85 protein-coding genes, 1 tRNA gene, 1 other RNA gene, 4 pseudogenes and 1 riboswitch (2 of these 92 only partly in view) are annotated in these 115,343 nt (G+C 61.5%); of the genes and pseudogenes, 65 read left to right on the top strand and 26 right to left on the bottom strand.

The genetic code is table 11. The features are described 5' to 3' along the window. Both CQR48_RS03465 and CQR48_RS09395 read left to right on the top strand, forming a co-directional pair. Positions 1–1,422 carry the 3' portion of a hypothetical protein gene (locus tag CQR48_RS03465; protein ID WP_101452025.1) on the top strand. 687 nt of this gene lie to the left of the window's left edge, so only the last 1,422 of its 2,109 coding nucleotides appear in the window; its start codon lies beyond the left edge, outside the window; its stop codon occupies positions 1,420–1,422. Further along, positions 1,419–1,541 (top strand): hypothetical protein, encoded by a 123-nt coding sequence (locus CQR48_RS09395; protein ID WP_272867204.1) that lies wholly within the window; start codon positions 1,419–1,421, stop codon positions 1,539–1,541. Before CQR48_RS03465 ends, CQR48_RS09395 begins: the two co-directional genes overlap by 4 nt. Positions 1,542–1,657: 116 nt before the next feature. Here the strand turns inward: CQR48_RS09395 and CQR48_RS03470 are convergent, their stop codons facing one another. Then, entirely contained in the window at positions 1,658–2,539 is an 882-nt protein-coding gene (locus CQR48_RS03470) for a Bax inhibitor-1/YccA family protein (RefSeq protein ID WP_101452026.1), read from the bottom strand. A gap of 19 nt (positions 2,540–2,558) precedes the next feature. Next, positions 2,559–3,521, bottom strand: coding sequence for a DMT family transporter (locus CQR48_RS03475; RefSeq protein ID WP_101452027.1), 963 nt, complete (start codon positions 3,519–3,521; stop codon positions 2,559–2,561). Between the two features lie 71 nt (positions 3,522–3,592). Continuing rightward, positions 3,593–3,682, top strand: a riboswitch (TPP riboswitch). On the opposite strand from CQR48_RS03475, the gene thiD reads away from it, so the two are divergent. Then, positions 3,674–5,311, top strand: coding sequence for a bifunctional hydroxymethylpyrimidine kinase/phosphomethylpyrimidine kinase (thiD, locus tag CQR48_RS08995; protein ID WP_143252469.1), 1,638 nt, complete (start codon positions 3,674–3,676; stop codon positions 5,309–5,311). (Overlaps the previous riboswitch by 9 nt.) Before the next feature lie 146 nt (positions 5,312–5,457). On the opposite strand, the gene CQR48_RS03485 is transcribed toward thiD, so the two are convergent. Then, positions 5,458–6,141, bottom strand: coding sequence for a GTP pyrophosphokinase (locus CQR48_RS03485; protein ID WP_015450243.1), 684 nt, complete (start codon positions 6,139–6,141; stop codon positions 5,458–5,460). A 147-nt stretch (positions 6,142–6,288) separates the two neighbouring features. Between CQR48_RS03485 and miaB the strand changes: the two genes are divergently transcribed. From miaB to CQR48_RS03530, 9 genes are all read left to right on the top strand, one after another. Next, positions 6,289–7,752, top strand: a complete 1,464-nt coding sequence (miaB, locus tag CQR48_RS03490; RefSeq protein ID WP_033492350.1) for a tRNA (N6-isopentenyl adenosine(37)-C2)-methylthiotransferase MiaB — start codon at positions 6,289–6,291, stop codon at positions 7,750–7,752. A gap of 109 nt (positions 7,753–7,861) precedes the next feature. Then, positions 7,862–8,917, top strand: coding sequence for a tRNA (adenosine(37)-N6)-dimethylallyltransferase MiaA (miaA, locus tag CQR48_RS03495; RefSeq protein ID WP_081602353.1), 1,056 nt, complete (start codon positions 7,862–7,864; stop codon positions 8,915–8,917). A 59-nt stretch (positions 8,918–8,976) separates the two neighbouring features. Further along, complete coding sequence (locus CQR48_RS03500) at positions 8,977–11,817, top strand: FtsK/SpoIIIE family DNA translocase (protein ID WP_180335108.1); 2,841 nt, start codon at positions 8,977–8,979, stop codon at positions 11,815–11,817. Positions 11,818–12,006: 189 nt separating this feature from the next. Beyond that, a complete protein-coding gene (pgsA, locus tag CQR48_RS03505) occupies positions 12,007–12,648 on the top strand; it encodes a CDP-diacylglycerol--glycerol-3-phosphate 3-phosphatidyltransferase (protein ID WP_015450247.1) in 642 nt (213 codons plus the stop codon). Continuing rightward, complete coding sequence (locus CQR48_RS03510; protein ID WP_015450248.1) at positions 12,649–13,197, top strand: CinA family protein; 549 nt, start codon at positions 12,649–12,651, stop codon at positions 13,195–13,197. Between the two features lie 66 nt (positions 13,198–13,263). After that, on the top strand, positions 13,264–13,779 hold the full coding sequence (locus CQR48_RS03515) for a helix-turn-helix domain-containing protein (protein ID WP_015450249.1): 516 nt from the start codon (positions 13,264–13,266) through the stop codon (positions 13,777–13,779). 234 nt (positions 13,780–14,013) lie between these two features. After that, positions 14,014–14,250, top strand: coding sequence for a DUF3046 domain-containing protein (locus CQR48_RS03520; protein WP_015450250.1), 237 nt, complete (start codon positions 14,014–14,016; stop codon positions 14,248–14,250). A gap of 235 nt (positions 14,251–14,485) precedes the next feature. Then, on the top strand, positions 14,486–15,667 hold the full coding sequence (recA, locus tag CQR48_RS03525; RefSeq protein ID WP_033492404.1) for a recombinase RecA: 1,182 nt from the start codon (positions 14,486–14,488) through the stop codon (positions 15,665–15,667). Between the two features lie 6 nt (positions 15,668–15,673). Next, the gene (locus tag CQR48_RS03530; RefSeq protein WP_101452029.1) at positions 15,674–16,405 is read left to right on the top strand and encodes a regulatory protein RecX; all 732 of its coding nucleotides are present in this window, start codon (positions 15,674–15,676) and stop codon (positions 16,403–16,405) included. Positions 16,406–17,161: 756 nt separating this feature from the next. Here the strand turns inward: CQR48_RS03530 and rnpB are convergent. Next, an RNA gene (rnpB, locus tag CQR48_RS03535) (RNase P RNA component class A) lies at positions 17,162–17,513 on the bottom strand. Positions 17,514–17,696: 183 nt separating this feature from the next. Here rnpB and hpf point away from each other — a divergent pair. The 4 genes and pseudogenes from hpf (at position 17,697) to trpD (ending at position 22,829) form a co-directional block, all read left to right on the top strand. Continuing rightward, positions 17,697–18,371: a ribosome hibernation-promoting factor, HPF/YfiA family gene (gene hpf / locus CQR48_RS03540; protein ID WP_101452030.1), complete on the top strand. Its 675-nt coding sequence runs from the start codon at positions 17,697–17,699 to the stop codon at positions 18,369–18,371. 222 nt (positions 18,372–18,593) lie between these two features. Then, positions 18,594–21,099, top strand: a pseudogene (gene secA, locus CQR48_RS03545) (preprotein translocase subunit SecA); the annotation flags it as partial. Positions 21,100–21,284: 185 nt separating this feature from the next. Continuing rightward, positions 21,285–21,473, top strand: a pseudogene (locus CQR48_RS09455) (SEC-C metal-binding domain-containing protein); the annotation flags it as partial. Between the two features lie 306 nt (positions 21,474–21,779). Continuing rightward, positions 21,780–22,829 (top strand): anthranilate phosphoribosyltransferase, encoded by a 1,050-nt coding sequence (trpD, locus tag CQR48_RS03550; protein WP_101452192.1) that lies wholly within the window; start codon positions 21,780–21,782, stop codon positions 22,827–22,829. A gap of 324 nt (positions 22,830–23,153) precedes the next feature. On the opposite strand, the gene CQR48_RS03555 is transcribed toward trpD, so the two are convergent. Beyond that, positions 23,154–23,726: a hypothetical protein gene (locus tag CQR48_RS03555; protein ID WP_101452032.1), complete on the bottom strand. Its 573-nt coding sequence runs from the start codon at positions 23,724–23,726 to the stop codon at positions 23,154–23,156. 52 nt (positions 23,727–23,778) lie between these two features. Here CQR48_RS03555 and CQR48_RS03560 point away from each other — a divergent pair, with 52 nt between their 5' ends. Continuing rightward, positions 23,779–24,498 carry a lysophospholipid acyltransferase family protein gene (locus CQR48_RS03560; protein ID WP_101452033.1) on the top strand — a complete coding sequence of 240 codons (720 nt, stop codon included), beginning with the start codon at positions 23,779–23,781 and terminating at the stop codon, positions 24,496–24,498. Here CQR48_RS03560 and CQR48_RS03565 read toward each other — a convergent pair. Both CQR48_RS03565 and CQR48_RS03570 read right to left on the bottom strand, forming a co-directional pair. Beyond that, on the bottom strand, positions 24,479–26,758 hold the full coding sequence (locus CQR48_RS03565) for a protein kinase domain-containing protein (RefSeq protein ID WP_101452034.1): 2,280 nt from the start codon (positions 26,756–26,758) through the stop codon (positions 24,479–24,481). The two genes, CQR48_RS03560 and CQR48_RS03565, sit on opposite strands and share 20 nt — an antisense overlap. Positions 26,759–26,850: 92 nt before the next feature. Next, on the bottom strand, positions 26,851–27,927 hold the full coding sequence (locus CQR48_RS03570) for a polyprenyl synthetase family protein (protein ID WP_101452035.1): 1,077 nt from the start codon (positions 27,925–27,927) through the stop codon (positions 26,851–26,853). Between the two features lie 309 nt (positions 27,928–28,236). Here CQR48_RS03570 and CQR48_RS03575 point away from each other — a divergent pair, with 309 nt between their 5' ends. From CQR48_RS03575 to CQR48_RS03585, 3 genes are all read left to right on the top strand, one after another. Next, entirely contained in the window at positions 28,237–29,061 is an 825-nt protein-coding gene (locus tag CQR48_RS03575; protein WP_015450262.1) for a DUF4192 family protein, read from the top strand. A gap of 131 nt (positions 29,062–29,192) precedes the next feature. Next, positions 29,193–30,731, top strand: a complete 1,539-nt coding sequence (locus tag CQR48_RS09315; RefSeq protein ID WP_033492416.1) for an RNA polymerase sigma factor — start codon at positions 29,193–29,195, stop codon at positions 30,729–30,731. 96 nt (positions 30,732–30,827) lie between these two features. Then, entirely contained in the window at positions 30,828–33,197 is a 2,370-nt protein-coding gene (locus tag CQR48_RS03585) for a DNA gyrase/topoisomerase IV subunit B (RefSeq protein WP_101452038.1), read from the top strand. 159 nt (positions 33,198–33,356) lie between these two features. On the opposite strand, the gene CQR48_RS03590 is transcribed toward CQR48_RS03585, so the two are convergent. Together CQR48_RS03590 and CQR48_RS03595 are read right to left on the bottom strand one after the other, a co-directional pair. Then, positions 33,357–34,526 carry a glycosyltransferase family 4 protein gene (locus CQR48_RS03590; protein ID WP_101452039.1) on the bottom strand — a complete coding sequence of 390 codons (1,170 nt, stop codon included), beginning with the start codon at positions 34,524–34,526 and terminating at the stop codon, positions 33,357–33,359. 50 nt (positions 34,527–34,576) lie between these two features. Beyond that, the gene (locus tag CQR48_RS03595; RefSeq protein ID WP_180334527.1) at positions 34,577–36,151 is read right to left on the bottom strand and encodes a DUF4153 domain-containing protein; all 1,575 of its coding nucleotides are present in this window, start codon (positions 36,149–36,151) and stop codon (positions 34,577–34,579) included. A gap of 181 nt (positions 36,152–36,332) precedes the next feature. Between CQR48_RS03595 and CQR48_RS03600 the strand changes: the two genes are divergently transcribed. The 3 genes from CQR48_RS03600 to CQR48_RS03610 all read left to right on the top strand — a co-directional run bounded on the left by CQR48_RS03600 (position 36,333) and on the right by CQR48_RS03610 (position 38,524). Further along, positions 36,333–36,953, top strand: coding sequence for a DUF2975 domain-containing protein (locus tag CQR48_RS03600; protein ID WP_101452041.1), 621 nt, complete (start codon positions 36,333–36,335; stop codon positions 36,951–36,953). After that, positions 36,954–37,190, top strand: coding sequence for a helix-turn-helix domain-containing protein (locus CQR48_RS03605; protein ID WP_015450268.1), 237 nt, complete (start codon positions 36,954–36,956; stop codon positions 37,188–37,190). A gap of 137 nt (positions 37,191–37,327) precedes the next feature. Continuing rightward, positions 37,328–38,524 carry an MFS transporter gene (locus CQR48_RS03610; RefSeq protein WP_101452042.1) on the top strand — a complete coding sequence of 399 codons (1,197 nt, stop codon included), beginning with the start codon at positions 37,328–37,330 and terminating at the stop codon, positions 38,522–38,524. A 96-nt stretch (positions 38,525–38,620) separates the two neighbouring features. On the opposite strand, the gene CQR48_RS03615 is transcribed toward CQR48_RS03610, so the two are convergent. Beyond that, entirely contained in the window at positions 38,621–41,299 is a 2,679-nt protein-coding gene (locus CQR48_RS03615; protein ID WP_015450270.1) for a DNA gyrase/topoisomerase IV subunit A, read from the bottom strand. Positions 41,300–41,386: 87 nt separating this feature from the next. On the opposite strand from CQR48_RS03615, the gene CQR48_RS03620 reads away from it, so the two are divergent. Next, positions 41,387–42,604, top strand: coding sequence for an alkaline phosphatase family protein (locus CQR48_RS03620; RefSeq protein WP_101452043.1), 1,218 nt, complete (start codon positions 41,387–41,389; stop codon positions 42,602–42,604). 79 nt (positions 42,605–42,683) lie between these two features. On the opposite strand, the gene sepH is transcribed toward CQR48_RS03620, so the two are convergent. Next, complete coding sequence (sepH, locus tag CQR48_RS03625) at positions 42,684–43,871, bottom strand: septation protein SepH (protein ID WP_101452044.1); 1,188 nt, start codon at positions 43,869–43,871, stop codon at positions 42,684–42,686. Between the two features lie 160 nt (positions 43,872–44,031). Here sepH and CQR48_RS03630 point away from each other — a divergent pair, with 160 nt between their 5' ends. The 3 genes from CQR48_RS03630 (at position 44,032) to CQR48_RS03640 (ending at position 47,315) form a co-directional block, all read left to right on the top strand. Next, positions 44,032–44,322, top strand: coding sequence for a DUF4193 domain-containing protein (locus tag CQR48_RS03630; protein WP_015450273.1), 291 nt, complete (start codon positions 44,032–44,034; stop codon positions 44,320–44,322). Then, positions 44,322–44,801, top strand: coding sequence for a dUTP diphosphatase (gene dut / locus CQR48_RS03635; RefSeq protein WP_101452045.1), 480 nt, complete (start codon positions 44,322–44,324; stop codon positions 44,799–44,801). The genes CQR48_RS03630 and dut overlap by 1 nt, the downstream gene beginning before the upstream one ends. A 222-nt stretch (positions 44,802–45,023) precedes the next feature. Next, a complete protein-coding gene (locus CQR48_RS03640; RefSeq protein ID WP_044092954.1) occupies positions 45,024–47,315 on the top strand; it encodes a RelA/SpoT family protein in 2,292 nt (763 codons plus the stop codon). Between the two features lie 124 nt (positions 47,316–47,439). Here CQR48_RS03640 and CQR48_RS03645 read toward each other — a convergent pair whose 3' ends face one another. Both CQR48_RS03645 and CQR48_RS03650 read right to left on the bottom strand, forming a co-directional pair. Continuing rightward, positions 47,440–47,979, bottom strand: a complete 540-nt coding sequence (locus tag CQR48_RS03645) for a peptidylprolyl isomerase (protein ID WP_033492431.1) — start codon at positions 47,977–47,979, stop codon at positions 47,440–47,442. 140 nt (positions 47,980–48,119) lie between these two features. Further along, a complete protein-coding gene (locus CQR48_RS03650) occupies positions 48,120–48,944 on the bottom strand; it encodes a Cof-type HAD-IIB family hydrolase (RefSeq protein ID WP_101452046.1) in 825 nt (274 codons plus the stop codon). Positions 48,945–49,254: 310 nt separating this feature from the next. On the opposite strand from CQR48_RS03650, the gene CQR48_RS03655 reads away from it, so the two are divergent. The 17 genes from CQR48_RS03655 to CQR48_RS03735 all read left to right on the top strand — a co-directional run bounded on the left by CQR48_RS03655 (position 49,255) and on the right by CQR48_RS03735 (position 69,372). Next, positions 49,255–50,244 (top strand): MetQ/NlpA family ABC transporter substrate-binding protein, encoded by a 990-nt coding sequence (locus CQR48_RS03655; RefSeq protein WP_101452047.1) that lies wholly within the window; start codon positions 49,255–49,257, stop codon positions 50,242–50,244. Between the two features lie 119 nt (positions 50,245–50,363). Then, positions 50,364–51,500 carry a methionine ABC transporter ATP-binding protein gene (locus CQR48_RS03660; RefSeq protein ID WP_015450288.1) on the top strand — a complete coding sequence of 379 codons (1,137 nt, stop codon included), beginning with the start codon at positions 50,364–50,366 and terminating at the stop codon, positions 51,498–51,500. Next, entirely contained in the window at positions 51,497–52,204 is a 708-nt protein-coding gene (locus tag CQR48_RS03665; protein WP_029576460.1) for a methionine ABC transporter permease, read from the top strand. The genes CQR48_RS03660 and CQR48_RS03665 overlap by 4 nt, the downstream gene beginning before the upstream one ends. Positions 52,205–52,277: 73 nt before the next feature. Beyond that, on the top strand, positions 52,278–53,429 hold the full coding sequence (locus CQR48_RS03670) for a M20 metallopeptidase family protein (protein WP_015450290.1): 1,152 nt from the start codon (positions 52,278–52,280) through the stop codon (positions 53,427–53,429). A 45-nt stretch (positions 53,430–53,474) separates the two neighbouring features. Continuing rightward, positions 53,475–55,172 carry an NAD+ synthase gene (locus tag CQR48_RS03675; protein ID WP_101452048.1) on the top strand — a complete coding sequence of 566 codons (1,698 nt, stop codon included), beginning with the start codon at positions 53,475–53,477 and terminating at the stop codon, positions 55,170–55,172. Between the two features lie 24 nt (positions 55,173–55,196). After that, positions 55,197–55,385 (top strand): hypothetical protein, encoded by a 189-nt coding sequence (locus CQR48_RS03680; protein WP_015450292.1) that lies wholly within the window; start codon positions 55,197–55,199, stop codon positions 55,383–55,385. A gap of 303 nt (positions 55,386–55,688) precedes the next feature. Then, on the top strand, positions 55,689–58,064 hold the full coding sequence (gene pflB, locus CQR48_RS03685) for a formate C-acetyltransferase (protein ID WP_033492446.1): 2,376 nt from the start codon (positions 55,689–55,691) through the stop codon (positions 58,062–58,064). A gap of 225 nt (positions 58,065–58,289) precedes the next feature. Then, the gene (pflA, locus tag CQR48_RS03690) at positions 58,290–59,132 is read left to right on the top strand and encodes a pyruvate formate-lyase-activating protein (protein ID WP_044092952.1); all 843 of its coding nucleotides are present in this window, start codon (positions 58,290–58,292) and stop codon (positions 59,130–59,132) included. A gap of 181 nt (positions 59,133–59,313) precedes the next feature. Continuing rightward, a complete protein-coding gene (locus CQR48_RS03695) occupies positions 59,314–60,108 on the top strand; it encodes a DUF3000 family protein (protein ID WP_143252471.1) in 795 nt (264 codons plus the stop codon). Between the two features lie 199 nt (positions 60,109–60,307). After that, positions 60,308–61,615, top strand: a complete 1,308-nt coding sequence (locus tag CQR48_RS03700) for an HRDC domain-containing protein (protein WP_180334540.1) — start codon at positions 60,308–60,310, stop codon at positions 61,613–61,615. A 52-nt stretch (positions 61,616–61,667) separates the two neighbouring features. Then, the gene (tig, locus tag CQR48_RS03705) at positions 61,668–63,038 is read left to right on the top strand and encodes a trigger factor (RefSeq protein WP_015450298.1); all 1,371 of its coding nucleotides are present in this window, start codon (positions 61,668–61,670) and stop codon (positions 63,036–63,038) included. A gap of 221 nt (positions 63,039–63,259) precedes the next feature. Next, positions 63,260–63,886: an ATP-dependent Clp protease proteolytic subunit gene (locus CQR48_RS03710; RefSeq protein WP_015450299.1), complete on the top strand. Its 627-nt coding sequence runs from the start codon at positions 63,260–63,262 to the stop codon at positions 63,884–63,886. Positions 63,887–63,889: 3 nt separating this feature from the next. Then, a complete protein-coding gene (locus CQR48_RS03715) occupies positions 63,890–64,561 on the top strand; it encodes an ATP-dependent Clp protease proteolytic subunit (protein WP_029576451.1) in 672 nt (223 codons plus the stop codon). Positions 64,562–64,668: 107 nt separating this feature from the next. Beyond that, complete coding sequence (gene clpX, locus CQR48_RS03720; RefSeq protein WP_101452050.1) at positions 64,669–66,192, top strand: ATP-dependent Clp protease ATP-binding subunit ClpX; 1,524 nt, start codon at positions 64,669–64,671, stop codon at positions 66,190–66,192. 119 nt (positions 66,193–66,311) lie between these two features. Beyond that, positions 66,312–66,385, top strand: a tRNA-Arg gene (locus CQR48_RS03725). A gap of 603 nt (positions 66,386–66,988) precedes the next feature. Beyond that, on the top strand, positions 66,989–68,413 hold the full coding sequence (locus CQR48_RS03730) for a Na+/H+ antiporter NhaA (protein WP_101452194.1): 1,425 nt from the start codon (positions 66,989–66,991) through the stop codon (positions 68,411–68,413). Positions 68,414–68,634: 221 nt separating this feature from the next. Next, positions 68,635–69,372 (top strand): LOG family protein, encoded by a 738-nt coding sequence (locus CQR48_RS03735; RefSeq protein ID WP_044282383.1) that lies wholly within the window; start codon positions 68,635–68,637, stop codon positions 69,370–69,372. 244 nt (positions 69,373–69,616) lie between these two features. On the opposite strand, the gene CQR48_RS03740 is transcribed toward CQR48_RS03735, so the two are convergent. The 3 genes from CQR48_RS03740 to CQR48_RS03750 form a co-directional block, all read right to left on the bottom strand. Continuing rightward, on the bottom strand, positions 69,617–70,288 hold the full coding sequence (locus CQR48_RS03740) for an O-methyltransferase (protein WP_015450305.1): 672 nt from the start codon (positions 70,286–70,288) through the stop codon (positions 69,617–69,619). 102 nt (positions 70,289–70,390) lie between these two features. Beyond that, positions 70,391–71,347 carry a succinate dehydrogenase/fumarate reductase iron-sulfur subunit gene (locus CQR48_RS03745; protein ID WP_101452052.1) on the bottom strand — a complete coding sequence of 319 codons (957 nt, stop codon included), beginning with the start codon at positions 71,345–71,347 and terminating at the stop codon, positions 70,391–70,393. Positions 71,348–71,400: 53 nt separating this feature from the next. Beyond that, positions 71,401–73,302 carry an FAD-binding protein gene (locus CQR48_RS03750; protein WP_101452053.1) on the bottom strand — a complete coding sequence of 634 codons (1,902 nt, stop codon included), beginning with the start codon at positions 73,300–73,302 and terminating at the stop codon, positions 71,401–71,403. A gap of 88 nt (positions 73,303–73,390) precedes the next feature. Between CQR48_RS03750 and CQR48_RS03755 the strand changes: the two genes are divergently transcribed. Continuing rightward, a complete protein-coding gene (locus CQR48_RS03755) occupies positions 73,391–73,732 on the top strand; it encodes an MGMT family protein (RefSeq protein WP_015450308.1) in 342 nt (113 codons plus the stop codon). On the opposite strand, the gene CQR48_RS03760 is transcribed toward CQR48_RS03755, so the two are convergent. The 4 genes from CQR48_RS03760 to CQR48_RS03775 form a co-directional block, all read right to left on the bottom strand. Then, positions 73,707–75,302: a DNA-processing protein DprA gene (locus CQR48_RS03760; protein ID WP_244898927.1), complete on the bottom strand. Its 1,596-nt coding sequence runs from the start codon at positions 75,300–75,302 to the stop codon at positions 73,707–73,709. The genes CQR48_RS03755 and CQR48_RS03760 overlap by 26 nt on opposite strands. A 221-nt stretch (positions 75,303–75,523) precedes the next feature. After that, positions 75,524–77,056 (bottom strand): YifB family Mg chelatase-like AAA ATPase, encoded by a 1,533-nt coding sequence (locus tag CQR48_RS03765; protein WP_015450310.1) that lies wholly within the window; start codon positions 77,054–77,056, stop codon positions 75,524–75,526. Next, positions 77,056–77,520, bottom strand: a complete 465-nt coding sequence (locus CQR48_RS03770; protein ID WP_033493074.1) for a YraN family protein — start codon at positions 77,518–77,520, stop codon at positions 77,056–77,058. The genes CQR48_RS03765 and CQR48_RS03770 overlap by 1 nt, the downstream gene beginning before the upstream one ends. A 108-nt stretch (positions 77,521–77,628) precedes the next feature. Beyond that, a complete protein-coding gene (locus CQR48_RS03775) occupies positions 77,629–78,504 on the bottom strand; it encodes a bifunctional hydroxymethylpyrimidine kinase/phosphomethylpyrimidine kinase (RefSeq protein ID WP_101452197.1) in 876 nt (291 codons plus the stop codon). Between the two features lie 381 nt (positions 78,505–78,885). Here CQR48_RS03775 and CQR48_RS03780 point away from each other — a divergent pair, with 381 nt between their 5' ends. From CQR48_RS03780 to CQR48_RS03810, 7 genes are all read left to right on the top strand, one after another. Further along, entirely contained in the window at positions 78,886–80,202 is a 1,317-nt protein-coding gene (locus tag CQR48_RS03780) for an O-acetylhomoserine aminocarboxypropyltransferase/cysteine synthase family protein (RefSeq protein ID WP_101452054.1), read from the top strand. Between the two features lie 352 nt (positions 80,203–80,554). Further along, positions 80,555–82,210, top strand: a complete 1,656-nt coding sequence (locus CQR48_RS03785; protein ID WP_101452055.1) for a peptide ABC transporter substrate-binding protein — start codon at positions 80,555–80,557, stop codon at positions 82,208–82,210. Between the two features lie 120 nt (positions 82,211–82,330). After that, entirely contained in the window at positions 82,331–83,014 is a 684-nt protein-coding gene (locus CQR48_RS03790; protein ID WP_101452056.1) for an ECF transporter S component, read from the top strand. A 64-nt stretch (positions 83,015–83,078) separates the two neighbouring features. Then, on the top strand, positions 83,079–84,656 hold the full coding sequence (locus tag CQR48_RS03795; RefSeq protein WP_101452057.1) for an ABC transporter ATP-binding protein: 1,578 nt from the start codon (positions 83,079–83,081) through the stop codon (positions 84,654–84,656). Beyond that, on the top strand, positions 84,656–85,465 hold the full coding sequence (locus CQR48_RS03800; protein ID WP_101452058.1) for an energy-coupling factor transporter transmembrane component T family protein: 810 nt from the start codon (positions 84,656–84,658) through the stop codon (positions 85,463–85,465). Before CQR48_RS03795 ends, CQR48_RS03800 begins: the two co-directional genes overlap by 1 nt. A gap of 257 nt (positions 85,466–85,722) precedes the next feature. After that, entirely contained in the window at positions 85,723–86,535 is an 813-nt protein-coding gene (locus CQR48_RS03805; protein ID WP_180334528.1) for an ABC transporter ATP-binding protein, read from the top strand. Positions 86,536–86,567: 32 nt separating this feature from the next. Continuing rightward, the gene (locus tag CQR48_RS03810) at positions 86,568–89,189 is read left to right on the top strand and encodes an ABC transporter permease (protein WP_101452060.1); all 2,622 of its coding nucleotides are present in this window, start codon (positions 86,568–86,570) and stop codon (positions 89,187–89,189) included. Between the two features lie 151 nt (positions 89,190–89,340). Here CQR48_RS03810 and CQR48_RS09440 read toward each other — a convergent pair. Together CQR48_RS09440 and CQR48_RS09445 are read right to left on the bottom strand one after the other, a co-directional pair. Continuing rightward, positions 89,341–89,802: pseudogene (locus CQR48_RS09440) on the bottom strand (LuxR C-terminal-related transcriptional regulator); the annotation flags it as partial. Between the two features lie 123 nt (positions 89,803–89,925). Continuing rightward, positions 89,926–90,105 (bottom strand): annotated as a pseudogene (locus CQR48_RS09445) (response regulator transcription factor); the annotation flags it as partial. A 269-nt stretch (positions 90,106–90,374) separates the two neighbouring features. On the opposite strand from CQR48_RS09445, the gene CQR48_RS03820 reads away from it, so the two are divergent. Continuing rightward, positions 90,375–92,582: a DUF2207 domain-containing protein gene (locus CQR48_RS03820; RefSeq protein WP_180334529.1), complete on the top strand. Its 2,208-nt coding sequence runs from the start codon at positions 90,375–90,377 to the stop codon at positions 92,580–92,582. Here CQR48_RS03820 and CQR48_RS03825 read toward each other — a convergent pair. Then, positions 92,520–95,201 carry a sensor histidine kinase gene (locus tag CQR48_RS03825; protein ID WP_101452063.1) on the bottom strand — a complete coding sequence of 894 codons (2,682 nt, stop codon included), beginning with the start codon at positions 95,199–95,201 and terminating at the stop codon, positions 92,520–92,522. The two genes, CQR48_RS03820 and CQR48_RS03825, sit on opposite strands and share 63 nt — an antisense overlap. 159 nt (positions 95,202–95,360) lie before the next feature. Between CQR48_RS03825 and CQR48_RS03830 the strand changes: the two genes are divergently transcribed. The 6 genes from CQR48_RS03830 to CQR48_RS03855 all read left to right on the top strand — a co-directional run bounded on the left by CQR48_RS03830 (position 95,361) and on the right by CQR48_RS03855 (position 103,393). Then, entirely contained in the window at positions 95,361–96,707 is a 1,347-nt protein-coding gene (locus CQR48_RS03830; RefSeq protein ID WP_101452064.1) for an alpha/beta fold hydrolase, read from the top strand. An 82-nt stretch (positions 96,708–96,789) separates the two neighbouring features. Then, positions 96,790–97,587 carry a pyrroline-5-carboxylate reductase gene (gene proC / locus CQR48_RS03835; RefSeq protein ID WP_015450324.1) on the top strand — a complete coding sequence of 266 codons (798 nt, stop codon included), beginning with the start codon at positions 96,790–96,792 and terminating at the stop codon, positions 97,585–97,587. A gap of 177 nt (positions 97,588–97,764) precedes the next feature. Then, positions 97,765–98,859 carry a redox-regulated ATPase YchF gene (gene ychF, locus CQR48_RS03840; RefSeq protein ID WP_015450329.1) on the top strand — a complete coding sequence of 365 codons (1,095 nt, stop codon included), beginning with the start codon at positions 97,765–97,767 and terminating at the stop codon, positions 98,857–98,859. Positions 98,860–100,070: 1,211 nt separating this feature from the next. Beyond that, positions 100,071–100,787 carry a L,D-transpeptidase gene (locus CQR48_RS03845; protein WP_244898928.1) on the top strand — a complete coding sequence of 239 codons (717 nt, stop codon included), beginning with the start codon at positions 100,071–100,073 and terminating at the stop codon, positions 100,785–100,787. A 301-nt stretch (positions 100,788–101,088) separates the two neighbouring features. Beyond that, a complete protein-coding gene (locus CQR48_RS03850; protein WP_015450331.1) occupies positions 101,089–101,916 on the top strand; it encodes a histidine phosphatase family protein in 828 nt (275 codons plus the stop codon). A 184-nt stretch (positions 101,917–102,100) separates the two neighbouring features. Continuing rightward, entirely contained in the window at positions 102,101–103,393 is a 1,293-nt protein-coding gene (locus CQR48_RS03855) for a uracil-xanthine permease family protein (protein WP_101452065.1), read from the top strand. 191 nt (positions 103,394–103,584) lie between these two features. Here the strand turns inward: CQR48_RS03855 and CQR48_RS03860 are convergent, their stop codons facing one another. Together CQR48_RS03860 and CQR48_RS03865 are read right to left on the bottom strand one after the other, a co-directional pair. Next, on the bottom strand, positions 103,585–104,487 hold the full coding sequence (locus CQR48_RS03860) for an ABC transporter permease (RefSeq protein ID WP_015450335.1): 903 nt from the start codon (positions 104,485–104,487) through the stop codon (positions 103,585–103,587). Then, positions 104,484–105,254, bottom strand: coding sequence for an ABC transporter ATP-binding protein (locus tag CQR48_RS03865; RefSeq protein WP_244898929.1), 771 nt, complete (start codon positions 105,252–105,254; stop codon positions 104,484–104,486). The genes CQR48_RS03860 and CQR48_RS03865 overlap by 4 nt, the downstream gene beginning before the upstream one ends. Before the next feature lie 203 nt (positions 105,255–105,457). Between CQR48_RS03865 and CQR48_RS03870 the strand changes: the two genes are divergently transcribed. Further along, positions 105,458–108,700, top strand: a complete 3,243-nt coding sequence (locus CQR48_RS03870) for a UPF0182 family membrane protein (protein ID WP_101452066.1) — start codon at positions 105,458–105,460, stop codon at positions 108,698–108,700. 482 nt (positions 108,701–109,182) lie between these two features. Here the strand turns inward: CQR48_RS03870 and CQR48_RS03875 are convergent, their stop codons facing one another. Continuing rightward, the gene (locus CQR48_RS03875; protein ID WP_015450338.1) at positions 109,183–109,989 is read right to left on the bottom strand and encodes an ABC transporter permease; all 807 of its coding nucleotides are present in this window, start codon (positions 109,987–109,989) and stop codon (positions 109,183–109,185) included. 373 nt (positions 109,990–110,362) lie between these two features. On the opposite strand from CQR48_RS03875, the gene CQR48_RS03880 reads away from it, so the two are divergent. The 5 genes from CQR48_RS03880 to pth form a co-directional block, all read left to right on the top strand. Continuing rightward, a complete protein-coding gene (locus CQR48_RS03880) occupies positions 110,363–111,211 on the top strand; it encodes a DUF1287 domain-containing protein (RefSeq protein WP_371836375.1) in 849 nt (282 codons plus the stop codon). A gap of 341 nt (positions 111,212–111,552) precedes the next feature. Next, complete coding sequence (locus CQR48_RS03885; protein ID WP_101452068.1) at positions 111,553–112,653, top strand: ABC transporter substrate-binding protein; 1,101 nt, start codon at positions 111,553–111,555, stop codon at positions 112,651–112,653. A 139-nt stretch (positions 112,654–112,792) separates the two neighbouring features. Then, complete coding sequence (locus CQR48_RS03890; RefSeq protein WP_101452069.1) at positions 112,793–114,187, top strand: nucleoside hydrolase; 1,395 nt, start codon at positions 112,793–112,795, stop codon at positions 114,185–114,187. Between the two features lie 187 nt (positions 114,188–114,374). Then, on the top strand, positions 114,375–114,911 hold the full coding sequence (locus CQR48_RS03895; protein WP_101452199.1) for a GNAT family N-acetyltransferase: 537 nt from the start codon (positions 114,375–114,377) through the stop codon (positions 114,909–114,911). A 162-nt stretch (positions 114,912–115,073) separates the two neighbouring features. Further along, a protein-coding gene (gene pth / locus CQR48_RS03900; protein WP_044092061.1) for an aminoacyl-tRNA hydrolase crosses the window boundary here: on the top strand, positions 115,074–115,343 show its 5' end (the start). The gene runs 330 nt beyond the window's last position; the window shows 270 of its 600 coding nt (coding positions 1–270); it begins with the start codon at positions 115,074–115,076; the stop codon falls past the right edge of the window.

Raw genomic sequence — 115,343 nt, forward strand, 5'->3', positions numbered from 1 at the left:
AACGACATACCCGGCACGGGTGATACCCCGGATACCGTTCAGGACTTGAACGATGACGATACGGGAGGCGGGGAGGAGCCGGCTGCACAGGACAGTGCAGACACGAACCCGCAAACCGTGCAGACCCCGGACCTTGCGGGAAACCCCGACACCGCGGAAGCCTCGGAGCAATCGGAAATTACGGAACAACCGGAAGTTTCCGAACAACCGGAAGAGTCGGAAGTGATGGAAAACTCCAGGGTTTCCGGGACTTCCGAACAACCCCAATCCTCGCAATCCACTGAGGCCATGGAAACCGAACAAACCGAGGAGAATCGGAAGATTTCCCCGGACAGCGGTCATACGCCAGACGATGAGGAATCCTCTTCGTCCGTCTCGGCGCAATGCCCGTCAATCGAACAGATGTCAGCAGCGCAACCCGCGCAACCGGATGGTGCCCTGACATCGGATGAGCGGGTTGAAACCCCATCCGACGCACCGTCATTCGACGCGTCGTCTGATGTCCTATACTCCGACACGCAGGTGCCCGACACACAGGAATCCGACAGCGACGAACCGACCCAGGTCATCGACCGCGATGCCATCGGTACGGAAACCGGCCCGTTGCCGTACAATATCCCGCCGGCTGAAATGACGGAACGCACCGCGGCGATTTACGAGTCCACGAATGAGTTCCCGTTTGCATTCGAGCAATCCGGCGAGGGAGAGGCACGCGCGGAAGAGCCGTTGCCGTCTGACGAAGCCGACACCACCGGGCAGCTTCCTGTCACTGAGGAGCCCACAGGCGACAATGAAGCGACCGTCGCCATCCCCGCCGACGCGAATCAGCCTGCCTACCGGCCCAACGGCGAAGCACCGCAGACAAACCGGAATGCGGCAAACAGCCGAGTCAAGGCCGCACGTCCGGCGGAATCGCCCGCAACAGGCAAAGCCACAACTCCGGCGCGCACCGCGATTATCATCGTGGTCGTTGTCGCGCTGTTGGTGTGCGCGAGTATCGTGTTTGCGCTGACACGCCATCATGGCACATCGGCGACCCAACCGTCTGCGAACGCCACAGCCAGCGCCTCAGCGTCTGCATCTCCGTTGGCTGACGCATCGGCATCGGCTTCGTCGTCATCACCATCCGCAGCTGCCACACCGTCTCCGGCGGGCGTGTACACGAATGATGCGATGGGGTACCGGGTGTCCATCCCCGACGGCTACGTCTGGCATGAGGAAACCGATAACGGCGCGACACGAACCTTCACCGACGATTCAATCGGCATGACCATCAAGGTTTCCGGCGCATCGAATACGACCGGCGCCACGGTCTCGAGCGAATACTCCGCCTGCGCTTCCGGGCACAGCGTGTCCTACCATCTGCTGTCCGGCGACATCATGTGTGCAGTTATGCGGAGAACGGCACCATCACATATGTGAAGGAGATCGTCACCCAGCAGTCGATACTCACGTTGCGTTTCGATTATGCGCAGTCCGCTCAGGAAAAGGGGGCGGCGGTAATCGACGAGGTGTTCCCGACCTTCGTCTCGACGCGCTGACGCATGCGCACATGACATATGATTCAGGCCCGGTCCCTGATGAGGGGAGCGGGCCTGAATGCGATAATCATCAGACGTGCTGTGCGGCGTATGCACCGCACAGCACAGCAATCCGCTCAGTCGCGGCTTCCGAACAGACGCAGTAGATACAGGAACATATTCACGAAATCAAGATACAGATTCAACGCGCATACGATTGACAGGCTCTTGATTGCTTCAGGCTGTCCGGCGTACTGTGCGAACAGGACACGGGTTTTCTGTGCGTCGTACATGGTCAGCCCGGCGAAGATGAGCACGCCGATTGCTGAAATCAGCATGATTCCAGTCGAACCCGGAGCGACGAGCATGATGACGAATTCACCGACGATCAAAGTGATGAGCGCGGCCAGAAGAATGGGACCGGCTTTCAACAGACTGGAACGCATGGTCAGCGACAGCATGGTCAGCACGAAGAAGAACCCGGTGCACAGCGCAAGAACCGTTCCGATTGAGCCAAGGTCGTAGATCATGAAAATCGAGCTCAACGTGAAGCCCATCAACGCGGCATATAGGTAGAACAGGACGCGTGCGGCCCCCGCCTTGAGATTCATCGCACGATTGCCGATGGCGATGGCCATGACAATCTGCACGAGCATCAGACCGATCCAACCTAGGCTGCCGGTGGCCGCCAGGAAGCTGTTGAGCAGTCCGAAGGTCTGAGTGAGCACCGCCACCACGGCTGTTACCGCGAGACCGGCAGTCATTTCGGCGTAGGTGCGGATCATTGAGGTCCGTTCCGCATGTTCGGTGACTGACGCGACCTGGGCGGGAATGGCCGAAGCTGGGGCTGCATATTCTGCGCTCGCGCCGGCGCCGGCAGGGGACTGATAGTAGACGGCCTGTGGCTGCGCGGTCGGTTGGCCGTACTGTGGCTGGCTATACTGCGGCTGTCCCTGTCCGTCGGCCTGGTATTGGATGTGTTGAGGTGAAGGATTCTGGGGCTGCTGATCGTAGGTCATGATTGCTCCTTTCTTGCGATTATTCTATGGTCTTTTGCTGGGAATCATCTGGAGAAAATCGTCTGATCAGATGTTCCGGATCGATTTGGGCGAGAATCGTGCCGAGGAAAATCATGGCGCAGCCCACATATCCGCGTCCCGACATCGTCTCATGCAAGATCAGCGCTCCGCCGACAGCTGAGAAGAACGATTCCAACGACATAATCATCGAGGCCTGCGATGGTGGAACAACCCGCTGCCCGACCACCTGCAGCGTGTATGCGACGCCCACCGACATGATGCCCGCGTACGCGAGCGCGCCCGCACAGGCCAGCGCACCCTGCCAATCCACCTGGTGTAACACCAATGTCGACACCCAGCTGAGCAGCGAGACCACCAGATACTGGCCAAGCGACAATGCAATCGGATTGAGCCTGCCGCCCACCCGATCAATGACGAGAATATGCGTGGCATACAACACCGCGCTCGCCAGCAGCACCAGATCGCCCACCCCGATGCCGCGGATCGTGTCCGTGACGCACAGCAGATAGAACCCGACTATCGACACAATAATCGCCAGTACGGTGAGCATGTGGATCCGCCGATGCAGGAACAGGAGACCGAGCACCGGAACCAGCACGATATACAAGGCGGTCACGAATCCGGAATGCCCGGCGGACATGCTCAATTGGATCCCGTATTGCTGCGAGGTGGCGCCGGCCCACAAAATCAGCCCGCACACCGCGGACCATACCGCTACAGTGCCGCGGCTGGCTTTCGGGGACTGCCGCGTTGCCGCTCGCCCCGCCTGAATCCTTGACATCACGACAAGCACGGGCGCCAGCGACACGGCGCCCAAGGTGAATCGGATCGCATTGAAGAACATCGGGGAAACCGATTGCATGCCCTGCACTTGGCTGACGAAGGCGAATCCCCAGATCAGGGATGTCAGCAGCAACAACGCACTGCCGACGATACGGCGTCGTTTCTCATTCTCTCGCATGATTCCAGCATATCCGAACCGAGCGGACGTGTGCAGGGCGGCATTGACCGTGGGGTCGGCTATGGTGGATTGCCGGTGACACGGGGTGCCGACAGGCTGAGAACACACCCGTTGAACCTGATCTAGTCAGCACTAGCGAAGGGATGTCCGGCATGAGTGAGCCGCAATACCAGCAATCAAATGAAACCCCGAGCGTCACCGGCGCCATGGCGGCGCTCGCGCAATTGGAGGCCGCGGGGGAGCGCGCGGCAGACGCGCCATCCCGGCTGAGAATCCTGTCCATCGAAGGTTCAGACCCGATCGGCGGCGCCGGCACCATGGCGGACATGAAAGCGTTCACTGCACAAGGAGCGTTCGGGTATGCGGCCATGACCAGCGTCCTCGCACAGAACACTCAGGGCGTGACCAGCATCGTGAACATGGAGCCGGACTTCCTTGTCGCACAGCTCAATGCGGTCAGCGACGACGCAATCATCGACTCGATGAAAATCGGTATGCTCGGCACCCCCGAACTCGTCGAAGCGGTCAAAGGGTGGCTGACCGCATTGGAGCAGCATTACCGTGACGAGGGCATCGCCAAACCGGTAGTCGTCCTCGACCCGGTCATGTACGCGAAATCCGGTGACGCCCTGCTCACCGAGCAAGCCGAACAGGCCCTGCGCGACATCATCCCCATGGCCGACATCATCACGCCGAATGTGCCGGAACTCGCCGCACTCGCCGACGCCGACCAGCCAGCAGCGGATATCGACACGCTGGAATCCATGGCACGCGAGGTATGTAAGCGCTATGGCGTCGCCGTATACGCCAAAGGCGGTGCGCTCGCGCTCGCCGGCGGCGCGTCAAGCACCGACATACTCGCCGAACCGTCCGACGGGCAGGGCGAGGTGCGCACCACGCGTATCGAAGGCCGTGCGGTGCGCACCCACAACGTCCACGGTACGGGGGACACCCTGTCCAGCACGCTCGCCGCGCTGCGCCCGCAATGCGACACATGGGAGCAGGCCGCACGCCGTGCGAAAACGTGGATGAACGGGGCAATCGCCGCCGCCGACCGTTTGCACGTGGGCAAAGGGCACGGGCCAGTCGATTTCACATGGCAGCACGCGCCGACCGGATTGCGCTTCAGCGCCGACTACTGGAACCGTGTGCGGCCCATCCGCGAACGGATTCACGGCATGCGCTTCATCACCAGCATGGTGGATGCCACGCTGTCATTGGAGGATTTCGCGTTCTACCTGCATCAAGACGACATCTATCTGACCGATTACACGTCGCTGCTGGCGCTCGCCTCCTCGCGTGCCGACCGCCTGGACGAGCGGGTGTTCTTCGCACAGGCGGCTTCCGGAGGTGTGGATTCCGAGGTAATGTTCCACCACAACTGGTATGTCAAGCATGGATTCGACCCGTCTGGCACTTCCCGCTCCGAGGTGACCGCGGCCTATATCGGCCACGAGCATCGGGTCGCCGATTCCGGCTCGTATGCCCGGCTTGCCGCTGTGGTCATGCCGTGTTTCTGGCTGTACGCCGCCATGGGCAAGGAAATGCGCGAGCAGGTGCGCGAGAAGCATATCGACGTTGAGACGCATCCCTTCGGCGAGTGGATCCGCATGTATTCCGACCCGGAATTCACCGAGAGCACGCTGCGCGAGGTGCAGATCTGCGACCGGCTTGCCGCCGAAGCATCGATTGACGAATATGAGCATATGATGCATGCGGCGCTCGTTTCGTCGGAGCATGAATTCCGCTTCTTTGAACAAGGACTGACCAGACCTGCGCTGGGATTCTAGGGTATTTGGGGTCTCAAGGCCTTGAGACCCAGGGGTCCGGCGCCCCACGATGGTATTGACATTATGCGCCGGGAAGAACATCTGGTGCGCCTTGTCGGCAAGCGGGACGCACCTGATGTTTCGGGATTCTGCGAAGACGCGAGACGTCAGGCCTGCGGAGCCTCCTCAACACGCGGGGCTCCGGTGATATCGCGGTGAATGCCCTGCATCTGCGCTTCGATGTTCTGCAGACTACGCGCGCAATCGAGCAGGGTCTGCGAATGTTCGGCGAGTTTGGCGTCGGGCAGGTCGGATTTATAACGCAACTGGTGTTCAAGGCTCGCCCAGTAATCCATCGCGATGGTGCGGAACTGCACTTCGACCGGCGTGTAATGCGCCCCCGAGGACAGGAATACCGGCACGGCGTAAATCACATGGAGACTGCGATAGCCATTCTGCTTGGGGTTCTTGATGTAATCCTTGACGCGCAGCACTTGGATATCCGATTGAGCCGACAGGTAGTTCGATACCGAGTACACGTCATCGCGGTAGTTGCAAATCACGCGGATACCGGCGACATCGAACAGGTTGTCTTTGATTGACCGGGTATTGATTGGCAGTGATTTGCGTTGCAGTTTGCCGAGGATGGAATCCACCGATTTCAATCGCCGTTCCATATGATGGATCGGATTGTGGGCGAATCGCACCTGGAATTCGCTGTCAAGGATTTCCAGCTTGGTGCTGATTTCGTACATCGCGCCTTCATAGACCTGCATGAGGTCGATGAATTCGGTAATCTCCTCCGCGGGAAACTGTTCGCCGAGTTTCAAATCGCCCAGCCGCGCTTTCATCTCTCCAATATTGATGCGGTTATGTCGGTCAAGTATCACGATTGACCATGATAGCGTGAGGTCCCCGGACGTGTCGGATACCACGGCGACATGCCGGGTGTTCGGGCACGCCGGCGGTGTGCCGACCGGACGATACAATCGGCGGTTATGGATGAAGCGATGATGACCGAGGCGGAGCGCGCCTCGAGACCGGCTGCCGGGCAGTCGGGGAATGTTCGGCCGGACGGCCGCGGCAAGGGTGTGTTCTATATTCATACGCTCGGCTGTCAGATGAATGTGCACGATTCCGAGCGCATCGCAGGCGTGCTGGAGCAGGACGGGTATGTGCCGGCGAGTGAACGCCAGATCGCACAGCATGATTTCGATCTTGTGGTCATGAACACCTGCGCGGTGCGAGAGAACGCCGCTGAACGCATGTACGGCACCATCGGACGCTGGGCGCGCTACAAGCATGCGAATCCGCGCGTGCAGATCGCAATCGGCGGGTGCATGGCCCAGCTGGACCGCGAGCGCATCGCCAAACGGACCCCGTGGGTCGATGCGGTGTTCGGTACGAAAAGCATTGCCTCACTTCCGCGTCTGCTTGACCAAGCGCGCGCGACCGGCGAGCCGCAGATCGATGTCGCCAACGACCTGACTTATTTCCCGAGCCAGTTGCCGGCTGCCCGTTCCTCGCGTATCTCCTCGTGGGTGTCGATTTCGGTGGGGTGCAACAACACGTGCACCTTCTGCATCGTGCCGACCACCCGCGGTCGCGAGCATGACCGGCGCCCGGGCGATGTGCTCGCCGAGGTGCGCGAGTGCGTGGCCAACGGCGCCAAAGAGGTGACACTGTTGGGGCAGAACGTCAACTCGTACGGCTACGGGATGGGCGACCGCTATGCGTTTTCCAAGCTGTTGCGCGCCTGCGGGCAGGTCGAGGGGCTGGAGCGCGTCCGGTTCACCTCGCCGCACCCCGCTGCATTCACCGACGATGTCATCGACGCGATGGCCCAAACGCCGAACGTGATGCACCAGCTGCACATGCCGTTGCAATCGGGCTCCGATCGTGTACTGCGCGCCATGCGCCGCTCGTACCGTACGGAACGGTTCCTGACCATCCTGTCCAAAGTGCGGGAGGCGATGCCTGACGCCCGTATCTCCACCGACATCATCGTCGGATTCCCAGGGGAGACCGAGGAGGATTTCCAGCGTACGCTCGACGTGGTCGAACAGGCGCGGTTCTCGACCGCCTTCACTTTCGAATATTCGCCTCGCCCGGGCACCCCGGCCGCTGCGATGGAACAGATTCCCAAGCAGGTTGTCCAGGAGCGCTTTGACCGTCTGCTCGCTCTTCAGCAACGGATCACGCAAGAGGAGCTTGACAAGTTCGAAGGGCGTGATGTGGAGGTCATGGTCACCGGAACCCATGGCAAGAAGGACGACGAGACACATCGGGTCACCGGCCGTGAGCGCACCGGTGCGTTGGTGCATATCGGCGTGCCTGAAGGCTGCCCGCAGCCGCAGGTCGGTGATTTTGTGACGGCGACCGTCACCCACGCCGGCGAGCATAATCTGATTGCCGACCCCGATCCGCAGGCGGGACAAACCTATCGGGTCCGTCGCGGCTGAACACCGGTGCCGTGCGTCCCACGGCGTCTGGGTGGGTTGAGTACAGTGGTGGAGAGAAACGACAGACATGGAGGCGTATATGCTGCAGGCGGACGGCGAGAATGAACCGATGGGAGAACTGAAGGATTCCGGGTTGTCGGACCGCTGCGAGCAGTCGCCAACTGTATCCGCAGGGGCTTCGGCCCCGCGTGTCGTCTCGATTGTCGGCCCGACGGCATCAGGCAAGACCGGATTGGGCATCGCCATCGCGAAGGCCCTCGCGAAACGCGGCGAGCGCGCGGAAATCGTGAACGCGGATGCATACCAGATGTACCGGGGCATGGATATCGGCACGGCGAAACCTACCCCTGAGGAACAAGCCGAGGTCCCGCACCATCTGCTTGACATCATCGACCCGGATGACACGATGAGTGTCGCCCGGTTCCAGACGCTTGCCCGCGAGTGCATCAACGATCTGCAATCGCAAGGCATCAGGCCGATTCTGGTTGGCGGTTCAGGTCTGTACGCACGCGCTGCGATTGACGACATCTCCTTCCCCGGCACCGATCCTGAGGTGCGCAAGCGTTTGGAACAGCGGGAGCGCGAGGAAGGCGCCGCCGCGCTGTTCGAAGAGCTCAAGGCCAAGGATCCCGAGGCTGCGGCTCGTATGGATCCTCATAATCCGCGGCGGACCGTCCGTGCGCTTGAAGTCATTGAAGTAACCGGACGACCGTATTCGGCGAGCTTGCCCCGCTACCGTTACGTGATTCCCAGCGTGCAGATCGGGCTTGATTTGCCGCGGCGCGAGCTTGACGACCGGATCATGCAACGCACCCAGTCGATGCGTGAACATGGATTCGTGGACGAAGTGCGCCGGTTGCGCCCACATCTGGGCTTCACCGCCGGGCGCGCGCTGGGCTACCAGCAGATCATCGACTATCTGGACGGCATCTGGGACGAGGATGACGCGTTCTTCGATATTGCGCAGAAAACCCGCAGGCTCGCCCGCAAACAGATGGGATGGTTCGGCCGCGACCCGCGCATCCATTGGCTTGAGGCGCTGAACCCTCAGCTGCTGGATAATGCGATGGCGATTATCGATCACGCGGACGCGGGGGAGTATGACGCGATTGACGCGCATGCCGACGAATACGTCCAGCACCATCTCGGTGACATCCAGGCGTAAGGGGCCGAAGCTGTCCCGTTTCAACGATGTGACCGCAGGACGCTAGAATCAGAGTCGCTATGGCACGAACCACATCCTCATCCTCTTCACAGGAGCACAAGACATCAACCCGCCGCAGGTCGAGCGGGTCATCGAAACGTACCGGTACGGAAGATACGGCACGCACCCGCGTATTGTCTGACGACGAGCGTCTCGTCGGCGAGGAGCCGCTGTGGAAGAAGCTGCTGCTCGCCATTCCGCGCGGTTTCGGCGCTGCGGTCAGGGCGCTCACCGGCGTCGGCGAGTATGACCCGATGTACCGGCGTGACGGCCTGTGCTTTGTGATGGTGATTCTTTCGGTGCTGTTCTGCGCTTCCGAATGGTTCCGGGTCAACGGGGCCTTGGGACGTTTCCTGCATACGCTCGCCGCCGGCACATTCGGCGTGATGAGCGTTGTGCTTCCGGTGTTCCTCGCGATTGTGGCGTTTCGTCTGATGCGCAATGCCGGCAAGGATTCTGACAATCCGCGTGTGGTGACGGGCTGGGTGTTGCTGCTGTGGTCGATTTGCTCGATCATCGATGCCGTTGTGGCGTCCGACACCCACGGTTTCGATCTGTCGGTCCTAGAGAATGCAGGCGGTGTGTTCGGCTTCCTGCTGGGGTCGCCGCTCGCATGGGGGCTGTCGAAGGTGTTCGCGGTCATCGTATTCGTGATTGTTGCCCTGTTCTCGCTGCTGTTGATTACACGCACCCACGTCCAGGATCTTCCCGACCGCTTCCACGCATTGGCTGACCGTCTTGGTGGCGGCGCGGATCGTGACGACGATCAGGATGAGGACGATGACGAGCAGTTCCCGAACGAAGTTCGGGTCGGCGATGGCGTCATGCAGATGGCCGAAGGCGTGCCCGCCCATGACGGTTCCGATGATGACGTTGAGGCGCAGCCGGAGCGCAAGCCGGGATTCTTCGCCAGGCTGTTCCGTCGCAAACCCAAGCAGGACAGCGACGATCGCCTTGACGAATACGCTGGTGACGAGGCCTTCTCCCATGCGGCCAAACAGCATGGCGAAGCTGCAGAAACTCGTTTGGGTACCCCGCGCACGGTGTCTTCGGGCGTCTCCCCGATGGCCCCGGACGGCACCGGCATCTCACAAGCGGTCGACGACCATGCCCAGATGCCAGTAGTTCCGGCCATTGTGCCCACCTCGCGTGTGTCGGTGGGGAACGACCCGTGGGCCGCTATCGCGCAGAGCGATGCGCAAGGCGACGGCACTCGAACCGCTGGTGCCGCCGATCCGGAAGGAACCGGGGCATACGGGACGTCCGAAGGACAGACTGACGAGGGCGCCGGGCAGACGGGTGACCAGACGCCCGCCGAGCCCGACGAGAGCCGGCCCTATCAGCTGCCAGATCTCGGCATGCTCGTCAAAGGCAAGCCTCATGCGATGCGCACCCCGGCGAACGACAATGTCATCCGCGCGCTGACCGACACGTTCCAGCAATTTAAGGTCGACGCGAAAGTCGTCGGCTTCCTGCGCGGGCCGTCCGTCACCCAATACGAGGTTGAGCTCGGACCGGGTGTCAAGGTCGAAAAGGTCACCAATCTCCAGCGCAATATCGCCTATGCGGTGGCGAGTTCCGACGTGCGTATCCTTTCGCCGATCCCCGGCAAATCGGCGATCGGCATCGAGATTCCGAATATTGATCGCGAAATCGTGCATTTGGGCGACGTGCTTCGTTCAGACAAGGCACGCAACGACCCCAACCCGATGCTCGCCGGTGTCGGCAAGGATGTCGAAGGCCATTTCGTCACCGCCGACCTGACGAAAATGCCGCATCTGCTGGTCGCCGGCGCGACCGGTTCAGGTAAGTCCAGCTTTATCAATTCGATGCTCATGTCGATCATCATGCGCGCCACGCCGGAGCAGGTGCGCTTGATTCTCGTCGACCCCAAGCGCGTCGAATTGTCCGCGTACGCCGGCATCCCGCATTTGCTCACGCCGATCATCACGGATCCGAAGCATGCCGCTCAGGCGCTGGAATGGGTGGTCAAGGAGATGGACGCCCGCTACGACGACCTCCAGTTTTTCGGCTTCCGTAACATGAAGGACTTCAACAAGGCCGTGATGGAAGGCAAAGTGCATGCCCCCGCCGGCTCGAAACGCAAGGTTGCCCCATACCCGTACCTGCTGGTGGTTGTCGACGAGATGGCAGACCTCATGATGGTCGCGAAGAACGATGTCGAAAGCTCGATCCAGCGCATCACCCAGCTGGCTCGCGCCGCCGGCGTGCATCTGGTACTCGCCACCCAGCGTCCGTCGGTCGATGTGGTTACCGGCCTGATTAAGGCGAATATCCCGTCTCGCTTGGCATTCGCGACCTCGTCGGCGACGGATTCGCGCGTGATCCTCGATACGACAGGCGCCGAGACCCTGATCGGACAGGGCGATGCGCTGTTCCTGCCGATGGGACAGGCGCGTCCCATTCGTGTGCAAGGCTCCTGGGTCGGGGAATCCGAGATTCGCAAAGCGGTCGAATTCGTACGCACCCAACGCAAACCGCATTATCGCGAGGACATCGAGCAGATGGCCAAGGAGGCGGACAAGCATACGGTCGACCCGACCGAAGACATCGGTGACGATATGGATGTGCTTCTGCAAGCCGCCCAGCTGGTGGTCACTACTCAGTTCGGTTCGACGTCCATGCTCCAGCGCAAGCTACGTGTCGGCTTCGCCAAGGCCGGGCGTCTGATGGATTTGCTTGAATCGCGTGGGGTTGTCGGTCCGTCCGAGGGATCCAAGGCCAGGGAAGTGTTGGTCCAGCCGCAGGATTTGCCGCAGGTGCTCGCGTTCATTGAAGGCAAAACCGATTCGATTGTCTCGGGCGGAGCCTCCGATGGCGGGGCGGATGGCGAGGCGTAATCGCCGGAGAGGATTTGAAGACACGGCGGCGGGATTTGTGCGATGTCGGTGGCACTATGGAGGTGTCTTCGACATCGCGCAGACACTTCAGGCACGGGCGCGGATACCCTGGCCGGACGCGCCAAGCCGCCAGTGAATTCACAGCTTGTTGTCATCGTCCGGTAGTGCAGTAGAGGTAAGGTGAACGGTATGCAGACTGAACAAGAACACAAGGTATCGCTTCTGGACGGCTGGAACAGCCCTCCGAACATCGTCACTTATACGCGAATCGTGTTGGTGCTGGTCTTTCTTGGCATCGATATCGCCGCCGGCCCGTGGGGTTCACATAGCCACGGCCTGCGGTGGACGGCCGCGATTCTGTTCATCATCGCCGCCTCGACCGACAAGCTCGACGGGTGGATGGCCAGAAAATACAACCAGGTCACCGAGCTGGGTAAACTCATGGACCCGATCGCCGACAAGCTGCTCACCTGCTCAACACTGATTGTTGCCTCCGCATTCGGCGAGGTCTTCTGGTGGGTGACCATCCTGTTCCTCATCCGTGAAATCGGTATCACCGTGATGCGCTTCTTCGTCATCGACACCGGCGGCAAGGTGATCGCAGCGGACAAGGCCGGCAAGTACAAGACGCTGTGCCAGTGCATCGGCCTGGGCATGCTGCTGGTTCCGGCGTACACGTTCATCACGAATGCCACCGCGCTGAATGTCTACACTTTCATCACGAACTTCCTGATTTACGTGGCCCTGTTCCTGTGCCTGTATTCAGGAGCGCTGTACGTGTACCGCGTCGTCAAGGCGCGTCGGGGTGCCGCGCAGGCCACGGAGCGCTGAATGCCGGTCACGGGGTATGGTTTGGCGCAGCGTGACGGGCTCGCCGCTCAGGTGCTGGAGTATTGCAAGCGGCACGGCGTGAAAATCGCCGCCGCCGAATCGCTGACGGGTGGCCTGCTTGCGGACGCGTTCGTACGTATTCCGGGCGCGTCCGAGGTATTCCTCGGGTCTGCCGTCACCTATGACATCCGCGCGAAGGCGAAGATTCTCGGCGTCGATGCCTCGTTGTTGGCGCGAGAAGGTGCGGTGCATCCTGAGGTCGCCCGTCAGATGGCCGCCGCGACCGCCCGCCTGTATGATCAGCCGGAGTACGGAGGCCGTGTGATTGGCCTGTCCACAACCGGGGTCGCCGGTCCCGGGCCTGACGGGGACAAGCCCGCTGGTCTTGTGTATATCGGCTGTTCCCTTCCGGCCGTGTTGACGGGTGGGGAGCGCACCGAATCCGCGGTGGAACTGCATTTGCACGGCGATCGCGGGCAGGTGCGCGAACAGACGGTATGGCACGTATTGAACAATGTGAGGCAGCTCACAGTTGGGCTACAGGAATAATTTCGCCGCACTCCCGGTTGTTCATGGTGTAGAAAAAACGACACGAAGCCGAAAGGGGTTGCGCAGATGGAAACGATGACCCAGACCAATCAGATGACGGAAACCAAGGCAGTTCAGAATTCCCAGATTCGTGCGGGGCAGGCGGCGCGTATGCGTGATTTGACGCCGGCCCAGCGTCGTGCTGTGATGTTCGCGCAGCAGCAGGTGCTGCGTGCGCGTGCCGCAAAGAAGGCGAAAGACGAGCGTCAGTCGGCGCTGTCTCGCATGTGGCAGGAGGAAGACGCCGAGCACACCAAGCCGCATGCCACGATTCGCAAGCATGAGGAGGCCTCGCAGCTGAAGGATGTCTCCCTGCGTGAGGCCATTGGCCATGTGTTGCGCGATTTGCGCACCCGTGACCATAAGACTTTGCGTGAGGTAAGCGAGAAGGCTGGCGTCTCCCTCGGCTATCTTTCCGAGGTGGAGCGCGGCCAGAAGGAAGCGAGCTCGGAGCTGCTCAGCTCGATTGCAGCTTCCCTCGGCTTGAGCACCGCGCAGATGTTGCGTATGGTGGCTGATTATCTCGATTCGGTGCATGCCTGATCGATGGGCGTTAGCCGGGCGTCGGCGAAGAATCGCCGGTTGACGGTTTGTTAGAAAACGTGGGCGCTTCCTGCCGATTACGGCGGGAAGCGCCCGTTTTGTGTGTGCGGCTTCGGCGCGCGGATGTTCCCCGGCGCAGGCGGATGCGTGGTGGCAGGTGTGCAATTGGAGGAGGCAAGTACAAAGCGGGCAGTCGTTGGTGGGCTTGTAGCCCGGTTGTGCGAGACTTGCTGCGTGCGTGAACGTGAATTCTGGCAACTGTTGGAGGAGGTGTTCGGCCGTGTGTATGGTCGGAGCCTGTCCAAGGATCAACGGCTGCCCAAACTGGGTGATATGACGGTGGTCGAAGCACTTGCCGCGGGGGAGGAGCCCCGCGTCGTGTGGAATGTGCTGTGCGACCAGATGGATATCCCCGATTCCAGGCGTTGGGGGAAGGACCACAACGCGCCGCCGTTGCCAGCCGGTCGGTGACATGGCAGGTGATGGGCATTCGGCTCGCGCTGCCCGGCGGGTGGTATTCGAACATTTGTTCGTATGATGCGGTATAGTGGTAACAGTACGACACGATTCCGTGACGGGATGCCCTGAGGCCTTGGCGCAGAAGGCAATGCAACCTTTGACCACATTGCCGGTGCGGGGTGGAACCATCGGCGTGGTTCACGTAGCGTGGAAATCGTCGCTGAAATCGTGAAGATAAGGAGAACACATGGCACAGCAGACAAAATCGGCCAAAGCGGCGGGCGCCAAAGCTGGCGGGGCCGCCCAGGAATCCGGGGCTCACGAGATTGATCCCCGGCGTAAAGCCGCATTGGACACTGCGCTTGCGCAGGTGGAGAAGAGCTTCGGAAAAGGCTCGGCCATGCGTCTGGGTGATCGTCCGGAGCAGAATGTTGAAGTAATCCCCACTGGTTCACTTGCGCTTGACATGGCCCTCGGCATCGGCGGGTTGCCGCGCGGCCGTATCGTGGAGATTTTCGGACCGGAATCTTCCGGCAAGACCACGCTTGCGCTGCATGTTGTCGCCAACGCGCAGAAGGCGGGTGGTGTCGCCGCGTTCATCGACGCCGAACACGCATTGGATCCGGTGTATGCACGCCATTTGGGGGTGGACACTGATTCACTGATCGTCTCCCAGCCAGACAACGGCGAGCAGGCATTGGAAATCGCGGATATGCTCATCAGGTCCGGCGCGCTTGACGTGATCGTCATCGATTCTGTGGCCGCGCTGGTCCCGAAGGCTGAAATCGAAGGCGATATGGGCGACAGTCATGTCGGTCTTCAGGCGCGTTTGATGAGCCAGGCGTTGCGCAAGATGACCGGCGCCCTTGCACAAGCCAACACCACGGCGATTTTCATCAATCAGTTGCGCGAGAAAATCGGTGTGTTCTTCGGCAATCCGGAAACTACCACCGGCGGCAAGGCATTGAAGTTCTATTCGTCGGTGCGTCTTGACATTCGTCGTATTCAAACCCTGAAGAACGGGGACGAAGCCGTCGGCAGCCGTACCAGGGTCAAGGTCGTCAAGAACAAGATGGCGCCGCCATTCAAGTCCGCCGAGTTCGACGTGCTCTACGGCGAAGGCATTTCCAAGGAAGGCTCGATTATCGATATGGCGTTGCAGAGCAATGTCATCAAGAAGTCGGGCTCCTGGTTCACCTACAACGGCGACCAGTTGGGTCAAGGCCGCGAGAACGTGCGTAAATATCTCAAAGACAATCCCGAGCTGTCCGACGAGATTGAGACCAAGGTCAAGGAGGCGTTCGGTCTGATTGAGCCGACTGACCAATTTGCTGAGGGCGATGAGGCGGCAGCGGCCGCCGCGCCGACAAGTGGCGAGGCTGGCAAAGCGGCTGCTGCCGATTCTGCGGCGGCATCGAAAAAAGCCTGACGTCCGATGATCGACGCCGAAGCGTTTATCGCGCAACACGGTACTCCCATCGTCGCGCATGATGCCGTATCAGACGTGGCGATGGGCGCGCCGCGGCCGGATGCCCTCGAAGATGCAAACGACGACGGGCAGCCGGAAGACCATAATCAACACGATGCTAGGTCACATGCGCGGAGTTGGGCGCGCGGAAAAGCCAAGCGGTCCGGAAGGTCGTGGGCCCGGGGCGCCGGGGCCAAAGGCGTTGCCGCATCTAAGGAAGGGCCGAGCGACCCATGTGATGAGGATGCTTGCCGGGAAGCGGCATTGCGTCTGCTGGACTGTGCGGATCGTTCGAGCGCGGCGTTGCTGGAGCGTCTTGTCCTCAAGGGGTACGACGAAACCGTCGCCGACGCTGTCGTAGCGAGATTGCGTGAAGTCGGTCTTGTCAACGACGAGGAATACGCCAGATCAGTGGTCAGGTATTGCGCCGGGCGCATGCTGGGGGAGCGCGGTACGCTGCTTGAGCTGTCGCGCAAACGCGTTGACCGAGAACTGTCTCAACAGGTGGTCGGCGAAGCCCGTGAAGCCGGCGTATTCGTCGATGCGGCTTGGGAGCTCGGGCGTAGCGTCGCTGCTCGTACAGCGGGGCTTGATTTGCAAGTCAGGCGGAGGCGGTTCTGGGCTGCCGGCGGGCGCAAAGGTCATAGTCCTGACATCCTGCGGGACATATCGCACAGCCTGTTCGACAAGGATGCCTGATGAGGCATGCCTGATTCTTGTGGAATCACAACCGCGATGCCCGGATGCGCCAGCTAACGGCGTGTCCGGGTATCGCGGCTCTCGGCGACCACGTCTCGTCATGTTTCTTGATGTGGTCGAGTTGGTGCGCGTGGTGGGGTGCATCACAGCTGTCGGCGTGCTCGTCTCGTCTTTCTATTTGCGATTGGTGACAGACGCATGCACGTGAGGGCGGCCAAGTGTGAGGACAGTCACGACGAAGAATAGTGCTCGAAGAAATCGTATGCAAGACCACGAGTCGGTGTGAGGACGGTTGTGCACGAGGACGGTCGCGTACGAAGACCGTCGCATGCGAAGTGGGTCGCGCACGAGGATGGTCCGCGTGGACTGTCGGATTTCGCTGACTGCCGCGATTCTCCGGTTGTGCCCGCATCGAGGCCATACAGGTCGGCATTGTCGGCATGCGCCGTCTCACCGAAAATCCCTCTGTTTTTGCCGAAGCTGAGCGGCCTGTGAGCGTCGGTAGAAGGTTGTGCCGGCGCTGAGGGAGTCATGGGTGTCGGTAGAAGGTTGTGCCGACGCTGGGTGGTTTGTGAACGTCGGCAGAAGGTGCGATACACGGTTTGCGAGCTGCAGGAGCGCCGGCTCTGGAACGTGTGTTGGCCTATACGCCCCGATACCCGATATACCGACACCCGATACACCGATACCCGATACGCCGGCATGCCAACTGCCGCCGGATATAACAGGACCCGCCGAAGTGGCGGGCCCTGGAAGTGGACGAGACCCCACATACCCCGGGTTCTGTCGTGTGTCTCCACACGGATGGCCATCCATCTCGACCTGACGTTGCCGCCAGGCTCTAGCAGCCTACCCGAAGACATGGGCGAGCAACCCTTGACGTCTTCTGCTTGGCCTTGCTCCCGATGAGGCTTGCCATGCGGCTGCTGTCACCAGCAGCCCGGTGGTCTCTTGCACCGCCGTTTCACCCTTACTCGGCCGAAGCCGGGCGGTCTGTTCTCTGTTGCGCTATCTCTCAGGTCACCCTGGGCGGATGTTATCCGCCATCGTGCTCTATGGAGCCCGGAAGTTCCTCAGTCATATTGACCGCGGCCATCATGGGGTCTCAGAATCACCATTATAAGCACACGCCCGATACAGCACGATGACGAGAAAAATTCCGACACCCGAGAGCGAATTGTCTTCACTTTGCGAAGTATTCGGCTACAATAAGACATACCCGGACGGCGAAGACGCAGTTCGGGACAACCCACACACAGCGGGTAACACCGCTTGAGGCTAGGAGGTCCACATGGAAATCGTCATCACCGGACGTCACACGCAGGTCAGTCAGAAATTCCGTGACGTCGTTGAAAGCAAGATGAATCGTGTGACCGCAATCGCTCCGGACGCCCAGCGCGCTCAGATTGTCGTGACCCACGAGGGTAATCCGCGTCAGGCAGATACCGCCAAGCGCGTTGAGATCACCGTGGTGGCCGGACGCACCGTAGTCCGCGCCGAAGCGTCGAGCTCCGATGAGTATAGCGCTCTCGACATGGCTCTTGACAAGCTGACGCTCCGTCTGCGTCGTGCCCGTGATCGCCGCAAGGATCACCGTCGTGGCTATGTCAACCCGGTTCCGGTCGATCTTGGACCGGTTGAGACCCCGGACGAGGAGGAGCCCAAGGAAGAGGAGCCGAACAACAGCCCGCAGGCTGCGGTGGCATCCGATTTGGGGCCGGGTGAATCCGTTGAGGTCCAGGTTGGCGACACGCCGATTGTCATCCGTCGCAAGCTGCACATCGCTGAACCGATGAGCATCGACGAGGCCCTGTATGAGATGGAGCTGATCGGCCATGACTTCTTCCTGTTCGTCAACAAGGAGACTGGTCGTCCGTCGGTGGTCTACCATCGTCACGGCTGGAGCTACGGCGTCTTCGAGATCGACACCGCCGAAAACGTGGCCAAGGCCAAGAAGGAAGTCTGAACACCGGCCGCTCGATAGCGGTTCCGTAGAAATATAGCGACGGGAGCCCGCGTTGCAGTGCACGCGGGCTCCCGTCATGCCGGCCGGGCGCACGACCCGCCCGTGTCGGCGCAATTGGAGCAGGGAGTGTAAAATCCCCTCCGTCGCGTACTATGGGATGAGTTGTGTGCGGACTGGGTAGCCCGCCGCGCTCGTCGTGCTGAATGAACTAGGGAGCGAAACGTGGTAAACATCGTCGACAAGGCCCTACGCATGGGTGAAGGCCACCAGCTGAAGAAGCTGGAAAACGTCGCGAAAGCGGTGAATGCGCTTGAGGACGAGATATCGGCCCTCTCCGACGAGGAACTTAAAGGACAGACCGCCAAGTTCAAGCAGGAGCTTGACAACGGCAAGAGCCTTGACGACATTATGCCGGAGGCGTTCGCCACGGTGCGCGAAGCGTCGAAGCGCACGTTGGGCATGCGTCACTTCGACGTGCAGCTCATGGGCGGTGCGGCGTTGCATTGGGGCAACATCGCGGAAATGAAAACCGGTGAAGGCAAGACCTTGGTCGCGACCCTGCCGAGCTACCTCAACGCGCTTGAGGGCAAGGGCGTGCACGTGGTCACGGTCAATGACTACCTCGCCAGCTACCAGAGCGAACTTATGGGCCGCGTCTACCGGTTCCTTGGCATGAGCGTCGGATGCATCGTCACCGACCAGAAGCCGCCGGAGCGCCGCAAACAGTACAATGCCGACATCACGTATGGCACGAACAACGAGTTCGGTTTTGATTATCTGCGCGACAACATGGCGTGGGACAAGAGCGAGCTTGTGCAGCGCGGCCACCATTACGCCATCGTCGATGAGGTCGACTCCATCTTGATTGATGAGGCCCGTACCCCGTTGATTATTTCCGGTCCGGCCGAGGGCGATGTCACCCGTTGGTACCGCCAGTTCGCGCGTCTGGTCCCCAAGCTCACCCGAGACGAGGACTACGAGGTCGACGAGAAGAAGAAGACCGTCGGTATCCTTGACCCGGGCATCAGCAAGGTTGAGGATTATCTCGGCATTGATAACCTCTATGAGCCCAGCAATACCGCGTTGATCGGCTATCTGAACAACGCAATCAAGGCCAAGGAGCTCTTCCTTCGCGACCGCGACTACGTGGTCACCCACGGCGAGGTACTCATCGTCGACGAGCACACCGGCCGTATCCTGCCGGGTCGCCGCTACAACGAAGGCCTGCATCAGGCCATCGAGGCGAAGGAAGGCGTCGAGGTCAAGGCCGAGAACCAGACTTTCGCGACCATCACCTTGCAGAACTACTTCCGCATGTATGACAAGCTCGCCGGCATGACCGGTACCGCCGAGACCGAGGCCGCCGAATTCATGGGCACCTATAAGCTCGGTGTGATCCCGATTCCGACCAACAAACCGATGATCCGCAAGGATCAGGACGATCTGATCTTCCGCACCAAGAAAGAAAAGCTGCACGCGATTATCGAGGACGTCGCCAAGCGCCATGCCAAGGGTCAGCCGGTTCTGCTGGGCACCGCATCGGTCGAATCTTCCGAAGTCGTCTCCTCGCTGCTTGATGTGGCGAAGATTCCTCATCAGGTGCTCAATGCGAAGCATCATGCGAAGGAAGCCGCGGTCGTCGCGGTCGCCGGTCGCAAGGGCGCAGTCACGGTTGCCACCAACATGGCCGGCCGTGGTACCGACATCATGCTCGGCGGCAACGTAGAGTTCCTCGCCGACGCCAAGCTCAAGAAGGAAGGCTACTCGCCCGAGGACACCCCGGAGGAGTACGAGAAGCGTTGGCCCGGCACGCTGGCCGAGGTCAAGGCACAGGTCAAGGACGAGCATGACGAAGTCGCCAGGCTGGGCGGCCTGTACGTGCTCGGCACCGAACGCCATGAGTCTCGCCGTATCGACAACCAGCTGCGCGGCCGTTCCGGCCGTCAGGGCGATCCGGGCGAATCCCGCTTCTACCTGAGCCTCGAGGACGACCTCATGCGTCTGTTCAACACCCAGCTTGTTGCGCGTGTGATGTCCCGCGGTCTTCCGGAAGGTCTGCCGATCGAATCGAAGAGCGTGTCCAAGGGCGTGCGCAACGCGCAGAAGGCCGTCGAATCGCGCAACTTCGAAATCCGTAAGAACGTCCTCAAGTATGACGACGTGATGAACAAGCAGCGCAAAGTCATCTACGCCGAGCGTCAGGCCGTGCTCAAGGGCGAGGATATCCACGAGGACATCCTGCGCTTCATTGACGAGACCGTCGCCAGCTACATCCGCGGCGCAAACCGCGGCTCCGCCAAGCCTGAGGATTGGGATTTCGACGGCCTGTTCAAGGCGCTGTCCCAGATCGTGACCATCACGGTTGATGAGGACGAAGCCAAGAAGGCTGTGAGCGGTCTCAAGGGCGACAAGGCCTCCGAGGCTCTGCGCAAGCTCATCGTTGATTCCGCCAAGGAATCCTATGCGAAACTGGGCGAGAAGCTCAGCGAAGAGGCGCTGCACCAGCTGGAACGTCGTGTGGTCCTCGCCGTGCTCGACCGCAAGTGGCGCGAACACCTCTACGAGATGGATTATCTCAAGGACGGCATCGGCCTACGTGGTATGGGCCAGCGTGACCCGCTCGTCGAATACCAGCGCGAAGGCTACCAGATGTACAACCAGATGATTGAGGCGATCAAGGAAGAGACCATTCAGCTGCTCTTCCACGTCGACATCCAGGAAGTTGCGCAGAACGAGGACATCTCCAGCGAGCATGATGAGGATGTCGCTGTGGACAAGGCCGAAGCGGCGGTCGGCATCACCTCGACTGACGCCGAGGACGAGCCCACGACCGTCAGCTCCGCTCCGGAAGATCCCAGCGAGTCCGACGAGACGGCTGATGAGGACGATGCGGCCGAGCATCGCGAGCCCGGTGTCGTCGGCCCTGCACCGATCAGCCACGAGGATGTCAAGCTGCCCGCCAGCAAGCGACCCAAGAGCGACGAGCTCAAGAGCCCGTGGGCGGACGGCCGCACCTTCCCGGGCACGCCGAAGAACGCGCCGTGCCCGTGCGGCTCGGGGCGCAAGTACAAGATGTGCCACGGCCATAACGAGAAGGCCTGATCGCTCCGAATAGCGGTCGGCGTGATTTGATTAACGGACGGCGGCGTCATCATGGAAACCCATGGTGGCGCCGCCGTCCGTTTTGCATATGCGGACGATATATATGCGAATGATGCAAATCTGCACGTCCCTGAACATCATCCGCCGCATCAGCGGTGCCGGTCAACCCGGACTGACTGCCGCAATTGCCCTGACATCGCACGAATTTCCGGTAGAAGCCTCAGAATGTGGACGTTCACAAGGCAGAACACATGAAATCGATACAATAAGCCACAAACAATAACATCAGATGCACAGGAGGGCATGATGACCGAGATCACTTGGAAATCGATTCTCGCAGAACTCGTCAACGGCAATCATTTGAATGCGGACGAGTCCTGGTGGTTCGTCAACGATCTCATGAACGGCAATGCCAATCCTGCATGCGTCGGCGCCGTCCTTGCAACCCAGCAGCAGCTTGGCCTGACCGCGAACGAAATCGAAGGCGCAGCAAAGGCAATGGTCTCTCACGCCGTGCCGCTCAACGTCTCGGGCGAAACCACCGATATCGTCGGAACGGGCGGCGACAAAGCCGCAACCGTGAACCTGTCGTCCATGGGCGCCGTGGTTGCCGCGGCGGCAGGAGTCAAAATCGTCAAGCACGGCAATCGTGCCGCATCGTCGAAGTGCGGTTCAGGCGATGTCATCGAGGCCTTGGGTGTTCCGCTTGATCTCGCTCCGGAAGCAGTGACGGAAATCGGCGATGAAATCGGCATCACCTTCGCCTTCGCCAAGACTTTCCACCCAGCCATGCGCTTTGTCGGCCCGGTCCGCTCAGCGCTGGGAATCCCGTGCGTATTCAACGTGCTGGGGCCGCTGACGAATCCGGCGAATCCGAAGCATGTCGCCATCGGTTGCGCAGACCGCACATTAAGCCCGCTGATGGCGCAAGTGTACGCCAATCGCGGCCAAAGCGGCATGGTGTACACCTCGAGCGAAGGCCTTGACGAGATGGCTCCGACCGGCCCGGTTTCCGTGTGGCTGATTGCAGATGGCAAGGTCACGGCCACCGAATTCAATCCCATCACCGAGCTTGGCCTTGACCCGGTGACCCCTGAACAGCTTCGCGGCGGCGAGCCTGAGCTCAATGCCAGCATTTTCAGGGACTTCCTTGATGGCAAGCCGGTTGCTTCGCGGACGACCGCGTTGCTTAACGCCGCTTCCGCCATCGTCGCCGACGGCCATCTCATCGCCGATGGGTCGCTTACTGATCGCTTCCGTCAGGCGTACGGACTTGCTCAGGAAGCCGTTGATTCCGGCAAGGCGAAGGACCTGCTGGAGCGTTGGGTCAAGCTCGCGCAGTCCAAGCGAGCATGATTCACGCCGTGGTGCGGCTATGACGTGGCGTGTGACGCGCCGGCCAACGAGACAATCGACAGCCAGCGTCACACCCCACGGCGGCATGGGTGTGACGCAGTGACATCAACCCTGTCGTTGGCAACCCTGCCGCTGGCACAGCCGCAGCGCTAGTCCGTGTATGTATCCGACCTCCGGATGCACATCATCTTCGAAAATACATCACCTTCGGATACATATCAGAGGGGCTGTCCGGGAAACCTCCGGACAGCCCCTCTGGATTTCCGCACAAGTCCAGGCGTTTCCCCTAGCAGGGTGTGTGCGTTCTTGCTTTCACCCGTTCAGTCAGACACGGGCGCCATCATCGAACGGATTGTCGTGATGGACATGCCCCCGTCGGCTCGCCACTAATCCGGCAATGCCAAGCAGCAAGCAGATTGCACAGACCGTTCCGATAATTCCCGTGAATTTGGGCACAAGCACCGAGGCGATGATCCCCAACACACCGATGACTGTCAACGCGGTGAACAGGATGATGCTGTGCGGCGTGGGCGCGAAGGAAGTCGGCGGCACGAAGCGGTCGCTGTAGCGGTCCATCACGTCATCGGTGTCCAACCAACTTGAGCTCGTGTTGTCTCGCGGGCCGCGACCGGCCCCGATGGCATCGTCGGTGAAAGTGCCCTGATCGAGGTCATCGACCGAAAGCAGCGCTTTCTTCTCAGCACGGCGGGCGTGTCGTTCGAATCGTTTCGCATTTCGAGACCGCTCCACGTCCTCGAGATCGCGTGCGTGATCGTGAGCGAACGCCTCCCATGCCTCGTCAAGCGGCTCGCCGGGGGAGGAGCTGCCTTGCGAGCCTTCGCCGGGCCCGGGTATTGGACGCTCTCCTGACGCATTGGTATTGTTGTGCTCAGTCATAGGTACCACTGTAAACGAGCGTCAAGTCAAGTCGCTGGGAGGGAGAGCCCTCGTGCTCTACTGGTTTTTCGTCCGGACCTTGGGTCCGATCGCAAGGCGTCGGTTCAATCCAACTGTCGAAGGGCTTGAAAATATTCCGCGCAAGGGTGGGGCGATTATCGCGGCGAACCATCTTGCGGTCATTGATGACGCGCTGCTGCCGATGACATGCCCGCGCATGATTCATTTCATGGGCAAGGCCGAATACTTCGAAGGCAAAGGCATTAAGGGCCGCTTCAAGAAGTGGTGGTTCACGTCCGTGGGCGTGTTCCCGGTGGACCGTTCGGGAGGATCGAAGTCCTTGGGCGCGTTGAACCACGCCAAGGAGATTCTTGAAGACGGCCACCTGTTCGGCATCCATGTCGAAGGCACCCGCAGCCCCGATGGCAGGTTGTATCGCGGGCACACTGGTGCGGCTCGTCTCGCGTTCGAAACCGGTTGCCCGATTATTCCAACGGCGATCATCGGGTCTCGCGACCTGCAAAAGCCCGGTCAGGTGATTCCAAACAAAGGCAAATCGAAAGTGATATACGGTGCGCCGATTCCGGTCGAGCGCAAGGACCCGCAGGATGTGACGCATGAGGAGCTGCGTGAGCTGACTGATCGGGTGGTTCGCGCCATCGCGCAGATGAGCCGACAGGAGTATGTCGACGAGTATGCGCAGACCGTCAAGGCAAGGATGAAGGCCGAACAGGAGGCGCAGTCCGCGGCGGTCACACCACAGTCAGTGTGATCACAGTCTTGTTGCCGTTCGCGTCCCGGACACGCACCTGCTGACCGGCGGACGGCGACTGCAACCGCACGGTGTGGGTCAAGTCGCCAAGCGGGGCGCTGACCTTCACCTCCAAACCGAGCGCCTGCAAGGCCGCAGTCGCATCGCTGGTGCTTTTGCCGGTTACATCAGGCAGCGTCACCATCTGTGGGCCCTTGGAAACCACGACGTCGACGGTGTCTCCCCAGTGCAGTTGGGTGCCGACCGTCTGTGATGCCGAGATGATGCTGCCGTTTGGCACGGTATCGCTATATTCCTCGCCGTAGGCGGCCTTGAGCTGCAAGCTGTCGAACAAGGCCTGCGCCTCGTCTTTGGTTCTGCCGACGACATCCGGCATATTGACCGGCATCGGTCCCAAGGAGAGTTTCACCACCACGCTGTCGTTATGTTCCATCGTGGTGCCAGGGTCGGGGGAGATGCTCAGCAGGGCGTTCTTTGGAACGGTCAGCGAATACTCGTCATCGTTGATATTATGCGAAATGTTCGTGAAGCCAGCCTTTTCGAGGGCGGTCAGGGGGTCCTTTCCGTTGTCGGTCGATGGGTCGGTGATATCTGAGGGAATGGTCGCCTGCCGCACGCCTTTGGACACGGTGACTTTCACATTGCCCGCGCTGCGTTTGCTGATATGCGCGCCGACCGTGGACGGCGTGGTTGAGATGATGTTGCCCTCTTCGACGGTATCGCTGTATTCCTGGGCGACGGAATAAGGGATTCCGGCAACGTTGAGCGTGCTGCGGAACGAGCTCCAGCTGACATTCTTGATGGTGCAGGTCTTGCCTGTTTTGCATGTCAGATCAGTGGGTTTCGGCATGGTCCAGTAGCTGCCGGGGCCCAGATAATACCACCATGCGCCGCATCCTGCGCCGGCGGCGAGCACGACGGCCATGATGGCGGCGACGATGATTGGAACCTTGCTGCGTGGCCGCCCGCCACGGGAATGCTCCGCGACGCCGGAAGGCTCGATATCCGATGTGTCGGTTGTGGTGATCGCCTGGGTGAAGGCGTCCTGGCTGGTGATGCTGCGCGGCCTCCTTGCGGCGTTCGAGTCGGTTGCAAGGATGCGGGTACGCGTATCCTGCGTGTTAGCGGCGCCGGAACGCCCATCCGTTGGTGTTGTGACAGATGTGTCGGGGGACATGTCGGGGGACATGTCGGCGGACGTCGCCGCGGATGACGACGGTGACGACGGTGACGACGGTGCCGGCGGCTGCGGCGGGTAATCCGACTGTGCCACTGACGTTGTTGATGCCGCGGCATCATGCCCGTTCTCGCCGCGCGGGGCGACCAAACCGTTGGGCGCCAACGGGGATTCGCCGTCGCCAGTGGATTCGTCGCGCATAGGATCGTCCGACCGCCGGTACAGCCAAGCCTCCATCGGCATCCCGGAAATCACTGTGCGCAGGAGTCGTTGCGCTTCCATGGCGTCCGCTGGCCTGTCCTCAACCGAACGTGCCGTCAGTTGCGCGATAAATTCAGAGACGGACGGTTCGATGCCCGGGCAGCGGGTAATCACCGGGGGAACGTCCTCGTGCACATGTTTGAACACCATCGTCACCGGGTTATCCGACTGGAATGGCGGCTCACCGGCAAGCATCTCCCAGGCCATGATGCCTACTGAATACAGGTCGCCCTGAGGTGTGGCCTGGTTGTTCTCGATCATCTCCGGTGCCAGATAGGCTGCCGTGCCCAACAGCATACCCGTCGTGGACAGCGTGGCCTGCGACGCGGCCTTCGCCAGCCCGAAATCGGTGATCTGGACATGGCCGCGGTCGTTGAGCAAGATGTTCTCCGGCTTAATATCCCGGTGCACGACGCCTGCGCGATGCGCGGCTGCAAGCCCATCCAGCGTCTCCGCGACGACGCGCAGGGTCTCGCGCACGGTGAACGGACCCTGCTGGTTCATCTCATAGCGCAGATTGACGCCATGGACGTATTCCATGACCAGATAGTTGCGGCCGTCAATCTCCCCGGTGTCGTAGACCTGGACGATGTGCGGGTTCGCAATGGCCGCCGCGGACCGAGCCTCACGATGGAATCGTTCCACGAACTGTTCGCGATGCGGCCCCTGCGCCAGCTGTGCATGCATCACTTTGACAGCGACATGCCGGTCAAGACGCACATCAATCGCCTCATACACGGTCGCCATGCCGCCGTCGGCGATTTTGCGCACGATACGGTACCGGTCGTCGATGATCTGCCCTTCGTTCGCAGTTTCAGTCATGTTCGCAGGCCCTTTACTCAATGGTGATGACACTAGTCTACATGCCTCGGGCTACTCGCCGGCTGCCGGGGCCTGCGAACGTTGCCGCCGGATCACAGGCAGGAATCGGGGATGAAGGTGCGGCACGCCTCGAGGAGCATGTCGCGTGAGGTCTGCGGCAGTTCTGCTTCGGCAATGGCCTGGCCGGCTTGCGCCCACAGCTTGCGGATCCGTTCGCGTGAGAGTTCGACTGCCCCGCTCGTGGTGAAGATTTCGATGCCGCGGCGCACCTGCCGTGCGTCGCGCGAGGGGGCCTCGTACATGTCGATCAGTTCGCTGCGGTCATCGGCGTTCGACAAAGCGAGTGCGTCGGCGAGCAGAACGGAGCGTTTGCCTTCTTTGATATCGCCGCCGACGGGTTTTCCGGTGTTTTTCGTATACCCGATAACATCAAGCAAGTCGTCTGCAAGCTGGAATGCGACGCCGAGCGGCTTGCCGACGCGTTCGCTGAGCGGCCCTGCGACCTGCGGGTCGGTCCCCGCAGCCGTCAATCCCAGTTGCAGCGGTGCCATAGTCGTATAACTGGCGGTTTTCCAACGGAAAACGTTGAGTGAGGCATCCGCGAGGCGTGCCGGGTCACTCAACGGGGTGAGCTCGACCGCGAGGTCAAGCACCTGGCCGACGCTGACATCGCGTTGCATGCCCAGGAACACCGAACGCAGCGTGTCGGGATTGCCCAGCGACGATGCCGCGGCGTTGGCGATCGAGATGCTTACGGTCGCGAGGATGTCTCCGAGCATGAGCCCCAGGCCACGGCCGATGGATTCGCTGTGCGTCTGATGTGCGAGCGCGCGATGAGCGCTCGGCTTGCCCCGGCGCAGGTCCGAATCGTCGATGATGTCGTCATGGACAAGCGCGGCGGTCTGGAACACCTCGATCGCACAGGCGAGGTCGGTCATCGCATCCCGTGCCTGCGACGTGACCGGAAGGCCTGCGGCATCGAACGCGGCGAGCGCCAGGCGGGCTCTGAGCCGTTTGCCTCCTTGGCTTGAGACGACCGCTTGCGTGGCGACCTCGTGGAGGACATCTCGGCACGACGCGGCGATTTCGGCGTCGGGCACGGCGAGGTGTTCGCGGACCAGGTCATCGATGCGCTGTTCAATACGTTCCAGATCTGACGGCATGCTCATATCTACGAGGGTATCCACAGCGTTGCGACATTCCCGGCGGGTGGCAGAGGGCGTGTCGCACGGGGACGGTTGGCAATCAACCCTGCGGTCGGTAATGAACGCGGCGAGCGCCGACGAGCGGGATGTTCCGGCGGGCGCGGCTGGTGCGGCGAGGCGACAGCGAAGCGATACCTATGGCGGTTCGCATCTTTTGACCACATTCGTCTGCCACGCTGGACGGACGCTATCGCCGCACTGCAAGCTGAACAAGGGCGGATGCACGGGGTGTCCGCACGAAGTCCCGGCATCGACCTGGGGGATGGGGGAACCATGGAAGACGACAACAAGGACGGCACACAGCCACAAATGAGTCGGCTGGTTTTCAACGCGTTGGCACGCTACTGGGAATGGACATATGAAAAGGGTGAGCCGCTGCCCGGGGCGGATGCCTCGCGGCTTTTTCCACGATACTGGTATTCGCAAGGGGGCCGCTTGCCGTTGCGGCGGTGGGAGGAGTTGCCCGAGCCGGAAGGGACGTGGAGGGCGTGGAAATCGCCCGGGCTGTTGCCTGAAGCCTGGGTTGACTTCCAGAATGCGCGATACCGGCGATTGCGTCATGAGGAAGGCGTTGTTATCGGCACTCGGCTGTGGGTTGGTGAGGCATTGCAGATGTGGCATCGTAACCAGCGTGAGGGAGGGTCGCACCTGCCTGCCGATGACCAGCTTCTGATCAGACTTGCGGTGGGGATGCGGCAGAATATCGCCATTCGTGACGCTCTGATCGTCTCGTCGGTCAGCATCGATCCGATTGATCAGGAGACGTTGCTGCGGTTCGCTGCGGAACCGTCCTGTCCCAGTAATGCAGTGACGATGGGCAGGCTGCTCACCGAAGCGTTCGACGAGCCCAAGGCCGTCCCGCGTATCGGTTGTCTGCGCGCCTCCGCGAAGATGCTTGATCGCATGATTGAACTCGTGCCGGTGTCCTACCGGTCGAATATCGCGGCGTGTCTGGCCTATCTGTTGTGGTGGGGAGACGATGAGCGAACGGATATCTTCGCGCGAATCGCCCTGCGTCTCGACCCCACGTGCACGCTCGCCGGCATCGTCATCGACGCGCTGGGCAACGGCACGAAACCGCAGTGGTGCTCCCTGTGACATCGTGTGCAGGCGGCAATATCTCGCCTCACTGTCGCAATTGCGCGGGAATATTCGTCCACGAAAGATGGTTAACTTCTATAGTTGACGATTTGCCCTTGCCATAACTGCGCCCTTCGTTTGGCCGCGGTATGGCGGGAACACGCAGGAGGATAAGTTTGGCCAAGGAAACGACGGCAAGCAAGAAGGACGCTGATCAGACCGAAAAGACCACATCCACCCGCAAGAGCGCGGCGAAGAAGGCTGCGACACCGGCCAAGGCGACCAAGAGGTCCGCAACGTCGGCATCCGCCAAGAAGACCGCGGCGGCGAAGAGTGCGAAGACATCGAAGGCGGCGAAGGCGTCGGGCGGTGAGAGCACGGCGCCGAAGGCCAAGAAAACGGCATCCCGCACGGCAACCGCTACCAAGACGCCGCGCAAGCGTACCGCCAAGCGCACAGAGCCAGCCGCCGCCGAACATGACGAGACGCAGCTCGACGACGAGGACGAGGACATCAACGACGAGGACATCGAGAACTTCGACGACCTCGACGAAGGCGACGATCCCGACAACCTTGACGACGACATCGATTCTGACGACGAGGATGACGAGGAGGGCGAGGACGACTCCGAGGATGACGAGGAGAACAAGCCCAAGCACCGCGAGCCCGAAGTCCTGCCGAAGGCCAAGGGCGCGTTCGTCATGCGCGACGACGATGACGATGACAACCTCACCCCGTCAGGCAACCCCAAGCGCCGTGTCATTGCGGCTGGGGCCACCGCCGATCCGGTCAAGGACTACCTTAAGCAGATCGGCCGGGTCAGCCTGCTGAACGCCGAACAGGAAGTCGATCTGTCCGAGCGAATCGAGGCAGGCCTGTACGCCCAGCATCTGCTGGACACCGAGAGCGAAGGCATGAGCTTCAAGCGCAAGCGCGAACTCAAGTGGGCCGCGGCTGACGGCAAGAAGGCCAAGGACCACCTGCTCGAGGCGAACCTGCGTCTGGTTGTGTCGCTGGCCAAGCGCTACACCGGCCGCGGCATGCTGTTCCTTGACCTTATTCAGGAAGGCAACCTCGGTTTGATCCGTGCGGTCGAGAAGTTTGACTGGAAGAAAGGCTTCAAGTTCTCGACCTACGCCACGTGGTGGATTCGCCAGGCCATCACACGAGCCATGGCCGACCAAGCGCGCACGATCCGCGTGCCCGTCCACATGGTCGAGGTCATCAATAAGCTCGCCCGTGTCCAGCGGCAGATGTTGCAGGATCTTGGCCGTGAACCTACGCCCGACGAGTTGGCACGCGAACTCGACATGCCGGTCGAGAAGGTGCAGGAAGTGCAGAAGTACGGCCGTGAGCCGATTTCCCTGCACACCCCGCTCGGTGAGGACGGCGATTCCGAATTCGGCGATCTGATTGAAGACACCGATGCTATCGCCCCGTCCGACGCCGTGGCCTTCTCGCTGTTGCAGGAGCAGTTCAAGCAGGTGCTGGAAACCCTGTCGCCGCGTGAGGCGGGCGTCATCAAGATGCGTTACGGCCTTGAAGACGGCCAGCCCAAGACGCTGGACGATATCGGGCGTGTGTACGGCGTGACCCGCGAGCGGATCCGCCAAATCGAATCGAAGACCATGTCGAAGCTGCGTCACCCCTCGCGTTCGCAGACCCTGCGCGACTTCCTCGACCAGTGACGTGACGCCGTATGTGTGCCGCTCATGATTGTCAGAGCGGCACGCATACGGACGGGCGACGGCGGGAAACGAAACGCAAGACAACGAATGGGGATTATGGCAAAGGAAAACTACAGCGCCGACAGCCTGACCGTGCTCGAGGGGCTCGACGCGGTGCGCAAACGCCCCGGTATGTATATCGGCACGACCGACAGCCAGGGCCTGATGCACTGCCTGTGGGAGATTATCGATAATTCCGTCGATGAGGCGCTCGCGGGCGCTTGCAACGACATCAAGGTGATCCTGCATACCGACGGCTCGATCGAGGTCGACGACAACGGTCGAGGCATCCCAGTCGATGTCGAGCCAAAAACCGGTCTGACGGGCGTCGAGGTCGTCCTGACCAAGCTGCACGCCGGCGCGAAATTCGGCAACGCCTCTTACAATGCGGCAGGCGGTCTGCATGGTGTGGGTTCGTCCGTGGTCAACGCGTTGAGCTCCCGTCTCGACGTCGAAGTCGACCGCAACGGCAAGACCTACCACATGGCCTTCCATCAAGGGCATCCCGGCGTTTACCAGGACGCCGACCCGTCCAAGCCATCGCCTGACTCCCCGTTCAAACGCACGCGCAAGAACCGTGCGACTGAGCTTGAAGTCATCGGCAAGGTCTCGCCGAAGACCACGGGCACGCGTATCCGTTACTGGGCCGACCCGGAGATTTTCAACGATACCGCGCGGTTCAGCTATGAGCAGCTTATCGATCGGGTTCGTCAGACAACCTTCCTTGTTCCTGGATTGAAAATCACCGTCATCGACGAGAACATCCCTGAAACCGGCGATGCATCCGTCGATGCGATGCTTGAAATCGACACGCCTCAGAACGCCGCGGGCATTGCCGGGAACACGCTCGGACACGATACCGAGGCAGGTATCGGCGACGTTGACAGTTCCGACGGCGCTGACAGTATCGACAAGGCAGACCATGCTGACGACAACTCCGACACCGGGCAAGTCGAAGATACTGCGGCGGACGACACCACCGACAATCGCGAAGCGCAGGCGGCAAGTCAGGCAGTCCTCGCATCCGCGGCGCGCCCCCACCGCAGGGTCGAGGAATTCCTCCACACCGGCGGCGTCAAGGATTTTGTCGACTTCCTGTCCAAAGGCGAACCGGTATGCGATATCTGGCGCATCAGCGGCGAAGACACCTATACCGAGGAAACACAGGCTGTTGACAGTAAAGGTGAATTGCACGCGCAGAACATCGAGCGCACCTGCAAAGTCGATATCGCCCTGCGCTGGGTCAACGGCTATGACACCACGTTGCGCAGCTTCGTCAACGTCGTCGAGACTCCGGGCGGCGGCATGCACGTCGACGGGTTCCTGCAAGGCATCACCAAGCAGATTCGCAAAACCGTCGAAGATAATGCGCGCAAGCTGAAAGTCAACCTCAAGGACGCCAAGACCCGCGTGGAACGCGATGACATCCTCGCTGGCCTGGTCGCGGTCGTCACCGTGCGTATCGCAGAACCGCAGTTCCAAGGACAGACCAAGGACGTGCTCGGCACGGCCCCGGTGCGCCCGATTGTCTCGAAGATGACCGAGCAGCAGTTCGGCGAGATGATTACCGGCTCGAAACGAGGCTACAAAGAGCAGTCCGGCAGGGTGCTCGAGAAGATTGTCGGCGAGATGCACGCGCGCATCCAGGCGCGCAAGACCAAAGAGGTCACCCGCCGCAAGAACGCGCTCGAAGCCGCATCCATGCCGGCGAAACTCTCCGACTGCCAGCCCGGCAACGACGATATCGCCGAACTGTTCATCGTCGAGGGCGATTCCGCACTTGGCACGGCGAAAGCCGCCAGAAACTCAAGCTTCCAGGCCCTGTTGCCGATCCGAGGCAAGATTCTCAACGTGCAGAAGGCGAGCCTGTCGCAAATGCTGTCCAACAAGGAATGCGCCTCGATCATCCAAGTGGTGGGCGCGGGTTCCGGCGCGAGCTTCGACCTGAGCCAGGCACGGTACAACAAGATCATCATGATGACCGATGCCGATGTTGACGGCGCGCATATCCGCATCCTGCTGCTCACGCTGTTCTACCGGTATATGCGGCCGCTGATTGAAGCCGGCCACGTATATGCGGCTGTCCCACCGTTGCATCGCATCGCGCTCGCTGGCAAGCACAAGGGCGAGTTCATCTACACGTATTCGGACGATGAGCTCTCCGGCAAGCTCGCCGACCTTGAACGCCGGCATATCGACTACAACCCCGACATCCAGAGGTATAAGGGCTTAGGTGAAATGGACGCCGACCAACTGGCGGACACGACCATGGACCCGCGCTCGCGCATGCTGCGGCGCATCCGCATGGAGGACGCGCAGAAGGCGGCGGGTATTTTCGACCTGCTCATGGGTGGGGAGGTGCCGCCGAGACGGCAGTTCATCGTCGAGAACGCGGACGATTTCGATCGCAGCAAGATCGACACCTGATTTGGCGCGCTTGGTGTCCGCCGGCGTGTGCGTGAATACCGCTGGCGGATGCCGGTATTACGATTGAGGCCGCATCGGGCCGGGTTTGCGGGCATCCCGATCCCCGCCTGTTGTGTGGCCTCAATCGTTGTATCGGGCTGTTCTGCGAAGGCTGTGTTCTCAGGCTGCCCGACCTGCCCGGCGCTTGGCAATCGCCTGCGCGTACACCTGTTCGACCTGGTCGGCAATGGTGCGCACGTCATAACGCTCAAGCAGGAGTTCCTCGCGTCGATGCACCTGTTTCGCCCATGCGGCATCATCGATGGCGCGCGCGATGCGTTGTGCCAGTATCCGCGCGGTTTCGCGCCCGCGCACGGGGAACAGCGCATCGGTGTCGCCCAGCAGTGTGGAATGGTATCCGGGATTGTCTCCAGCCAGCGTGACTTTCGCGCCCGAGGCGATTGCCTCCAGCAACACAATGCCGAAGGACTCGCCGCCCGTCGCGGGGAAGACAGCGACATCGGCGCTGCGCAACAGGGCGGGTTTGGCGGATTCCTCGATGAATCCGGTGAAGGTGACCGGCGTGTCGAACCCGGCGGCCCGGCGCCGGCATTCCTCGAGCAACGGGCCCTTGCCGGCCATCGTCACATGGGTGCCGGCGGGGAAGAGCCGATGTCGTTCGCCGTATTCGATTGCATCAAGCAGGATATCCGCGCCCTTGCGTTTGACGAAACGGCCGAGGAACACGATATGCGGGGCGATGGTGTCACCGTCCAATGTACCGACATTGACAGCGGCAGCCCGATCGCGCATCATGGCCACATCCACCGGATTGGCGATGACGCGTGCGTTCGTATGTGCGGTCAGCGCCGCATAGCGCGCCGCGACATCGGACACTGCGATGACTTCGTCGATGCGCCGGTGAGTGTGCGCGTTGATCGCCCCAAGCGCCAGCCCGCCGATGGCGGATAACGGATCGCTGACCGCGATATGGTAGGTCGCCACGACGCCGGTATTCGGCGACGCCGCCTTGAGCACCCGACCCGCCATGAACGGGCTGTAAGGCGCTTGAACGTGCAAGATGTCGAAATCGCCTTCCGCAAGCGTGCGTGCGATGAGCCGGCGGCTTGCCGGCAGGGGGATGCGCATGCGGTTCCCGTTCGCGCTCACCATCACGTTCCGTGACATGACGTGCGTATTTGGTACAGGGGAGTGTTCGGTCTGCCCGACCAGGTAATGCACGTCATGGCCGCGGCGGGCGAGTTCCTTGCCCAGGGTCACGATATGCTGCTGCACGCCGTCGAGCACGTCGAGCGTGTCATCGAATACGAATGCGATGCGGTAAGACATGGTCTCCAGTCTAGTGCCGTTCCGGCTGGACCGTGCTCAGCGGCTGGCGCTCATATCGCGTCGGTGATCTGACGCGCCTGATTGTAGGCGTCGATGATGTTGTTCGGATTCGACAGCACCAGTGCCACATACCATACGACCACGAGAATGAAACCGATGGTTGCCAGCGGCAGACGAGGCACGAACAGGCGTACGAGGCACAGGATGAGCACGGCGATGAGCATCCACATGAAGGTCAGGGATTCCAAACGCAGCCAGGTGAGCCCATACGCGCCAATGTACAAGTGCAGGCGCCACAGAGCCGAGGCAAGCATGACCCCGGTTTCGCCGATCAGCACGATGAGCATACCGGTCAGGGGAGCGGTGTGGCGTACCCGGCACAGGATCAGCGCGTAGCCGGCGAGGTTCACGCATACGACGGCGAGCAGCTGGAAGAATCCTTCCCGGGCGTACTGGGAGTAGGTGTAGCCGTCGGGCAGTTGCCTGCCACTGAACAGGAAGGCGAACTGGATCACGCAGAACATAGCGTACAGGACGAGTACCAGTGCGAGGACAACGGCGGCCACTGCCGTGTCGAAGGCGTGTTTGTCTTGGCTGGGCTGGGCGGCGGATGCGGTCGCCGGCGTGCACGCGTGCATGCGCAGCCGGTTGGTGACTTCGGTCTGCGCGAGGATGGACAGGCAGAAGGGGAACAGGAACACGATGATGAGCACGTGGCACACGAATTCGGAGATGTCGATCGATCCGATCATGCGGCGCAGCGCGTAATTGAACACCAGGTCGCTGGAAGCCAGAAGCGCTGTGAGCGCGACGAGCAGGGGAACGGCGACCACGATGATAAGCAGGATGCGGCGGGCTGTGGTCATTTGTCCAACATGCGACTCGCTGCGTGTACTATCGCTATCCGATGGGGTTGTATTGTCGTCATTCTTCGATGAGAATGCATGTATAGCGTGTTGGGCGTGACTGAGCGTCGAGCCGACCGCATTGAGTTTGGTGAAGGGAGAAATCCATCCAAGCAGCCAGCGTTTGACGGTCAGCCATGGGTGGTGGGGGTCGAAGCCGCCATCCGAGATTTGCAACGTCATCATCAACAGGCATGGAACGGCGAGGAAGGTGGTGGTCACCCAGCTGTCGTCGATTTTGCCGGCCGCATGCATCGCAATCGCATAGGCGCACAGCATCGCCGTGGCGATGGTGGTGAAGCACCACATGAGGCTGCGATGCGCGGTGCGGAAGAACAGGACGGTGACAGTGGCGATAACGGCGAGCCAGAACCCGTCGAACCATGGCGTATACGTGTTGGCGTCCGACCATGCGAACACGAGACGGTCGCACAGAATCGGCAGGATGATCGCCGCGCTGGTGATGGCGAGGAGCCTGCGGTCGGCCGGTGTCGAGCCGTCGGGGGCGGCGAGCGGGTCGTGTCTTGGTGCGAAGGGCACTGCGGGCGGGGTAGTGTACGGTGTGCCGGCAGCCCCGTGCGGATACGGCCGTGCCGGTGGCATGGGATGCTGCTGTTGCACGGGTCGAGACAATTGCTGCGCCTGTGTCTGCTGTGCCTGTGTTTGTTGGGTCTGATGTACTGGTTCGCCCTGATGCTGCGATGGTGTTGGCGATGTCATGGTTGCTCCTTCTCGACCTTGGATATCCTCATCGTAAGTATCGAATGTCGATACATGTCTATCGATAATCGATTTATCACAGAAATTACACATCGAGAAACGATATGTTTCTCTCGTTTATCGATACTGCTATGCTGGACATGCCGACGCGGCAACCGCCGTGTGAGGAAGGAAGGCATCCATGGCAATCGAACAGCCGCAGCATCCACGGCAGCACAATGGGAAGCCGTCTGTGCGCAGCAGACACAACGAACCGGCTGCGTTGGACGATCTGGGCGACAATCCATCCGCAGTGCAACAAGCCGCGGATTCAGACAGCGGCATCAGCCCGGTCGTGATTGTGGTACTCAAAGTCGCGCTGGTCGTATTCATCGCCATGTCCGTTGCCGCGCAGATATGGGCCCTGCCGCTTGTCGCACGGCGCAGCGCCCAGGACGCCCCGCAATACGCGCCATATGCGACCGGCTACCTGCTGGCGGTGATCGCAGCGCTCGCATGTTTCGAAATCGGTCTGGTCGCCGTATGGAAACTGGCGTCGCTGTCGGGCCGCGGCATCGTATTCACACATGATTCCCTGATCTGGGTCGATATCATCATCGCCTGCGTCAGCATCGCCGCAATCATCGCGCTCGCCTTGTTTGTGCATACCGCGTTCATCGCGCATCTCAAACCACTCGCCGTGCCGTTGGGTGCGCTGCTCGTCGCCTTGGGACTGTTCGCAATGCTGCTGCTCATCATCGTCCTGCGCGCCCTGCTGGTCTCGGCCACGGCGCAGCGTGACGAACTTCAGGCGGTGATTTGAATGGCGATCCAGGTCAATCTCGATGTCCTGCTCGCCCAGCGGGGTATGTCGGTAGGGGAATTCGCCAAAGAGGTGGGCATCACGCCGGCGAATGTCTCCGTGCTCAAGAACGGCCGGGCCAAGGCAATCCGCTTCTCCACGCTCGAAGGCATCTGCCGCACGCTCGACTGCCAGCCGGGCGACGTACTGCAATGGGTCCGCGAAGATGACGGGGATGATGTCGCGAACGAAGCCTGACTCCCCCTGCTTCTGCCGACGTTGAGCAGGGTGTGAGCGTCGGTGGAGACAGGGTGGTAACGTTCTGCCGACGTCGAGGGAGCCTCCCGGCGCAGACAATCATCAACTGGCACGGACCACGAGAGGAGAAGACCGGCGTGTTCAATCTGTTGCTTCCTGTAATCTACCTCGCTTTCATCAGCCTCGGCCTGCCTGATTCACTGCTTGGAGCTGCGTGGCCGTCCATGAACCAACAGTTCGGGGTACCGATGTCATGGGCGGGCGGCATATCGATGGTGATCTCCGCAGGCACCATCGTCTCCGCGCTCCTGTCGGATCGCTTGACGCTTCGATTCGGCCCGGGCGTGGTGACGGCGGCCAGTGTCGGACTGACCGCCGCGGCGCTGCTCGGATTCTCATTCGCGCCGAACTACTGGATCCTGCTCGCAATCGGCATACCGTATGGTCTCGGGGCTGGGGGAGTGGACGCCGCATTGAACAACTATGTCGCCCTACACTACGCGAGTCGGCATATGAGCTGGCTGCACTGCATGTGGGGGCTCGGCGCTACCGCCGGACCGTATATCATGGGCTTCGCGCTATCCCGCGGTCAAGGCTGGCATTGGGGGTACCGGTATATCGCCATTGTCCAGATTGTGCTGACCGCAATTATCGTGCTCAGCCTGCCGTTGTGGAAGAACAGACAGAACAACATGAGAGACAACGCGTCTTCCGCTACGGATGATGCCGGCGCCGTCGCAGCGCGAAAGCCGCTTGGTGCCCGCGGGGTCCTGCGAATCCGTGGCGCGAAGGCGATTCTTCTCATGTTCTTCTGCTATTGCGCCATCGAGCAGACCGCCGGGTTGTGGGCGAGCAGCTATCTGGTGATGTATCACGGGGTCGACAAGGTCCTCGCCGCGAGCTGGGCGAGTCTGTTCTACCTCGGGATTACTGCCGGCCGTGGCATCAGTGGATTCCTGACCATGCGGTTCGACGACCCTACGATGATTCGCATGGGACAGGCGATCCTGTTGATTGGGCTGGTGCTGATGGTACTTCCGTTGCCCGGAACGGTTCCGGCGTGCTGCGGCTTGGTGCTCGCCGGCGTCGGCTGCGCGCCGATCTATCCGTGTGTTATCCATTCGACGCCGGCGTATTTTGGAGCTGATCTGTCACAGGCCATTGTCGGCGTGCAGATGGCCTGCGCATACATGGGTTCTATGGTTATGCCGCCGTTGTTCGGCTTGATTGCGCAACACACATCCATTGCCACCTACCCGTGGTATCTGCTGGTTCTGCTCGCTGTGATGACCGCCATGCATGAGGTGCTTCGGCGTCAGCGTGCAGACGCCTGAACCGCGTGGGTATGAACGGCGAAGCTCGACTTCTTCTGCTTCTGCCGGCGCTGGGACGCTCCTCAGCGTCGGCAGAAGCAGAAAATAGGGTTCAGCTCAGCCGGCGAAGGCAATCGGGGCGGCGAGTTCGACACCCGAACCGTCGCGACGCATATCCGGCTTCGGCAACTCCACCGGGGTGCCGTGCTCTGTGCTTGCATGCAGTGGGTACATGCCCACCCAGGCGAACAGCAGCGCGTTCTGTCCCTTGAGGAAGCGCTGCGACCTCACGCCGCCTGTACCGCGGCCCTTGGTCGGGTACATTTCCAGCGGTGTGACCTTCGCTGCCCCGTTATCGGTTCCGGGCAGCGCTTCGGCATCGCCGGCAACCGTCAGCACCACCGCTCCGGACGCGGAGAACAGGCCATTGTCGCCTTCCTCATAGGTCCAGGCGATCTTGCCGGCCTCAATCGTGTTGAACGCGACCACATGGCAGCCTTCGGCCAGCCTGATGCCCGCCATGCCGCCCGCGGTACGCCCTTGCGGCCTGACATTGCCCGCTTCGTACGTGAGCAGCGAGGCATCGGATGATATGAACACCAGACGGTCCTCATCGGACGCCGGGGCAGCGAACACTACGCTGTCACCGTCCTTCAAATCGATGATGCCCCAGGAATCCATCGTGGTCGGCGATTCGCGGTTCCAGCGCTTGACTACGCCGTTGAGCGTACCGATGGCGAGCGGCGGCTGGTCATCCGACATCGACACAGCCGTCACCACTCGTTCCCCAATGACCGGGTCGGTGCTTTCCGTAGAACGCAGCAGTTCCTCGGCGTGCACTCCGCCGGCCGCCGACAGCGTGTCCTGCGCGGGCAGGGCGGGCAGTTCGGCCACATCCGCGAGCACCAGACGCCCGGCGGAGGTGACCAGACCATAGCGCGACCGGGTCGTGGTAGGGAACACCGTGACAATCTGGTCGTCCGCGGCGCGACGCCGGTCGTCTTCCATCCCGCCGGATGCATGGGATTTCCACACGTCGACGGCGCTCGCCGCGGTTCTAGCGATCAGCCCGGACGCGCTCATCATCACCGCGCACGGCGTGTCGTCCAGTTGCAGCGCCGCGGTCGCATCCTCTTCATTGCCGGCTTTGCGGGCAGCCGCTGCAGCGGCGACATCCTCCGCGGCTGCCGACACGCGGGATGCCGCATGGATGGCTTCCAACGCCGTGTCCTGCACCCCGTCCTCGTTGCGGCCTTGCACCGGGACAGGGGAGAGCGACCCGTCGGGATTGAGGTCGAGCAGCACCGTGCGCCGCGGCGTACCCCATTGGGCGACCGCCTGGTCCATTTCCTCGACCACCACACGGTCAAGCTCCTCGTCGGAGCCGAGAATACGTTCCAACTCCTCAATTTTGCGCTTGAGCTCGTCGCGCTCGGCCTCCAGCTCGATCCGGCTCATCTTGGTCAGTCGGCGAAGCCGCAAGTCGAGAATGTACTGCGCCTGCACCTCGTCAAGGTCGAACACCGCCATCAAACGGGTTTTCGCTTTGTCAGCGTCGTCGGAGGTGCGGATGACCTGGATCACCTCGTCGATATCCACCAGCGCGAGCAGCAACCCGTCAACCAGATGCAGACGCTCCAACGCCTTCTTGCGTCTGAATTCGCTGCGGCGCCGGATCACATTGCGCCGGTGCGCGATCCACACCTCGAGCATCTCCTTGAGACCCATGGTGTGCGGGCGCCCGTCGACAAGCGCGACGTTGTTCATGGTGAAGCTGTCCTCAAGCGGCGTGTGCTTGAACAGCTGCGCAAGCACGGCATTGGGGTCGAACCCGGTTTTGATTTCGATGACCAGCCGCGTGCCGTTATGCCGATCCGTCAGGTCGATTGCGCTGGAAATGCCTTCGATACGGCGGTTCTTCACACCTTCGGAAATACGTTCCAGCACGCGTTCCGGGCCGACCATGAACGGCAGCTCCGTCACCACAATCGCCTTCTTGCGGGCCGTCACATTCTCGATATGTGTCGCCGCGCGGGTGACGAACGCGCCACGGCCGGTCTCGTACGCCTGCCGGATGCCGTCACGGCCGATGATGATGCCGCCGCCCGGCCAGTCAGGCCCCGGCACATAGCGCATGAGCTCCTCAAGCGTGGCATCGGGGTGGCGCATCAGGTGTTTCGCTGCTTGGACGACCTCGCCCAGATTGTGCGTGGCCATATTGGTCGCCATACCGACGGCGATGCCGGACGCACCGTTGACCAGCAGGTTCGGGATGGCCGACGGCAGAACAGACGGTTCCTTGAGCTTGTTGTCGTAATTCGGGGTGAAATCAACGGTGTCCTCGTCGATGTCCGCGTTCATGCCGAGCGCTGCAGGCGCCAGCCTCGCCTCGGTGTATCGCGAGGCCGCGGGGCCGTCGTCAAGCGAGCCGAAATTACCGTGCCCGTCCACCAGCGGCAGACGCATCGCGAACGGCTGAGCGAGACGCACCATGGCTTCATAAATCGCGGAATCGCCGTGCGGGTGAAGCTTGCCCATCACCTCGCCGACCACACGGGCCGATTTCATGTATGGCCGATCCGGGTTCAGGTTCATCTGCCCCATCTGGTAAATGATGCGACGCTGCACGGGCTTCAAACCGTCACGGGCGTCGGGGAGAGCACGCGCGTAAATCACCGAGTACGCGTATTCGAGGAAGGACTTGCTCATTTCGTCCTTCAACGGCGTTTCGACGATGTTCTCCTTGACCGAACGCGGATCATACGACGGGCGTGCCGGTTTGCGGTGTGATGCCATGTGCTCTCCTTCACAGATAACCGGACTATTCTACCCTCAAGCCCACCCAGCATGCCATTTTCAGGTCGCGGTGCTTCAATGGTGCATATGAGTGTCGAAGTGCCGGATAGTGATGAATTGCTGCGATTGACGTCCCCTGCGGTCTATGGTGACGGCGGTGTGGCGCGCGGCGGGGCGCTTCACCTCTCATCGGTTTTGCCTGCGGTATCCGATGCGATCGGCAGCCCTGTGACGACCCGCGTCCACGCCGATCCGGCGGCCTTGCGCGACGCGATGGGCATGCCACGCGCCTCCAGTGTCATTGTCGTGCTCGTGGACGGTCTGGGCTACTGGAATATCGCGTCACGGATCGGACATGCCCCGTATCTGCGCTCGCTGCTCGCCGATAGTGTGAACAGCCGGCCTATCAGCACATGCTCGCCGTCCACCACGGTGGCGGCCATGGCGACCTTTGGAACCGGTTCCTGCCCGGGGCTGACCGGCATGACCGGGTATACGCAATGCAACCCCGCAACCAGGCAGTTGTGCCAGCTCATCCAGTTCCGCGACGCCCCCGACCCGCAGGATCTGCAACGGATGCCGACCGTGTTCGAGACGCTTTCCGGTCGCGGTGTGCGGGTGACCAGTGTCGGGCTGCCGAAATTCTCGAATTCCCCGCTCACCCGTGCCGCGTTGCGCGGGCCGGACTACCACGGCAGCATCAGGCCGACCGACCGGGTGCGATTGGCGTGCGAGGCCGCCCGGGAGCCGGGGCTGACATACCTGTACATCAGGGACACTGATAAGGTCGGGCACAATTACGGGTGGAATTCCGACCATTGGATTGCAGCATTCGAGGGGGTGGACGCGCAGTTGCATCTGCTGCGTCGGCGTGCGCCCCGGGGCACGCTGATTGTCATTACCGCCGACCACGGCATGATCGAGGTCGATCCCGATCAGCGTATCGACATCGCCGAGCAGCCTGATCTCGCCCGTGGGGTGCGTCTGGTCGGCGGCGAGCCGCGCGCGGTCATGCTGTACACCGAGGACGACGCCGACCCCGATGAGGTTGCGGAACGCTGGCAGAACATCCTCGGGGAGCGTGCCGTGGTGCGTACGCGGGCGCAGGCTATCGCCTCGGGGATGTTCGGACCTGTTGATGACCGGGTCAGGCCCATGATTGGTGATGTGCTCGTCCATGCGGCGGGGCGCGTGACCATCGTGGATTCCAGAACCCAGACCGATAAGGCGACCCGGCTGCCGAGCGTCCATGGTTCGCTCAGTATGGCCGAGTCGGATATCCCGCTGTTGATGGACGTGGCGTGAGTGTCGATTGTATACGCGAAGTGGGGGAGCGGTTTTTATACCGCGGCAAGCGGTGCAATCGGCAATAAGTCTGCGGCGATCAGTCTCCGAATAGGATTTCATCCCAGCTGGGCATTTTGCGGCCTTTGCCGTGGGCACGCCGCTGCGTTTTGGCGTCATGGGCCTGATCGGCAGCGGTCTGAGCCGGGTTGGTATCTCCGGATAACTTCCGTGTGGCGGTCGCGTCCGCATCGGATGCGTTCTGGACGGCGGATTGCCTTGATTGCCCTGTGGCAGTGTCCACATGGTGGACATCGTGTTCTGTCGGCGTGTCGCGCCGGGCGCTGGCCGGGGATGCCGATGCCTGCTGTGTGCGCGTGTCGTGTGCCGGAGTCAATGCGGAAACCGGTGTTGTCTGTTGGTGCGGGCGTGTCGCGGCGGCCGGGTTCGGCACCGGTTTAGACACTGACGGCAGTGGCGGCTTGCTTGCGGCACCGCGGTCTTGCGACGGGGCTGCGGCAGAGGGGGTTGCGGCAGACGATGCCGCCGCAGGCGCTGGCCGGGCCGGTGATGAAGTCGCGGAATCGGATTGCGGCGCCCTCCACGCGGAAACGGCGCGTTCGATGCGTGCCGAACGGACCGAATCGCCCGGGATGTTCAGAGAAATGGGGAAGTTCGGCCCCTCGTCGCCGTCATCGCTGGCGCGGTTTTCACCGACAAGTTTCTTGGCCGTGGCATCGAGACACACCATGGCGTTGTCGTGCATATTCCATGACCACGACGCGCTGACGCGGTTGCCGGCCGATTCGAACCGAGCGGTGATTTTCCAAGGCTCCAACCCTCGGCGTGTCGCGCTCCAGGATACCGATTCCATGCCGATTCCCGCCGCCGCAAGCGTGCGCTCGATGAGCTCGGAGATGGTGTGCACGCGGGAATCCTTGGGGGCGGGCAGCATGAAGAACTGCTCGATTGCATACTGTTTCTCGGTCTCCACCCCGCTGGAGAAGCGCCTGACCAGCGTTTCGCTCAGGCCGTAGCGTTGCGCGACCTGCTCGGGTTCCGCGCCGGCGCGAATCAGCGACTGGATCTGCGAAATCGGCAGACTGGAAGTTGGCGGGGTCTGTTGATACCGCTGTTTTTCGGCCTTGAGCTGCTTGGCTTCGAGGATGGCGTGTTCCAGCGTGTCGTCCACAGTGACGCCGAAGAGCATGCCGCGCAAGGAGAACACGAGCTCCCCGTTGCGTCCGACATGGTCGAACTTGGCTTCCTGTATAGGATTTTCAGGCATGTGCGCACCACTTTCCTCGTCTTTGGGAACACTTCCTACACTACCCCGGAAAACACCGGCTTCGTGTCGTATTTTACGATGTTTTGGAAACGTGTATCCTATGCGGGGTACAGGTCATGTATTCTATGGCGCGTAACACATAACTCATGAGGAGGATGCGATGGCCCAGGACTATGATTCCCCACGCGGCAAGGACGAGGATGAGGAGTCGCTCCAGGAACTCGGCAAGAGCACGCAGAACACGTCGAACGAGGACGATGACGAGAACGCCATCGCTGAGGACTACGAGCTGCCGGGCGCCGATTTGAGCAACGAGGACGCTTCGGTGACCGTCATCCCGATGCAGGGCGACGAATTCATCTGCTCCGAATGCTTCCTGGTCAAGCACCGCAGCCAGCTCGCCTATACGGACGAGGACGGCCAGCCGGTGTGCAAGGAGTGCGCGGCCTGATGGCGGTCGATGAAGGCTATGTCGAGCCGGAAACCACCGAGGTACTGGTCAAGTACTTGCGTCAGCCGTACCCCGACACGCTCAGATACGCGCATGCCGGCGACGCCGGCGCTGATTTGACCGCCTCCGAGGACGTCACGCTCCGTCCATTCGAGCGCGCCTTGGTGCCCACCGGGATCGCGATCGCGCTGCCCGCCGGGTATGTCGCGCTCGTCCATCCGCGCTCCGGGCTAGCGGTCAAGCAGGGGGTTACGGTTCTCAATGCCCCCGGCACAATCGATGCAGGGTATCGCGGCGAAATCAAGGTGCCGCTGATCAACCTCGACCCAGAGCGCACGGTGTCGTTGCACGCGGGGGACCGCATCGCGCAGATGGTCATCCAACGGTACGTCGAGGCGACATTCGTGCCTGCCGAGCGGCTACCCGGTTCAGACCGTGCAGAACGCGGATTCGGATCCACAGGGCTGTCCTGTTCCTGACGCGCGCGTCGAAGTGGTACTATCCGTGGTACAACGGGCTTGTTATGCCGCTTGGCGGCAGGCGTACGTGTTTAGGGAGGTGGAGCGATGACTGAGTTCAACGAATCGCACGACGGCGAGGACACCGAGCCACGGCAGACGCCGGGGGCGAAGACAGGTGTCCCGGCTGGGCAGGACGCATCCGGTCAGACACCGCAGGATGACGATTTCGCCTCCGCCCATATGCTGGGTTGCGAGATCAGCGCTGATCCGCTCGATCCGCTCCAGCCCATCCTGCGCATGTGCCAATCCCATCATCCGGACGAGGATATGGACATTCTGGAGCGCGCCTATCGGCGTGCGGTTGTCCAGCATTCCACCCAGCGGCGTAAATCCGGCGAACCGTATATCATCCACCCGCTGTCCGTCGCGCAGATTCTTGCGGACTTGGGCATGGGGCCGGTCGTCGTGGCGGCCGGGCTGCTCCACGACACGGTTGAGGACACCGATTACACGCTCGCCCAATGCCGTGCCGAATTCGGCGATACCGTCACCGGGCTCGTGGATGGCGTCACCAAACTTTCGAAGATGGAGTACGGCGATTCCGCACAGGCTGAGACCATCCGCAAAATGGTAGTCGCCATGAGCCGTGACGTGCGCGTGCTTGTCGTCAAGCTCGCCGACCGCGTGCACAACGCCCGGACGTGGCGCTATGTCAAGCCGGCGAACGCCCAACGCAAGGCGCGCGAGACGCTGGACGTCTACGCGCCGCTCGCCAACCGGCTGGGTATGAACGCCATCAAAACCGAGCTCGAGGAGCTGAGTTTCAAGGTTCTCTACCCGAAGATCTACAACGAGATTGTCGTGCTCGTCGCGCGCAGAGCTGGCCAGCGCGACGTCTACCTCAAGCAGATCATCGCCGAAATCAATGAGGATCTCGACGATCTGAACATCAAGGCGACCGTCACCGGACGCCCGAAGGACTACTTCTCCATCTACCAGAAGATGATCGTGCGCGGGCACGATTTTTCGAATATCTACGATTTGGTCGGCGTGCGGATCATCGTCGACACCATCCAGGACTGCTATGCGGCGCTCGGTGCCGTGCATGCGCGGTGGAACCCGGTCCCCGGCCGGTTCAAGGACTACATCGCCATGCCGAAACTCAACATGTACCAGAGCCTGCACACCACGGTGGTCGGGCCTGGCGGTAAGCCTGTCGAGATCCAGATCCGCACGTGGGACATGCACCGGCGGGCGGAATTCGGCATCGCCGCGCACTGGAAGTACAAGGCGAACGGTCAGGCGGGCCGCGCGCTGAGCGATCCGGACAAGGACGACCGCAAGCGCGAGGACGGCAAGGATCTCGACGAGGCTGACAACCTCAAGTGGATCCAGCAGCTGGCCGACTGGACCAGCGAAACGCCGGATTCCAACGAGTTCCTCGGTTCACTCAAGGAGGACCTCGGCGCTTCCGAAGTGTACGTGTTCACACCGAAAGGCAAAATCGTCTCTCTGCCAGCGGACGCCACTCCGGTTGATTTCGCGTACGCCGTGCATACCGAGGTGGGCCACCGCACCATGGGTGCCCGCGTCAACGGACGGCTCGTCCCGCTCGACACGAAGCTTGAAAGCGGCGACACGGTTGAAGTGCTCACTTCGAAATCCGACACCGCCGGTCCGTCACGCGACTGGCTGAGCTTTGTGAAAAGCCCGAAGGCACGCAACAAGATCCGCCAATGGTTCAGCAAGGAACGCCGCACCGAGGCGATTGAGGAAGGCAAGGACGAGCTGACGCGTGCGATGCGCAAGCGCAATCTGCCGATTTCCACGCTGCTGACCCCGGAAGCGCTGGTCGGCGTGGCCGAGGAACTCAATTTCCCGAACCCCGACGCTGTGTATGCGGCGATCGGCAACGGCCAGATCTCCACACAGAACGTGATTGCCCGCCTCGTCAAGGACGCCGGTCCTTCCGAAGTCAACGAGGAGGTCGAGCAGGAGGTGCTGCCGCTGCGGCAGGTGGAACGCAGCAAGAAGCATTCGAACTCGATCGGCGTTTCCGTTAAGGGTGTGGACGACGTGTGGGTGAAGCTCGCACGCTGCTGCACGCCGGTGCCTGGCGACGACATCATCGGCTTCATCACCCGTAACCAGGGTGTTTCCGTGCACCGCACCGACTGCCAGAACATGCTCGACCTTGAGAAGCGACAGCCTGAGCGTGTGATCCCGGTGGAATGGACTAGCACCAAGGGCCTGTTCATGGTCAAGATCCAGGTCGAGGCGCTGGACCGCCCGCACCTGCTGTCCGACGTGACGCGCGTGCTGTCCGATCACGGGGTCAATATCATCTCCGGTTCGATTTCTACGGGATCCGACCGCGTGGCCACCAGCCAGTTCTCCTTCGAGATGGCAGAGCCGCAGCACCTCAACACGCTGCTGGCAGCCGTGCGCAAGATCGACGGCGTCTTCGACGTCTACCGCATCACCGGTGCGAAAGATTCCGCTGAACCGCGTCTGCGCCGTATGCAGGAGTAGCAGCATGCCGTGAACGCCAAGGCTGCTGGACAAGACTGCCACAATACCCTGTAACATATGGCGACGCCCCCGCACTACCTGTACGGGGGCGTCGTTCCAGTGTGGGTCGCGCCAAGCCGACGGCTTACTTCACGACTTCCACGGACGTGATGCCGACTGGCTCCAACGGGGCGTCTGAACGGTCCGTCGCCACGGCGTCGAGCTTGTCGACGACCGCCTTCGAAGCGTCATCGGCAACCTCACCGAAAATGGTGTGATGCCCGTTGAGCCACGGGGTGGGGACCGTGGTGATGAAGAACTGCGAACCGTTGGTGCCGTGCGGCTGGCCGTCGCGACCGCGACGCAGACCGGCGTTCGCCATGGCCAGCAGATACGGGCGGTCGAAGACCAGGCCGGGAACGATCTCGTCATCGAACTCGTAGCCGGGGCCGCCGGTGCCGTTGCCGATCGGGCAGCCGCCCTGGATCATGAAATCCTTGATGATGCGGTGGAAAGTCAGGCCGTCATAGAACGGGTCGTGCTTCTCCTCGCCGGTGAAGGGGTCGCGCCACGCCTGTTCACCGGTAGCGAGACCGAGGAAGTTCGCCACGGTGTTCGGGGTCTGGTCGTCGAAAAGATTGAGGGTAATATCGCCCTCGGTGGTATGCATGATAACTGTGGTCATGTCTCCATCGTCTCATAGCGAGGGGACGGGGGAGCGGCTGTTACGCTCCCCGCGCCAAGCGCCGGTCGGCGGCGTTGACCGGACATTGCGCTACTTGGCGGATTCGATGCGGGCCATGCACGGAAACCCCGCAGTCGGCATCACAGGATGCCGAAATGTTCCAAGGCGTGCAGAATGCCGTCATGGTCTACGTCATCGGTCACCCAATCCGCTGCCTGCTTGGCATCATCGGTCGCATTACCCATCGCCACGCCGAGCCCCGCATAGGCGAGCATCGTCGCATCATTGCCGCCGTCGCCGAACGCGATCGTCTGCTCGCGGGTGAAACCGTAATGGTCGCAGAACCGCTGGATGCCGCGCGGTTTGCCGCCATCCGCGGGAATCAGATCCGTGAACGAGGGGTGCCAGCGGACCCCCGTGGTGTGCCGGCACAACGCCGTCAGTTCGCGTTCGGCTTCAGGCGTGATATACGGGCTGATCTGGTAGGTCACATGCTGGGGGATGCGCTCATGCGGGTTGTCGACGAACACCTTGGGCGCGGTTTTACCCAGCTGACGCCATGTTTCGCGCATGGTGTCGGTGATTTGGTTGAAATACACGTAGTCGCGCTCGCAGAAATTCGCGACCACGTCCGGGTGCGCATCCAGCCAGGCCACGATGGTGCGGATATCGTCCGGGTCGAGTGACTCACTCTCGTGATATCCCGATTCATCGAAGCAATACTGGCCGTTGAGCGCGACGATGCCGTCGAAATGCACAGGGATTGTGTCCAGTACGACCTGCATATGCGAGGGTGCGCGCCCTGAGCAGATGAACACGCGGATGCCACGATTCTGGAGCGCATGGAGCGCGTCGATCGTCGACTGCGGCACGATATGCGTGACGAAGCTGGTCAGCGTGCCGTCGATGTCGAAGAACGCGGCTTTCATCTGCGCGGCCGCCTCGGGGGAAAGTTGGAAAGTCATGTCGGTGTCGCTCCTTGTCTGTATCTGCCACCAGTGTACGCGGCACGCCTGTCCGCGCCCGGAGCGTGAACCGGGGAGCGCGGTACGACACCGGCGGCAACACGATAGGGGAGGAAACGAGGTGTACGCCAACTGAGAAATCCTTGAATCCACGGGGTTTCGATGCAGGCTATAACGAACATGAATAGGGCAATTAGCGCAAAACCGGCGGAACCACGCCAAACTGCGGCTATGGTGTTGGATACGGCAAGCCGGAGGGATCCGGCGAATGAATCGCGGTGCATGGCATCGCGCAAGAGAGAGGAACATCATGGCACAAGCATCATCCGAGCAGAACCAGCCGGCAGCACCGCTGTCCGACCCGCAGGAACCGGTCCGCGTCAACCACACCGGCCGCAATATCGTCATCGCCGTCATCGTCATCGCGCTTATCGCTGTCGCGGTGTTCTTCGGCGTCCGCGCAGCCAGGGGCGGCAGCGATTCCGCCGCCAAGGGTTCCAAGTCCAACCCGGTGAAAATCGGCGTAGTCGGCGCAACCGACCCGCAATGGGTGGAATTCCAGAAGGAAGCCGAAGCAGCGGGCATCTACGTGAAGATTGTTGATTTCCAGGACTACACCTCCGAGAATCCGGCGCTTGACTCCGGCGACCTCGACCTCAACGAGTTCCAGCATCTGCTGTACCTGGCGAACTACAACGTGAAGAACAACAAGGACCTCCAGCCGATCGGCGGCACCGCGATCTTCCCGCTGGGCGTCTACTCCACCAAGGTCAAGAGCGTCGATGACATCCAGGCCGGCCAGACGGTCGCCATCCCGAACGACGAGACCAACCAGGCGCGCGCCATCGGCGTGCTCAAGTCCGCGGGTCTCGTGACGCTCAAGGGCAAGTGGACCGCATTCGCCACCCCGAACGACATCGACACCGCTAAATCCAAGGTGAAGGTCACCCCGCTGAAGGCCGAGCAGGTTGCCAACTCGCTCAAGGACCCGCAGGTCGTCGCCGGCGTGATCAACAACGACTACGTCGCGGACGCAGGACTCAAAGCCAAGGACGCCATCTACCAGGATGACGCCGAAAGCGAGGAGGCCCGCCCGTACATCAACGCCTTCGTCGCCCGCAAGGCGGATGTGAACAACGAGACCTATCTCAAGCTCGTCAAGATCGCCCAGTCGAAGAAGGTGTTCGACAAGCTCAACGCCCAGTCCGACGGCACCGCCGTCTCGGCGAGCAAGTTCACCGCCAAACAGCTGCAAAGCTACCTGGCGACCATCGAGAAGGAAGCCAAGGCGCAGCAGTGACTTCGCCGATGGCATCATCGCGATTATCCTGAAGCTCTAGGCCCGGTGCCAGGCGAAAGCTTGGGCCGGGCCTAGAGCGGTGGAAGACGTATTGCGGAAGGCATACCAAGGAGGCAACGATGGCAGAAGCAGTCATCACCTTCGACCATGTGGTCAAGGAGTATCGCCGTCGTGCAGGCGGTGGGCAGGAGCGCGGGACGACACGCGCGGTGGACGATGTCAGTCTTGAAATCGACGCCGGAGACATCTACGGCATCATCGGGTATTCGGGCGCCGGTAAATCGACGCTGGTGCGCATGGTCAACGCGTTGGAACGCCCAACATCAGGGTCGGTCACGGTGCTTGGCACGCGGGTGGACCAGCTGAGCGAGTCGAAACTGCGGCCGGTCCGGCAGAAAATCGGCATGATCTTCCAGCAGTTCAACCTGTTCTCCACCAAGACGGTCGCACAGAACATTGCCTATCCGCTGCAACTGGACCATTGGCGCAAGGATTATCAGGATCGTCGTGTCAATGAATTGCTTGATTTCGTCGGATTGCGCGAGCACAAAGACAAATACCCCTCGCAGCTGTCCGGCGGGCAGAAACAGCGTGTCGGCATTGCGCGTGCGCTCGCCACGAACCCGAAGATTCTGCTCGCCGACGAGGCGACCAGCGCGCTTGACCCGGAAACCACCTCGGAAGTGCTTGCCCTGCTCAAACGCGTCAACGAACAGCTGGGCGTCACCATCGTACTCATCACCCACCAGATGAACGTCGTCCAACAAATCGCCCACAAGGTGGCGGTGATGAGTGCAGGCAAAATCGTGGAACGCGGCGACGTGTACGACGTGTTCGCCGCCCCGCAGCGCAGCGTGACGCGACGGTTCATCGCCACCGCATTGTCCGGGCTGCCGGACGCCCCGCGCGTCGCGAAACTGCATGAGGAGTGGGACGGCAGGCTCGTCAGCGTCCTGGTACGGCAGAAGGACATCCCCGCGGCGGACGGCCGTCCGGCGGTCAAGGCGTCCGGACAGAACATCTCCGACCTCATCGCGCAGTACGGCATCCACAGCGGTCTGGTTTACGGCGGCATGGACACCGTGGGCGGTTCGGCGGTCGGCGCGATTACCTACGTGTTCGACGACACGAACCCGAGGTTCGGCGAATTCCTCACGGCATTGCGCGAAGACAGCGATGTCATTGATTTCGGTACCGCCAGCCACCCGGTGGAGTATGGCCGGGCGGTCGCGGCGGATGAAGGAGAGACACGATGAACGCATGGACGATTGACGCTGCGACAAGTCTCGCCAGCAAATCCGATTGGACGGTGTTGAAACCCCTGTTGCTGCAATCCGTGGCGCAGACCTTGGAAATGGTGCTGGTCACCTTGCTGATCGGCGGGTTCTTGGGACTCGTGCTTGGCGTGGTCCTGTACGGCACGCGTCCGGGCAACCTGTTCGAGAACAGCGTGGTGTATCACATCCTGGACGTGATTGTGAACATCATCCGCCCGATTCCGTTCATCATCTTCCTCGCCGCGATGCAGCCGCTGACCATCAAGGTGGTTGGCACTTCCATCGGCACGGCGGCCGCGATTTTCCCGATGGTCGTCATGTGCACTTTCGCCACGTCACGACTGGTCGAACAGAACCTCGTGCCCGTAGATCCCGGCATGATCGAAGCGGCCCGGGCCATGGGTGCCTCCAAATTCACCATCATCCGCACCGTGCTCATTCCCGAGGCCCTGGGGCCCCTGATTCTCGCCTACGCCTTCCTGTTCATCGGCGTGCTCGACATGTCCGCGATGGCCGGGTACATCGGCGGCGGCGGTCTGGGCAATTTCGCCATCGCCTACGGCTACCAGAAGTTTGACCAGACGGTCACTTGGTCTGCGGTGGTCATCATGATTGTCTTGGTACAGGTCGTGCAAGCGATTGCAAATGCGCTCGCCAAGCATGTGCTCAAACGGCAGCGTTGAGCGCTGACGACACGCGGTGATTTCGCGGTACGGAACGATTCCGGCGCGAAAAACAAGTTCAGGGGAGGATTATATGGCAGAACACATCGAGCTCACTGATGATCTGGTTGCCACCAGACGCCATCTGCATGAAACACCGGAATTGAGCTTCAAGGAGGTGAACACCACCGCGTTCCTCGCGGACAAGCTGCGTTCACTCGGTGTTGAAGTGCTCGACAGCCCGCTGGAAACCGGTGTTATCGGTCTGATTCAGGGCGAGCACGACGGTCCGCGCGTCGGTCTGCGCGCCGATATCGACGGCCTGCCGGTCACCGAGGAAAGCGGCCTGGACTTCGCCTCGCACAATCCGGGCGTTATGCACGCCTGCGGGCACGACATCCACATGACCAGCCTGCTCGGGGCGGTCGAATGGTTCGCCTCCCACCGCGACCGGATCAACGGGAGCCTCAAAATCGTGTTCCAGCCGGCGGAGGAGACCGGACGCGGCGCGAAATCCGTCGTCGATTCCGCAATGGTGGACGATCTCGACGCGATGGTTGGCACACACAACAACCCGGACTATACGCCCGGCCAGCTGGCCGTCGGCATCGAACCGATGATGGCCGGATGCGTGAAATTCTACGTCGATCTGCACGCTGAAGGCACGCACGCCGGCTACCCGCATTTGGGCACCGGCCCGTTGGAGGCGATGGCCTCGATGATCCTGTCCCTGCAGACCATCGTCAGCCGCAATGCGACGCCGTTCCACCCGCTGGTCGTTTCCGTCACGGAAGTCCACGGCGGCGACGTGTGGAATGTCGTGCCCGCCGAAGCTGGATTCCTCGGCACCGTCCGTTACTTCTACAAGGAAGACTCGCAGCTCGCCGAACGCCGCATGCGCGCGATCGTGGAGCACACGGCCGCCGCGTACGGCATCAGTGCGGACTTCCGCTGGGACGATTTCCAGGACCCGCTGGTCTCCGACCCCGACCTTGCGAAGGTTGTCGCCGCCGACGTGCCGGATTACGCTGATTTGCAGCCAATTCACCCGTCCATGGCGGGGGAGGACTTCGTCGAGTTCAGCAAGGTCTGCCCGGTGGTTTTCGCATTCGTCGGTTCCAACGGCGGCCCGGGGCACCACGGCCTGCACAGCCCCAAGTTCATCGCCAAGGATGCGGCTGTCAAGACGGGTGCCGAATTCTATATCAACGCCGCGTTGCGCGTGCTTGACGAAGTCAGGTCGTGACAAGCGGGACATCTTGTTGTGCCATGCCCTCATTATGCTGGGGGTATGGCACAGATTCGCATAGCACTCGCTCAGATCGACACCTGCGTCGGCGACCTTGAAGGCAACGCCGAGAAGACGCTGGAGTACGCGCACCGCGCGGCTCGACAGCATGCGCAGGTGGTCGTGTTCCCGGAGATGACCCTGACCGGATACCCGATTGAGGATTTGGCGCTCAGGCGCACCTTCCGCAAAGCCGCGTGGAATAAGGCGAACTGGCTTGCCACCGAACTTGAAGCCGACGGGCTGGGCGACTTGTATGTCGTCGTTGGCACGGTCGGCACCGACCACGCCTCCGACAAGCCGCGCAACCGGCTGGTCGTGCTGCATGACGGCATCGTCTGGGCTGGCTACGACAAGCATTTCCTGCCCAATTACGGGGTGTTCGACGAGTTTCGCATCTTCTCGCCCGGTGATCATTCGACCGTTGTCGAAGTCGACGGCGTCAGGCTCGGATTCGCCATCTGCGAAGACATCTGGCAGGACGGCGGCCCGGTCGCCGAACTCGCCGGACGCGGCATCGACGTGCTCGTCACCATGAACGGTTCGCCCTACGAGGAAGGCAAAACCCATACGCGCTTCGACCTGGCCGTCCGCCGCGCCCGGGAGGTCTCCGCCCCCGTGGTGTACGTCAACCAGGTTGGCGGTCAGGACGATCTCGTCTTCGACGGCGGCAGCTTCACCGTGGACGCCGACGGCACGCTGCTGCAACGCTCGCCTATGTTCGTGGAGGATCTGGGCCTGTTCGACTTCGACACCGACGCCGAGCGTCAGACGACTGGGGTCATCGCCCCGGCGCCAGACAAGGACGAGGAGGTCTACACCGCCTGCGTGCTCGGGCTCAAGGACTACATGCGCAAGAACCATTTCAGCGGCGTGTGTCTCGGTCTGTCCGGCGGCATCGATTCCGCGCTCGTAGCGGCCATGGCCGCGGACGCCTGCGGAGGGGCCAATGTCTGGGGCATCTCCATGCCCAGCATGTACTCCTCCGACGGTTCGAAGGACGATGCGGCTGACCTTGCGGCCAACATCGGCGCCCACTATGACATCCAACCGATCGAACCGCTGTTCGTCGCCTACCAAAACCAGCTGCATCTCGAGGGTGTGGCCGCCGAAAACCTCCAGGCGCGCATCCGCGGCGTCATCGTCATGGCGTATTCCAACTCGAAGGGCGTGCTCGCGCTCGCCACAGGCAACAAATCCGAACTCGCCTGCGGATATTCGACCATCTACGGCGACGCCGTCGGCGGGTACGCGCCCATCAAGGACCTGCTCAAGACCCGTGTATGGGAACTCGCCCGGTGGCGCAACGAGGCTTGCGCGCACGGCATGGGCATCGGTGGGCTGCATATCGTCGGGAACGAAGCGGGGGAGCACGGCAAGCCCGCCCCGAACGACATCATTATCCCGGTCAATTCAATTACCAAGGCTCCGAGTGCTGAACTTCGCCCGGGACAGAAGGATTCCGACTCCCTGCCTGAATACGCGTTGCTCGACCAGGTGCTTGCCGCATACATCGAACACGCCCACGGCCGCGCCGATCTGCTGGCCGACGGCTTCGATGAGAAGACCGTCGATACGGTGATGCGTCTCGTCGATCGCGCCGAATGGAAACGCCGCCAGTACCCGCTCGGCCCGAAAGTCACCGCGCTCGCCTTCGGACGCGACCGCCGCCTGCCAGTGACGAGCGCGTTCCGCGAGTAAGGTACTCGTATCGGGAGGATGTCTATGGCTGACAAGCAATGGTATTTCAATATGGTCACCGGGCAACCGGAATACGGTATGATCTCGCCTGATTCGCAACGCATGGGGCCGTACCGGACCAGGCAGGACGCGCTCGACGCGTGGAAGATCGTCAAGGAACGCAACGCCACGTGGAACGAGCAGGACCGCCAGTGGAAACGCTGGGGCAAGTAGCGTAGGCCATGCAGGCAGCTGCCGGTTCCGAGACCATCTGGCCTCCATCATCGCGGTAGGCCGGTTTTTCTTTCTGCTTCTTCCGACGCTGAACACGGCCTCAGCGTCGGAAGAAGCAGAATCGTATGTATACGCGTGTACTGTGCATCGCTGATTCGCCGATTGCGTTCCACTTGATTGCGCTCCAACCGATTGTGATATAAGTCACGTCCACGCCCGACACGACGCCATCATCATGGCATTACAATAGAAGTCAAACGCAGCGTAACGGTGCGTTGCGGCGACTGACACCAAGGAGTGGATATGACAGCAGTTGACCAGACCGCCCTCTCCCAGGAGGAACTCGAAGCCAAGGCATGGGACGGCTTCAACGGCGGACATTGGCAGCAGGACATCGATGTTCGCGACTTCATCCAGAAGAACTACACCCCGTACGAGGGCGATGAGTCCTTCCTCGCTGATGCCACCGACAAGACGAAGCACATGTGGAAGTACCTCGACGACAACTATCTCGCCGTCGAGCGCCGCCAGCGTGTCTACGACGTGGACACCCACACCCCGGCCGACATCGACGCGTTCCCGGCCGGCTACATCGAGAGCCCGGAAGTCGACAACGTGGTGGTCGGTCTGCAGACCGACGAGCCGTGCAAGCGCGCGATGATGCCGAACGGCGGCTGGCGCATGGTCGAGCAGGCCATTCTCGAGGCCGGCAAGGAGCCGGACCCCGAAGTCAAGAAGATTTTCACCAAGTACCGCAAGACCCACAATGATGGCGTGTTCGGTGTGTATACGAAGAACATCAAGATTGCCCGCCACAACAAGATTCTCACTGGACTGCCGGATGCCTACGGCCGTGGCCGCATCATCGGCGACTACCGCCGTGTGGCCCTGTACGGTGTGAACACGCTGATCAAGCTCAAGCAGCGCGACAAGGATTCCGTGCCGTACCGCAACGATTTCACCGAGCCGGAGATCGAGCACTGGATTCGCTTCCGCGAAGAGCATGACGACCAGATCAAGGCACTGAAGAAGCTGATCAATCTCGGCAATGAGTACGGCCTCGACCTGTCCCGCCCGGCGCAGACCGCGCAGGAAGCCGTCCAGTGGACCTACATGGGCTATCTCGCCGCCGTCAAGAGCCAGGATGGCGCTGCCATGAGCTTCGGCCGCAACTCCGCGTTCTTCGACATTTACATCGAGCGCGACCTGAAGTCCGGCAAGCTCGACGAGCAGGGCGCCCAGGAGCTCATCGACCAGATTGTCATGAAGCTGCGCATCGTACGCTTCCTGCGTACCAAGGCCTACGACCAGATCTTCTCCGGCGATCCGTACTGGGCCACTTGGTCCGACGCCGGTTTCGGCGACGACGGCCGCTGCATGGTCACCAAGACCTCCTTCCGCCTGCTTAACACGCTGACGCTGGAGCATCTTGGACCTGGCCCCGAACCGAATATCACGATTTTCTGGGATCCGAAGCTGCCTGAAGCCTACAAGCGCTTCTGCGCCCGCATCTCCATCGACACCTCGGCCATCCAGTATGAGTCCGACAAGGAGATTCGCTCCCATTGGGGCGACGACGCGGCCATCGCCTGCTGCGTGTCCCCGATGCGCGTCGGCAAGCAGATGCAGTTCTTCGCTGCTCGCGTCAACTCCGCGAAGGCCCTGCTGTACGCGATCAACGGCGGCCGCGACGAGATGACCGGTATGCAGGTCATCGAGAAGGGCGTCATCGACCCGATCAAGCCCGAGGCCGACGGCACGCTCGACTTCGAGAAGGTCAAGACCAACTACGAGAAGGCCCTCGAATGGCTGTCCGAGACCTACGTCGAAGCGCTGAACATCATCCATTACATGCATGACAAGTACGCGTACGAGGCCATCGAGATGGCGCTGCACGACAAGGAGGTGTACCGCACCCTCGGCTGCGGCATGTCCGGCCTGTCCATTGCCGCCGACTCGCTGTCCGCACTCAAGTATGCCAAGGTGTACCCGGTCTACAACAAGGACGCGAAGGACACCCCGGGCCACGAGAAGGAATATGTCGAAGGCGCCGATGACGACCTGGTGGTCGGCTACCGCACCGAAGGCGAGTTCCCGATCTACGGCAACGACGACGATCGCGCCGACGATCTCGCCAAGTGGGTCGTTTCCACGGTCATGGGCCAGGTCAAGCGTCTGCCGGTCTACCGCGGTGCGGTTCCGACCCAGTCGATTCTGACCATCACCTCCAATGTGGAGTACGGCAAGAACACCGGTTCCTTCCCGTCCGGCCATAAGAAGGGCACCCCGTACGCCCCGGGCGCGAACCCGGAGAACGGCATGGATTCCCACGGCATGCTTCCGTCGATGTTCTCGGTCGGCAAGATCGACTACAACGACGCGCTTGACGGCATTTCGCTGACCAACACCATCACGCCTGAAGGCCTGGGCCGCGATGAGGACGAGCGCATCAACAACCTCGTCGGCATCCTTGACGCGGGCAACGGCCATGGCCTGTATCACGCGAACATCAACGTCCTGCGCAAGGAGCAGCTTGAAGACGCCGTCGAGCATCCTGAGAAGTACCCGCACCTGACCGTGCGCGTCTCCGGCTACGCGGTGAACTTCGTCAAGCTCACCCGTGAGCAGCAGCTCGACGTGATTTCGCGCACCTTCCATCAGGGCGCTGTCGTCGACTGACCCTGTCGCCCTCGGGTGGCTGAAGCAGGCGTGTGTGGCATGACCACACGAGCCGCATGACTGGGGGCGGGGCCGAAAGGTTCCGCCCCCAGCCGTTTCCCGGTGCCATATGTGGCACAGGTCATGACAAGGAGGACAATGATGTCATCGACAGATACGCAATCGCAATCGCGGACAGAGCCCACGGCCACCGGTTCCCAGGGATTCCATACGACCACGCCACATATGCTCAAGACGTCCAAGCAGTATGCGAGTCAGACCCTGATGGGCGGATTGTCTGGTTTCGAGTCACCGATCGGCTTGGATCGTCGAGACCGTATCGAGGCGCTTCATACGGGCGATATCGGTTTCGTACATTCGTGGGATATCAACACGTCCGTTGACGGTCCGGGCACACGGATGACCGTGTTCATGAGTGGATGCCCGCTGCGCTGCCAGTACTGCCAGAACCCTGACACCTGGAAGATGCGTGACGGCCAGCCGGTATATCTGGAGGCGATGATCAAGAAGATCGACCGCTATCAGGACCTGTTCAAGTCCACCGGCGGCGGAATCACCTTCTCGGGCGGCGAATCCATGATGCAGCCAGCCTTCGTGTCGCGCGTGTTCCGCGCAGCCAAGGAGATGGGTGTGCACACCTGCCTTGATACTTCGGGCTTCCTCAACCGTAACTACACCGACGAAATGATTGAGGATATCGACCTGTGCCTGCTAGACGTCAAATCCGGCGACGAGGAGACCTACCACCGGGTGACTGGGGGAGTGCTCGCCCCGACCATCGAATTCGGGCAGCGGCTCGCCGCGGCGGGCAAGAAGATCTGGGTGCGATTTGTGCTCGTTCCAGGCCTTACCGATGACCCGCAGAACGTGGAGAATGTGGCGCGCATTTGTGAGACTTTCGGTGATGCCGTCGAACATATCGATGTGCTGCCGTTCCACCAGCTAGGACGCCCGAAATGGCACGAATTGCGCATTCCGTACCCGCTTGAGGATGCCAAGGGGCCGGACGCGAAGCTCCGCGCCCGTGTCGCCAAGCAATTCGAAGATCACGGCTTCAAGGTGTACTGACACCGTTGATGTGTGCCGGGTGTCGTTGGTATGCGCGACCCCGTGTTGAGCTGACGTCGTTGCTGTGCGTGACTTTGTTGTTGCTTGTGACTGCGTTGTTCCGTGCATGCGTTGTTCCGTGACCTCGTTCGGTACGGGGTGTCGTTTACCGCAATCGCATGAAACGCCCTAACCTGTAGCCATGGCACAGATTTTCTCATTCCCGGGTGGATTTTCCGGCCGCGGCTCTTCAGACGGCTTTGGACGGTCAAATACCCGTCGCCCGCCGAAACGCCCCGACGGAATACCCGACCAGGTGTGGGAAGCGGTGTTGTCGGTCTATGGCACTCCGCAGATACCCGGCATCCATTGGCATGAGGTGCCGGTACCGCACTCCATCGCGGATTACGGGATTGGCGTGGGCATCGTCTGCGTTGCCGATGCCTCAGAACCCGCTGGCAGTCGTGGGGATTTACAGCCCTCGACCGCCGCTCGGCACGTTGCTTCGGATTCTGATCCCTATACCGGTGGTGATCGTAGTTCGCACGATATAGGCGGTTTCTCCTATGGATTGGGATTGCATCGTTTTGCCGAGGACACGGCATGGGGCTGGATCACCTTGCTGTATTTCGACAATCCTCCGCGCGGATGGGACTCGCACTGGCGTTGCGTGGGATTCTGCCGCATGCCGATCAACCAGTGGGACGGCGGTTTCGCAGAGCATCACACCACACGGTGTTGGGAGACGGTCAAAGGCCGACTGGTCGATGCCGGTACGGACGCAGATTCCATCGCCGGCACGGTCACAGTCAGTCATGACACATCCTTTGGCACGGCGGACAGCGAAGTGCCGTCACGATTCGAATTCCGTGTGTCGTGGACCCCGCCCGCCAGACCGGGTACTGCGCTCGACACGGTCGATGCGGGCTTCCAGATCTCCATGTGGTCGAGACTGCTGATGGAAGGGCTGTGCCGGGCACCGATGGCTCAGCATTGATTCGTTAATTCAATGTTGTTGCCGGTGCTGAGGCCGCGTGCGGCACCTATGCTGCATCCTACGGTCAACGGTGACGGTACTATGTCGTATCGGCGCGCGGGTGGCGTCCCGTACACCGGAACATACGACGACAAGGAGTGCAGACGCAGTGAGTGTTCGACCGACGGATACCACCGGAGTGGGCGGCCCATTACGGGCGGTGACGGCCAGCGGCGACCCACGGTTCCATGGTGAACCACATCTGTTGGCCGAGCCAAGAGCGGGCGTGCCCGACATCATCGACACCTTGGATGGCTTTAAGCACTACTGTGAGTTACTGTCTGAAGGCTCCGGCCCGTTGGCTGCCGATGCCGAACGCGCTTCGGGATATCGGTACGGCCACGAGGACTGGCTGGTTCAGTTTAAACGCGAAGGCGCGGGAATTGGTTTGCTTGACCCGGTGGCATTGGCCGAGCAGGGGGCGGATTGGTCGCAATTCAATGACGCCGTCGGAGATGTGACATGGATTCTCCATGATTCCATGCAGGATCTGCCCGGATTTTATGACATCGGCATGCGCCCCCAGCGGCTGTTCGATACGGAAATCGCCGCGAGATTGCTGGGATTGCACCGATTCGGTCTGTCCGCGGTGACGGAATACTACCTGGGAATGACGCTCGCGAAGGAACACTCCGCCGCGGATTGGTCATATCGTCCGCTGCCGCGCGATTGGCGCAACTATGCCGCGCTCGATGTCGAGCTGCTCGCCGAGCTGATGGACCATATGTCCCGTGACCTCGTGCGCCAAGGTAAGGATGAGTGGGCGCGGGAGGAATTCGCCTACGCCCTGCGCGAAGGACTTCAGCCGCGTAAACCCCACCCGGTGCCGTGGCTTCGGATCTCGCATATCAACGTCTTGAGCCATGACCGGCTTGGCCAGGCGGTCGCCAAGGCGCTTTGGGAACAGCGCGACCGGCTCGCCCGGCAGTATGACATCGAGCCGGCGCTTTTACTGCCCGATTCGGCCATCATCGAGGCAGCCCGTAAGAAACCGCACAACAACCGTGAATTCCGGGCCATTCGTTCGCTCAATGAACGGGTGCGTATCCATACCGGCAGCGAGCAGGACAAGATGTTTGAACGGTACGCGCCAATCCAGAGGTCCATCAAGCCCTCGTTGTGGAAGACCACGATCCAGCAGGCGCTCGATTTGCCCGCCAGCCAGTGGCCAACCATGCCGCAGCCCCAGCATGACGCGCAGACCAACGCCCCGCGTTCCATGAAATACTGGCAGATCCACCATCCCGGCCGCTATGACACGCTGCAGCAGGTCAGACGTGTGATTCAGCAGATTGCTGAAGACACCCACACCCCGGCCGATGTCATCATCAAACCGCAGATCGTGCGCAACCTGTGCTGGACGGATCATCCCGAACGCCGTGACGTGGCCCGCTTCTTCACTGAGCAGGGCGCGCGCGACTGGCAGGTGCGGCTGCTGGCAGCGTCCGTAAGTCGCGTTATCATGTAACGGTTGCCTTATACGGCAGAAGAATGCATACTCGTCAATCAGGAGCGCAAGCGTGAAAATCAGCGTTAGGAACCTCGAGCCGACCAAGGTGAAGCTCACCATCACCGTCGATCCGGAAGAGTTCGACCCGTATCTCAACGAAGCCCGCAAGGAAATCGGCAAGCAGATCAACGTCCCCGGCTTCCGCAAGGGCCACGTGCCCGGCAAGGTCATCGACACCCGCGTCGGTTTCGGTGCCGTCGCCGGCGAAGCCGTCAACCAGGGCGTGCCAGAGCTGTACTCCAAGGCTCTCGAGGAGAAGAAGATTCGCCCGATGGCCCAGCCGGAGTTTGACGTGCAGGACGTCCCGGCTTCCGCCAAGGACGACACCAAGCTCAAGTTCACCGCGACCGTGGAGCGCCGCCCGGACATTGAGCTTCCTGAGCTCGACGGCATGACCATCGACGTGCCGGCTGCCGCCGTCACCGACGAAGACATCACCAAGCGTCTTGATTCCCTGCGTCAGCGTTTCGCCACGCTGGTTGGCGTTGACCGTCCGGCTGCCAAGGGCGATTACGCGAATATCGACCTCGACGCCCAGATCGACGGCAAGTCCGTGGATTCCCAGGAGGGCGTTAGCTACGAGCTCGGTTCCGGCACCATGCTGGACGGTCTGGACGAGGCTCTCGAAGGCCTGTCCGCCGGTGAGGAGACCACCTTCGAAGGCACGCTGGAAGCCGGCGAGCATGAGGGCGAGAAGGCTCAGATTAAGGTGAAGGTCAACTCCGTGAAGGCTGAAGAACTGCCTGAGCTGGACGACGATTTCGCTCAGGAAGCCTCCGAGTACGACACGCTCGACGAGCTCAAGGCCGACGTGCGCAAGGCCGCCGAGCAGGACGCCAAGGGCCGTCAGGCCACTGAGGCTCGCGACGCGTTCCTCGCCAAGCTGCAGGAAGGTCTCGACATCCCGGTGCCGAAGGGCGTGAAGGCCGAACTGCTCGAACAGCAGCTCAAGAACAACGGTGTGGACGCCACGAAGGCCACCAAGGAGCAGAAGGACGAAGCCGAGAAGGAAGTCGAGAAGGAACTTCGCGACCAGATCGTGCTCGACACCCTCGCCGAGAAGCTTGACGTGAAGGTCTCCCAGATGGACGTCACCAACTTCCTCGCTTCCATCGCCCAGCAGTACGGCATGGATCCGAGCGCCTTCATCAACGCGATCGTGCGCAACGGCCAGCTTGGCTCCGCGGTACAGGAAGTCGGCCGTTCCAAGGGTATGCTCGCCGGTATGCGCGCTGTGTCCTTCACCTCTGACGGCCAGCCGCTCGACTTGAGCGAGTTCCTTGGCGACACCCCGGAGAACGAGGAAGAGGAAAGCGTCGAGGCGGCTTCTGCAGCCGCCGCAGTGGCGGACGAGCTCTCCAACGACAAGGACGCTGAGTGACAACACGCACGCGTGCGTGAGACATCGCCGAGAGCGAGGCATCGCTTGAAGCATGCGCGCCAGTGTGTGGCCTTGTTACCGTGAATGATGCGGCGGCCCGGACAATCCGGACCGCCGCATCTGTATACCCGGGCGATGCCATGCGCTGACCGCGCAATCTTCGGCCGGCGTCGATTCGAAGCGGTAGGCTGAGGACATACGATTTACCGAAGGAGACAAGGTTGAGCAATTCCAGTGCAATCCTGCCCGTCATGGCTGCAGATGACGCGCCCGCAGGACCAACCGACCCGATTTTCAACCGGCTGCTCAAAGAGCGCATCATCTGGTTGGGCTCGGAAGTGAAGGACGACAACGCGAATATCATCTGCGCCCAGATGCTCATGCTCGCAGCCGAAGATCCGAAGAAGGATATCTGGCTGTATATCAATTCGCCGGGCGGCTCCATCACCGCCGGCATGGCGATTTACGACACTATGCAGCTCATTGAGCCTGATGTCGCCACCGTGGCTGTCGGCATGGCGGCGTCCATGGGCCAGTTCCTGCTGAGCTCCGGTACGCCGGGCAAGCGCTTCATCACATCCCACGCCCGTGTGCTCATGCACCAGCCGTCCGGCGGCATCGGCGGTACGACGACGGATGTGCGGATCAACGCCGAACTCATCATGGATATGAAGAAGACGCTTTCGGAACTGACCGCGAAGCAGACCGGCCACACAGTCGAGGAAATATACCGCGACAACGAGTACGACCATTGGTTCACCGCCCAGGAGGCGCTGGACTACGGTTTCGTCGACAAGATCGTGACCACGCCGGGCACGATGAACTCTGACGCAGTGAAGGGGGAGTGACGTATGGCAAGTGAAGAGGCACGATTCGTTCAGCGCGCGCAGCGTCTCGCAGGCCCGCAGGGCTTCGGCGGGTATCAGCCGCAGAACCGGTATGTACTGCCGCAGTTTGGTGAGCGCACCCCGTACGGCATGAAGACGCAGGACCCGTACACCAAGCTGTTCGAGGATCGCATCATTTTCATGGGTGTGCAGGTGGATGACACGTCCGCGGACGACATCATGGCCCAGCTGCTGGTGCTTGAAAGCCAAGACCCGAACCGCGATGTGATGATGTACATCAATTCCCCGGGTGGTTCCATGACTGCGATGACCGCGATTTACGACACCATGCAGTACATCAAGCCCGACGTGCAGACTGTGTGCCTGGGGCAGGCGGCGTCCGCGGCGGCAATTCTGCTGGCGGCCGGCACCAAGGGCAAGCGCATGATTCTGCCGAACGCGCGCGTGCTCATCCATCAGCCGTCCATCGACCAAGGATTCGGTAAGGCCACGGAGATCGAGATCCAAGCCAAAGAGATGCTTCGCATGCGTGAATGGCTGGAGAACACACTCGCCAAGCATACCGGCCAGGATGTCGAGAAGATTCGCAAGGACATCGAGGTGGACACCTTCCTGACGGCCGAAGAGGCCAAGGACTACGGCATGGTTGATGCCGTGCTTTCTCCACGCAAGTAGCGTGACGGACGATACCCCCGGCGGCAATGCGTCGGGGGTATTCCCGTATACTGGGGTACGCCGTGCCGTATGTGTCGCATCGCGTCGGCCGCACCAAAGGAGGTTTCATGAGCCGGGTCATCAGCTATCAGGACGATATTCGGCAGTGCACGTTCTGCGGAAAAACCGAACGTCAGGTCCGCAAACTGGTCGCCGGCCCCGGGGTCGCCATCTGCGACGAATGCATCGCGTTGTGTGTTGAGATGATTGGCGATGAGGAACGTCGTGATGCCGAGCACAATGCGCTGGACGTGCCAAAACCCGCGCAGATCATGCATTATCTCGACACGCATGTCATTGGTCAGACGGAGGCGAAACGCACGCTGTCGGTGGCGGTCTACAACCATTACAAGCGCGTCAACATGGAGCTTCAGGAAGCCGCTGCCGGAACGGAACGTCGGCAATTGGAACTCCTGCGCAACGCGGGAGAGGGGCACGTCGCTCCAGATCCGTTCGCTGATGTTCGCGTCGCGAAGTCAAACATCCTGATGCTCGGCCCTACTGGTGTCGGTAAAACCTATTTGGCACAGACATTGGCCGATGTCATGCATGTGCCGTTCGTCATCGCGGACGCGACCACGCTCACCGAGGCGGGGTATGTCGGCGATGATGTCGAAACTGTGTTGCAGCGGCTTATCCAGGAGGCCGATGGAGATCTGGAACGCGCGCGGCATGGCATTGTTTATATCGACGAAATCGACAAGATCGCGCGTAAAAGCGGGGAGAACACGTCCATCACCCGTGATGTGAGCGGGGAGGGTGTCCAGCAGGCACTGTTGAAAATCCTCGAGGGGACGGTTGCGACCGTGCCGTTGGAGGGTACGCGGAAGCATCGGGAGCAGGAAAGCGTCCAGATCGACACGCGGGATATCCTGTTCATTTGCGGCGGTGCGTTCGTCGGACTGACTGATATTGTTGCGCAGCGTGTAGGAGCCCATGAGAGCGGTTTCGGCGCGTCATGGCACGACCATGAGCCTACACAGGATGAATTGCTGGCGCAGGTGAATGCGGACGATTTGGAGGCCTTCGGGCTGTTGCCTGAGTTTATCGGCAGACTGCCGGTGCTGACGACCCTGCACGCCTTGGAGTGCAAGGATCTTGAGCGGATTCTCACCGATCCGGCGAATGCGTTGGTCAAGCAGTATCAGAAGCTGTTCCTGGTGGACGGGGTGCGGCTCGATTTCACGCCTCAGGCGATTGAGGCGATTGCAGAAACCGCCATCAGGCAGGGGACAGGGGCCAGGGGACTGCGTTCAATCATCGAGCATGCGCTTGAGGGCACGATGTATGACTTGCCGCAGATGCAGGGTGTTGCCCGGGTTGTGGTGGATGCCGATGCGATTGCGGGGACTGGTAAACCGGTATTGCTTGCGGATGGGGAGAGCCTTGAGGGTACTCGTGTTGCGCTGGGCGATCAGGTGGCCGGTGGTGTGCCTGGTGTCGGTGGCGCTGGCGGTTCCGGTGGTGCGGGTGGCTCCCGTAGTTCGGATGATACCGGAGCTTTGAGCGATGAGGATGCCGCACCGACGGCTGATATCGCGATTATTCGTCCAGAACATCGTGGGGAACAGGCCGGCTCACGTCGTGCTTGAGCATACGAAAGCCCTACTGTTATAAGGCGACACGCCGAAAGTTGGCATTCCGGCAACCCTGTTGTATATTAATTGAGTTGCCGGAAACGAGCTGAGAAATCAGCGCGAAGAAAGCACATGCGCCAGTAGCCCAATGGATTAGAGCAGCTGACTACGGATCAGCAGGTTGCAGGTTCGAATCCTGTCTGGCGCACAAACAAGCCCTCGGATTCGTTCGAGGGTTTTTGCGTTGTAGGGGGTATCGGCCGAGGGGTGTATCGGCCAATAATCCAAAACCCCAATAACCCAAAAACTGGTTCCTCCCACAAACTGGTTACGTTGGGGGAGTTGTTTGCGTAACCGGTTTGTGCCGTTTCGCAAATTGTCTACGTTGTGAGGCCGGTTCGCATAGACAGTTTGTAGAATGATTGGCCGAAACGGCGGCGCAGGGCAACGTGCTAGGGATTGTGTATGTCCGGTACGCGCAAACGGAGGAAACGCCACGGAAGACGCTGAGATTCAGTGACATCTGTCAGATTGCGTATGTCTGGGCCTACGGGGCTTGCCGCTTCTTCGCTCGTGAGGACGACATCCGGTGTATCCGACGGATTTTGCATGTCCGGACATACAGCCACAGCCCGCACATCGACATCATCGGCACCACGATTTTTCCTCTACGCCGATTCTCCTAATGCGCCCGCGTATCCGATACAGCCCGGTGTTGTCTGCTCCGGGCGGAACAGTTCACATACCGTTTTTTACAATGGAGGCATATGTGTTCCGCATGCCACAGGCATCATGGTACGACGGGAGTGATATGACACAGCGCAACAGGGCAGTATGGACGACTATTAGGCGCATTGCCGCCTCGGACCGGATATCCGGCTTGATTATGCTCGGATTCGCCCTACTTGGCTTCCTGTTGGCGAATCTGCCGTGGACGATGCACGGCTTCGAAGCGGTGGCCGAATACACCATCGGCATTCCGGGAACTAATCTCATGCTGCCAATCAGCCACTGGGCGCAGGACGGCCTGCTGACCGTCTTCTTCCTTATGGTCGGGCTTGATTTGAAACAGGAGCTGACCACTGGCTCGCTCGCGAATCCCAAAGCCGCCGCCGTCCCGATGCTGTGCGCGGTGGGAGGCATGCTGGTTCCGCCCATCCTGTTCGTGGCGGTGATTGGCCTGTATTCGCAATTCGCCCCTCCGGCGCCCGGTAGCATGACCATCGCAACCGGCGCAGTTGTACCATTCGGTACCGCCTCCCACGGTTGGGCGGTTCCGACCGCGACCGATATCGCGTTCTCCCTGACGGTTCTCGCCTTGTTCGCCAAGGCGTTGCCCGGCTCGATCAGGGCATTTCTGATGACACTTGCGACGGTTGACGATCTGCTCGCCATCATTCTGATCGCCGTGTTCTTCTCCTCGCTCAACGCCTGGTATTGGTTCGTCGGCATCGCCGTGTGCGCCGCCATCTGGTACGTGCTGGTCCGCCGCAAACGTGTGCCGTGGTTGGCGGTCGGTGCCGTCGGAATCCTCGCATGGGTCATGATGTTCGAAGCTGGCGTTCATCCCACGCTCGCGGGTGTACTGGTCGGCCTGCTGACCCCGTCGCGCGAGATGTACGGCGAGGCCACGCCGCGCGCCGAACGTTATCATGGCAAACTGCAACCGTTCTCCGCATTGCTCGCGTTGCCGGTGTTCGCCCTGTTCGCCACGGGCGTGCATATCGGTTCGCTGTCGCTGCTGCTGTTTATTTCCCCGATTGTCGTCGGCATCGTGGTCGCCCTCGTGGTCGGCAAACCGCTCGGCATCATGCTTACCGCTTGGCTTTCGACGCGATTCGGCGGGCTGAGCATGCCGAAGGAGCTCAAGGTTCGCGACCTGTTCCCGGCGGCCTGCGCATGCGGCATCGGCTTCACAGTGTCGTTCCTGATTGCAACGCTCGCCTACACCGATGCCGAGCTGTCCGCAGAAGCACGATTCGGCGTGCTGCTGGCTTCGCTGCTCGCCGCGGCGGTGTCAGGCGTGCTGCTCAGCCGGCAATCGAAGCGTTACGAGCGTCTTGCACAATCAAGCGCTGAAACCGTTGGCGCCCATACGCCGGCAATCGCCGTGGAAGAGCCGGGTTTGCTGCCTGACGGCACGGAGATTGTCAGCAGCAGGGTGTTCCCTGAAGAGCGGATACGCGCGTACCGGCAGAGCCACCCGCGCGCGCAGGACACTGAGGAGCAGTCATGACAGACATGCGGAAGGAACCGTCGCAGGCATCATCATTCCAGCAAATCGGGCATCAGCAAACCGGACATGAGCCGGATGCCGGGATTGAATCCGGCGCTGAGACTGGACGTGACGAAGGTCACGGGCGCAACACTCAATCCAGCACTGGGCACAAGTCCGCACATGAGCTCGTACATAGGCAGCCTGTGCACGAGCCAGACCATGAGGCCGGAGACGAGCAGATGACGTATATGTCCGGCCCTGTCATGCTGCGCGGCCGTATGATTCCCGAGGAGAGCGCGACCGCGAATCTGTTGCGTGACAACCAGCCGACTGACTGGTTGCATATGGATCCGTGGCGTGTGTTGCGCATTCAAGCCGAGTTCGTCGACGGATTCGGAGCACTCGCCGAACTCGGCCCGGCAATCAGCGTGTTCGGATCTGCCCGCACGCCACAAGACGATCCCGCTTACCAAGCGGCACGCGCGATGGGCCGAGGTATCGCGAAGGCCGGGTATGCAGTGATTACCGGGGGAGGACCGGGCATTATGGAAGCCGCGAACCGTGGCGCCAGCGAAATGAACGGCAAATCGGTGGGGCTCGGCATCGAACTGCCGCACGAACAGGGGCTCAACGAATGGGTGAACCTCGGCATGAGCTTCCGCTACTTCTTCGTGCGTAAGACCATGTTCATGAAATACTCGTCCGGAGTCATCGTCTGCCCCGGCGGATTCGGCACCTTGGATGAGATGTTCGAACTGCTCACCCTCGTGCAGACCCACAAGGTCAAATCCATCCCGATTGTCCTGTTCGATACGGCGTATTGGCGCGGATTATTCGATTGGGTCACGACCACGGTCGAGGCGCGACGAATGATTTCGCCGCTCGACCCGCATCTGGTGCGGTTCACCGATGACCCTGACGAGGCCGTGCGAATCGCGCTCGGCGCCGAGCGGGCGGACGAGACGGTAAGCGAATAACGCCCCCGGAATCCCGTAAGATCTTTCAACGGCGTAATCTGTACTCCTGCGAAAGCCGTAGAAGCACAGAGACGCGGAGTGCCAAAGCGCGTCGGTGCGGTTGTCTGCTGTCGTTTCCGGAAACTGGCCGCCGACGACAGCAACCAGCAGCAACCAGCCGGTCCGATCGACTCTGCCTGTCGGCGTCCAGCGCGGGGTGTTCAGTCTGAATTACAGATCACGGCAGCTTCCAAGCGGTGCGTCTTCAGCGTTTGACGGCAAGCAGCAGGCCTGTGCCGCTGGGGGTGAGCGTGCTGCTGAACCGCTCGTCCTCCTCGACATCAGCGAGAAGCTGTCGCATGGCGTCGGCTTTCCTCGTGTCAGGCGCGTCATCCATGCTCGCGCCGTCAGCCGTCTGTCCGGCGAGCGCGAGGATATCCGTGAACGCGATGATCCCGCCCTTGTTCAACAGACGAGGAGCCTGCTCATAGGTCGCACGGTAGTTGTCCACATCGCCGGCCACGACGATGAGATGGTAATCAGCGGCATTCAGCCGCGGCAGGAACACCTTGGCGGGGGCACTGACCGCCCGCAAGGATGCCTGCGTACTGTCAGCCAGTTCGCGCAGTAGGCTGCGAATCATGGCGATGCCCTGCGCCGACGAGTCAACGGCGGTCAGCTGGCCGTGCCCGTCCAATCCGTCAAGCAGCTGGTAGGTTTCCACCACCGCGCCGGTGCCGACCACAATCACGGATGTCGCGCCCACCATGTGCTCGAGCGCTCGCAGCAGCTCCGCTTGCGCCGCCGACCCTTGGGGAATGCCAGCCTCGGTCGCATCGGCCCTGGCCCTCGCGAGACCGGGGGATTGACGCTCAAGAGCGTGGTCTTCAACGTTGGTCCAGATAGCGGTGAGTAGTGACTGTGGTGTGTGTTCCATGACATTCGTCCCCATGAGATGGATGGTGCCGGTGACGGCATGGGGTGTGCCGTCACCGGATGCGGATTGCGGAATGTGCCGTGTCCCGGCGTTCCCTGACGCTCAGCGTTCCTTGACTTTGGCGATGAGCTGCCAGATTTCCTCGCCGACATCAATACCGCGCGGGCAATGACGTGAGCAGGCGCGTACCGATTGGCATGCCGCGATGCCATCCGCGGCGTCGATTGCGTCCATACGCGCGTCGGCCGCGGTATCGCGCGAATCATTGATGAACCGTGAAGCCGTAATCAGGGCGGCTGGTCCGATAAACGCTTCGCCGCCGGCGAACACCGGACAGCTGCCTTCGCACACGCCGCACGCGATGCAGTTGCTCAGCGTTTCATACGCGGCAAGTTGTTCCGGCCGCTGCAGATATTCGAACACGTCGATTTTGCCGTCCTTCGTGGTGGCGAGCTTGCCGTCCGCCTGCAGATACGGTTTCAGACGCTTGATTTGCTCGAGCATCGGGTCGATGTCGGCAATCAAGTCACGCTGCACAGGGAATCCCGGCAGTGCCGACAATTCAATGACAAGAGGGGAGCCGTCATGGGCGCCTGAGACACCTGAAGTACCTGAGACATCCGCGGCGTTGTCGGCGGGGTCGTCATCCGTTCCCGTCGTCTTGCGGAAACCCTCGGCGTCAGTGGTATTCCGCGCGGTTTGGGCAACCGCCCAGTCCTTGACTTTCGCCGTGCACAGCAGCGTCGGGGTGCCGTTGATGGCGACGGCGTCCGAACCGCACATGCCGTGTCCGCAGGAATAGCGGAACGCGAGGCTTGGATCCTGCGTGCGTTTGATATCAAGCAGGCAATCCAGGATTGTGGTGTCCGGTAGTACCGAGAGCAGATAATCCTGGGTCCACTGTTTGCCGCGAGGACGCCTGCGCGCCGTCCCTGAGCCGAAGGGGGAGCCTTGTTTCGCGAACGGGCTGCCGGAGCGAGGGCGATCGCGTTCGGGGCGCGGGGTGAACCTATGCACCCGCAGCGTCACCTGGACACGGGTCCCGTCATTGCCATTCATTGCCAGCCTCCTGTTGTCAAAACCGAATATAGTGTGCCACGAGCGGTGCCCGATTAGTATTCGCGTGCCTGTGGAGGCATGTCGAGAATGTGCACGGGCTGCCAGGCGACCGTACCTGTGCTGGCGACCATCGAGTGGGCGAGGTACTGCTTGTCATCGCGGTCCGGGTAGTCGGTGCGTTTGAGTGATCCGCGGGATTCATGCCGCGCGTCCGTGGCACGCAGCATCGCCTTGGCGAGTTCCAGCAGATGGCGGACTTCCCAGATGGCGGTGACCTCCTGATTGAACGCCGTTGAGTCGCTGTGCGTATGCAGTGCGCGTGCCCGCTCGGCGAAATCCTCGTTCACCAGTTGTAAGGCCTCGGCGATGCTGTCATGATTGCAACGGACTGCAAGTGCGCGTTCCATGGCGGAGCCGAGGTCTGCCAGTAGCTGGTAGGCGTTGTCGTCTTGCAGGGTTTGCGGCTGCGATGACGCTTCGCTTCCTGTGTTTTCACCGGCTTGTCCGGTCGGTTTGAGCAGGCCGGCGAGCTCCGTTCGGCGCGTTTGCGCGGTGGTTTCGACGGCGTCTTGGGACGGGTCCTCTGCCGCCACGGCATTATCATCCGGGCTCACAACGGCATGAGAATCGGCGATACGCGCTGCCACGGCGGCACCCGCGCGCTGTCCGAACAGGCAGGCGTCCAGCAGGGAGTTGCCGCCGAGACGGTTCGCGCCGTGGACGCTCACGCAGGAACATTCGCCCGCGGCATACAGGCCAGCGACCTTGTGCCGAGCGCCGTCCGCCCAAGTGTAGACTTCGCCGTCAGTGGTGATGGGGATACCGCCCATCGTGTAGTGTGCGGTCGGCTTGACCGGCACATAGTCCTTGGTCGGATCGATGCCCGCGTAATCCTCAATGGTTTCCACGACTTGGGGGAGCACGGCGTGCATATGCTCCGGGTCGATGCCGGTCATATCAAGCCAGACGCAATCGCGCGGGCCCTGTGGGTCCTTCGGATCGGCGACGCCGCGGCCAGCGTCGATTTCCGCCATAATGGAGCGGCTCACCACGTCACGCGCCGCGAGGTCGGCGTGTCCGGGCGCATAGCGCTGCATGAACGCTTCGCCGTCGCTGTTGCGCAGCACGCCGCCTTCCGCGCGCGCCGCTTCGGAGATGAGGATGCCGGTATGGGCGAGCCCGGTGGGGTGGAACTGCACGAATTCGCTGTCTTCAAGCTGCAGACCAGCTTCAAGGGTGAGCGCCATGCCGTCGCCGGTCAGATCCCACGAGTTCGACGTGGTATGGAACAGGCGCCCGGCGCCGCCTGTGGCGAGCAGCACATTGCGTGCATGCAGCGCGTGCACCTTGCCGGTGTGCGTGTCGTAGGCGACGACGCCTTCCACACGCTCGTGGCGCTCGTCGAGTACCAGATCGGTGACATACCATTCCTCGGCGAACTCGACACCTTGCGCTATGCACTGCTGCCACAGAGTATGCAGAATCTGATGGCCGATGCGGTCCGCCGCATAGGCTGCGCGCGGCACCGGCTGTTGACCGAAGTGTGCGGTATGGCCGCCGAACTTGCGTTGCGCGATATGCCCGTCGGCGGTGCGCGAGAACGCAACCCCCGAACGTTCAAGATTGATGACGGTGACGGGCGCCTCCTGTGCGAGCAGCTTCGCCGCATCCTGGTCGACCAGCCAATCACCGCCTTTGACTGTGTCGTAATAATGCCAATGCCAATCATCCTCGGACACGTTGCCGAGGCTCGCTGCGATGCCGCCTTCCGCGGAACCGGTGTGCGAACGTAAGGGCTGGAGCTTGGAGACCACCAGGATCTTCGGCGCGCGCCCCTCCTGCGTCATCTGTGCGATGCGTTCCGAACGCAGCAATCCGAGCGCCGCGGACAATCCGGCGGCACCCGCTCCAACAATCAGGGCATCGTACATCTGTTCCACATGTTTCGGACTCATACCTTCGATTCTCGCACAAGGCAGGACGAAGCGCCCAGCTCTCGGCGCAACGGGGCGAGTCGGCGGGTATCGGCCGGATAATGGTGGTATGGGCCAATCGTTTAATACTCAGGTGTATGACATCGTCAGACGGATTCCCGCGGGTTGCGTCGCCACATACGGGCAGATCGCCGCGCTCGCCGGCAGACCACGCAATGCGCGCATGGTCGGCTATGCGTTGCACTGCAATCCCGAACCCGGAGTGATTCCCTGTCATCGGGTCGTGTTCAGGGATGGCTCGCTCGCTCCCGGATTCGCATTCGGTGGACCAGACCGGCAGCGCGCGCTCCTTGAAAGCGAAGGCGTGGCGTTCACCGAGGCCAGTCAACAAGGCAATGCCGGTGCGGACGGCCTACGAGTCGATCTCAGTCGCTGCCAGTGGCAAGCCTGAATCCCTCCGGCCCGCAAGTGACGACGCCGTCCAGCTCCATCAGCCCCAGTTCGGCGAGGACATCCTGGGATTGAGGCGGGCTTGTCGACGAATCATCTTGGGCTATCGCTGCAATGAGGCGTTCTGGCGGCATCGGGCGACGCAGTGCGCGCATGATGGCGATCAGACGCTCACGCAGACCATGACCCTCGGGTGACGGCGCGCCGGCAGTCTCAATGTCTGGCGGTTCGGCGAGGTGTGTCTGTGCGGATTCCGCTGCCTGCGCGGTGCCTGCGAGGTCTGCGACACCGCTTGTGGCAGGCCGGTGGGCGGCATGGCAGATGTCGGACACCGTCTCGCAGCTGCACAGCAGCATCGCTTTGCCGTCCGCGATTAGCCGGTTGCATCCGCCGTTGCTTGGCGTGGTGATATCCCCAGGGGCGGCGTAGATGTCACGGTTCAGTTCCGTCGCCCATGTGGCGGTGTTGAGCGCACCTGATCGCCGGCGAGCCTGCGCCACGACCACGGTGGACGCGAGGGCGGCGATAATGCGGTTGCGCAGCAAGAACCGGTGGGGTTGCGGCACGGTACCGGGGAATGATTCGCTGATGAGGGCACCCTTATTTGCTACGATCGCGTCAAACAGCAACTGGTTGCTGCGCGGGCCGATATGGGTCAGTCCACCAGCGAATACGGCGATGGTCGACCCGGCTGAATCCCCATACTGTTCCCTTGCCCGGATCGCTCCCCAATGGGCGGCGGCGTCGGCGCCCATCGCCCCACCGGAGACCACGGTATGCCCGTCGCCGGCAGCATGACGTCCGAGGCTGTATGCGACGGTGCGTCCATATTCGTTGACACCGCGTGAACCGACGATGGCCAGCGGTCTGTCACAGGCCTTGAGCGCAGGAGCATGTCCCAGACCCCACAGGCACAGCGGCGCCGCCCAATCCTTGCGGACACACAAATCGCCGACTTGCTCGGGCCACAGCGTGCTGTCCGGGCCAATCAGCCAGTACCGCCCATCCACCGTCGCATGCGACCATATCGCTTCGGCCAGTGTTTGGGGCATCGGGCAACAGTCATCTTCCCCGTTATCATGCCGGTCATACCAAGGCATCTCCTCGACCCCGAAATCATGGTGTATGACTGCCAAACTGGTGAGCAGATCGTGCAGACGGGTCTGCCACCCCTCCAAAGACTTGCGGAAGGTGGTCAATGCGCGGGAATCCGCCCGCAGCCCCCACCGCGCCGCACCGGTGACGAACCATTCTTCCAGTCGGCTGGCTGCCATCGGTCGCTGCCATTGCATGCGTTCCGGCATCCATGAGGCGCTCGAATACATCGCCGACAGCACACTCCACGCGTCGGGCGCGCCTTTGAGTGTCGCGAACATCAAGGCGTCAGCGCTGTCGGTGCAATAGGTGAGAGCCGCCCGCGCAAGTGTGTCGTCGCTCGGCCGGGCCGAACCATAGTCGTGTTCCCCCGTCGGGGATGATGGCGGCACGGTCGTCGGCGTGGCCGGCGTGGTCGATGCGGACGGCGTGGTCGATGCGGACGGTGTGGTGGAGGAGGGGTGTACTGATGACATGGAGTTCTCTCTTTCAGAGCAATCGGTGTAATCCACTTGGAATGCGGCGTGTCGGGATGAGCGGATGCTGTCGGATGTGCTGAATGGACGGTATCGGATGGGCTTCGCCGCCGGGTGAGCGCAATCAGATAGGCGGCAAAACGGGTGACGGAACCAAGCTGGCGGAACCACGCGGACGGAACCAGAAGGCAGATCAGACGGGCTGCGCCGCCGGAGAGCCGTCACCGCATGCGGGTCCTGAGCGCGATACCTTGCGCCATATCCTGCCTGTCTGGCGACGTCCCGCCGCGCATATCCGCAAGCGTCCACGCCAGACGCATCGCCCGGTCGGCACCGCGAAGGCTCAACCGCCCGGAATCCAAGGCGCGGTTGACCAGTTCGACGGCTTGCCGCGACGTATGCTCCCGCAGCCACACGCCGTCCGCCTGCGCATTGCATGTCCAGCCGTACCCCTGGAACCGTTCCGCCGCACAATCGCGGGCTTTGCTGACCTCAGCGCGCATGGTCGCACTGTCCTTGCCGTTTGCGCCCTGATCACCGAGCGTGATCTCATTGATGGGCGGGACTTCCACTTGGATGTCGATACGATCGAGAATCGGGCCAGACAGCCTTGAAAAATAGCGGATCCGGTCGCGTTCTCTGCACGTGCAGCGCTCGCCGTCGCCATAGGCGTACCCGCACGGGCACGGATTGGCGGCCATGACTAACTGGAACCGTGCGGGATACCAAGCGGTGCCTTTGGCCCGGGACAAGGCGATGCACCCGGATTCCAACGGTTCACGAAGCGTCTGCAACGCCCGTGTGGAGAATTCCGGGGCTTCGTCCATGAACAGGACGCCGCGATGCGCGCGGGTGATCGCCCCGGGGACGGCGACGCCTGATCCGCCGCCGACCAAGGCGGCCGAGGATGCGGTATGGTGTGGCGCCTCATACGGCGGAACATCGGTGATGCCGAATCGTGGAAGCGTCCCACACAGCGAACGCACCGACGCGACTTCAAGCTGCTCGTCCTCGCCGAGTGGGCGCATGATGCCGGGCAATCGTGAGGCGAGCATTGTCTTGCCCGCCCCGGGAGGGCCGACCAGCAGCGCGTGATGGCCGCCTGCCGCGGCGACTTGCAACGCCCATTTCGTGTGATCCTGCCCGATGACTTCGCTCATATCGCCTGTCGCGGGCGCGTCCATGCGTTCGCCATCAGGCAGATCGTCACCATGCGACGGCGACAGCGTGTACTTCGCATGGCCGCCCAACAACTCGATGAGCTCACCGACATGCCGTACGCCGGTCACGGCGATGTCGGGGACGAGTTCGGCCTCCTCGATATTCGCCGCCGGGACGATGACACGTGACATGCCTTGTGATTTCGCGTGCACAACGGCTGGAAGCACCCCGGGGACCGGCAGTACGCTGCCATCGAGATTGAGCTCGCCGAGCACCACAGTCCGTTCCAGCGCTTCACTGCTGATTTTCCCGGCCGCACCGAGCACGCTCGCCGCAATCGCCAGATCGTGTGCGGAACCGCGTTTGGGCATCGAAGCGGGGGAGAGATTCACCGTCACCCGGGTCTGCGGCCATGAGAATCCCGCAGCCTGGCATGCCGATCTGACCCGCTCCCGCGCCTCGCTCAAGGAGGTGTCGGGAAGCCCGATGATTGAGAAATACGGCAATCCTTGCGATACGAACGCCTGCATATGCACGGTGAACGCGCGCAAGCCGAGGAACCCGATGGAGGAAGCGCTGCCGATCCTCGCCATCAGAACGCCCCCGGGATATGCCGCAGGTCGACATCCGAGCCGCGAACCTGGATGCTGACCACATCGAACCGAATGCCTCGGTAATACGGCGTGTTCTCCCGCCGTTGGGAAAGCCACAACCGTCCCGCCTTGCGCAGCGCCGCCTGTTTGGCTGCATGCACGGCTTCCTCAGGGGCGCCGAACCGGGTCGTACGCCGGGTTTTGACTTCGACGAACACCAGGGTGAGGTCGTCGGCCAGCATGATCAGGTCGATTTCCCCATAACGGGTCCGCCAGTTGGAGGCGATGAGATGCCAGTCGCGTCCGATCAGCGAGTATGCGGCGTATTGCTCCCCGGCGGTACCCAGCGTTTTCGCTGAAGTGCAGGGGTCGAGCATGACCGCCCGGCAGTGGGTGAGCATGCTCGAAGCCTGCTCATGGGCGTGCGGAAAACTACATGGCTGTGGTGTCTGATAGTCATTCATGGGCCTATTGCACCATGCCGTGACCGTCCGGCGCCAGCCCGACGAGACAATGTGGTCAAAAGTTGAACGGAAGCGGTTAAGTCCCTGTAATCAGCCGTAAATCACCTGTCAGTGACGGACCAGTCCGGTCAAATCGCCCAAATCAAGTTCGAAACTCACGCCGCGTTCCTCATGATGCGGCTGATCGGCCGTATGAATCATCGCATGGCGGACGAATTCGCCGGCGATCTTCGCGGATTGCGCCAAACCGCGCCCCGCCATGATCGCCCCACACATGGCGGAGGCGTAAGCATCCCCGGTGCCATGTGTCATATACGGCAGCTTGTCGTGGATCAGCTCACGCTTGCCCGCGATGCCGGTGGAGGCGCTCACCACATAGTTGCGCAGCGTGCCGTCCCCGCGATCGATGCCCTTGAGCACGATGTTCTTGGCGCCCAAAGCAAGCAGCGCCTCCAGCAAGTCGTCGACCTGACGGTCGTCGAGATTCTGCCCCGGATAGTCCCGGCCGGTCAGGATGCTCGCCTCGGTCAGATTCGGCATGAGCACGTCGGCGCCATCGACCAGATCGCCCATGGCCTGGCACAGCTGGTCTGTGTACGTCGGATACATCTCGCCGCCGTCGCCCATCACCGGGTCCACAAGACGCAAGGCATGCGGGTATTCCCGATACAGCCGCTTGATGATCGCGACTTGATCTGCCGAACCCAGAAAACCGCTGTACACCCCGTCGAGATCGACGTTTTCCTGCCGCCACGCGTCCAAGTAGCCGTCCAGGATATCGGTCGTGTCGTGCATGGTGAACACACGGTATCTGGTGTGCGCTGAGAACAAGGCGGTCGGTACCGGGCACACGTCGCACCCAGCGGCCGAAAGAATCGGGATCGCCGCCGTCAACGAGCATTTTCCGTATCCGCACATGTCATGTACCGCGGCCACACGCGGAATGTACTTCGGATCTCGCTGGTAGAGCGTCACATCCTGGATTGTTGCGTCTTCGTTTACGTTTTGGGTCATGGGAAGCCTTTCTTCTCGTCGGCATTGTGGCGGCGTCGCCAACGACTGTAGTCTGCGGCCTTGTCCTGCCTGCGTTCAAGCCGCCACCTGTCCGCGCATCGGTGTCGTACCCATGTCGCATGTCCGGCGTGTCGCGTGCTTGCGGACAAGTTTTTCGTGTTTCCCGATGCCGTCAATCCCATGGATCGCAAGGCACATTAAACGGTTATAGGCAAGTGCGATAACGGCGAGGTTGCAAGGCTTGCGGGGCTGACCTAATGTCTCAATCAACACCTCACCAACCGGTTGCAAGGCCGGTGATATGAGAGCAAGACGGACAACAACCACACCACCGAACCAAGGAGCACCACCATGGCTGAAAAGAACAACCACTACCGCTTCGAGACCCTCCAGCTGCACGTCGGCCAGGAAGAGGCGGATCCCGCCACCGATTCCCGCGCGGTCCCGATCTACGCCACCACGAGCTACGTCTTCCATGACTTCGATCACGCTGAGGCCCGCTTCGGCCTCCAGGACCCGGGCAACATCTACGGCCGCCTGACCAACACCACCGAGGGTGTGTTCGAGGACCGCATCGCAGCGCTCGAAGGCGGCACCGCCGGCCTCGCCGTCGCATCCGGTGCAGCAGCCGTCGAATACGCGGTGCGCAACATCACGCAGACCGGCGACCATATCGTGGCTTCCAAGCACATCTACGGTGGCACCTTCAACCTGCTTCGCCACACGCTTCCGCGTGACGGTGTGAACACCACCTTCGTCGAGCCGAGCGATCCGAAGAACTTCGAGGACGCTATCCAGGACAACACGAAGCTCGTCTACATCGAGACCTTCGGCAACCCGAACGCTGACCTGGCCGACATCGAAGCCATCGCCGACATCGCCCACAAGCACAACCTGCCGCTCGTCGTTGACAACACCTTCGCCACCCCGTACCTGTTCCGCCCGCTGGAGCACGGCGCCGACATCGTGGTGGAATCCGCCACGAAGTTCATCGGCGGTCACGGCACCACCCTGGGCGGTGTGATCGTCGAAGGCGGCAAGTTCGACTGGGCCGCTGTTCCCGGCAAGTTCCCGACCCTGACCGAACCGGATCCCTCCTACCACAACCTCAACTTCTATGAGGCCCTCGGCCCCGTGGCCTTCGTGACCCGTGCCCGCGCCATCCTGCTGCGCGACACCGGCGCCACGCTCTCCCCGTTCGCGGCGTTCCTGCTGCTGCAGGGCACCGAGACGCTCTCGCTGCGCGTCGAGCGCCACGTGCAGAACGCCCTGAAGGTCGTCGAATACCTGCAGACCGTGCCGGAAGTCGAGTCCGTGAGCCACCCGGCCGTGCCGGGACGTGCCGACCACGACCTGTACGCCAAGTACTTCCCGAACGGCGGCGGCTCCATCTTCACCTTCGACATCAAGGGTGGCAAGGACGCGGCACGCGTATTCATCAACAACCTGCACCTGTTCTCGCTACTCGCGAACGTCGGCGACGCCAAGTCCCTCGTCGTGCACCCGGCTTCCACCACGCACTCCCAGGAATCCCCGGAGGAGCTCGAGGATCAGGGCATCCATCAGGGCACGATCCGCCTGTCCATCGGCCTGGAGAACATCGACGACATCATCGAAGACCTCGAAGGCGGCTTCAAGGCGCTGCGCGAGTCCGGTCTGGCTAAGTGACGCAAAGTAAGCACATTCAAGTGCGAGCATAGCCTTGTGCGATTGGTTGCGCGGGCGCGGCGAGTGATCGTTGCACCCGCGTTTTTCGCAATGCTGCTGTTGTGGTGGTGTCGTCAAGGCATGATTGGCGCGACCTGATGGTCGGGCTTTTGTGACGTCGTGCGGGCACTCGTGATCGGGGCGGTCCGCGGATTGCGTTCTGAGCACAATGTCCTCGACACTATGGAATGTTGATATTGGACTTCGCATGCCGACGCTTGCGCGCCATGCACGTCCTTGACCGTGCCTGCGTGACCTGTTCGTCCTGCAACCGCACGGTAGACCACATCGAACGAGAGAGAAAGAGCCGACCATGAAGAACAGCAGTCGTACCTTCCTGCAACGGGCCGCCATCGCGGTCCTCGCCGCATCCGCGATGATGCTGTCGGGGTGTTCTTCGGGGCCGTCCGCGGGCGCATCCGCCTCAGCGTCATCGAGCGCCGGGAATATCGTCACCGTCAACAATGTGGAGCCTGCCGCAGGACTGATTCCGAGCAACACTGATGACCTTGCCGGCTGGAAGGTGGTTACACAGCTGTATGAGGGTTTGGTCACCTTCGACGCTGCCGGCAAACTGGTCTACGCGGACGCCACATCCATCACCCCGAACGCCGATGCCTCGGAATACACCATCAAACTGCGTTCGGGACTCGTCTTCTCCGACGGCGAGAAGATTACCGCCTCCACCTACGCGAAATCATGGTCCTTCGCCGCCAACGCTGCCAACGGGCAGCTAGGGGCCGCCATATTCTCCACGATCAGGGGCTACGACGCACTGCAAGACGAAAACGGCGACAAGAACGCCCAGCTGTCAGGCCTGAAGGTTGTCGACGACACTACGCTTGACGTCACGCTCGCCGCCCCTGACTCCTCATTCCCGTACAAGGTCGGTGATGTGGCGTTCCTGCCATTGCCTGCCAGCGCGTACAAGGACATCGACGCATTCGGTGAACACCCGGTCGGAAACGGGCCGTACAAGCTTGCATCCTGGTCACATGACAAGGAAATCAAACTCGTGCCCAACCCCAGATACACCGGTCCGCGCAAGGCGAAAAACGGGGGAGTGACCTACGAACTGTACACGAGCCTCGACGCCGCATACTCCGACTTGCTGGCAGGCAACCTCGACGTGTTGGATTCCATTCCGTCAAGTGCGCTGAAAACCTACAGCAAAGAACAGCTGCAAACCGTCAGCAAGCCCGGCCCCGGCTTCAAATCCTTCACGATACCGCAGAATATGGCGCATTTCTCCGGCGAGGAGGGCAAGTTGCGCCGTGCTGCAATCGCCCATGCGGTCGACCGCGAGACGATTATCAAGAAAGTCCTGTACAGTACCGCCACCAAGGCGACTGACTTCACTGCGCCGACTATCGCAGGGTATAGCAAAATCCTCGCCGGGACATCCGTACTCGACTATGATGCTGCACAAGCCAAGAAACTGTGGAAACAGGCGGATGCCATCAGCCCATGGGAAGGGACTTTCCGACTCGCCTACAGCACGGACAGCGGCAACAAGCCGTGGATCGACGCAATCTGCAATTCCATCACGAACGCGCTCGGCATCGACGCGCAACCGCTGATTTTCTCGACATCCAAAGAGCTGAGCACCGCGATCCATAACCGAACGGTCGGCGCTGCGTTCATCCAAGGCCTGCAATCCGATTATCCGCACCCCGAAGGGTATCTGGTACAGGCGTATGACTCCGCGTCGGCGGACGGCAAGGGCCTGAACAACGGCGACTACAAGAGCGCGGCGTTCGACGCGCTGATCGATCAGGCAGCCCGGCAGACCACGCTCGACGGGGCAATCGGCTACTATCACAAGGCCGAGGAACTGCTGTTTGAGGATCTTCCTGTGATTCCGCTGTGGTATACGAATGTGACTGCGGCCGCCGGCAAGCAAGTCGGTTCGCTGTCCTTCAATTACATGGGCTTGCCTGATTACTACAAGCTGACCGTGAAAGGCTGAGTCACAGGGTTCACGCGATATGGACGTGGGGGCCGATCGCGCCGCCGGCATCCGTAAGATATTGGCCTGACGTACCTTCATTCGGGTGCGTCAGGATTGATGTTCGGGAAGAGAGGAAATATGGCTGCACAAACCAAAGCCAAATTCCAAGCAAGCATGATTCCGCTGATTGCCATCATGACCGCACTGACCACGGTGCTGACCATGCTGGTGAAGCTACCGACACCGACACGCGGATACCTCAACCTGTCCGACGCGATGATCTTCTTCTCCGCCTACGCGTTCGGCCCGTGGGTCGGCGGCGTGATCGGCGGACTGGGGCCGGCGCTGTCGGATTTGCTGTCCGGTTATCCGCAGTGGGCGGCGTTCACCTTCGTCATCGACGGGCTGCAAGCCGTGCTCGTCGGGCTGATTGTGCGAAAGTTCCGTCCGGCCAATATCATCGCCGGCTCCGTCATCGCCGGCGTGTGGAAAGTGTTCGGCTACCTCATCGCCGGAGGCATCCTGTCCGGCTGGGGTCCGGCCTTGGGCGAGGTCCTGGGCAACACTGGCCAGATGGTTGTCGGCCTGGTCATCGCCTACGCCCTGTTCGCTGCGGTCCGCAAGGCCTATCCGCCGCTGGTGCGCATGGGCAATCTGGGCGTGCAGCCCGCCGTTGCGATTCCTCAGGACTACACTGGGGCATCCGCTGACACCGGTACCGGCGCAAATGTCGGTGCCAACACCGTTGACGATGCCGGTAGCGATACCGCAGAGCGAGCCGAAACGCCGGGTTCCGACCGTCCAGCGGACAGCATCAACTGAAGCCCGCTGACGGCGACTGACAGCACAAACGGCACTGACAGCACAGGCAATCGAACGACCTGATATGAACGACGCCCCGATCATCACGGCGAACCACCTCAGCTGGTGGTATACCCCGCAAACGGACGAAGGTGAACCGGTCAAGGCATTGAACGAGCTGGATTTCTCAATCCTGCCCGGATCATTCACAGGCATCATCGGCCAGACCGGGGCCGGCAAATCCACGCTGTGCATGGCGCTCACCGGTATCATCCCGAATCCGGACGACGGCACCATGCGCGGCACGATGACCGTCGCCGGACGCAACACCGCCGAATGCAGCATCGCCGAACTGTCAAGCGATGTCGGATACGTCCAGCAGGACCCGGAATCCCAACTGTTCTGTGCCAGTGTAGAAGACGAACTCGCCTTCCCAATGGAAAGCCGCGGTGTCGATCCCGGCCGTATGGACGAGCGCATCGACGGGTTGCTGCACTTGGTCGGCATGGACGGGTATCGCCGGCGTGTACCGACTAGCCTGTCAGGAGGGCAGATGCAGCGGGTGGCGATCGCCGCGGCTTTGGCCTGCCATCCGCGCATTCTTGTGCTCGACGAGCCGACGGCGGCGCTCGATCCGGAAGGCACTCGGGAAGTATTCCAAGCGCTTGACACGATTCGCGCAACCCGCGAGTTGACGATTGTCATGGCCCAGCAGGATACAGACGGGCTGGCCCGATACGCCGACCACATCATGCTGTTGGATTCTGGCAGCATCACCGCGTTTGGCGATACCACGCTGTTTACAACACATCGGGACAAGCTGATCGAGCTGGGGGTCGCCCTGCCGGGGCGAGAACCAGGCCCACCGGCGATTGTCACGGATGCTGCCATGCGGACAGGGGAGAGGCGGCCCGCGATCAGCTTCGAGCATGTCACCTACCGGTATCCCGAAGGAGGCAACGGTTCCGCCGCCCTCGACGACGTGAACCTTGCCATCGACCGCGGTGCGTTCGTTGGCCTGATTGGGCGCAACGGCTCAGGCAAAACCACCCTCGCCCGTCATCTCAACGGCATGTTGCAACCCAGCGCCGGCACTGTCACCGTTGACGGGCTGCATGTGGGCGGGCGCCGTGTCGGCGAGATGGCCTCCCATGTCGGGTACGCGTTCCAAAACCCCGATCATCAGATTTTCTGCTCCACCACGCGCGAGGAAATCGCCTTCGGCCCGTTGTGCCTCGGTGTGTCGCGCGAGGAAATCAGCCGCCGCGTCGGCCGGCTGCTCAGCCGCTTCGGTCTCGAGGATATCGCAGGACAATCGCCGGCGACTTTGGGCTACGGCCAACGTCGACTGGTCGCCTTCGCGTCCGTTCTGGCCATGCATACGCCGATTCTTGTGCTGGACGAGCCGACGGCCGGACTGGACCGCCGACTGTCCGGCATGATTCTTGACGCGGCGTCGCAACGTTGCCGGCAAGGCACAACCGTCGTGATGATCAGCCACGATATGCGTACGGTGCGCGAACGCTGCACCTATCTCATCGAACTCGAGGACGGGCATGTGCGCGCCGCCGGGCGGATCGAGCCGCAGAAAAACGGCCAACTGGAACATGTACAGCCGGAACTCGGACTGCCGGAACCTTGCGAATACGGGGAGGGCCACTGATGGACGCCGACCTGTACGTTCCCGGCAACGGCTGGCTGCACCGCGTCGACCCGCGTGTCAAATTCCTCATCTCGCTCGTCCTGCTTGTCCTGTGCCTCATCTGGCGCAGCTGGCCGCTCATGCTCGCGGCGTTGATTCTTGAACATCTCATGCTCCTCACCGACCATATTCCGTGGAAAAACATCGCATGGGTGTGGAAGATTCTCGCCGTCATCATCGTGCTGATTGTAGTGCTGTGGCCGATATTCGACCGTTCCGGCACGCATGTGCTCGTCGGCTGGGGGTGGCTGCGGCTGACCCGGGAGAACCTGCTCATGGCCGCGGTGATGGGCCTGCGCATTCCCGCGCTCGGTTTCGCCTGTTTCCTCACCCTGTTCACCACCAGCCAGGCGAAACTCATCCGCGGGGCGGTCGCTTTGGGCATGCCGTACAGCGCTGGTCTGACACTGGCGACCGCGTTGCGGTACATCCCGGTTTTCGCGCGGATTGTCACTCAGGTGCGTGACGCCCAGCGTGCGCGAGGCCTTGATCTGTCCGGCGAAGGGGCCCGGGCGCGCGGCATCCGCAATCCATGCGCACTGCTGTTGGCCCGTGCCCGCGCGTGGGTTCCCGTCATTGTCGCCGTACTGATACGCGCCTACCGAATGAGTCGAAGTGTCGGCTGGGCTATGGAGTCACGTGGTTTGGGATTGCCCGGTGTCAAGCGTTCCTATCGTGTGCGCCTGTCGATGCGGCCGGCCGACTGGGCGATTGCCGCGGTGACGATGGTCTGCACCGCTGGCGCGCTGGTCGCGATGGCCATGCTGTGAGGCGTATGATCGTCGAAACTGCCGGAAATCGGTCCGTTCTGTCCCGCTGGTCCGTCCTGTCTCCGGGTTTCGCCCCTATGCCGTATCCGGCGTGTCACCTGCACGTTCAGGGATTCCACCCATGAGGTCATTCTTGGGGATGATGTTGGGTCTGATGGGTTTTCCGTCTCGCGCATGATGGGTTTTCCGTTCGCCATTCGATAGATTGGGGGTAGACGTCCAGGAAAGGTCCGGACGAACGAATGGAGGGAAGATCCATGACAACCCCGAATCCCATTGCCGTCGAAGCTGTCGACTTGGTGAAAATCTACGGCACAGGCGAAAACGCGGTCCAGGCGTTGCGTCACGTGAATGTCGCGTTCGAACGAGGGAAGTTCACCGCGATCATGGGGCCGTCCGGCTCCGGCAAATCCACGCTGATGCACACTCTTGCAGGCCTTGATTCAGCGACAGGCGGCCGCATTCTGCTTGACGGCGCCGATATCACGACCATGGACGACAAGCAGCTGACGTTGCTGCGCCGCCACAAGATCGGCTTCATTTTCCAGAGTTTCAACCTGTTGCCGATGTTCACCGCCGAACAGAACATCGTGATGCCGCTGACCCTCGCCGGCGAGAAGCCCGACCGCCAATGGTTCGACATGCTGGTCGACACACTCGGGTTGCGTGAACGCCTGGGACACCGCCCGAACGAACTGTCGGGCGGGCAGCAGCAGCGTGTCGCCATCGCCCGCGCGCTCATCGGCAAACCATCCGTCATCTTCGCCGACGAACCGACTGGCAACCTTGATTCCGTCTCCAGCGCCGAAGTCCTGAGTTTCTTGAAACGCTCGGTCAAAGAACTCGGCCAGACCATCATCATGGTCACGCATGATGCTGTCGCCGCCTCCTATGCGGATCGCGCCATTGTCTTCGCTGACGGCCAGATTGTCGCGGATGTCGAACATCCCAGCGCCGACCAGATGAGTGAACTGCTCATGCAGGAACGCCGTCGCGCCACACTCAATCTGTCCGAAGGCGTGCCGCTGCCGCCTGCTGCCGCCATGCCGTGTGCCGGCATCCAACGCTGAATGACAGACACGAGACAAGCAAGGACATTCCCATGTGGTCGATAACGATTAAAATGATGAAGAAGAACATGAAGATGCTGATTCCTGCGGGAATCGCCATCATGATCGGCACGGCGTTCATCGCCTGCACCTTCCTGTTCGGCAACACACTCAACGACACCCTGCGCACCCAGCTGACCGCCCAGTATGCGCAAGCGAATTACATCATCCAAAGCGCGTCCAAGATGCGTGGATCAGGCTCGATACCGCCCACCATCGGTGAGGTGAACACCAAACAGATTGCTTCCACCGACGGTGTGAAATCCACGTACATCCAGCAGAACATTCCGGTCAACGTGTCAACGGGAGACAACAGCGCCACGCTGCTCGCCATCAACGCGTCGAGCGATGACCGTCTGTTGCCGGTCACCATGGTCAAAGGCCATCAGCCGACGGGGAATAAGCAAATAGCACTGCCGGCCAAGCTCGCCGACCAACTGTCGGTGAACATCGGCGACAAGGTGACCCTCGCCGCGAACTACGGTTCCGGCATGAGAGGCAGCGATTCCGTCGAGTTGACGGTCAGCGGCTTCACCGAAGACGCCAAGGGCGCATTCGGCGCCTATGGCGGTGCCGCTGTCATCAGCATGCAAACCTTGGCGAACCTTGAGGGAGCGGACAGCGAATCCGACCTCATGTTCACCGGCATGACCCTGGACATCGACGAAACTAAGGCCGATACCGCCGTCGCATCGATCAAAAAGGAACTGCCGAACGGCTACAGCATCGAAACCCGGCAGAAAGCGGGGGATGAGGCGCTCAAGGCGCTCAGCCAATCAGGCACCAACGCCGTGACGGTGTTCCTCATGTGCTTCGGCATCCTCGCGATGCTCGTGGCGGCGCTCGTCATCGCCAACACCTTCCAAGTGCTGGTCGCCCAACGCCGCCGCACCTTGGCGTTGCTGCGCACGATCGGCGCGCAAAAAGGCCAGTTGTACCGTTCCGTCATCGGCGAGGCGGGCATCCTCGGCGTGATTGCTTCGATACTGGGCATCGCATTCGGCTCCGCGATCATGGCGATCGTCGTCCACAGCCACGCGCTCAAGAGCCTGGGCATGACCGGCGGACTGGTATTCACCTGGAAGGTCTTCGTGATCCCGCTCGCGTTCGGTGTCATCATGACCGTGCTCGCCTCGATCGGGTCTGCGCGTTCCGCCACGCGAGTCACACCATTGGAAGCGTTGCGTCCCATCGATATCAGTGACAACAAGCGTGCCGGCATCGCCCGGGGCATCATCGGCTTCCTGCTGATCGCCCTCGGTGCGGCGTTGACCGTCGGCGCGGTGATGATGCTCCGCTCGTCCATGTCCTCCTCGAATCTGAGCGACGATTATCCGACGATGCTGCTGTCCGCCATCGCAGGCTGCGCCCTGATCTTTATCGGTCTGGTGGTCACCGCGGCCTTCTGGATGCCACTGCTTATGCGTCTCGGCGGTGCATTCGCCGCACTATTCGGTCCTGCCGCGAAAATCGCGCATGCCAATATCCAGAAGAACCCGAGGCGTGTCGCATCCACCGGTGTCGCCCTGCTGATCGGCGTGACACTCGTCTCATGCATCGGGACCGGTGCCGCCTGCGCCAAACAGACGATGAACAACACGCTCGACACGCACTACAGCGTCGATATGATCGCCAAGGGCAGCGCACTGAGCCAGTCCGTCGCCGACAAGATCGGCAAGATCGACGGCGTGACAACGACACTGTACGCGCCCATAGCCCGCGGCAGCGTTATCATCGACGGTGAAGAGCGCAGCGCCACCCTGATCGGGGTGCCCGACGCAGCCACGCTGTCCAAGGTGCTGCACGCGAATCTCAGCGGGGTCAGTCTTGACGAAGGCAAGGCCTTGGCTCCCACATACTCGTCGTTCACCGGCAAGGTCTTCTCGTTCAAGAACGACGAAGTGAGCTTCAGCGCTTCACACGATGACGGCAGCGATGGCGCATCCGACGCCAACACGCTGACCTACATCGTCACCCAGAGGGATTACCGCAATGTCGACCCGGATGTCATCGTCACCTTGTTCGTCAACGAATCCTATTTCCAGAACAAGCAAGTGCAGGCGGACGGGCATATCGTCCTCGCCGCGGTCGACACGTCGAAGGCTTCCGCCGTGGACATCCTTACCAACGCGCAGACCGCCATCGGCACAAGCGCAGGCGCCTCATTGTCTGGTCCTATCGCCGAACGCGTCCGGTGGAACCAGATTGTCGACACGATGCTCACGCTTCTGGTCGCGCTGCTTGCGGTCGCTGTGCTGATCGCGCTGATCGGCGTGGCCAACACGTTGAGCCTGTCGGTTATCGAACGCACCCGCGAATCCGCGACCTTGCGAGCCATCGGTATGACCCGTGGCCAGCTGCGATGGTCGCTGGCCGTCGAATCGCTGGTCATCTCCCTGGTCGCCGGCATCGCAGGCGAGATTCTCGGCATCGCCTTCGGATGGATCGGCTCCTACATGGTGTTCAGTCCTTACGGCAAGGTCGCGTTCATCAGCGAATGGAAGCTCGATCTGATCGTGCTGGTGGTCGCTGCTGCGGCAGCCCTGCTCGCCAGCGTCTTCCCGGCACGGCGCGCGGTCAAGACCCCGCCGGTTGAAGCGCTCGCTGAAGCCTGATTTAGGTGTTCCGCCGGCCGGGAGCGACCGGCGGATGTGGATCGCAGATAGTTCGACAGATACGCTGTGGCCCGCCACTGCTCAATGCAGTGGCGGGCCACAGCGTATCTGCATACCCGCATATGGTTTGCGTGTCGCTTCTACGGAGCGTCTACGGGCGGACCAGTCCGTTCTCGTAGGCGAAGACAACCGCCTGTACCCGGTCGCGCGCGTTGATTTTCGCCAGGATATGCGCCACATGCGTTTTCACGGTCGGCAGGCTGATGAACAGCTTGTCGGCGATTTCCTGATTGCTCAGCCCATGCGCGATTTCAATGAGCACCTCGCGCTCGCGTTCGGTCAGTTCGTTCAACTCCGGATCGGTGTACTGCGCTTCATTGCCGCCGGACGTCCCCGGTCGTACGGTGGGGGCGAGCTTGCCTTCGACCATGTTCTCGATAAGCCGCTTGGTTGCGGACGGGGCGATGATCGCGTTGCCCTGATACACGGTACGGATGGAGGCCAGCAGCGTTTCCGGCTCAGTGTCCTTGAGCAGGAAGCCCGACGCACCCGCATTGATCGCGGACATCACATACTCGTCCAGATCGAAAGTCGTCAGAATGATGACACGGGTGACATGCCCGGCGTCATCGATGTTCTCGGTATGGCCGCCCGGCGTGTCACTGGGATGAGACGTCGTCGATTCCATCGCAGTGATCCGGCGTGTCGCCTCGATTCCGTCCATGCCGGGCATACGCACGTCCATGAGCACGACATCAGGATGCAACTCTTGAGCGAGCGCGACTGCCTGATCGCCGTCGTCTGCCTGCCCGACGACCTCCATATCCGCCTGGGACCCGATGACCATGGCGAATCCGGCACGGACGAGTTCCTGGTCGTCGGCGATGACCACGCGGATGTGCTGCTGTTGATTCATAGTCTCCACTGTATCCGCAGGTGGGGGCGTGCGCTAGGATGCGGCACGGTTCGCGCGCGACCCACACGGCGTACGAGGCTTGAGATGCAATGACAGGGAGGGGCGGATGCGCGGTTGGCGCGGTGATGTACCGCACTCCTGAGATACTGAACGACGTATCATGCTCGGGAACGACCATGGCGGACGTGTGGGCTGATACCGGACAAGGCATCCGGAACAAGCCACGGCGGCGATTCCGTTGCGGCATGGAGCACAAGGAGTTGCCAGCTGTGAAGTCAACAGCCAGCGCGTGGAAAAGGGCGGTCGGCATCGCGCTTGCAGTGGTGCTCGCGTGCACCTATATCATCGTCAGGACCTATTTGGACATCTATCCGTCTGCGGACATGACGTATCGGAGCGCCAACTATGAGGTCGAAGTGCAACGCAATGGCGATCTGAAGATTCGCGAGCATATCGATGTGACGCTCAAGAAGCGTGGCAAGCCGTGGCGACAACTGTACCAGCAGTATCGCCTTGACCCCGACCAACTCACCGCCATCACCGGGGTGAGCGTCAAGAACACCACGACCGGCGAAACTTACACCCAGGCAGACCCGGTCGTGCCCGGCAGCCAGTCCACGTCACTATGGGACTCCACGTATGCTGGGCACTGGTATATCAAACGCGCCGGGGTGAGCACAAAGACGTATGACCCGGAACGTGACAAGCCTGACGCCTCGGGCGGCTACTCGGATCAGTACCCCACTATTGAAATCGGTTGGAACATCCCCGCGACCGACGACACCGACAGCATGGGGTTCGACATTACGATGACCTTCGAAGGGGTGTCCACCGCCTACGATGATGTCGCCACATTCCAGTGGGAGCCGATTGGCACCAGAAACACCGTCCCGATCGGTGAAGTCACGGGGACGGTGACTTTCCCCGATGGCGTCACGACGAAGAATTCAGCGACTTGGCTGCACTTCGAAGGCCCGTTCTCACAGACCACACGCGATAAAGACGGCACGCTGCATTTCTCAGCGAAGAACGTGGAATCCGGCATGTATCTCGATGTGGTCGCCATGGTCGATATCGCTCAGATGAACGATGTCGCCCGTCATGAACCGGGCGAACACCGGGAGAGCCTGATCACCTCGGAGCAGGACAAGATGGACCGCTGGGCGCGATACCGCGACGCCAAACACAGGGAATTGGTGATGCGCGCGTTCATCATCGCGGCCATAGGCATCACTCTGTGCGTCGCCATGCTCGCCTGCCTGCGCGGCAGCATCCGCAAGACGTCGTTCCCCAAGGACGCCGCGTACCGTCGTGAGCCGCCCGACATGACGCCGAACAACGCGGCGCGCCTCAACGCGCTGATTGAGCATTGCCCTGCATCGCAGACGAATGCGCGTGCACTGAGCGCCACCATGCTCTCGCTCGCATCCAAACATGCTATCAGGCTCCTGCCTGGTACGGCGGAATCCTATGACGGCATTGATGTATCCGGCGCGAGTGACGCCACCGTTTTGTCAGGGGTCGAGCAAACCCCGGCCGTCGAATATTACGTGGACCGGTCGGACGGGCGCACGAGCATCGCCGTCAAACCTGATGACGTGACCATCGTAATCGAAGCAGATGGCGAGGATTCCCGTGGCCATGCGGCATTGCACCTGTGCGACAGCGAGACCGACCTGCTGGATTTCCTCGAGGCGGTGGGCAAACGCGGTAAGACCCGGGTGTTCGACATGAAGCAGATGCGTTCCCTGATGAATGACTGGAAACGCGGCGCGAAAGAACAGCAGACCATGGTGACGCAGCTTGAGGGGGAGTTCTCGAAACTGAACCTCACTGTGCCTGTCGGCCGGGGAAGCATCGTCGTCAGCATCATCGCGTTCATCTATCTGGTGGCCAGTTGCGCGTTGCTATCGAGCAACCTGTTCCTGCAATTGGTGACGATTCTTCCGGTCGCGTTGTGTGTGGGCCTGTGCATGGGCCTAATGAGGTTCTCCGGTTTGAACGAGCACGGCCGTCAGCTGGCTTCGCAACTGGAAGCGTTTAAGCGATATCTCAATGATTTCAGCGATTTCACAGATCGTGGCACGCAGGAGCTTGCCTTGTGGGACAAATACCTCGTCTATGCGGCGGCTTTCGGGCTGTCAGAACAGGTGATGAGTCAACTCGCCCGTTCGGTTCCTGAGCTATCCGACCCGCAGTGGCTTGACGACCATGCCTCCGGTTCGCTCGTGTATTGGATGTACCGTCCGACGATTCTGCCCGGCGGTGTCGTCGCTGGCTTGACCGCTGGCGGCGGGTCCGGTGTCGCGGCATTCGCGCCGTCGTCTTTCGCGGATTTGGGCGCGCAGCTCAACGACGGGTTCGTTGAAGTCCAGAGCGCAGTACAGACCACGCTCGGCTCCTCAGGTTCGGGGTCATCCGGCGGATTCGGCGGTGGTGGCGGCGGTGCCGGAGGCGGTAGTTTCGGCGGCCGGTAGCGCATCCGAGACCGCGGCAGGAGTGATCGCAGCGGCCGGGGCAGCTGGTGTGGCCTGGGAATCCTGCGTAGCCGGGGTGGCAGAGGAGGCTGAGGCAGGCGGAGAAACCGGGGCGAGCGGGGCGATATCCGCAGACCGGTCGTGCGTCTCGTCGCTGAACCCGGTTTTGCGCAGCACGCCAAGCAATTCGCGCATGCGTGCCAGAGCGGCCCGTCCTTGCTCGCCGATCTGTTTGAACGCTTCGGAGACTGCGGCTGCATCCGGCTCGGTCCCTTCCTGTTCCGCGTGTTCGAACATGGCGAGCCCCTCATGGGTACAAGCGATTACGGATTGGAGGGTGTCGGTGACCTCGCTTTGGATATTCGCGCTGATCCGGTCACGCTCCACGTTCGCGGCGAGCACTTGCTGCCGGCGGGCCTCCTCGTTAAGCGCCTGTTCACGCGCCTGCAAGACGAGCGCATCGTTGCCGCTTGTGCGTTTCCATATCGCTGCGACGATGGCAATAAGGCACATGAGCCCGACGGTGACGAAGGCGGAGACCGTTTCAATCAGCATGGCGCCGCTGGGACGTTGCAGCTGTGCAAGATCGGCGAGCATGGCGAGCAGGGAGGTATACCCCATGGCTCCGGAGAACACGCACAGCGCGCACATGCATGTGGCGGTTGAGGCCGCGGCGATCGCCCGGTTGGTGGAGTGCCGGTCGCCATAGAGGATTGCGGCGGCGAGCACACCGAGCGACATGATGTTGACGAACAGGATGCACGGCATAACCAGCAGTTGGAATATGGCGAAAACGAAGGCGAATATGGCGCTCGCCTGTGGAAAACGGCGCCTGAACATCCACGGCAGGATGACCAGTACCGTCACTGCCCAGATGACGGCTTGACCGATGGCATGCGTCTGGTTACCGGTGAGCACGAATTCGAGATTGTTGCCCACGTTCACCCCGGACAGGCCGAAGAACGCGATGAAGATGAGACCAGACAGGATGTCTGACGCCAGATAGTGGCGTTCCCACCACATGGACATGCGTTCGACCGTATTCGTGGCGCCGTCTGTGCGATCTTCCGCAGTAGGCAGCGCCGGACGGCGGTCGTTGAAGCACCGCCGCAGCAAGTCAGGAATCCGCGTAGGGCGCGCCTGCAACGGCAGTGATGCGGGTGCGATGCTTTGTCGCACTGGCGTTCCTCCGCCGATTGTGTTCTGCCGTGGCTGCCGGACGGGGGCGGGAGCGCCGCCGACTGTACTACTGCGCTGTAGGTCAGTTGCCGGAATGGTTGGTTCGCCCGCGCCCGGTGCCGGCGAAGTTGCGGTCGAAGCGGTGACACGTAGTTCGGCTTCATGCTCGGCGTCCCGGTACGGCACACTCGCCATGACCTCAAAACCACCGCTGAGCCTTGGTCCCGCTTGGACACTGCCATGTGCCATCGCGATGCGTTCGCGCATGCCGAGCAAACCGAAGCCGGGTTTATGTCCGTCCGCGGCGGCGCTCGCGCCCCGACCGTCATCGGTGACACGGACAGTCAACCCGGTTTCTGACCACGCCTCCTCGATATCCACGTGCACGTCGGGGCCGGCGTATTTGCGCACATTGGTCAGTGCTTCCTGCACCATACGGTACATCGCCGTGCTTGCGGTTTCGCTCAGCCGCGCCGGATGCGGCTCTCCTGAGCTGTGGAATCGGATCTGGATGTCGGCATCAGAGCGCTCGGCCTCGTCAAGCAGTGCGGAGACATGCCGGTAGTCGGCATGGTCGGGTTCGCCGAATACGCCCAGCAGATGCTGCATATCGCGCATCGCACGCTGTGACTCGTGTTCGATGGTGTGCATCGTGCGTTTGGCGATCTGCGGGTTCGAAGCCCCGGCATACCTGCCCCCATCGGATTGCACGATGATGATTGACAGGGTGTGCGCGACGACATCATGCATATCGCGAGCGATTCGGGCTCGTTCCGCCAACGCGGCAATCCGGCGTCGCTCGTCCTCCCCGGCCTGCAAAGCCTCGTTGCGTTCTTGCAGCATCGTGATGGTCACGTTGCGTGCGCGCTGCCAGTAACCGAGGAAAATCGCGGTGACGATGCACAGGGTGATGACAATGAGTCCGCCCGTGAACGCTGAGAGGAAATTCTGCGCGCAGGTGTGAGGGTCGTTGCCTTCGCACAGGGAGATGGTATACGGGGACCCGGGGTCGCCGAATACCGGCCCGACACTGGTAGATATTGCCAGCGCGAGCGAGGCGAGGATGCCGATGGCCAGCGCAAGACACGCGAACAGGCGGCTTCGGTTCGGATTGCCGTACACGATGACGGCGTACAGGACGCTCAACGCGAACAAGTCCGCGGGCACCAGCGCCGGACCAATGATGAGCTGGGCGACCGCAACTGCGGTAATCGCCCAAGCGCTCGGTTCCGGACGCCACCGGCGGGTAGCCACAGGAATGAGGATGGCGATCTGCCACAGGGTACACGCGGTTGCCGGGCAGGAGAAGAACACGCCGGGAATGGAGCCGGTGGCGGTCACAATCACCAGGAACAGCGCGGCAACCAGCACGGTCATGGCGGTATCCACCGCCAGAACGTGGCTTTTGGCCCATGAGGTCATCCGTGTCATCCAATGCATGCCATTCACCCTAGCGTCCGGCGGGCACCGCGGCCATCATGCGCGAGGATGAAAGGCGGGAAGAACGAAGCAAAGACAGGGAAAGGTGAGGTAAGGCCGGGGTGGCGCTATGGTGGGCATAACGGATTGATGGGCCGATTCACGGTCGGGAGGTGCACGATGACGGCGTTGGCGCAGTATTACGTTCCGGGGCGATATATCGAAGATCATGCGATTGATGTGCCGCTGGACTGGCGGGGCGACACGCCCGGCAAAACGGTGTCCGGAGAGACGATTCGGCTGTTCTACCGGGTGGTATGCGAGGCAGGTCACGAGCAGGAGCACTTGCCGCTGCTGCTGTTCTTACAAGGAGGCCCGGGAGGTGCGGGCCCGCGCCCGATGGGCCATGACGGCGGGGATGCCTGGCTTGCAGAGGCATTGAAGCATTTCCGGGTTGTGCTGCCTGATCAGCGTGGCACTGGCCGTTCCTCGCGTATTGATTCGCATGCCATGTCCCGTATCGGGGACGCGTCGGCGCAGGCTGCGTATCTCAAGCGTTTCCTTGCCGATTCGATTATCCGGGACTTCGAGCATCTGCGCCTGAGTGCGTTCGGCGGCCGCAAGTGGGTCACGCTCGGGCAGAGCTACGGCGGGTTCCTGACCTTGAGCTACCTGTCCCTGTTCCCGCAAGGATTGGCTGCATGCTTCACCAACGGCGGCATCCCGCATGTGCCGGCTGACCCGGACGACGTATACGCGCACACCTTCCCGCGTATGGAATCGAAGACCATGCAGTATTACGTGCGTTATCCGCAGGACCGCGAGCGTGTCGCCGCCGTTGCCGACCGGGTGGCCCAAGGGGGAGTGGCGTTGCCCAACGGCGATCCGCTGACCGTCGAACGCGTGCAGACTTTGGGTGGCGGGTTCGGTATGAAGCCGAGTTTCGAACAGATTCACTGGCTGTTCGACGAGGCTTTCGTTGACGGCGATGGTTCCGTGGACAGCTCGTCACCGCTGTCCGACGAATTCCTCACCCATGTGATGGACACGACCGCATCCCGCCCCCTGTACTGGCCGCTTCAGGAATTCATTTACGCCGACGGCGAGCTCGAACATCCGGTCAACTGGGCTGCCCAACGCGCCTACGACACCCGCCCTCAATTCTCCGTATCCGCGCGGCCGCTGCTGTTCACCGGGGAGGCGATTTTCCCGTGGATGTTCCGGCAGGAGCAGGCGTTGCACCCATTCGCCGCAGCGATGGACATCCTCATGCAGGACACGCATTTCGGCAAGATCTACGACGCCGACCAGCTCGCTCGTAACGAGGTGCCGCTGCAGGCGACTGTCTACGTGGACGACATGTATGTTGATTCGACACTTCAGCTTGATACCCTGTCCCGTGTCGGCAACAGCCACTACTGGGCGACCAACGAGTATGAGCATGACGGGTTGCGCACCGACCCGCGGGTTTTCACGCGCGAATACCGGGAAGCCCTGGGGCGGGGAGACCTCGCCGGCATCAAGTGACCAGCCCGGCGCGGCCCGCAACCGCGCCCGAACGCATCCGTGGCCGGCATGGCGCCGGCGAACAACCCAAGAAAGGAACCCAATGACCCAGCAACTGAGCGACATCACCGTCGGATTCATCGGTTACGGCGCCATGGCACAGGCCATGGCCCAAGGCTTTGTGGACGGGGGAGTCCTCGAAGGCGGGCAGATTCTCGCCTGCGCAGGACATTACGACAAGCTCGTGGACAGCACGTCCGCGCTTGGCGTGCGTCCGATGCACAACGCCACCGAGGTTGCCGCAGCAAGCGATATCGTCATCCTCGCCGTCAAACCGAACCTCATCGAAGAGGTCGTGACCCCAATTCTGCATGAACTGGCCAACAGCATCGTCGTATGCGTGGCCTGGGGGTGGACTTTCGACCGCCTTGAAACCGTGCTCGAGGACCATACTCCGCACATCTCCATCATCCCCAACACTCCGATCGCCGTTGGCCAAGGCGTCAGCGTCGTCGAAGACAAGCACAATCTCACCGAGTACCAGGCGGGGCTCGTCCGCGCGCTGCTCGAGCCGGTCAGCATGCTCGAGACCGTCGACACTGCGCACATGTCCCAAGCGGGTACCATTTCCAGCTGTGCCCCGGCGTTCACCGCGATGTACATCGAGGCGCTCGCCGACGCGGGCGTGCAGTATGGGCTCAAGCGTGCCAGCGCGTACCGGCTCGCCGCGAAAATGGTCGAGGGTACGGGCGCGTTGCAAGTCAGTGACGGGCGGCTGCCCGCGGCCATGAAGGATGCGGTCTGCTCTCCGGGCGGCGCGACCATCCGCGGCGTGGTCGCGTTGGAACAGCACGGGTTCCGTGGCGATGTGATTTCCGCGGTGCAAGCTGTGGAAGGCTGACGGTTCCTTGATGTTTGCGGTGGCGGCCGGTGTTGACGATGCAAATCGTGGCACCGGCCGCCGCTCGTGTCGCGGCGGCTCATCCGACGGCTGTTCTCCCAGTCGGCGCGAATTACGCAAGGGTGATGACGTGCCGTCGGCATGCGCTACGTCCATCATGCCTCTACACTGGAAAGCATGTCTTTAACTATCGGAATCGTCGGCCTGCCGAATGTCGGCAAGTCCACTATGTTCAACGCGCTCACCCGCAACAATGTGCTGGCGGAGAACTACCCGTTCGCCACCATTGAGCCGAACACCGGCATCGTGCCCCTGCCGGACGACCGGCTGCCGGTGCTCGCCAAGCTCGTCCACACCGAGAAGATCGTGCCCGCCACCGTCACCTTCGTCGATATCGCCGGCATCGTCAAGGGTGCGTCCGAGGGCGAGGGCCTAGGCAACAAGTTCCTCGCGAACATCCGTGAAGCCGACGCGATCTGCGAGGTCGTGCGCGCCTTCGAGGACGATGACATCGTGCACGTCAACGGCAAGGTCGATCCCGCCGACGACATCGACACAATCAACACCGAGCTCATCCTCGCCGATTTGCAAACCATCGAAAACGCGCTGCCGAAGCTCGAGAAGGAACTGCGCGGCAAGAAGGTCACGCCTGAATACGTGAACGCAGTCAACGAGGCGAAGAAGATCCTCGAGGCGGGCGAGACCATCGACCACGCGGCCCAGGCAGGCAAGATCAACAAGGACGACATCTACGACCTGCACCTGCTGACCGCCAAGCCGTTCATCTACGTGTTCAATGTTGACGACGCCGAACTGTCCAATGAGCAGCTGCGCAAGAAGCTCACCGATTTGGTGGCCCCTGCGAAGGCGATTTTCCTCAACGCCCAGTTCGAAGCTGATTTGACCGAGCTTGACGAGGCGGATGCGCGTGAGATGCTTGAGGACGCCGGATTGAAGGAATCCGGGCTCGACCAGCTTGCCCGTGTCGGATTCGATATTCTCGGCCTGCAGACCTTCCTGACCGCAGGCGAGAAGGAAGTGCGTGCCTGGCAGATCCACAAGGGCTGGACCGCCCCGCAGGCAGCAGGTGTGATCCACACCGATTTCGAGCGTGGCTTCATCAAGGCCGAAATCGTCTCCTACGATGACTTCGTCGCAGCCAACGGCTCGATGAACACCATCAAGGAGGAAGGCAAGCTCCGCCTTGAAGGACGTGACTACGTGATGCAGGACGGCGACATCGTCGAATTCAAGTTCAACGTATCCAAGTAACCGTCCGCACCCCGCCAAAACGGCGCAATTCCAACGATTCCACACCATGGAACGTTGCAATCGCGCCGTTTTTGAATGTACGGAAACAGGCCGTTCGTGACACGTTCCGGGCGGTTGTCGCCATCGAATGAGTGCGTTTAGAGTGCACTTTCGATGGCGCTCGCCGGCACAGTCGGACGCGACAGGTCCGGTACGTGGGACTTCTGACGGAAACGTCACAATGGCGGTAACCTCCCGGGACTTTTGGCGGGAATGGCGCCAATGGCGGTAATCTCCCGGGAGTTTATGGACGAAGACGGGGTTTCGCGCTGATGCGACAATGAAAACGTTGAAATACCAACATGCTCGAAATCAGACCCCTGGGAGTTTACGCGTCAAACTGCACATAACGAGAGAAGTCCCACGCTGAGCGATGACGCCTGCTGACCATGAGACCCGTTGACGAAGAGGCTGTTAGTGATGACACCCCTCCCGATTCGCGGGCAAGCATGTTCCTGCTCGGATACATGACACGACTGTGGCCAGCTTGACCAGACTAGTTTCTGTGCTGTGCAAGGATTGGCTTCCGCGTTGCTGATTGCTGCCTCAGTCGGTCTCCGAGACCGGCGAACCCTCGACTGCGCCAACATGCTGATGCTTTGCTGCAGCCATGCCACACCTGTGATTTCCATGATGACGGTCGCAATCGATTCGCTGCCTGTAAACAAATCGTTGCGCTCCTCATTTCGAGGCACAACGCGCGGTTCGTGTATGACCTGCTGCGAAATCTGGGTTCATGCCGCCGCACAGTTGCGACGTTCACTAGAACTCGCCGTGGTTTCCTTTCCTTTTTGGTGGGGAGCAGGGCGGAGGAGGACGGGTGTCATTCTTGTTTTGGTGTTCTCGCAGCAACGATTCCGCTATTCATAGTTGGCCGGCAAGCGCTCAACTCCGCCGTGGTGCGACTGTCGTGTTGCACGGCAGGCGGTTACCGGGCGGTGGCGGGGAGAGAGCGTAGACCGTCTCGCACCGATTCCTGCCAGTCTCCCGCGCGCGGCAACAATCTCCCATCCGCCTTGTCAACTTTGGCTTGTAGCGACGAAAACGGCTCCACCCGCGCGTCATCGGTGCGGATACCGTTATTGTAGAAAGGCATGAATGAATCCCCCCGTGGCGATACCAACCACGGGGGCATAATTCAGCGTGCGTACTGCAGACGAACGGAGGCGACTATGGCGGTTTTCCCGCATCGAAGCGGGCAGAGCGATCATCCGCTCCGCCGCAATGCCAGGGTTCTTCTCGCGGCGTTGGCATGTATCGCGCTGATTTTCGGATTCTTCTCCATCCAGCAGCATCGTGCGGATATGCGAGCGACGACCCGAGCTGTATCCGGGTCATCCACTACTGTCGTACACCGCAAAGTTCCCGCCCCCGACGGTACTCATACACTGAACAAATCCGCAGTACCGGCGATTAACGCATCCCCTGGCACACATACCAATGCCCAGAACAAGGGCACGACCGTCGATTGGCGTGCCGCATCTGGCGGGGCGCAGCCGAAACTGTCCGAATACAAGAACCTGAGCATCACGGTCGATTTGTCCGCCCAACGGGTGTACGTGTGCTCCAACGGCAAGACTATTTACACGATGATTGCCAGCACGGGGCTCAACGACAGCACTCCACACGGGGATTTCACCATCAATGGCCGGGGCGACCATTTCTACAACCCCTCCGATGGCTGGGGCGCGGACTATTGGGTGTCCTTCCGCAACAACGTCTTCCTGTTCCACACCGTGCCCACCAAGCAGGATGCGGGGACGTATGTGGTCAGCGAGGCGGTGAAACTCGGGCATCCGGCATCGCACGGATGCGTGCGTCTGACCTTGTCTGACGCGAAGTGGTTCTACGATCAGGTTCCTGACGGCACGCCCGTGCATATCAGCTGACGTGTCTGATGGGCGACGGGCACCGTCTGGTGACGCTGTCCGGTGATGCTGTCAGATGGACACCGTCTGCCGGACGCTGCAGTCTGCGGAACACTATCTGACGGTGCCGCCACATGGACGATACACACCGTCTGATAACACCCCCGATAAACACCGTCTGATGGACACGCGGTGAATTGTCGGTGTCATTTGTTCTCGCCCCGCGGATTCGCCGGCATGGTCCCGGGATGTTGCGATAGCGTAGTATCAGGAATTGGCCGCGTGGTCGCGGTCTGGACGCATTGTTCGGAAAGGAGCGCCTATGGGGATGCCGCTTGATTTGTATGTGATCCGGCACGGAGAATCCGAGGCGAATGTCATCATCAAGGCCGGCGAGCAGGGCGATACCTCCCTGTACACGCAGGATAACGTGACGGTGCCGGATCGTTCGTGGCGTTTGACGGCGACCGGCCGTCGCCAGGCTGATTGCATCGGCCGCTGGCTTGTCTCCCAGCAGCAGCTATTCGACCGCTACCTGGTCTCGCCGTACGTCCGCGCCCGCGAAACGGCCGCCACCATGGCCTTGCCCAAGGCGAAATGGGAGGAGACCCGGGTGCTGCGTGAGCGGTCGTGGGGTGAAATCAACACCATCACGCAAGATGAATTCAAAACCAATTACGAGCGCAACTGGTTGTTCAAACGCACCGACCCGCTGTATTGGCGTCCGCCGGCAGGCGAATCGATCGCCGATGTCGCCGAAGACCGTGTGCACAACCTGCTCACCTCGCTCGACCGCCGGTCTGAGTCGGAATCGGTGGTCGTAGTCACGCACGGCGATTTCATGCTGGCGATGATGCTCACGCTCGAGGACCTCTCCGACGAGGAATTCATGCACCGTGCGGACAGCGACGATTGGAAGATCACAAACTGCACGTGCCTGCATTATTCCCGCCGCGACCCGCACACCGGCCGCACGACCGAACGGCTGCGCTGGGAACAGACCGCCCGCCCGGTGCTCGACGAGCAGACCGGCCGTTGGGAGGTTGAAGTGGAACCGTGGCGCGAGTTCCAGCGCCCGCTGCTGTCGAACGGCGATCTGGTTGATGTCGTGCATTCGGTTGACCCGCATCTGACGCAATACACCAAGTGACACCCGTATTGCCACCCGATGCGTCCTGACTGCCGGCACCCAGACGACGAGAGTGCGACACGCCTGAAAATCTGCGGGTTTTGAGGTATTGTCGTCTCTCGTGACATCGACACCGCTACCATTGTGCAAGGCGTCGGCGCGCCATGTGCGTCCGGCGAATTCCAAGAAGACAAAGGAGCAGTAGATGAGTAGCGGCTTGTTCACATGGAAACTGCATGGTGACGGCAAGACCTTGAAACCCGGGGAGGTGGTCGAACCCGACGAGCGCCTGTCTTGGCCGCGCACCGCAGGTATCGGCGCCCAGCATGTCATCGCGATGTTCGGCGCGACCTTCCTGGTTCCGATTCTCACCGGCTTCGACCCGTCGACGACCCTGTTCTTCACCGCCATGTCGACGGCGCTGTTCCTGCTCATCAACAAGAACAAACTGCCAAGCTACCTCGGTAGCTCCTTCGGCTTCATCGCCCCGATTGCGGCGGTCGCCTCGGCCCACAAGGGCATCGCGGTCGCAAGCTTCGGCATCATGGTCACCGGTCTGCTGCTCGCCTTGGTGGGCCTGCTTGTCCATTTCGCCGGCGCCAAGTGGATTGACAAGATCATGCCGCCGGTGGTCAACGGCGCGATTGTGGCGATCATCGGCTTCAACCTCGCCCCGTCGGTGTGGACGAACTTCAAGAAGGCCCCGGACACGGCTGTGGTGACGCTGGTCGCCGTCCTGCTGATCGGCGTGTTGTTCCGCGGCTTGGTCGGGCGTCTGAACATCCTGCTGGGCGTACTGGTCGGCTATGCGTACGCGTGCGCCCGCGGCCAGGTCGATTTCAAGGCCGTGGAAGGCGCCGCCTGGGTCGGTTTGCCGCAGTTCCATCTGCCGCAGGTCGATTTCTCGATTCTCGCGATGTTCATTCCAGTCGTGCTCGTGCTGGTCGCCGAGAACGTAGGCCACGTCAAGTCCGTTGCACAGATGACCGGCCGCGATTATGACAACCAGATTGGCACCGCGCTCATGGCCGACGGTATCGGCACCGCGATTGCCGGCTTCGGCGGCGGCTCCGGCACAACCACGTACGGCGAGAACATCGGCGTCATGGCTTCCACGAAGGTGTATTCGACGGCCGCCTACTGGTGTGCGGCGGCGTTCGCCTTGATTTTGAGCCTGTGCCCGAAGTTCGGTGCCGTGATCAACACCATTCCCGCCGGCGTGCTCGGCGGCGTGACCACCTTGCTGTATGGCATGATCGGCATGATCGGCGTGCGCATCTGGGTGGACAACCATGTCAACTTCGACAAGCCGGTCAATGTGATGACCGCCGCCGTCACGATGATTATCGGCATCGCCGACTTCACCTTCGCGGTCAGCGGCGTGCAGTTCAACGGCATCGCCATCGGCACGATCGTCGTGCTCGTCATGTACCACGGCCTCAAGGCCATTGGCAAGGCGACCGGCACAATCGCCAAGGACGATCCGGACGTGCTGTGATTGAATGACCACGATGCTGCTCGGCGGGTACATGAATTCGCCGGATGGCATCCCTACTGTTTTGGGCCGCATCCCGTATTCCGGGGTGCGGCCCAAAACGTTGTATCGCCCGGTTTGCCCGGTACTCGAGTTGATGCGGTTCCTGCCTGCCGACCTACCTGACTGTTGACATTCACTCGGCAAGCAAATCGTCACCGCTTCTTCCCACGCTCGACCACGGGCTTGTCGCGATACTGGTCATCGGCCGTGAAACAGGTGCGATACACCATCACCATGATCAGGGTGTCAGCAAGCAAAGTGAGCGCGGCGATGGAGGCGAGAATCACGAACTGGTATTTCGCCGCGTTGAGCGGGTCACCGCCCGCGATGACCTGGCCGGCCATCATGCCCGGGATGGTCACGATGCCGCTTGAGGCGAGCGACGCCGTGGTCGGCAGCAAGCCGAGGCGGATCGAGGAAATCACCGATGGCCGTGCGGCCTCCCAGCGGGTCGCGCCTAACGCCAGCAGCGTGTCGACCTCGTCCCGCCGTTCCTTCATGCTTTCATAAAAGCGGCTCAGACCTACGGCCAGCGCGGAAACCGTATTGCCCAACAGCATGCCGGTCAGTGGCACTACCAGCTGTGGCGCATACCACGGGTGGGGGCGTACGACCAGTTCCGTGACCATCGAAATCATGAGCAGCATGGTGATGACCAAGGTCAGCAGCACCGGACCCGCAAGCCCCTTCGGCACGCCTTTGGCGCGTGACAGGGTGATTTGCACGGCCGCCACCAGCATGACGGCGACCAAGGCGAGTACCAGCCACGGGTTGCCGGATTTGATGACATAGCCCATGATGAGGCCCATCGCGCACAGTTGGATGAGCGCGCGGCATGCGGACCACAGGAGCGTTTTGCCGATGCCCAGATGCATGAGCCATGACAGCCCGGAGGCGACCATCACCATCGCGAGTGCGATGAGCAGGCCCCAGATGTCGATGGGGTAGGAGGTGCCCGATGTCGTCTGCGTGGCTGTTTGTGCCACGGTTTGAGTGACGTGGGGTGTGTTCCCTGGGAGAGTGGCCCATGCCGAAGCCAGATTGATCGTGTTCATCGCAGTCCTCCTTCGTCGAGGGTGACGGTTCGGGTGGCGACCCCGTCCGGCGGGCGGTGCCGGATGCGGATCACCGCCATGCCGCGTTGTGCGGCGTCGCTGAGGATGGCGGCGACTTTTGCCGCGTTGTCATCGTCGAGCCCGGCATCGACCTCGTCGGCGAGCAGCAGTTTTGGATCTGTCAGCAGCGTGCGCGCGAGACTCACGCGTGCCGCCTGCCCTCCTGACAGGTCGTGCGGCGCCCTGCCAAGATTGATATCTTCGCAGCCGATGGCGTCGAGGGTGGCGCGGATTTTGTCATCTGGCAGCATATCGACGCCGTTGTGCACCGCGCCCCAGATGCCGCTGCGATGCCGTTTGCCGCGGGTACGGGCGTGGGCTTGGGGGTCAGCAGGGTGATTCGTGTCAGACGAGCTGTCATCCTGCTCGTTGCGGATCGCCAGGGTCCACGGCAAACGAATGACTTCGGCGACGTTGTCGCCGATCAGCACCGATTTCTGCGGCAGATAGGCGACGCTACACCGCCACTGCTGCGGTGTGAATTCCGTCGATGGACGGCCATCGAGGAACATGGTGCCGCTGGCATGGGGATTGAGCCGTGCGAATGCGGTGAGCAGGCTGCTTTTCCCTGTGCCTGACGGGCCGACCAGGTCGACGATCTCGCCGGCGTCGATGTCGAAGGACAGTCCTTGGAAAATGGTTTTCTCGCCGTCCTGCGAGGGGACGGTGCACGTCATGTCGCGTGCGCTGAACAGATGCGTACTCATGGATACAGGCTATCGCGTCTGCAAGTGCAGTGTTGGGCAATCGGACGGTGTTTCGCCGCTTGCTGGCATTGTCGATGCCGTCGACACGGCCGAGAGACACGGTTGCCGTAGATACCGCCGTATCGATGGCCTGCCTTATACCATATCGTCCTTCGTTTCAGCTGGGCGTTTCGCTGTTCCTTGCCGGTCGGTAGGCTGGGAATATGGCTTTGTTTGATGATTTCGGCATGATGTTCGGCTTCCCCGGCGGTTCCGGGCGTAAGGACGACGACCCCGAGGTCGTTGACGTCCAGGTCGACGGGGATGCGCAGGGCGGTGGGAACACTCAGGCACCGCATGGGAATACGTCGGTGCCCCGGCTTGGCCGCCGCGCGGCGAAACGGCCGAAAGTGCGCAGGCACAACGGTTCGGCAATCGCCCTTGGCATCATCGCTGTCATCGTCGTGATCGTCGGATTGTTCTTCGGTTTGGCCCGGTTCATCACGGATGTCATGTGGTTCGACCAACTCGGCTTCCAACGTGTGATCTGGACGCAGCTCGGTGTGAAAGTGGGCTTGTGGGCCGCCTATGCGCTGCTCATGGCATTGGTCAGCTTCATCGCCGCAGTGCTCGCCATCCGCACGCGTCCTAGCGGTGCTGACGGCTCCACGGTACGAATCAACGGTGATGTCATCGAAATCGGCAAAGGGGTGAGTACCCGTACCGCAACGCGTGTCGCAGTCGTGGTCTCCCTGATTGTGGGCATCATGTTCGGCTCGCAGTTCAACTCGAACTGGTCGCAGATTCTGCTCATGTTCAACGCGCAGCGCTTCGGCGCCAAAGACCCGCAATTCGGCATCGACAACGGCTTCTACGTCTTCGTGCTCCCAGGCTTGAGACTTGTGATGTCCGCCGTCGCGATGCTGCTGCTCATGGGAATCATCTTTTCCGTGGTCACGCACGCGCTGGTCGGCGGCATCAGACTGACCATGCCGGTCAAAGGCCGCGGCCTGTTCGCCATCACCAAGCATGCGCGCCGGCAGATTAGTGTGTGGCTCATGCTCAACATGCTCGTGTGGGCCGTGAACCAAGTGCTTGGCGTGTTCTCCAGCCTTACCGCACAAGGTGACCGGATCACCGGCGCTACGTACACCACCGTCCATGCCACGATTCCCGTCACCTTCATCATGGCGGCGTTAACGGCCATACTCGGCGTCGTGCTGGGCATCTGGCTTATGCGTTCGCACCAGCTTGAGGGGCCTGCACCGGTCGGTGTGCGTGCTCGGGCGGCGCTCAAGGCATGGCGAGTCCCGGTGATTGCAGTCGCTTCGACTTTGGTCATCTCGCTTGTGCTGACCGGTGTCTGGCCGGCGGTGATGCAGCGCTTCCGTGTCAACCCGAATGCGCAGGAGGCGGAATCCTCCTACATCCAGCGCAACATCAACGCCACCAAGCAGGCGTACGGGCTTGACAACATCAAAGTCGAGCAGTATGCCGCGACTACGGAAGGCAAGTCCGGTGCACTGAGCTCCGACGCGGAAAGCACCGCGCAGATCCGTCTGCTGGACCCTCAAATCGTCTCACCGACTTTCAAGCAACTGCAACAGTCCAAGCAGTATTACACCTTCGCCGACACGCTGGCAGTGGACAAATACACCATTGACGGCACCAGCCAGGACACGGTGATCGCCGCCCGCGAGCTCAATCTTGACGGCAACGACAACCGCAACTGGGTCAACGACCATACGGTGTACACGCATGGTTACGGTGTGGTCGCGGCCTACGGCAACAAGGTCACGGCGGACGGCCAGCCGAAATTCTTCGAATCCGGCATCCCCACCCAGGGCAAGCTCACTGAGTCGGAGCATTACGAGCCGCGCATCTACTTCTCACCGAACGCGCCCGAATACTCGATTGTCGGCGCGCCCGAAGGCACCACATCGTGGGAGTTCGACTATCCGACCGGTTCGAAGGGCGCGACCAACACCTTCGACGGCAATGGCGGTCCGCGTATCGGCAACATCTTCACGCGCGTGCTGTATGCGATTCGTTTCGGCTCCGACCAGATTTTGTTCTCCGACCGTGTCAACTCCCAGTCGCAGATCCTGTACACGCGCAGCCCCAAGGAGCGTGTGGCCGCGGTGGCACCGTACCTGACGTTGGACGGGCGCGTCTACCCGGCAGTCGTCGACGGGCGTGTCAAATGGATTGTGGACGGGTACACCACATCCGATGCCTACCCGTATTCGCAGATGACCGATCTGGGCGCGGCGACCCAGGATTCGACCACCCGCACTTCGCAGACCGTGCAGGGGCTGGGGTCGCAGAACGCCAACTACATCAGGAATTCTGTGAAGGCCACTGTTGACGCTTACGACGGCTCGGTCACCCTCTACGCGTGGGATCCGAACGACCCGGTGCTCAAGGCCTGGCAACAGATCTTCCCAGGCAACTACCATCAGATCTCCGAGATCTCCGGCGATTTGATGAGCCATCTGCGCTATCCGGAAAGCCTGTTCAAGGTCCAGCGCCAATTGCTGACCAAATACCATGTGGACAGCGCGAGCCAGTTCTTCTCCGGTGAGGATTTCTGGCAGTCGCCGGTCGACCCGACCGAATCACAGCAGGCTCAGAAGGAGGACGTGCTCCAGCCGCCCTACTATCTGACTTTGCAGACCGGAGGATCCAAAGCGCCGGTGTTCTCATTGACATCTTCGTTCATCCCGGCGGGTTCCTCGACCTCCACACGTGAGATCCTCACCGGTTTCCTCTCCGTGGACTCCGACGCAGGAACTACCGCCGGCAAGATCGGGGCGAACTACGGCACCATCAGATTGCAGGAACTGCCCAAGGATTCGAACGTCCCCGGGCCCGGCCAGGCGCAGAACAACTTCAACGCGGATGCCGATGTATCCAAGGAACTCAACCTGCTTGAATCCGGCTCTACCACCGTCAAACGCGGCAACCTGCTCACCTTGCCGCTCGGTGGCGGACTCGTGTACGTCGAACCCGTGTACGTGCAGTCGAGCGGCTCCACCCAGTTCCCGTTGCTCAAGAAGGTGCTCGTCGCGTTCGGCGACCAGGTCGGATTCGCCGACACACTCGACCAGGCACTCGACCAGGTGTTCGGCGGCAATTCAGGCGCGGATGCGGGCGATGTCGACAATCGCGCGGCGTCTGATGGCGGGGCTGCCGGCTCCGCGGGGTCGTCGGAATCGTCTGGCTCCTCCGGAGCAGACAGCGGGAAATCCAGCGGTATGTCAGGAACGACAGGCCAGTCCTCATCAAGTGGTTCGCAGAGCGAGGCACTGAAGTCTGCGCTTGCCGATGCCGCGCAGGCGATGAAGGATTCTGATGCCGCGATGAAATCCGGCGACTGGGCTGCGTACGGTAAGGCGCAGCAGCAGTTGGAGGACGCCATCAACAAGGCCATCGAGGAGGAGAATAAGACCTCGGCCACCAAGTAGTCGTCGCAAGCTGTGACGGCCGTCTCGGCCCCGCCGTACGCATCAGTGCGGCGGGGCCGACGCATTCCGGACGCCATCGTGTGAGGATTTGCTCACACGATGATTGGTTGGGTGGTACTGGACGGTTGTTTGGCCGCCCTCATCTGTCGTTGTGTGAGGATTGGCTCACATACTGGCGGTCAGAGTGGTTCGGAATGGCTGATGCGCCGCTTCGACCCGCCACTGTGTGAGGATTCGCTCACACAACGACCGGTTGGGCAGTCTGCCCCGATCGCGTGTTTGGCGATGAGAGGGTCTTTCGCGATGCATATAAACCGTCAGTGTCGGCAAACGGTGCGGGGTGTTTGTTGTCAGTGTCTACACAAGCTTCTGCCGACACTGACAACAGTCTCAGCGTCGGCAGAAGCTTGGCACTGCGTCATCGTTCTGGTCAAGTCCGTTCTCGGGTACATTCGCCGATGTTGCAGCGATACCCGGCGCGGTCACAGCTGGTCGGCGTCCGGGTCCTCATCCTCGTCCGCGGGGCCGAGCAGCACTCGCTCCGTCAAGGACACCGCGATGAGCAACACGCAGGTCAGCACGATGATCATGAATGTCGCCGAGAAAATGAGCGGCATGCGGAAGGAGTTGTACGCCGCCTGCAGCCAGATGCCGAGCCCTCGTCGCGCCCCCAGGTATTCCGCCGTGGCGGCGGTTGCGAATGTGTAGGCAGCACTGATGCGGATGCCGCCGAAAATCTGCCGTGCCGCGACGCGCAGCTTCACATGCCACAGCGTCCACACCGGGGTGGCACCGCAGGTCAGCGCGACGTCGACGTAGTAGCGCGGCACGTCCCTGAGCCCGCGGATGGTTTGCACGGCGATGGGGAACAGCCCGAATACGGCGACGATTACGATTTTCCCGCTCGTTTCGAAGCCGAACCAAATCAGGAACAGCGGGGCGATGGAAATCAGCGGCATGGTCTGCGCAGCGTACAGCAGCGGAAACAGCGCAGCATCCAAGGTTTTCGAAGCGTAACAGCCGACCCCCACCATAATGCCCGCCGCCACGGCGAACAGGAAACCGATCGCGCCTTCCTCAAGGGTCGTCAAGGTTGCCGGCCACAAGGTCGGCCACGTTTCCACCGTCGCATCCACGATTTGCGTGGGGGAGGGCATGACGGTCTGCGGTACATGCGCGGCCTCGACCCATACCTGCCATATCACGAGAATCGCCAGCACCGCCGCGAACGTGGGCAGCCATCGCAGGTATCGGCGGGAGTGATGGGATTGACGTGATGGACGAGCCATAATCACCTTGCTTTCCGCGCCAGGGCGCACACGCCGCCGGGGAACGCAGTAAGGTGAGGAGCCCGCGTGCCAGACGGCCGGAACAATCGTTGCTGATTCCATTATCACGGACCCGCAGACCGCCGCAGTTCGCGTCCGACATCGGCACACTGCGCAGCGCATACAGCCACGCGGCACCTCGCGGTACCGCACACCAGTCCGTGCACCCCGCCGTATACCACGCGCAGCCAGTGGCAGCCTTCGCAGCGAGCGGAAGGATGCCTCGGCACATCCTGACAAGCCCGCCATCAATCCCATCCGTCGGCGTGCCCGACGAACTCTAGGCCCGACCGGTGACACAATAGTGACATATCCTTGGCACGACGGGAGCAATATGCCACAGCACAGGGAAGATATCAATGCAGGTATCAGGGCAGGTATCAACGCCGATACCAGCATGGATGGGAGCGCACGCACACAGCCCGGAGGCCACCAGCGAAGCCGGCGGATGGTGGTGACCGTAACCGTGATGCTGGTCGTGGTCGCATTGATCGCCGGGGCATTCCTGTGGGCGCAGTACGTGCGCCGAGGCCAAACCGGCGACACAGACGGCACCGGCAGCAACCAGGCCGCGAACCTGCCGTCCCCGTCGCCGACGTTCACCAGTACGGTCGATGCGAACGGTAACGGCGTGGACGATTACACGGATATCGTCCGCGGTGCCCGCAAAGACGCCGAGGCGATGCCGACCTACGATACGGGCTACTATCAGGGCGGGTATCCGCCGTCCGACCGTGGCGCCTGCACCGATGTCGTCTGGCGGGCGTTCGCCAACGCCGGGTACGACCTCAAAGCCATGGTCGACGCCGACATCACCGCCCGGCCGCAAGCCTACTCGCGCGTGATTTCCAAACCCGACCCGAATATCGATTTCCGCCGCACAGGCGTGCTTGACGTCTTTTTCAGCACCTACGGCGTGACGCTCGGCACGGATATCCATGGCGATGACTGGGAACAAGGCGACATCGTCGTCTTCGAACACGCCCGGCACATCGGCGTCGTCTCTGACCGGCGCGACAAGCAAGGTATGCCGCTGATCATTCACAACATGGGACAGAAACAACGGGAGAACGATTATCTCGCGTTCCGCACGCATATGGCGGTCACCGGGCATTACCGGTTCGACGCTTCGCGTGTCCCGCAATCGGTGATCAAAACCTGGTCCGGGCCGTTGCCGCGATGAACCGTCCCTGACAGTGTGACGGCTGGAAGAAAGCGACCGCAATATTGCCGAGAATATTGCGTAGCTAGCGGAGCCAACACACCTACCACCGCCGCCACCGCCGTCTGCCGCGTCCGGTCCGCAACATGCAACCGCCCGCTCACAAGGATGACCACGGCTGAAGATATCCTTGACATCGCTTGCGTGCCCATGTGTGGCAAACCATCCGGCCGTGGTCAACGCGCATGACATCATGACGGCCGGGCGGGGACATGGGACAGGCGGGGCCGGCCCTCACGTTCGTTCTCTGCCGAATCCGCCCGAATCCAGAGAACGGAACACGTCATGATCCAGGACATCATATGAGCCATCTGCCACAGGCTGCCCATGCACGGCAGCGCACCACAACATCCATCATCAGCCGTATCCGTGCAGGATTCGCCGCCACGCTCACCATCGCCGTAATCGCGTCCCTCGGCGCGTGTGGCACCGCCGGAACATCCGCGAACGGACTGACCAAAACCACCTTCATGCTCTCGTGGGCACCCGACACCAACCATATCGGCGTGTATGTGGCCAAACACAACGGGTATTTCAAACGAGCCGGTCTAGACGTCGATATCGTCGCCGTCGCCCAGGCGGGCGCCGAACAGTCGGTCAACAACGGTGTCGCGGATTTCGCCCTGTCCAATCTCACCAATGTCTCCACCTACAGCCTCAAAGGCGCCACGCTCAAGCAGGTGCTGCAAGTGCAGCGCAAGCCGAGCGCCATCTGGTGTTCTCTGGCTTCGAACACGTCCATCACCCGCCCGCGGGATTTCGACGGGAAAACCTTCGCCACCTTCGGCTCGAACGAATCCGACGCGGTCATCAAGCAGATGATTCAAACCGATGGCGGCAAAGGGCAATTCGACAAGGTGACGGTCGGCACGTCCACATTCCAGACCCTGTCCAGCGGCAAAGCGGATTTCGGCGGGTTCTACGCGACCTGGGAAGGTGTTCAGGCCGATATGTACGGCCCGAAGCTCAACTGCTTCACCGAGCCTGACTACGGGGTGCCCGGCAATGCGGACTCCATCGGCATCATCACCAACAGCAAGACCATCAAGAACAATCCGAAACTGGTCAAAGCCTTCACCCAGGCCGCACAGCAGGGGTACGAATACGCGTACGCGCATCCCGACAAGGCGGCGCAGACCCTCGTAGACGAAGCCCCGGAAGCCAATCTGAAACTCGCCTTTGTCAAACGCAGTATGCATGTCATCGTAGACGGCCAGTATTGGGGCAACCCGAAGGACATCGCCTCAGGCAAACTCGTCTTCGGCACCAACGACACCGTCTCCACGCAGCAGTATTTCGACTTCCTTGCGAACGCCGGCGCCTACACGGACGCCTCCGGCAAGGTGGTACGCACCGCTCCGAAGGCCAAGAATCTCGTCACCGACCGTTTCCTCGCGCAATAATCACGCCCCTGACGGCGCGTGTTGGCCGGATTTACCTGTCCATCGGTTGGAATTTGTCCAGCGCGCGATATCATGGGGACTGACGCCATGTGATTCGTGCGGGCAGGACGCCCGCCGAGCAGTCGAGGGAGAATAGATCATGGATCCGCAGAACCAGACGGGTGACACCGGTGGCACCGCTGAGGCAGGGGCTGCCGGCGATTCGCAGGACATCACCGCGCCCATCATCTTGGACGCTGACACCGGCACTGATGACGCGCTCGCCATCGGCCTGCTGATGGCGTATGCGCCTGAGCGGCTGGTGTCGGTCGTCGCCACGTACGGCAATGTCATCCAGTCGGTGGCGCAGCAGAACGCGCGTGACGTACTCAACCTCCTCGGCGGTTCGAAGATTCCGGTGCTGGATGGGTGCCGTTGCCCTTCATGGGCGGAAGGATTCGCCGCGGACAAGGCCTGCGCCCATTTCCATGGGGATAACGGCATCGCCGACTTGAATATCGACGATTACGCGCGCATGGAAACCACCGCAGGCGGCACCGCGTCCGTGCTGTACAACGGCGCGGTCTACGACTTCTCCTCGAACAACATCGATTTCACCGCCGCCGGGACGGTTTCCGCCGGTATGTTCGGAGAAAATCAGAAGGAAGCGAAGAAGAAGCAGCGGCAGGCATCATGGCAGGACGAGGCGCTGTCGGTGCAGTCAGCCCAGCCTGACGTGTGTGCGAAACTGTCATCTCCAATCATTTCGATTGGCGGATATCTGCCCAAGCAACCCGTCGACAACTCGGTGCCGCAGCGTGGACGGAACGCGCTTGGCGCACTTGCCGACGAATATGGCAAGGTCGAGATGGGGATCATGCCGGGCGACACTGCGGGTGTCAAAGCGATTATCGACGGTGTCCGTCAGTGGGGCAAGAACCTGACCGTGATTTCGACCGGCCCACTGACCGACATCGCCGCCGCCATCGCTCTCGCCCCTGATATCGCGCCCCAATTGCGGCTCGTGATGATGGGCGGCGCCCTGACCCAGCAGGGCAATTGCTTCGATATGGTCAGCGAAACCAATATCATGCAGGACCCCGAGTCTGCCAATCTGGTATTGCGCTCCCAGGCGGATGTGACGATGATCGGCTTGGATGTCACCCATCGGTGCCTGCTGCCGTCGGAGCTGACTGAGCCGTGGTCTCAGATCGATGGCGGTGTCGGCAGGTTCTTCGCCGATCTCGCCTCCTTCATGATCAAAGCGAACAAGGAAGCCGACCCGGCATTCTCCGTCGGCGCGCCTATGCATGACCCGCTCGCTGTAGCTGCCGCGCTTGATCCGACGCTTGTGCAGACTCTCGACATCGCGCTGCGGGTGGATTTGGCGACCGGTGACCGCCAGGGTGTGCGCGGCCGCACTATCGGCGATATGACGCGCCTCAACGATCCGACGGCGTCGTGCACACATGTGGCGATCGCCGTGGATTCCATGAGGTTCCTCAACATGTTCACCGGCGGCATTTCCGCGTTGTCCCAGCGTTTGGCAAAGTAACGGCGCTCAGTCGCGAATTGCAAGTCGCATGTCGTGCGGGTTGCGGGTCGCGTAGCGGTGCGTTGTCGGCGGCCCTACGTCTCGGCGGTCATGCCGTCATGCGGTCATGCTGTCATGATGGAATATCGTCGAACCGAATCCGGCGTTGGCGTCGGATACGACGGCATACGGACATCAGGGAGGCAATGTGAACGGCGAACGGTCCGCTGAGCATCAACCGGTCACCATCCGCGACGCGAGGGAAAGCGACCTTAAGGCGATTACCGATATCTATAATCAAGCGGTGGTCGCCGGCGGTTCGACCGCCGATCTGGTGCCACGCACCCTCGAGCAGCGCAGGCAGTGGGTGGATTCGCACCAGCCGCGTGACCGCTACCCGGTGGTCGTGCTTGAAGATGCATCCGGGCGTGTCGTGGCTTTCGGGTCGCTGTCGAAATTCCATCCGCGCGAAGCGTACGACGGCGTGGTGGAACTCAGCTATTACGTCGATGAGCGGGCCCGCCACCGCGGGTACGGGACGGCTGTGGTCGCATGGCTGCTCGACGCGGCGCGTACGCGTGGTTACCGCATCGCGACCGCCCTGATTTTCGCGTCGAACGCGGGCTCAATCGCGCTGATGAACCATTTCGGGTTCGAACGGTACGGTTTTCTGTCCCGCGCATGTTTCGATGGCACGCGGTATCTTGATATGTCCTACTGGTGGTTGCCGCTGGACAACGACTGAAATACCGGGCGTCACGAATGTTCGGCCGTCGCGGATCGCAGGCCGGTGCCGCGCAGGCGAGTCAGCCGTGGAGGGTAGGATTGACCATTCTGGTAGCGAATGATTGCATGATGAGCCGCGCCCGGTATGCGGCGGGCGGCGGCGATGAGGGAGAGGAACGGCATGGCGTCTGATTTCTGGCTGGTGGTAGGTTTGGGCAACCCGGGCAAGCAATACGAGGGCACCCGGCACAATATGGGATTCATGGCGGCGGACGTCCTGGCCGAACGCTGGTCGGTGAACTTCAGCGACCATAAGGGCATCGCGATGCTCGGCAAGGGCGTGATGAACCTGCAAGGCAAGTCGATCAAGTTCTTCCTCGCCAAACCACTCACATACATGAACGAATCGGGTACTGCGGTGGCATCCATCAGCTCCTACTATCAGATTCCG

The organism is Bifidobacterium thermophilum, from assembly GCF_002846655.1.
Lineage (GTDB): Bacteria > Actinomycetota > Actinomycetes > Actinomycetales > Bifidobacteriaceae > Bifidobacterium > Bifidobacterium thermophilum.

What these genes read in the sequence shown, in the direction of transcription:
- CQR48_RS03470 (WP_101452026.1), bottom strand. Translation starts at nt 2,539, where the DNA reads ATGACCTACGATCAGCAGCCCCAGAATCCTTCACCTCAACACATCCAA.
- CQR48_RS03475 (WP_101452027.1), bottom strand. Translation starts at nt 3,521, where the DNA reads ATGCGAGAGAATGAGAAACGACGCCGTATCGTCGGCAGTGCGTTGTTG.
- thiD (WP_143252469.1), top strand. Translation starts at nt 3,674, where the DNA reads ATGAGTGAGCCGCAATACCAGCAATCAAATGAAACCCCGAGCGTCACC.
- CQR48_RS03485 (WP_015450243.1), bottom strand. Translation starts at nt 6,141, where the DNA reads ATGAAAGCGCGGCTGGGCGATTTGAAACTCGGCGAACAGTTTCCCGCG.
- miaB (WP_033492350.1), top strand. Translation starts at nt 6,289, where the DNA reads ATGGATGAAGCGATGATGACCGAGGCGGAGCGCGCCTCGAGACCGGCT.
- miaA (WP_081602353.1), top strand. Translation starts at nt 7,862, where the DNA reads ATGGGAGAACTGAAGGATTCCGGGTTGTCGGACCGCTGCGAGCAGTCG.
- CQR48_RS03500 (WP_180335108.1), top strand. Translation starts at nt 8,977, where the DNA reads ATGGCACGAACCACATCCTCATCCTCTTCACAGGAGCACAAGACATCA.
- pgsA (WP_015450247.1), top strand. Translation starts at nt 12,007, where the DNA reads ATGCAGACTGAACAAGAACACAAGGTATCGCTTCTGGACGGCTGGAAC.
- CQR48_RS03510 (WP_015450248.1), top strand. Translation starts at nt 12,649, where the DNA reads ATGCCGGTCACGGGGTATGGTTTGGCGCAGCGTGACGGGCTCGCCGCT.
- CQR48_RS03515 (WP_015450249.1), top strand. Translation starts at nt 13,264, where the DNA reads ATGGAAACGATGACCCAGACCAATCAGATGACGGAAACCAAGGCAGTT.
- recA (WP_033492404.1), top strand. Translation starts at nt 14,486, where the DNA reads ATGGCACAGCAGACAAAATCGGCCAAAGCGGCGGGCGCCAAAGCTGGC.
- CQR48_RS03530 (WP_101452029.1), top strand. Translation starts at nt 15,674, where the DNA reads ATGATCGACGCCGAAGCGTTTATCGCGCAACACGGTACTCCCATCGTC.
- hpf (WP_101452030.1), top strand. Translation starts at nt 17,697, where the DNA reads ATGGAAATCGTCATCACCGGACGTCACACGCAGGTCAGTCAGAAATTC.
- trpD (WP_101452192.1), top strand. Translation starts at nt 21,780, where the DNA reads ATGACCGAGATCACTTGGAAATCGATTCTCGCAGAACTCGTCAACGGC.
- CQR48_RS03555 (WP_101452032.1), bottom strand. Translation starts at nt 23,726, where the DNA reads ATGACTGAGCACAACAATACCAATGCGTCAGGAGAGCGTCCAATACCC.
- CQR48_RS03565 (WP_101452034.1), bottom strand. Translation starts at nt 26,758, where the DNA reads ATGACTGAAACTGCGAACGAAGGGCAGATCATCGACGACCGGTACCGT.
- CQR48_RS03570 (WP_101452035.1), bottom strand. Translation starts at nt 27,927, where the DNA reads ATGAGCATGCCGTCAGATCTGGAACGTATTGAACAGCGCATCGATGAC.
- CQR48_RS03575 (WP_015450262.1), top strand. Translation starts at nt 28,237, where the DNA reads ATGGAAGACGACAACAAGGACGGCACACAGCCACAAATGAGTCGGCTG.
- CQR48_RS09315 (WP_033492416.1), top strand. Translation starts at nt 29,193, where the DNA reads ATGGCGGGAACACGCAGGAGGATAAGTTTGGCCAAGGAAACGACGGCA.
- CQR48_RS03585 (WP_101452038.1), top strand. Translation starts at nt 30,828, where the DNA reads ATGGCAAAGGAAAACTACAGCGCCGACAGCCTGACCGTGCTCGAGGGG.
- CQR48_RS03590 (WP_101452039.1), bottom strand. Translation starts at nt 34,526, where the DNA reads ATGTCTTACCGCATCGCATTCGTATTCGATGACACGCTCGACGTGCTC.
- CQR48_RS03595 (WP_180334527.1), bottom strand. Translation starts at nt 36,151, where the DNA reads ATGACATCGCCAACACCATCGCAGCATCAGGGCGAACCAGTACATCAG.
- CQR48_RS03600 (WP_101452041.1), top strand. Translation starts at nt 36,333, where the DNA reads ATGGCAATCGAACAGCCGCAGCATCCACGGCAGCACAATGGGAAGCCG.
- CQR48_RS03605 (WP_015450268.1), top strand. Translation starts at nt 36,954, where the DNA reads ATGGCGATCCAGGTCAATCTCGATGTCCTGCTCGCCCAGCGGGGTATG.
- CQR48_RS03615 (WP_015450270.1), bottom strand. Translation starts at nt 41,299, where the DNA reads ATGGCATCACACCGCAAACCGGCACGCCCGTCGTATGATCCGCGTTCG.
- CQR48_RS03620 (WP_101452043.1), top strand. Translation starts at nt 41,387, where the DNA reads ATGAGTGTCGAAGTGCCGGATAGTGATGAATTGCTGCGATTGACGTCC.
- sepH (WP_101452044.1), bottom strand. Translation starts at nt 43,871, where the DNA reads ATGCCTGAAAATCCTATACAGGAAGCCAAGTTCGACCATGTCGGACGC.
- CQR48_RS03630 (WP_015450273.1), top strand. Translation starts at nt 44,032, where the DNA reads ATGGCCCAGGACTATGATTCCCCACGCGGCAAGGACGAGGATGAGGAG.
- dut (WP_101452045.1), top strand. Translation starts at nt 44,322, where the DNA reads ATGGCGGTCGATGAAGGCTATGTCGAGCCGGAAACCACCGAGGTACTG.
- CQR48_RS03640 (WP_044092954.1), top strand. Translation starts at nt 45,024, where the DNA reads ATGCTGGGTTGCGAGATCAGCGCTGATCCGCTCGATCCGCTCCAGCCC.
- CQR48_RS03645 (WP_033492431.1), bottom strand. Translation starts at nt 47,979, where the DNA reads ATGACCACAGTTATCATGCATACCACCGAGGGCGATATTACCCTCAAT.
- CQR48_RS03650 (WP_101452046.1), bottom strand. Translation starts at nt 48,944, where the DNA reads ATGACTTTCCAACTTTCCCCCGAGGCGGCCGCGCAGATGAAAGCCGCG.
- CQR48_RS03655 (WP_101452047.1), top strand. Translation starts at nt 49,255, where the DNA reads ATGGCACAAGCATCATCCGAGCAGAACCAGCCGGCAGCACCGCTGTCC.
- CQR48_RS03660 (WP_015450288.1), top strand. Translation starts at nt 50,364, where the DNA reads ATGGCAGAAGCAGTCATCACCTTCGACCATGTGGTCAAGGAGTATCGC.
- CQR48_RS03665 (WP_029576460.1), top strand. Translation starts at nt 51,497, where the DNA reads ATGAACGCATGGACGATTGACGCTGCGACAAGTCTCGCCAGCAAATCC.
- CQR48_RS03670 (WP_015450290.1), top strand. Translation starts at nt 52,278, where the DNA reads ATGGCAGAACACATCGAGCTCACTGATGATCTGGTTGCCACCAGACGC.
- CQR48_RS03675 (WP_101452048.1), top strand. Translation starts at nt 53,475, where the DNA reads ATGGCACAGATTCGCATAGCACTCGCTCAGATCGACACCTGCGTCGGC.
- CQR48_RS03680 (WP_015450292.1), top strand. Translation starts at nt 55,197, where the DNA reads ATGGCTGACAAGCAATGGTATTTCAATATGGTCACCGGGCAACCGGAA.
- pflB (WP_033492446.1), top strand. Translation starts at nt 55,689, where the DNA reads ATGACAGCAGTTGACCAGACCGCCCTCTCCCAGGAGGAACTCGAAGCC.
- pflA (WP_044092952.1), top strand. Translation starts at nt 58,290, where the DNA reads ATGCTCAAGACGTCCAAGCAGTATGCGAGTCAGACCCTGATGGGCGGA.
- CQR48_RS03695 (WP_143252471.1), top strand. Translation starts at nt 59,314, where the DNA reads ATGGCACAGATTTTCTCATTCCCGGGTGGATTTTCCGGCCGCGGCTCT.
- CQR48_RS03715 (WP_029576451.1), top strand. Translation starts at nt 63,890, where the DNA reads ATGGCAAGTGAAGAGGCACGATTCGTTCAGCGCGCGCAGCGTCTCGCA.
- clpX (WP_101452050.1), top strand. Translation starts at nt 64,669, where the DNA reads ATGAGCCGGGTCATCAGCTATCAGGACGATATTCGGCAGTGCACGTTC.
- CQR48_RS03730 (WP_101452194.1), top strand. Translation starts at nt 66,989, where the DNA reads ATGACACAGCGCAACAGGGCAGTATGGACGACTATTAGGCGCATTGCC.
- CQR48_RS03735 (WP_044282383.1), top strand. Translation starts at nt 68,635, where the DNA reads ATGACGTATATGTCCGGCCCTGTCATGCTGCGCGGCCGTATGATTCCC.
- CQR48_RS03740 (WP_015450305.1), bottom strand. Translation starts at nt 70,288, where the DNA reads ATGGAACACACACCACAGTCACTACTCACCGCTATCTGGACCAACGTT.
- CQR48_RS03745 (WP_101452052.1), bottom strand. Translation starts at nt 71,347, where the DNA reads ATGAATGGCAATGACGGGACCCGTGTCCAGGTGACGCTGCGGGTGCAT.
- CQR48_RS03750 (WP_101452053.1), bottom strand. Translation starts at nt 73,302, where the DNA reads ATGAGTCCGAAACATGTGGAACAGATGTACGATGCCCTGATTGTTGGA.
- CQR48_RS03755 (WP_015450308.1), top strand. Translation starts at nt 73,391, where the DNA reads ATGGGCCAATCGTTTAATACTCAGGTGTATGACATCGTCAGACGGATT.
- CQR48_RS03760 (WP_244898927.1), bottom strand. Translation starts at nt 75,302, where the DNA reads ATGTCATCAGTACACCCCTCCTCCACCACACCGTCCGCATCGACCACG.
- CQR48_RS03765 (WP_015450310.1), bottom strand. Translation starts at nt 77,056, where the DNA reads ATGGCGAGGATCGGCAGCGCTTCCTCCATCGGGTTCCTCGGCTTGCGC.
- CQR48_RS03770 (WP_033493074.1), bottom strand. Translation starts at nt 77,520, where the DNA reads ATGAATGACTATCAGACACCACAGCCATGTAGTTTTCCGCACGCCCAT.
- CQR48_RS03780 (WP_101452054.1), top strand. Translation starts at nt 78,886, where the DNA reads ATGGCTGAAAAGAACAACCACTACCGCTTCGAGACCCTCCAGCTGCAC.
- CQR48_RS03785 (WP_101452055.1), top strand. Translation starts at nt 80,555, where the DNA reads ATGAAGAACAGCAGTCGTACCTTCCTGCAACGGGCCGCCATCGCGGTC.
- CQR48_RS03790 (WP_101452056.1), top strand. Translation starts at nt 82,331, where the DNA reads ATGGCTGCACAAACCAAAGCCAAATTCCAAGCAAGCATGATTCCGCTG.
- CQR48_RS03795 (WP_101452057.1), top strand. Translation starts at nt 83,079, where the DNA reads ATGAACGACGCCCCGATCATCACGGCGAACCACCTCAGCTGGTGGTAT.
- CQR48_RS03800 (WP_101452058.1), top strand. Translation starts at nt 84,656, where the DNA reads ATGGACGCCGACCTGTACGTTCCCGGCAACGGCTGGCTGCACCGCGTC.
- CQR48_RS03805 (WP_180334528.1), top strand. Translation starts at nt 85,723, where the DNA reads ATGACAACCCCGAATCCCATTGCCGTCGAAGCTGTCGACTTGGTGAAA.
- CQR48_RS03810 (WP_101452060.1), top strand. Translation starts at nt 86,568, where the DNA reads ATGTGGTCGATAACGATTAAAATGATGAAGAAGAACATGAAGATGCTG.
- CQR48_RS03825 (WP_101452063.1), bottom strand. Translation starts at nt 95,201, where the DNA reads ATGCATTGGATGACACGGATGACCTCATGGGCCAAAAGCCACGTTCTG.
- CQR48_RS03830 (WP_101452064.1), top strand. Translation starts at nt 95,361, where the DNA reads ATGACGGCGTTGGCGCAGTATTACGTTCCGGGGCGATATATCGAAGAT.
- proC (WP_015450324.1), top strand. Translation starts at nt 96,790, where the DNA reads ATGACCCAGCAACTGAGCGACATCACCGTCGGATTCATCGGTTACGGC.
- ychF (WP_015450329.1), top strand. Translation starts at nt 97,765, where the DNA reads ATGTCTTTAACTATCGGAATCGTCGGCCTGCCGAATGTCGGCAAGTCC.
- CQR48_RS03845 (WP_244898928.1), top strand. Translation starts at nt 100,071, where the DNA reads ATGGCGGTTTTCCCGCATCGAAGCGGGCAGAGCGATCATCCGCTCCGC.
- CQR48_RS03850 (WP_015450331.1), top strand. Translation starts at nt 101,089, where the DNA reads ATGGGGATGCCGCTTGATTTGTATGTGATCCGGCACGGAGAATCCGAG.
- CQR48_RS03855 (WP_101452065.1), top strand. Translation starts at nt 102,101, where the DNA reads ATGAGTAGCGGCTTGTTCACATGGAAACTGCATGGTGACGGCAAGACC.
- CQR48_RS03860 (WP_015450335.1), bottom strand. Translation starts at nt 104,487, where the DNA reads ATGAACACGATCAATCTGGCTTCGGCATGGGCCACTCTCCCAGGGAAC.
- CQR48_RS03865 (WP_244898929.1), bottom strand. Translation starts at nt 105,254, where the DNA reads ATGAGTACGCATCTGTTCAGCGCACGCGACATGACGTGCACCGTCCCC.
- CQR48_RS03870 (WP_101452066.1), top strand. Translation starts at nt 105,458, where the DNA reads ATGGCTTTGTTTGATGATTTCGGCATGATGTTCGGCTTCCCCGGCGGT.
- CQR48_RS03875 (WP_015450338.1), bottom strand. Translation starts at nt 109,989, where the DNA reads ATGGCTCGTCCATCACGTCAATCCCATCACTCCCGCCGATACCTGCGA.
- CQR48_RS03880 (WP_371836375.1), top strand. Translation starts at nt 110,363, where the DNA reads ATGCCACAGCACAGGGAAGATATCAATGCAGGTATCAGGGCAGGTATC.
- CQR48_RS03885 (WP_101452068.1), top strand. Translation starts at nt 111,553, where the DNA reads ATGAGCCATCTGCCACAGGCTGCCCATGCACGGCAGCGCACCACAACA.
- CQR48_RS03890 (WP_101452069.1), top strand. Translation starts at nt 112,793, where the DNA reads ATGGATCCGCAGAACCAGACGGGTGACACCGGTGGCACCGCTGAGGCA.